The sequence below is a fragment of the Burkholderia ambifaria AMMD genome (genome assembly GCF_000203915.1).
Lineage (GTDB): Bacteria > Pseudomonadota > Gammaproteobacteria > Burkholderiales > Burkholderiaceae > Burkholderia > Burkholderia ambifaria.
In genome coordinates this window covers 1,137,475-1,252,817 of the sequence record NC_008390.1, presented here as the reverse complement: position 1 = coordinate 1,252,817, position 115,343 = coordinate 1,137,475, and the positions used below count along the sequence as shown (strand labels likewise).

At 67.9% G+C, this 115,343-nt stretch carries 96 protein-coding genes and 1 riboswitch (2 of these 97 only partly in view); of the genes, 44 read left to right on the top strand and 52 right to left on the bottom strand.

Translation table 11 applies throughout. The features are described from left to right. Together BAMB_RS05795 and BAMB_RS05790 are read left to right on the top strand one after the other, a co-directional pair. A protein-coding gene (locus tag BAMB_RS05795; protein WP_011656474.1) for an Hsp20/alpha crystallin family protein crosses the window boundary here: on the top strand, positions 1–73 show its 3' portion. 368 nt of this gene lie to the left of the window's left edge; only the last 73 of its 441 coding nucleotides appear in the window; the start codon falls outside the window, past its left edge; its stop codon occupies positions 71–73. 16 nt (positions 74–89) lie between these two features. Then, positions 90–509 carry an Hsp20/alpha crystallin family protein gene (locus BAMB_RS05790; RefSeq protein ID WP_011656473.1) on the top strand — a complete coding sequence of 140 codons (420 nt, stop codon included), beginning with the start codon at positions 90–92 and terminating at the stop codon, positions 507–509. Positions 510–623: 114 nt separating this feature from the next. Here BAMB_RS05790 and BAMB_RS05785 read toward each other — a convergent pair whose 3' ends face one another. Both BAMB_RS05785 and BAMB_RS05780 read right to left on the bottom strand, forming a co-directional pair. After that, positions 624–926, bottom strand: a complete 303-nt coding sequence (locus tag BAMB_RS05785) for a TFIIB-type zinc ribbon-containing protein (protein ID WP_011656472.1) — start codon at positions 924–926, stop codon at positions 624–626. Between the two features lie 60 nt (positions 927–986). After that, complete coding sequence (locus BAMB_RS05780) at positions 987–1,742, bottom strand: TerC family protein (RefSeq protein WP_041491132.1); 756 nt, start codon at positions 1,740–1,742, stop codon at positions 987–989. A 109-nt stretch (positions 1,743–1,851) separates the two neighbouring features. On the opposite strand from BAMB_RS05780, the gene BAMB_RS05775 reads away from it, so the two are divergent. Beyond that, on the top strand, positions 1,852–2,745 hold the full coding sequence (locus tag BAMB_RS05775) for a LysR family transcriptional regulator (RefSeq protein WP_011656470.1): 894 nt from the start codon (positions 1,852–1,854) through the stop codon (positions 2,743–2,745). Positions 2,746–2,893: 148 nt separating this feature from the next. Further along, complete coding sequence (locus BAMB_RS05770) at positions 2,894–4,072, top strand: DUF2242 domain-containing protein (RefSeq protein ID WP_011656469.1); 1,179 nt, start codon at positions 2,894–2,896, stop codon at positions 4,070–4,072. Between the two features lie 77 nt (positions 4,073–4,149). Here BAMB_RS05770 and BAMB_RS05765 read toward each other — a convergent pair whose 3' ends face one another. Continuing rightward, entirely contained in the window at positions 4,150–5,070 is a 921-nt protein-coding gene (locus tag BAMB_RS05765) for a pyridoxal-phosphate dependent enzyme (RefSeq protein WP_011656468.1), read from the bottom strand. A gap of 173 nt (positions 5,071–5,243) precedes the next feature. On the opposite strand from BAMB_RS05765, the gene BAMB_RS05760 reads away from it, so the two are divergent. Both BAMB_RS05760 and BAMB_RS05755 read left to right on the top strand, forming a co-directional pair. Then, on the top strand, positions 5,244–6,155 hold the full coding sequence (locus BAMB_RS05760) for a LysR family transcriptional regulator (RefSeq protein WP_011656467.1): 912 nt from the start codon (positions 5,244–5,246) through the stop codon (positions 6,153–6,155). Between the two features lie 596 nt (positions 6,156–6,751). Then, a complete protein-coding gene (locus BAMB_RS05755) occupies positions 6,752–7,957 on the top strand; it encodes an MFS transporter (RefSeq protein WP_085963123.1) in 1,206 nt (401 codons plus the stop codon). A gap of 119 nt (positions 7,958–8,076) precedes the next feature. Here BAMB_RS05755 and BAMB_RS05750 read toward each other — a convergent pair whose 3' ends face one another. From BAMB_RS05750 to BAMB_RS05740, 3 genes are read right to left on the bottom strand one after another with little or no spacing between them, the layout of a single operon-like run. Further along, complete coding sequence (locus BAMB_RS05750; RefSeq protein WP_011656465.1) at positions 8,077–9,099, bottom strand: histone deacetylase family protein; 1,023 nt, start codon at positions 9,097–9,099, stop codon at positions 8,077–8,079. A 25-nt stretch (positions 9,100–9,124) separates the two neighbouring features. Next, a complete protein-coding gene (locus BAMB_RS05745; RefSeq protein ID WP_011656464.1) occupies positions 9,125–10,396 on the bottom strand; it encodes a Zn-dependent hydrolase in 1,272 nt (423 codons plus the stop codon). A gap of 30 nt (positions 10,397–10,426) precedes the next feature. Next, positions 10,427–11,737, bottom strand: a complete 1,311-nt coding sequence (locus tag BAMB_RS05740) for an MFS transporter (RefSeq protein ID WP_011656463.1) — start codon at positions 11,735–11,737, stop codon at positions 10,427–10,429. 183 nt (positions 11,738–11,920) lie between these two features. Between BAMB_RS05740 and BAMB_RS05735 the strand changes: the two genes are divergently transcribed. Continuing rightward, entirely contained in the window at positions 11,921–12,877 is a 957-nt protein-coding gene (locus tag BAMB_RS05735) for a LysR family transcriptional regulator (RefSeq protein WP_011656462.1), read from the top strand. 245 nt (positions 12,878–13,122) lie between these two features. On the opposite strand, the gene BAMB_RS05730 is transcribed toward BAMB_RS05735, so the two are convergent. The 10 genes from BAMB_RS05730 to BAMB_RS05690 all read right to left on the bottom strand — a co-directional run bounded on the left by BAMB_RS05730 (position 13,123) and on the right by BAMB_RS05690 (position 24,498). Continuing rightward, complete coding sequence (locus BAMB_RS05730; RefSeq protein WP_011656461.1) at positions 13,123–14,553, bottom strand: purine-cytosine permease family protein; 1,431 nt, start codon at positions 14,551–14,553, stop codon at positions 13,123–13,125. A 257-nt stretch (positions 14,554–14,810) separates the two neighbouring features. Continuing rightward, on the bottom strand, positions 14,811–15,488 hold the full coding sequence (locus tag BAMB_RS05725; protein WP_011656460.1) for an SOS response-associated peptidase family protein: 678 nt from the start codon (positions 15,486–15,488) through the stop codon (positions 14,811–14,813). A 305-nt stretch (positions 15,489–15,793) separates the two neighbouring features. Continuing rightward, positions 15,794–16,423, bottom strand: coding sequence for an NAD(P)H-binding protein (locus BAMB_RS05720; protein ID WP_011656459.1), 630 nt, complete (start codon positions 16,421–16,423; stop codon positions 15,794–15,796). 264 nt (positions 16,424–16,687) lie between these two features. Next, a complete protein-coding gene (gene lpdA / locus BAMB_RS05715) occupies positions 16,688–18,079 on the bottom strand; it encodes a dihydrolipoyl dehydrogenase (protein WP_011656458.1) in 1,392 nt (463 codons plus the stop codon). A gap of 5 nt (positions 18,080–18,084) precedes the next feature. Next, positions 18,085–19,422, bottom strand: a complete 1,338-nt coding sequence (locus tag BAMB_RS05710) for a dihydrolipoamide acetyltransferase family protein (RefSeq protein ID WP_011656457.1) — start codon at positions 19,420–19,422, stop codon at positions 18,085–18,087. A 1-nt stretch (position 19,423) separates the two neighbouring features. Further along, positions 19,424–20,467 carry an alpha-ketoacid dehydrogenase subunit beta gene (locus BAMB_RS05705; RefSeq protein ID WP_011656456.1) on the bottom strand — a complete coding sequence of 348 codons (1,044 nt, stop codon included), beginning with the start codon at positions 20,465–20,467 and terminating at the stop codon, positions 19,424–19,426. A 2-nt stretch (positions 20,468–20,469) separates the two neighbouring features. Then, entirely contained in the window at positions 20,470–21,702 is a 1,233-nt protein-coding gene (locus BAMB_RS05700; protein ID WP_011656455.1) for a 3-methyl-2-oxobutanoate dehydrogenase (2-methylpropanoyl-transferring) subunit alpha, read from the bottom strand. A gap of 395 nt (positions 21,703–22,097) precedes the next feature. Next, complete coding sequence (locus tag BAMB_RS05695; protein WP_041491131.1) at positions 22,098–22,724, bottom strand: flavin reductase family protein; 627 nt, start codon at positions 22,722–22,724, stop codon at positions 22,098–22,100. A 279-nt stretch (positions 22,725–23,003) separates the two neighbouring features. Next, the gene (locus tag BAMB_RS33450; RefSeq protein WP_011656453.1) at positions 23,004–23,150 is read right to left on the bottom strand and encodes a DUF3096 domain-containing protein; all 147 of its coding nucleotides are present in this window, start codon (positions 23,148–23,150) and stop codon (positions 23,004–23,006) included. A 334-nt stretch (positions 23,151–23,484) separates the two neighbouring features. Beyond that, positions 23,485–24,498 (bottom strand): hypothetical protein, encoded by a 1,014-nt coding sequence (locus BAMB_RS05690; protein ID WP_011656452.1) that lies wholly within the window; start codon positions 24,496–24,498, stop codon positions 23,485–23,487. Between the two features lie 925 nt (positions 24,499–25,423). Here BAMB_RS05690 and BAMB_RS05685 point away from each other — a divergent pair. The 7 genes from BAMB_RS05685 to BAMB_RS05655 all read left to right on the top strand — a co-directional run bounded on the left by BAMB_RS05685 (position 25,424) and on the right by BAMB_RS05655 (position 32,821). Further along, on the top strand, positions 25,424–26,449 hold the full coding sequence (locus tag BAMB_RS05685) for a LacI family DNA-binding transcriptional regulator (RefSeq protein ID WP_011656451.1): 1,026 nt from the start codon (positions 25,424–25,426) through the stop codon (positions 26,447–26,449). 57 nt (positions 26,450–26,506) lie between these two features. After that, complete coding sequence (locus BAMB_RS05680; RefSeq protein ID WP_041491336.1) at positions 26,507–27,535, top strand: ABC transporter substrate-binding protein; 1,029 nt, start codon at positions 26,507–26,509, stop codon at positions 27,533–27,535. Positions 27,536–27,552: 17 nt separating this feature from the next. Beyond that, positions 27,553–28,377: an ABC transporter permease gene (locus tag BAMB_RS05675; protein ID WP_011656449.1), complete on the top strand. Its 825-nt coding sequence runs from the start codon at positions 27,553–27,555 to the stop codon at positions 28,375–28,377. Between the two features lie 10 nt (positions 28,378–28,387). Further along, a complete protein-coding gene (locus tag BAMB_RS05670) occupies positions 28,388–29,284 on the top strand; it encodes an ABC transporter permease (RefSeq protein ID WP_011656448.1) in 897 nt (298 codons plus the stop codon). A gap of 24 nt (positions 29,285–29,308) precedes the next feature. Next, complete coding sequence (locus BAMB_RS05665) at positions 29,309–30,340, top strand: ABC transporter ATP-binding protein (protein WP_011656447.1); 1,032 nt, start codon at positions 29,309–29,311, stop codon at positions 30,338–30,340. A 38-nt stretch (positions 30,341–30,378) separates the two neighbouring features. Further along, positions 30,379–31,203, top strand: coding sequence for a phosphodiesterase (locus tag BAMB_RS05660; RefSeq protein ID WP_011656446.1), 825 nt, complete (start codon positions 30,379–30,381; stop codon positions 31,201–31,203). A 418-nt stretch (positions 31,204–31,621) separates the two neighbouring features. Next, positions 31,622–32,821, top strand: coding sequence for an MFS transporter (locus BAMB_RS05655; RefSeq protein ID WP_011656445.1), 1,200 nt, complete (start codon positions 31,622–31,624; stop codon positions 32,819–32,821). 21 nt (positions 32,822–32,842) lie between these two features. Here BAMB_RS05655 and BAMB_RS05650 read toward each other — a convergent pair whose 3' ends face one another. Then, positions 32,843–34,021 (bottom strand): EamA family transporter, encoded by a 1,179-nt coding sequence (locus tag BAMB_RS05650; RefSeq protein WP_011656444.1) that lies wholly within the window; start codon positions 34,019–34,021, stop codon positions 32,843–32,845. A gap of 173 nt (positions 34,022–34,194) precedes the next feature. Between BAMB_RS05650 and BAMB_RS35175 the strand changes: the two genes are divergently transcribed. The 3 genes from BAMB_RS35175 (at position 34,195) to BAMB_RS05640 (ending at position 35,148) form a co-directional block, all read left to right on the top strand. Further along, complete coding sequence (locus tag BAMB_RS35175; RefSeq protein WP_158380522.1) at positions 34,195–34,407, top strand: hypothetical protein; 213 nt, start codon at positions 34,195–34,197, stop codon at positions 34,405–34,407. A gap of 109 nt (positions 34,408–34,516) precedes the next feature. Further along, positions 34,517–34,870: a type II toxin-antitoxin system RelE/ParE family toxin gene (locus BAMB_RS05645; RefSeq protein WP_011656443.1), complete on the top strand. Its 354-nt coding sequence runs from the start codon at positions 34,517–34,519 to the stop codon at positions 34,868–34,870. After that, positions 34,867–35,148, top strand: coding sequence for a helix-turn-helix domain-containing protein (locus tag BAMB_RS05640; protein WP_011656442.1), 282 nt, complete (start codon positions 34,867–34,869; stop codon positions 35,146–35,148). The genes BAMB_RS05645 and BAMB_RS05640 overlap by 4 nt, the downstream gene beginning before the upstream one ends. 21 nt (positions 35,149–35,169) lie before the next feature. Here the strand turns inward: BAMB_RS05640 and BAMB_RS05635 are convergent, their stop codons facing one another. From BAMB_RS05635 to BAMB_RS05625, 3 genes are all read right to left on the bottom strand, one after another. Further along, positions 35,170–35,958 carry a molybdopterin-dependent oxidoreductase gene (locus tag BAMB_RS05635; RefSeq protein ID WP_011656441.1) on the bottom strand — a complete coding sequence of 263 codons (789 nt, stop codon included), beginning with the start codon at positions 35,956–35,958 and terminating at the stop codon, positions 35,170–35,172. A 29-nt stretch (positions 35,959–35,987) separates the two neighbouring features. Continuing rightward, positions 35,988–36,620, bottom strand: a complete 633-nt coding sequence (locus tag BAMB_RS05630) for a cytochrome b/b6 domain-containing protein (protein ID WP_011656440.1) — start codon at positions 36,618–36,620, stop codon at positions 35,988–35,990. A gap of 94 nt (positions 36,621–36,714) precedes the next feature. Next, the gene (locus BAMB_RS05625; protein WP_011656439.1) at positions 36,715–36,966 is read right to left on the bottom strand and encodes a pentapeptide MXKDX repeat protein; all 252 of its coding nucleotides are present in this window, start codon (positions 36,964–36,966) and stop codon (positions 36,715–36,717) included. Between the two features lie 256 nt (positions 36,967–37,222). Continuing rightward, a riboswitch (TPP riboswitch) is annotated at positions 37,223–37,340 on the top strand. A gap of 123 nt (positions 37,341–37,463) precedes the next feature. Between BAMB_RS05625 and thiC the strand changes: the two genes are divergently transcribed. The 5 genes from thiC to BAMB_RS05600 all read left to right on the top strand — a co-directional run bounded on the left by thiC (position 37,464) and on the right by BAMB_RS05600 (position 43,233). Beyond that, the gene (gene thiC, locus BAMB_RS05620) at positions 37,464–39,395 is read left to right on the top strand and encodes a phosphomethylpyrimidine synthase ThiC (RefSeq protein WP_006754218.1); all 1,932 of its coding nucleotides are present in this window, start codon (positions 37,464–37,466) and stop codon (positions 39,393–39,395) included. 238 nt (positions 39,396–39,633) lie between these two features. Next, entirely contained in the window at positions 39,634–39,846 is a 213-nt protein-coding gene (locus BAMB_RS05615; protein WP_006759245.1) for a glycine zipper 2TM domain-containing protein, read from the top strand. A 200-nt stretch (positions 39,847–40,046) separates the two neighbouring features. After that, positions 40,047–40,295, top strand: coding sequence for a hypothetical protein (locus tag BAMB_RS05610; protein ID WP_011656438.1), 249 nt, complete (start codon positions 40,047–40,049; stop codon positions 40,293–40,295). Between the two features lie 142 nt (positions 40,296–40,437). Next, positions 40,438–41,364 carry a DMT family transporter gene (locus BAMB_RS05605; RefSeq protein ID WP_011656437.1) on the top strand — a complete coding sequence of 309 codons (927 nt, stop codon included), beginning with the start codon at positions 40,438–40,440 and terminating at the stop codon, positions 41,362–41,364. A 588-nt stretch (positions 41,365–41,952) separates the two neighbouring features. Continuing rightward, positions 41,953–43,233 (top strand): EAL domain-containing protein, encoded by a 1,281-nt coding sequence (locus BAMB_RS05600; protein ID WP_011656436.1) that lies wholly within the window; start codon positions 41,953–41,955, stop codon positions 43,231–43,233. Positions 43,234–43,289: 56 nt separating this feature from the next. On the opposite strand, the gene arfB is transcribed toward BAMB_RS05600, so the two are convergent. Genes arfB through recC form a run of 4 tightly spaced genes read right to left on the bottom strand, consistent with a single transcriptional unit; the run spans position 43,290 to position 53,051 of the window. Then, positions 43,290–43,694: an alternative ribosome rescue aminoacyl-tRNA hydrolase ArfB gene (gene arfB, locus BAMB_RS05595; protein ID WP_011656435.1), complete on the bottom strand. Its 405-nt coding sequence runs from the start codon at positions 43,692–43,694 to the stop codon at positions 43,290–43,292. Continuing rightward, on the bottom strand, positions 43,691–46,015 hold the full coding sequence (locus BAMB_RS05590; protein ID WP_011656434.1) for an AAA family ATPase: 2,325 nt from the start codon (positions 46,013–46,015) through the stop codon (positions 43,691–43,693). The genes arfB and BAMB_RS05590 overlap by 4 nt, the downstream gene beginning before the upstream one ends. Continuing rightward, positions 46,012–49,716: an exodeoxyribonuclease V subunit beta gene (gene recB / locus BAMB_RS05585; RefSeq protein WP_011656433.1), complete on the bottom strand. Its 3,705-nt coding sequence runs from the start codon at positions 49,714–49,716 to the stop codon at positions 46,012–46,014. Before recB ends, BAMB_RS05590 begins: the two co-directional genes overlap by 4 nt. Beyond that, positions 49,713–53,051 carry an exodeoxyribonuclease V subunit gamma gene (recC, locus tag BAMB_RS05580; protein WP_011656432.1) on the bottom strand — a complete coding sequence of 1,113 codons (3,339 nt, stop codon included), beginning with the start codon at positions 53,049–53,051 and terminating at the stop codon, positions 49,713–49,715. The genes recB and recC overlap by 4 nt, the downstream gene beginning before the upstream one ends. Before the next feature lie 180 nt (positions 53,052–53,231). Here recC and BAMB_RS05575 point away from each other — a divergent pair, with 180 nt between their 5' ends. Both BAMB_RS05575 and BAMB_RS05570 read left to right on the top strand, forming a co-directional pair. Next, positions 53,232–55,523 (top strand): FUSC family protein, encoded by a 2,292-nt coding sequence (locus BAMB_RS05575; RefSeq protein WP_011656431.1) that lies wholly within the window; start codon positions 53,232–53,234, stop codon positions 55,521–55,523. 299 nt (positions 55,524–55,822) lie between these two features. Then, a complete protein-coding gene (locus BAMB_RS05570; protein WP_011656430.1) occupies positions 55,823–57,190 on the top strand; it encodes an amino acid permease in 1,368 nt (455 codons plus the stop codon). A gap of 287 nt (positions 57,191–57,477) precedes the next feature. On the opposite strand, the gene BAMB_RS34840 is transcribed toward BAMB_RS05570, so the two are convergent. Then, positions 57,478–57,639, bottom strand: coding sequence for a hypothetical protein (locus BAMB_RS34840; RefSeq protein ID WP_006754390.1), 162 nt, complete (start codon positions 57,637–57,639; stop codon positions 57,478–57,480). Positions 57,640–57,881: 242 nt separating this feature from the next. On the opposite strand from BAMB_RS34840, the gene BAMB_RS05565 reads away from it, so the two are divergent. Genes BAMB_RS05565 through BAMB_RS05555 form a run of 3 tightly spaced genes read left to right on the top strand, consistent with a single transcriptional unit; the run spans position 57,882 to position 61,369 of the window. Next, positions 57,882–58,925 carry a Fe(3+) ABC transporter substrate-binding protein gene (locus tag BAMB_RS05565; RefSeq protein WP_011656429.1) on the top strand — a complete coding sequence of 348 codons (1,044 nt, stop codon included), beginning with the start codon at positions 57,882–57,884 and terminating at the stop codon, positions 58,923–58,925. Continuing rightward, complete coding sequence (locus BAMB_RS05560) at positions 58,915–60,591, top strand: ABC transporter permease (RefSeq protein ID WP_011656428.1); 1,677 nt, start codon at positions 58,915–58,917, stop codon at positions 60,589–60,591. Before BAMB_RS05565 ends, BAMB_RS05560 begins: the two co-directional genes overlap by 11 nt. A 4-nt stretch (positions 60,592–60,595) precedes the next feature. After that, on the top strand, positions 60,596–61,369 hold the full coding sequence (locus BAMB_RS05555) for an ABC transporter ATP-binding protein (protein ID WP_011656427.1): 774 nt from the start codon (positions 60,596–60,598) through the stop codon (positions 61,367–61,369). A gap of 46 nt (positions 61,370–61,415) precedes the next feature. Here BAMB_RS05555 and BAMB_RS05550 read toward each other — a convergent pair whose 3' ends face one another. The 4 genes from BAMB_RS05550 to BAMB_RS05535 form a co-directional block, all read right to left on the bottom strand. Then, a complete protein-coding gene (locus tag BAMB_RS05550) occupies positions 61,416–61,886 on the bottom strand; it encodes an Lrp/AsnC family transcriptional regulator (protein WP_006754321.1) in 471 nt (156 codons plus the stop codon). Positions 61,887–62,200: 314 nt separating this feature from the next. Beyond that, entirely contained in the window at positions 62,201–62,842 is a 642-nt protein-coding gene (locus BAMB_RS05545) for an NAD(P)-dependent oxidoreductase (RefSeq protein ID WP_011656426.1), read from the bottom strand. Positions 62,843–62,979: 137 nt separating this feature from the next. Further along, on the bottom strand, positions 62,980–63,435 hold the full coding sequence (locus BAMB_RS05540) for an Rrf2 family transcriptional regulator (RefSeq protein ID WP_011656425.1): 456 nt from the start codon (positions 63,433–63,435) through the stop codon (positions 62,980–62,982). A 92-nt stretch (positions 63,436–63,527) separates the two neighbouring features. After that, positions 63,528–63,956, bottom strand: a complete 429-nt coding sequence (locus BAMB_RS05535; protein ID WP_011656424.1) for a BCAL1086 family glycoprotein — start codon at positions 63,954–63,956, stop codon at positions 63,528–63,530. Positions 63,957–64,149: 193 nt separating this feature from the next. Here BAMB_RS05535 and BAMB_RS05530 point away from each other — a divergent pair, with 193 nt between their 5' ends. The 9 genes from BAMB_RS05530 (at position 64,150) to BAMB_RS05490 (ending at position 79,925) form a co-directional block, all read left to right on the top strand. Then, positions 64,150–64,485 carry a hypothetical protein gene (locus BAMB_RS05530; RefSeq protein ID WP_011656423.1) on the top strand — a complete coding sequence of 112 codons (336 nt, stop codon included), beginning with the start codon at positions 64,150–64,152 and terminating at the stop codon, positions 64,483–64,485. A gap of 255 nt (positions 64,486–64,740) precedes the next feature. Further along, on the top strand, positions 64,741–65,934 hold the full coding sequence (locus BAMB_RS05525; RefSeq protein WP_011656422.1) for an ammonium transporter: 1,194 nt from the start codon (positions 64,741–64,743) through the stop codon (positions 65,932–65,934). A 192-nt stretch (positions 65,935–66,126) separates the two neighbouring features. Further along, on the top strand, positions 66,127–68,085 hold the full coding sequence (locus BAMB_RS05520) for a PhoX family protein (protein WP_011656421.1): 1,959 nt from the start codon (positions 66,127–66,129) through the stop codon (positions 68,083–68,085). Between the two features lie 318 nt (positions 68,086–68,403). Further along, complete coding sequence (locus BAMB_RS05515; RefSeq protein ID WP_011656420.1) at positions 68,404–69,279, top strand: alpha/beta fold hydrolase; 876 nt, start codon at positions 68,404–68,406, stop codon at positions 69,277–69,279. A gap of 79 nt (positions 69,280–69,358) precedes the next feature. Then, positions 69,359–70,501: an FAD binding domain-containing protein gene (locus BAMB_RS05510; RefSeq protein WP_011656419.1), complete on the top strand. Its 1,143-nt coding sequence runs from the start codon at positions 69,359–69,361 to the stop codon at positions 70,499–70,501. 516 nt (positions 70,502–71,017) lie between these two features. Further along, positions 71,018–71,842, top strand: a complete 825-nt coding sequence (locus BAMB_RS05505; RefSeq protein WP_011656418.1) for an IclR family transcriptional regulator — start codon at positions 71,018–71,020, stop codon at positions 71,840–71,842. A 244-nt stretch (positions 71,843–72,086) separates the two neighbouring features. Beyond that, entirely contained in the window at positions 72,087–73,478 is a 1,392-nt protein-coding gene (locus BAMB_RS05500; RefSeq protein WP_011656417.1) for an MdtA/MuxA family multidrug efflux RND transporter periplasmic adaptor subunit, read from the top strand. Positions 73,479–73,493: 15 nt separating this feature from the next. Then, entirely contained in the window at positions 73,494–76,613 is a 3,120-nt protein-coding gene (locus BAMB_RS05495) for an MdtB/MuxB family multidrug efflux RND transporter permease subunit (RefSeq protein ID WP_011656416.1), read from the top strand. Positions 76,614–76,616: 3 nt separating this feature from the next. Further along, positions 76,617–79,925 carry an efflux RND transporter permease subunit gene (locus BAMB_RS05490; protein ID WP_011656415.1) on the top strand — a complete coding sequence of 1,103 codons (3,309 nt, stop codon included), beginning with the start codon at positions 76,617–76,619 and terminating at the stop codon, positions 79,923–79,925. A gap of 148 nt (positions 79,926–80,073) precedes the next feature. On the opposite strand, the gene BAMB_RS05485 is transcribed toward BAMB_RS05490, so the two are convergent. The 4 genes from BAMB_RS05485 to BAMB_RS05470 form a co-directional block, all read right to left on the bottom strand. Next, a complete protein-coding gene (locus tag BAMB_RS05485) occupies positions 80,074–81,036 on the bottom strand; it encodes an AraC family transcriptional regulator (protein WP_011656414.1) in 963 nt (320 codons plus the stop codon). 31 nt (positions 81,037–81,067) lie between these two features. Continuing rightward, the gene (locus tag BAMB_RS05480) at positions 81,068–82,156 is read right to left on the bottom strand and encodes a porin (RefSeq protein WP_011656413.1); all 1,089 of its coding nucleotides are present in this window, start codon (positions 82,154–82,156) and stop codon (positions 81,068–81,070) included. A 90-nt stretch (positions 82,157–82,246) separates the two neighbouring features. Next, positions 82,247–84,451 (bottom strand): xanthine dehydrogenase family protein molybdopterin-binding subunit, encoded by a 2,205-nt coding sequence (locus BAMB_RS05475; RefSeq protein ID WP_011656412.1) that lies wholly within the window; start codon positions 84,449–84,451, stop codon positions 82,247–82,249. Further along, the gene (locus tag BAMB_RS05470) at positions 84,435–84,875 is read right to left on the bottom strand and encodes a (2Fe-2S)-binding protein (RefSeq protein WP_011656411.1); all 441 of its coding nucleotides are present in this window, start codon (positions 84,873–84,875) and stop codon (positions 84,435–84,437) included. The genes BAMB_RS05475 and BAMB_RS05470 overlap by 17 nt, the downstream gene beginning before the upstream one ends. Positions 84,876–85,159: 284 nt before the next feature. Between BAMB_RS05470 and BAMB_RS05465 the strand changes: the two genes are divergently transcribed. Then, on the top strand, positions 85,160–85,543 hold the full coding sequence (locus tag BAMB_RS05465) for a VOC family protein (protein ID WP_011656410.1): 384 nt from the start codon (positions 85,160–85,162) through the stop codon (positions 85,541–85,543). 176 nt (positions 85,544–85,719) lie between these two features. On the opposite strand, the gene BAMB_RS05460 is transcribed toward BAMB_RS05465, so the two are convergent. Continuing rightward, on the bottom strand, positions 85,720–87,243 hold the full coding sequence (locus BAMB_RS05460; protein WP_011656409.1) for an NYN domain-containing protein: 1,524 nt from the start codon (positions 87,241–87,243) through the stop codon (positions 85,720–85,722). A gap of 260 nt (positions 87,244–87,503) precedes the next feature. Between BAMB_RS05460 and BAMB_RS05455 the strand changes: the two genes are divergently transcribed. Beyond that, a complete protein-coding gene (locus tag BAMB_RS05455) occupies positions 87,504–88,133 on the top strand; it encodes an SDR family oxidoreductase (RefSeq protein ID WP_011656408.1) in 630 nt (209 codons plus the stop codon). Between the two features lie 109 nt (positions 88,134–88,242). On the opposite strand, the gene BAMB_RS05450 is transcribed toward BAMB_RS05455, so the two are convergent. Next, positions 88,243–88,794 carry a peroxiredoxin gene (locus BAMB_RS05450; protein WP_011656407.1) on the bottom strand — a complete coding sequence of 184 codons (552 nt, stop codon included), beginning with the start codon at positions 88,792–88,794 and terminating at the stop codon, positions 88,243–88,245. 281 nt (positions 88,795–89,075) lie between these two features. Between BAMB_RS05450 and cdpA the strand changes: the two genes are divergently transcribed. Next, positions 89,076–90,815, top strand: coding sequence for a cyclic di-GMP phosphodiesterase CdpA (gene cdpA / locus BAMB_RS05445; RefSeq protein WP_193759174.1), 1,740 nt, complete (start codon positions 89,076–89,078; stop codon positions 90,813–90,815). Positions 90,816–90,842: 27 nt separating this feature from the next. Beyond that, positions 90,843–92,366, top strand: a complete 1,524-nt coding sequence (locus BAMB_RS05440; protein ID WP_011656405.1) for an HDOD domain-containing protein — start codon at positions 90,843–90,845, stop codon at positions 92,364–92,366. Between the two features lie 96 nt (positions 92,367–92,462). Here the strand turns inward: BAMB_RS05440 and BAMB_RS05435 are convergent, their stop codons facing one another. The 7 genes from BAMB_RS05435 to BAMB_RS05405 form a co-directional block, all read right to left on the bottom strand. Beyond that, positions 92,463–93,257, bottom strand: a complete 795-nt coding sequence (locus BAMB_RS05435) for an ABC transporter substrate-binding protein (RefSeq protein ID WP_011656404.1) — start codon at positions 93,255–93,257, stop codon at positions 92,463–92,465. Between the two features lie 342 nt (positions 93,258–93,599). Beyond that, the gene (gene astE / locus BAMB_RS05430; RefSeq protein ID WP_175783423.1) at positions 93,600–94,679 is read right to left on the bottom strand and encodes a succinylglutamate desuccinylase; all 1,080 of its coding nucleotides are present in this window, start codon (positions 94,677–94,679) and stop codon (positions 93,600–93,602) included. Positions 94,680–94,686: 7 nt separating this feature from the next. Then, positions 94,687–96,027 carry an N-succinylarginine dihydrolase gene (gene astB / locus BAMB_RS05425; RefSeq protein ID WP_011656402.1) on the bottom strand — a complete coding sequence of 447 codons (1,341 nt, stop codon included), beginning with the start codon at positions 96,025–96,027 and terminating at the stop codon, positions 94,687–94,689. Between the two features lie 14 nt (positions 96,028–96,041). Beyond that, on the bottom strand, positions 96,042–97,505 hold the full coding sequence (gene astD / locus BAMB_RS05420; RefSeq protein ID WP_011656401.1) for a succinylglutamate-semialdehyde dehydrogenase: 1,464 nt from the start codon (positions 97,503–97,505) through the stop codon (positions 96,042–96,044). A 7-nt stretch (positions 97,506–97,512) separates the two neighbouring features. Continuing rightward, positions 97,513–98,559, bottom strand: a complete 1,047-nt coding sequence (gene astA / locus BAMB_RS05415) for an arginine N-succinyltransferase (RefSeq protein WP_011656400.1) — start codon at positions 98,557–98,559, stop codon at positions 97,513–97,515. Continuing rightward, a complete protein-coding gene (aruF, locus tag BAMB_RS05410) occupies positions 98,556–99,617 on the bottom strand; it encodes an arginine/ornithine succinyltransferase subunit alpha (RefSeq protein ID WP_011656399.1) in 1,062 nt (353 codons plus the stop codon). Before aruF ends, astA begins: the two co-directional genes overlap by 4 nt. 30 nt (positions 99,618–99,647) lie before the next feature. Beyond that, entirely contained in the window at positions 99,648–100,880 is a 1,233-nt protein-coding gene (locus BAMB_RS05405; protein ID WP_011656398.1) for an aspartate aminotransferase family protein, read from the bottom strand. A gap of 690 nt (positions 100,881–101,570) precedes the next feature. Between BAMB_RS05405 and BAMB_RS33425 the strand changes: the two genes are divergently transcribed. Together BAMB_RS33425 and BAMB_RS05400 are read left to right on the top strand one after the other, a co-directional pair. Then, positions 101,571–102,152: a PAAR domain-containing protein gene (locus BAMB_RS33425; RefSeq protein ID WP_011656397.1), complete on the top strand. Its 582-nt coding sequence runs from the start codon at positions 101,571–101,573 to the stop codon at positions 102,150–102,152. Then, positions 102,145–102,777, top strand: a complete 633-nt coding sequence (locus tag BAMB_RS05400) for a type VI secretion system amidase effector protein Tae4 (protein WP_011656396.1) — start codon at positions 102,145–102,147, stop codon at positions 102,775–102,777. Before BAMB_RS33425 ends, BAMB_RS05400 begins: the two co-directional genes overlap by 8 nt. Positions 102,778–103,367: 590 nt before the next feature. Here the strand turns inward: BAMB_RS05400 and BAMB_RS05390 are convergent. The 9 genes from BAMB_RS05390 to hpnI all read right to left on the bottom strand — a co-directional run bounded on the left by BAMB_RS05390 (position 103,368) and on the right by hpnI (position 112,290). Continuing rightward, positions 103,368–104,408: a GlxA family transcriptional regulator gene (locus tag BAMB_RS05390; RefSeq protein WP_011656394.1), complete on the bottom strand. Its 1,041-nt coding sequence runs from the start codon at positions 104,406–104,408 to the stop codon at positions 103,368–103,370. 22 nt (positions 104,409–104,430) lie between these two features. Further along, positions 104,431–105,231, bottom strand: coding sequence for an ABC transporter ATP-binding protein (locus BAMB_RS05385; protein ID WP_011656393.1), 801 nt, complete (start codon positions 105,229–105,231; stop codon positions 104,431–104,433). Positions 105,232–105,252: 21 nt separating this feature from the next. After that, positions 105,253–105,966, bottom strand: a complete 714-nt coding sequence (locus tag BAMB_RS05380; protein ID WP_011656392.1) for an ABC transporter permease — start codon at positions 105,964–105,966, stop codon at positions 105,253–105,255. Next, positions 105,963–106,652 (bottom strand): ABC transporter permease, encoded by a 690-nt coding sequence (locus BAMB_RS05375; RefSeq protein ID WP_006755250.1) that lies wholly within the window; start codon positions 106,650–106,652, stop codon positions 105,963–105,965. The genes BAMB_RS05380 and BAMB_RS05375 overlap by 4 nt, the downstream gene beginning before the upstream one ends. Before the next feature lie 272 nt (positions 106,653–106,924). Next, entirely contained in the window at positions 106,925–107,482 is a 558-nt protein-coding gene (locus BAMB_RS05370) for a lipoprotein (protein ID WP_041491129.1), read from the bottom strand. Between the two features lie 85 nt (positions 107,483–107,567). Continuing rightward, complete coding sequence (locus tag BAMB_RS05365) at positions 107,568–108,611, bottom strand: lysylphosphatidylglycerol synthase domain-containing protein (protein ID WP_011656389.1); 1,044 nt, start codon at positions 108,609–108,611, stop codon at positions 107,568–107,570. Next, complete coding sequence (gene hpnK, locus BAMB_RS05360; RefSeq protein WP_011656388.1) at positions 108,608–109,492, bottom strand: hopanoid biosynthesis-associated protein HpnK; 885 nt, start codon at positions 109,490–109,492, stop codon at positions 108,608–108,610. Before hpnK ends, BAMB_RS05365 begins: the two co-directional genes overlap by 4 nt. Positions 109,493–109,495: 3 nt before the next feature. After that, complete coding sequence (hpnJ, locus tag BAMB_RS05355; protein WP_011656387.1) at positions 109,496–110,917, bottom strand: hopanoid biosynthesis associated radical SAM protein HpnJ; 1,422 nt, start codon at positions 110,915–110,917, stop codon at positions 109,496–109,498. A 197-nt stretch (positions 110,918–111,114) separates the two neighbouring features. Continuing rightward, on the bottom strand, positions 111,115–112,290 hold the full coding sequence (gene hpnI, locus BAMB_RS05350; protein ID WP_011656386.1) for a bacteriohopanetetrol glucosamine biosynthesis glycosyltransferase HpnI: 1,176 nt from the start codon (positions 112,288–112,290) through the stop codon (positions 111,115–111,117). Positions 112,291–112,934: 644 nt separating this feature from the next. Here hpnI and BAMB_RS05345 point away from each other — a divergent pair. Then, a complete protein-coding gene (locus BAMB_RS05345; protein ID WP_011656385.1) occupies positions 112,935–113,933 on the top strand; it encodes an LLM class flavin-dependent oxidoreductase in 999 nt (332 codons plus the stop codon). Between the two features lie 32 nt (positions 113,934–113,965). Here BAMB_RS05345 and BAMB_RS05340 read toward each other — a convergent pair whose 3' ends face one another. Then, positions 113,966–115,024 (bottom strand): alpha/beta fold hydrolase, encoded by a 1,059-nt coding sequence (locus tag BAMB_RS05340; RefSeq protein WP_011656384.1) that lies wholly within the window; start codon positions 115,022–115,024, stop codon positions 113,966–113,968. Between the two features lie 174 nt (positions 115,025–115,198). Here BAMB_RS05340 and pdxY point away from each other — a divergent pair, with 174 nt between their 5' ends. Beyond that, on the top strand, positions 115,199–115,343 hold the start of the coding sequence (gene pdxY / locus BAMB_RS05335; protein ID WP_006755531.1) for a pyridoxal kinase PdxY. 716 nt of this gene lie beyond the right edge of the window; 145 of the gene's 861 nt are visible here — the first part of the coding sequence; the start codon lies at positions 115,199–115,201; its stop codon lies beyond the right edge, outside the window.

Below are 115,343 nucleotides of genomic sequence, written 5' to 3'. Positions count from 1 at the left end.
TGAAAACGGCTGCCTGCTGATTCGCGTCGGCCGGCGCGAGGCAGCGAAGCCGCGTGCGATCACCGTTCAGTAACCTTCAGGAGAACGACATGAATATGAGCCAGATGAGCCAGAACCTGACCGAACGCCGCAACGGTGCCCTCCATGCGGCATCCGCCGAAGCCGCGCGCCGGCCCGCGCTCACGCCGGCCGTCGATATCGTCGAGGACGCGCGGCGCGTCACGCTGCGCGCCGACCTGCCCGGCGTGCCGCGCGAGAACCTCGACGTGAAGGTGCACGACAACACGCTGACGATCGAAGCCGACACGCGCATCGACACGCCGGCCGACCTGCGCGTGCGCCATGCCGAAGTCCGCGCGCCGCGCTTCGTGCGCACGTTCGTGCTGAGCCCCGATCTCGACACGTCGCAAATCGATGCGAGCCTGCGCGACGGCGTGCTCACGTTGACGATTCCGCGCCGTGAGGAAACACGCCCGCGCCGCATCGACGTGACGGCCGGCAACGCGTAAGCGCCGGCGCGTGTTCATCGCGTCACGCGCATGACAAAGCCCCGCCAGGCATCACACCTGGCGGGGCTTTTTGCAACGTGCGGCGTGCGGCGTGCTACGCGCGCGCCGTCGCGTTCAATCGAAATCGAACAGGTCGAACATCGACTTCTTGCGACGCTGGCCGTCGTGCCGGTAACGGTCGTCGTGCGGGCGACCGTCGCGCCCCCAGCCATCGTCACGCCCGCGCGGCGCGTGGGCATCGTGCCGCACCACCGGCTCGTCGCGGCGTGCCGGCACCTCGCCGGTTTCGCGTGCGATCAGCTTGTCGAGTTCGCCACGATCGAGCCACACGCCACGGCACGTCGGACAGTAGTCGATCTCGATCGACTGGCGCTCGGCCATCAGCAGGTCGGGCGTCTTGCAGACCGGACATTTCATCGCGTTTCTCCTTTCGTTGAGAATTCCGAATCGAGGGCGGGCCCTCGCCCGCCCGCTTGCTCAGTGACCTTCGCCGCGTGCCGCGCGCTTGGCCTTCGCGCGACGCGCCAGCATGTTCATACCCTCGACGAACGCCGAGAACGCCATCGCCGCGTAGATATAGCCCTTCGGCACGTGCGAACCGAAACCTTCCGCGATCAGCGTCATGCCGATCACGACGAGGAACGACAGCGCGAGCATCACGATGGTCGGGTTGCGGTCGATGAAGCGTGCGAGCGGCTGGGCGGCGAACAGCATCACGCTCACCGCGACGATCACCGCGACGAACATGATTGGCACGTGCTCGGTCATGCCGATCGCGGTCACGATGCTGTCGATCGAGAACACGATGTCGAGCATCACGATCTGGCCGATCGCGGCCCAGACGGTCAGGCCGGCCGCGCCGCCGGACGCACCCGAGCCGTCGGCGTCATGCGACACGTGATGATGGATCTCGGTAGTCGCCTTCCACACGAGGAACAGGCCGCCCGCCAGCAGGATCATGTCGCGCCACGAGAACGCGTGATCGAACAGCGTGAACACCGGTTCGGTGAGGCTGGCGATCCACGCAACGCTGCCGAGCAGCGCGAGGCGCATCACGAGCGCGAGCCCGATGCCCAGGCGCTGCGTGCGGGCGCGCTGCGCTTCCGGCAGCTTGTTGCTGAGGATCGAGATGAAGATCAGGTTGTCGATGCCGAGCACGACTTCCATCACGACGAGCGTCAGGAGCGCGGCCCAGACGGCGGGGTCGGCGGCAAGCGTCAGCAGATAGTCCATGAATAGGGCCGATTCGAATGTTGGAAAGTCCGATGATAGGCCTTCCATGACTTCGTAAAAATCAGCGAGAATCTGATCTTTGGTTCGGTTTTTTCGAAATCTCGCTCCGATGCTGAATTTTCGCCATCTGTACTATTTCTGGGTCGTCGTGAAGGAAGGCGGCTTCGCGCGCGCCGCCGAGCGGCTCGACATGGCCGTCCAGACGATCAGCGCGCAGGTGCGCGAGCTGGAGAAGTCGCTCGGCCACCAGCTGCTGCGCCCGGCCGGGCGCGGCGTCACGATGACCGATGCGGGCCAGGCCGCGTATGCGCGCGCGGAGGTCATCTTCGAGATGGGTCGGCTGATCCCCGACGAGGTGCGCGCGGCGGCCAGCCAGCCGACCGTGCGGCTCGCGGTCGGCCTCGCGGACGGGATCTCGAAGCTGGCCGCGCATGCGATCCTCGCGCCGGTGCTCGACACGCCCACGCTTCGGCTGCTGTGTCACGAGGGCGAGCACGACGCGCTGCTCGCGGAACTGGCCCTGCATCACCTCGATCTCGTGCTGGCCGGCCAGGGGGCGCCTTCGGGGTCGAATCTGCGGGTGACGAGCGAGCGGCTCGTCGCGTCGCCGGTCGACTGGTACGGGCCCGCGGCGCTCGTCACGCCCGCCGCGCGGCAGCGCTTCCCGCACTGCCTCGCCGAGCTGCCAGTATTGCTGCCGACCGCCCATTCGGCGCTGCGCGCACGCCTGGACCTGTGGCTGGAGCGGGAACGGATCGTGCCCCGGGTGGCCGGGGAATTCGAGGACAGCGCGCTGATGGCCGTGTTCGCGGCACGCGGCCTCGGCGTGTTTCCGCTCAGCGAACTGGGCGCGAACGACGCGTCGCTGTTGCGCGGACTGCGCCGGCTCGGCCGTGCGGGCGATGTCACCGAGGAAATCCACGCGATCCGCTCGCGGCGCGGCGAACACCATCCGCTCGTGTCGCAATTGCTCGCCGTCGCGCCGTCGGCGCCGGCCGGCTGAAGCAAGCGCGACATCAAACGAAACTATAATGACGCCCCGGCCATACGAGATTGCCAAGCGCCGTGCACCGGCACAGCCGTTGCGCGGCATCGCGTGGGCGGCGCCCGCCGCCCCGCACGGCATTTCGCCGAGCCTTTTGAAAGACGCCATGCACAACCGATTTCGCCTGTTTTCCGTTTCGTGCGCGCTCGCGGCCGCGGCCGTGCTGGCGGCGTGCTCGTCGCCGCCCAAGCCGATCTACCAGCAGGAGCAGTTCGACGCGGCGACCAGCCCGTATGCGCACACGTTCCGCTCGAAATCCGACGCGGCCTGCGAGGCCGCGCGTCGCGCGCTGCTGAGCCAGGGCTATGTCGTGTCGTCGTCGCGCAACGATGCGGTCGACGGCAGCAAGAATTTCCAGCCGAACAACGACATGCACGTCGTGATCGAGTTTCACGTCGTGTGCGCGGACGCGACCGCGGACGGCACGTCGAGCATCGCGTACGTGAACGCGGTGCAGGACCGCTACACGCTGAAGAAGTCGAATACGTCGGCCAGCGTCGGGCTGAGCGTGTTCGGGTCGCTGTCGCTGCCGATCGGTTCGAGCGACGACGCGCTCGTGAAAACGGCGAGCGAGACGATTCCCGCCGGCGTGTTCTACGAGCGCTTCTTCAATCTGGTCGAGCATTTCCTGAAGATCGATCCCGCCCGCCGCGACCGCGCCACCGTGAAAGCGGCCGAGAAGGAGCCCGTCGCGCCGCTGCCCGAACCCGCGCCGACGCCGCAGGGCGAGCCGATGAAGATGACGACGCCCGTGGTGCCGACGCCGCCGGCGGCGCCCGTGCCGCTGTCGGTGCCGAGCGTCGCGCCGACGCCGGGTACGCCCGTCGTGCCGGCCGTGCCTGCGCCGGCATCGGCCGTGGTTGCGCCGGGGGCAATGCGCGGTGTCGTGCCGGGAGCCGCGCCGGCTTCGGCTCCGGTGCCGGCTTCGGCACCTGCGTCTGCTGCTCCGACGCCGGCTTCTGCTTCGACGCTCGCTGCTTCGATGCCGGCTGCTTCGACGTCGGCCGCTTCGATGCCGGCTGCTTCGACGTCGGCTGATTCGATGCGGGGCGCTTCGACGCCGGCCGCTTCGACATCGGCCGCTTCGACGTCGGCTGCTTCGACGCCAGTGGCTGCCACGACGGCGGCCGCAACGCCGGTATCGGCCACGCCCGTATCCGCGGCATCCGCACCTGTGCCGTCGAGCGCCACTTCGACGGCCGCAGACAAAGCGCCTGTATCGGCAACTGCCGCTCCCCTCGCCTCGTCCGCGTCGATCGGCGCCAGCGCGCCCGCCGCGAACTAACTGCACAGGCGCCGTTACGGCTTCTTCTGCAACGTCGTCCCGCTGCGCCGCGTGACGTACGCCGGGGCGTCAGCGCGTTACCGCAACGTCGCGTTCAACGTCTGCAGTTGCTCGACCGTCGCCGTCACGCCGCCGCACACGATCACCGCGATGTCCGACGCCGACGCAAGCACTGGCACCGACTGCTCGAGCGCGGCCAGCGCCGCGCCGCACGCCGGCTCGACGACGATCCGGTGCTCGTCCAGGAACCGCAACGACGCCGCCACCGCCTGCGCATCCGTCACGACGACCGGATGAATCGGATGCCGCGTCGCCCATTCGACCGCCGCATCGCACGGCCGCTTCGCGCCGAGCGTCGTCGCGACGCTCGTGATCGCCGGCAACTCGACCGGGCGCCCCTGCGCGACCGAGCGCGCATAGCTGTCGGCGCCCTCCGTCTCGACCGCGACCACCGGCACGTCGTGCCAGCCGTTGCGCGCAAGCCCCTCGAGCACGCCGCACAGCAGCCCGCCGCCGCCGACCGACAGCACGACCGCGTCGGGCTTCGGGCCGGTCAGCGCCATCTCGTCGATCATCGTCGCGTGCCCTTGCCACAGCACCGGGTCGTCGAACGGATGCACGAACGCGTCCTGCGCGCCGACGGCCGCCAGCGCGAACGCGTTCGCCTCCACCCAGCTCGCGCCGTGCACGACCACCTCCGCGCCTTCGACACGAATCAGCTCGCGCGCGCGGGCCGACGCGGTTTCCGGCACGACGACGAGCACCGGCACGCCGAGTTCACGGCCGCAATACGCGACCCCGATGCCCGCATTGCCGCCCGACGACGACACGAACCGGCGCGCGCCGGCCGCATGCCGCGCTTCGCAAACCGCGCCGATGCCGCGCAACTTGAACGAACCGGACGGCTGCAGCGCGTCGAGCTTCAGCCGGATGTTCGTGCCGAGGCGGCGCGACGCGATTTGCGAACGGATATAGGGAGTCGGGATATGAAGCGGCATGGCGCGGGACACCGTGAGGACAGTCGGGACAAGGGAATCGCACGCAGCCTGTGAACAGGCCCGGCAATGGCGCCCATCGTACGGCACGCGGGCCATGCTTTCCAATACCATCGAAGGACCATTGCTATGCTTGACAGGCATATCCACTGAATTGAAACCGGAGCCCACCCCGCATGCGCCAGATCGAACTGCGTCACCTGCGTTACTTCGTGGCGGTCGCGCAAGCCGGCAGCGTGATGGCCGGCGCCCGCGCGGCCGGCATCGTCCAGCCTGCGCTGTCGCGGCAGATCCGCGAGCTCGAGGCCGCGATCGGTACGCCGCTGCTGATCCGCCGCACGACGGGCGTCACGCTCACGGCGGCCGGCGCGAGTTTCCTGCAGGATGCGACGGGCCTGCTCGCGACGTTGCAGGACAGCCGCGAACGCGCGTTGCGCAGCGCGGCCGGCCAGCTCGGCGAACTGCGGCTCGGCGCGCTGCCGAACTGCCTGCCGCTGCCGGTCGTCGCGAACGTGCTCAGGGCGTTTCGCGACGCGTGTCCGGACGTGAAGCTGTCGATCGCGCCGATGCTGTCGGCCGAGCAGGCGGCGGCGCTGATGCGCGGCCAGCTCGACGGCGGCATCATGGCGTGGCGCCGCGACGAGGCACCGCATCTGTCGGGCGTGCGGCTGCTGAGCGACCGATTCGTGCTGGCGATGCCCGCGCCGCCCGGCGGGCGCTTTCACGCGCCGCGCACGCTCGCCGACGTCGCGCATGAACCGTTCGTGTGGTTCGACGCGGTGCGCTCCGCCGCGCACCATCGCTTCGTGATGGCGCAGTGCGAGCGCGCGGGCTTCACGCCGCGTATCGCGCAGGTCGGCAGCGACATCCCGACGCTGATCGGGCTCGTCGCGGCCGGCATGGGTTGCGCGTTCGTGCCGGAAAGCGCGTCGCCGACGTGCCCGCGCACGGTACGGCTCGTCGCGCTCGACGAACTCGCGAGCCGCTTCGACATCGAGTTCGTGTTCGACGGCGCGGCGGCGCCCGCTTCCCCCGTCGTCGCACGGTTTCTCGATGCCGTGCGCGACGCGGCCGGCCACGCGGAGTGACCGAGCGCCGGCGAAATCAACCGGCGCACCTGCGACGGATTCCGTAGCATCGCGGACCGCAGATCGGGCCGCCTGGGGCGGGCGGCCGCGCCGCGCGACGACGGCCGGCTTCGCCGTCATCGCACCTAAACATGCGCCGGAACGCACGAAAATTCTTTCAGATTCGTGACAATCGGCGCGACCGCATCGCTATTTTTAAATTGACACCAAAAACGGCCGTTTAACGTCATTTCGAATCGTTATGCCCCGAAATATACTGCGCCCGCATCCAACCCTCGTGCCAAAGAGAGGATGCCTTTCCGCCCCGGTCACGGTCCCCCTGTGACCGGGGCTTTTTTTGGGCGCGAGCCGCGTGGGTACAGGATCGGCGGAAGGATCACGCACTTGCGTCACCCACGCGGGCGGCTGCCCACCCCGTCGCCCGAGCTGCCCGACGCCGCCGGCCGCGCCTGCACGCGGCCCCAACCCCGCATTGTTGACATGAAATCAAGATAATTTCGCCCGGATACGGCTTTTTCCGCAAAAGTCATGCAGGCACACTTCACCCTGTCCACAACGGCCGATGCCGTTGCCCCATGCTTACAGGAGCGCATCGCGTGAACCCCACGACTTCTTCTCCTTCCCGCCCGGGCGGCAGCGCCACGCTGCCGCTGCTGGCGCTCGCCGCCGGTGCGTTCGGCATCGGCACGACCGAGTTCTCGCCGATGGGCCTGCTGCCCGTGATCGCCGACGGCGTCCACGTGTCGATTCCGCAGGCCGGCATGCTGATCAGCGCGTATGCGATCGGCGTGATGGTCGGCGCGCCGCTGATGACGCTGCTGCTCGCGCGCTGGTCGCGCCGCTCGGCGCTGATCGCACTGATGTCGATCTTCACGATCGGCAACCTGCTGTCGGCCATCGCGCCCGACTACACGACGCTGCTGCTCGCACGACTCGTCACGAGCCTCAACCACGGCGCGTTCTTCGGGCTCGGCTCGGTGGTCGCGGCCGGCCTCGTGCCGCGTGAACGGCAGGCCAGCGCGGTCGCGACGATGTTCATGGGCCTCACGATCGCGAACGTCGGCGGCGTGCCGGCCGCGACCTGGCTCGGCCAGATGATCGGCTGGCGCATGTCGTTCGCGGCCACCGCCGCGCTCGGACTGATCGCGATCGCCGGCCTGTTCGCCGCGCTGCCGAAGGGCGAGGCCGGCAAGATGCCGAACCTGCGTGCCGAACTGTCGGTGCTCACGCGCCCCGTCGTGCTCGGCGCGCTCGCGACCACGGTGCTCGGCGCCGGCGCGATGTTCACGCTCTACACGTACGTCGCCCCGACGCTCGAACACGTGACCGGCGCGACGCCCGGTTTCGTGACCGCGATGCTCGTGCTGATCGGCGTCGGCTTCTCGATCGGCAACATCGCCGGCGGCCGCCTCGCCGACCGCTCGCTCGACGCCACGCTGATCGGCTTCCTGGTGCTGCTGATCGTGACGATGGCCGGGTTCCCGCTGCTCGCCCGCACGCATGTCGGCGCGGCGGCCACGCTGCTGGTGTGGGGTGTCGCGACGTTCGCGGTGGTCCCGCCGCTGCAGATGCGCGTGATGCGTGCCGCACACGAAGCGCCGGGCCTCGCATCGGCCGTCAACATCGGCGCGTTCAACCTCGGCAATGCGCTCGGCGCGGCAGCCGGCGGCGCGGCGATCTCGGCCGGCTTCGGCTACGCGGCCGTGCCGCTCGTCGGCGGGCTGATCGCCGCGGCCGGGCTCGCGCTGGTCGCGCTGCAAAGGATGCAACGCCGCCGCGGGGCGGTCGCCGCGAACTCGTAAGCGCACCGCGACCCGCAGGGTGCCGATACGCGGCGCCCAATTGAACAACGCCCGCGCCGGGATGCCGACGCGGGCGTTGTCGCTGATGGGCCGCGCATCGCGGCCGCCATGTCGACGTATCAGCGCGCGGCGGCGAACCCGCCGAAGAATGCACGCGCATTCGCATCGAGGCTCTCGAGGTGATAGCCGCCCTCCTGCACGATCACCGTCGGCAAGCCGAGCGCGCCGATCGCGCCGCCGAGCCGGCCGAACCCGTCGGTCGTGACGGCCACCTGCGATTGCGGGTCGTCCTTGTAGATGTCGAAGCCGAGCGCGAGCACGAGCGCCTCCGGCTGGAACCGCGCGAGCGCGCGCAGCGCGTCGTCGAGCCGCTCGAAGAAGGTCGACTCGGGCGCGCCGTGCGGCATCGGCAGGTTCAGGTTGTAGCCGTCGCCGGGCCCCGCGCCCGTCTCTTCCTCGTAGCCGGCGACGACCGGATAGAAATTGGTCGGGTCGCCGTGGATCGACACGTACAGCACGTCGTCGCGGCCGTAGAAGATTTCCTGCACGCCCTGCCCGTGATGCATGTCGGTGTCGAGGATCGCGACGCGCCAATGGCGGCCGAGCAGCGCCTGCGCGGCGATCGCCGCGTTGTTCAGGTAACAGAAGCCGCCGGCCGCATCGCGGCGCGCGTGATGGCCGGGCGGGCGGCACAGCGCGTACGCGTCGCGCGCGCCGTCGTTGACGTCCGCCGCGGCCGCGAGCGCGCTCTGTGCGGACCAGTACGCGGCGCACCACGTGTTCGCGCCGACCGGACAGCTGCCGTCTGCGAGATAGCGCGCGGCTTTCGCGAGCACGCCGCGCAGCGGATTCGGATCGCGCACGAACACGTTCGACATCACTTCGTCGCCCCAGTCGTCGGGCATCCGTTTCCAGTCGCGGTGCGCTTCCTCCAGAAAACGCAGGTAGTTCATGTCGTGCACGGCCGCGATCGGCGCGGTGCCGCGGTCGGCCGGCTCGCGCACGTCGAAGTCGAGCGAACGCACGGCCGCGACCAGCCGCGCCGCGCGCTCGGGCACTTCCTGTGGCTCGCGCATCCTGCCGCGCGACAGGTAGGTCCGCGGATGGTGCAGCAACTGTTCGGGGTGGAAATAGGTTTTCATCGTCGGTCCTCGTCGATTCGTCGCGTCATGCATCGTGCGCGGCTGCCGCTGCAGCCACGCGCGTCGCGACGCCCGCCCGCGCGAGCACCGCGTTGAGCAGCACGTTGGTGCCGCGCGTCACGTCGTCGGGCAGCGCGTCCTCGGCCTCGTTGTGCGACAGCCCGTCGACGCACGGGATGAACACCATCGCGGTCGGCACGCGGCGCGCGAGCACGATCGCATCGTGACCGGCGCCGCTGACGATCCGTTCGTTCGTATAACCAAATGCCTGCGCCGCCTGCGCGACCAGCTCGACGCAGCCGCGGTCGAACGGCGTCGCGGGGCTGCGCCAGCAGGTATCGATCGCGACCTGCACGCCGCGCGCCGCGGCCACGCGCGCGTATGCGTCACGCAGCGCGCGCTCCATCGCATCGACTTGCGCGTCGTCGTGATGGCGCAGGTCGACGGTGAACGTCACGTCGCCGGCGATCGTGTTGCGCGACGCGTTGCGGATGCCGACCTGCCCGATCGTCGCGAGCCCGCGCGGCGCGTAGCCGGCGACGATGCGTTCCAGTTCGAGCGCCATCTGCGCGCTCGCGAAATACGCGTCCTTGCGATACGGCATCGGCGTCGTGCCCGCGTGCGCGGCCACGCCCGTCACGCGCACGTCGAGCCAGCGGATCGCCTGCCCGCCCGTGACGATGCCGATCGTCGTGCCGTTCGCCTCGAGCACGGGCCCCTGTTCGATATGCGCTTCGAAATACGCGTCGACCGCGCCGCCCGCCGCACGCGTGCCGCGACAGCCGCATGCGTCCAGCGCGGCGCCGAGCGTGATGCCGTCGGCGTCCTGCTTCGCGAGCGCGTCGTCGAGCGGCAGCGCGCCCGTGAACACGGCCGAGCCGAGCATCGCCGGCGCGAAACGCGCGCCCTCCTCGTTGGTCCACGACACGATCTCGAGCGGCTTGCCGGTCACGATGCCCGCATCGTTGAGCGTGCGCACGACTTCGAGCCCGGCGAGCACGCCGTACACGCCATCGAAGCGCCCGCCTTCGGGCTGCGTGTCGAGATGGCTGCCGATCAGCACCGGCGCGGCCTGCGCATCGGTGCCGTCGCGCCGCGCGAACAGGTTGCCGACCGCGTCGACGCTCACCGTCATCCCCGCGTCGCGACACCACTGCGCGAACAGGTCGCGCCCGCGCCGGTCGTCGTCGGTCAGCGCGAGGCGCCGCACGCCGCCGCGCGGCGTCGCGCCGATGCGCGCCATGTCGGCCAGGCTCCGCCACAGGCGGGCACCGTCGATTTCCAACAGGTCTTTCATTTGCACTCCGATGAATTCGTTCGTCGAGGGTCAGTGCGAGCCGAGCGCTTCGGCCGCGGCCGGCCGGCCCGCGCGTCGCGCGTCGAGCGCGACGATGCAAAGCAGCGAGATGCCGGCGAGACACGTGTAGAACACCGCGAGCGGCCACCACTGGCCCGCGAAGCGATGCGCGAGCCAGGTGCCGACGAGCGGCGTCAGGCCGCCCGCGATCGCGCCGCACACCTGATAAGCGAGCGAGATCGCCGAATAGCGCACGTGCGCGGGAAACACGCCGCTCACGAAGCCGGCGATCACCGAGTAGAAGCCGGCCATGCACACGACCGCGAGCGCGATGCCGGCGACGAGCGACCCGGACGTGCCACCCTGCACGAGCATGAACATCGGGTACGGCGACAGCATCGCGAGCAGCGCGGCGATCTTCAGGAAACGCGCGCCGCCGATACGCTCGGCGATCCACGCGGCGAGCGGCTGGGCGATGAACTGGATGATCGCGACCGCGAACAGGCTGTCGAGGATCAGCGAACGCGACACGCCGACGTACTGCGTGGTGTACGCGATCATGAACGTGTTGGTGAAATAGACGCCCGCGATCCCGATCGTGTTCGCGCCGATGCAGAGCAGCACGAGCCCCGACGCGGAGCGCAGCACTTCGGCCACCGGCAGCTTCACGGTGCGGTTCGCTTCCTTCACGCGCGCGAATTCCGGCGACTCGTTCACGCCGAGCCGGATCAGGATGCCGACGACGAGCAGCACCGAGCTCGCGAGAAACGGCAGGCGCCAGCCCCATGCGAGGAAATCGGCCTTGTCCATCGACGTGACCGCGCGAAACGCGACCAGCGACAGGATCAGCCCGGCCGGGCTGCCGAGCTGCGCGAACGACGCGAAGAAGGTGCGGCGGCCCTGCGGCGCGTGCTCGCCCGCCATCAGCACCGCGCCGCCCCACTCGCCGCCGACGGCGATCCCCTGCACGACGCGCAGCACGATCAGCAGCACCGGCGCGAGCATGCCGACCTGCGAATAGTCGGGCAGCAGCCCGACGCACACGGTCGCGACGCCCATCATCATCAGCGTCGTCATCAGCGCCTTCTTGCGGCCGATGCGGTCGCCGAGGTGGCCGAACACGATGCCACCGAGCGGGCGCGCGAAGAAGCCGACCGCGAACGTCGCGAACGACGCCATCGTGCTGACGAAGCGGTCATGCGACGGGAAATAGAGTTCGCCGAACACGAGCGCGGCGGCGGTCGCGTAGATGTAGAAGTCGTACCACTCGATCATCGTGCCGACGAACGCGGCCGTCGCGGCACGTGCCGGCTGGCGGGCGGAAGGAAGGGACTGGGTCATGCGGGCTCCTGACGCGCGCCGCGGCACGCGCTATATCGTGGTGGCGGGCCGTCTGTCGCGGCCTCGCGCCGCACGGTGCGGCGCCCCTCCTTTATCGGCGACCGCAAATCATTAGTCAAATTTCAAGTTATTATTCGGCGTATAAGTTCAGCTAATGATTGATCCGATTCGAGCGGAGACCCGATGCGCGCCGACCTCACGCCCTTCCTCAACGACCGCCTCGACTGGAACCTGCTGCGCACCTACCTGGTGATCATGCAGGAGCGCAGCGTGAGCCGGGCGGCCGCGCGCCTGCACGTGACGCAGCCGGCCGTGAGCCAGGCGCTGCGGCGGCTGGAAGACACGCTGGAGCGCAAGCTGATCGAGCGGCGCGGCGCGCACTTCGCGCCCACTCCAGCGGGCGAAGCCGTGTACCGGATCGCGAGCGACATCTACGGCGGCGTGTCGCGGCTCGAAACGGAGCTCGACGACAGCACGGCCGACCTCACCGGTTCGATCCGGCTGCTGACGGTGAGCCGCATCGAGTCGCCCGTCTACGACGCATTCCTCGCCGACTTCCATCGCGCGTATCCGCGCATCGATCTGCAGATCGAAGTGATGCGCTCGTCCGACATCCTGTCGTCGCTGCTGCAGAAGACGGCTACGGCCGGGCTCGGCCTGTGCCGCACGCCGCACGACAAGCTGGAGATGCGCTGCTTCCTGCGCCAGCGCTACGCGATCTACTGCGGCCGCCATCACCGGCTGTTCGGGCAGACACAGTTGCGGATGGAGGATCTGCTCGCGGAAAACTTCGTGTCGTTCACGAGCGATCAGATCGGCGACAGCCTGTCGCCGCTCACCGTGTTCCGCGACCAGAAGGGCTTCACCGGGCGCATCGTCGCGTCGTCGCCGAGTCTCGAGGAAGTGCGACGGCTGATCTTCGCCGGTTACGGAATCGGCTGCCTGCCCGAGCACATCGTGCGCGACGACATCGCGCAGCAACGGCTGTGGCGGCTGCCGCCCGACGACGGCCTCGTCGACGTCGACGTGTTCCTGCTGTGGCATCGCGACCGCAAGATGAACGCGGCCGAGCACGCGTTCCTCGACGCGATGGAGCGCTGCATGCAGCAGCACTCGCTCGCGGAACGGTTGGGGATGTAGGCGTTGGATTGCTCGCACACGCGAAAAGACGGTCGTGATCGCCGTCGCGTTCGACGGCCACTGCCCTGCGGCGAATACGGCGTGCTTGAATGAAACGACGCCGCGCACGGTGGTCCGCCCTGCCGGCATCGTGGATCACGAAGGTGTGATGTGCAGCGGGCTGCCGATGATGCGGGATTCGGCGAGCCGCTCAGGCCGGCGGAAAGCTGGCCCGACAAGCGACGCGATGCGTCACGCGTCACGCGTCAGTGGTGAACCTCGCCGCGTTCGAGCGGCAGGATCAGCCGCTCGGGGATGCTGCGTCGCGACGCACGCGCGCCGACGTAGTACAGCACGGCCGGCACGATGAGGCCGAGGATCCACGAGATGTCGGTGCCGCCGAGCGCATCGACGAGCGCGCCCGTGTAGATGTGCGTCGACATGAACGGCACCTGCACCAGGATGCCGACCACGTAGATCGTGATCGCCATCACGTTCCAGCGGCCGTAGCGGCCATCCGGGTCGGACAGCGCCGGTACGTCATAGCGCGAGCGCGTGAAGCAGTAGTAGTCGACCAGGTTGATCGCGCTCCACGGCGTGAAGAACGCGAGCAGGAACAGGATGAACGCGGTGAATTCCTTCAGGAACGAATGACGGCCGGCCAGCGCGATCAGCGTCGACACGCAGATCATCCCGAAGATGTAGACGAGACGGCTCTTCGACGACACCGCGCCCTTGCCGCGGAAACCACTGACGATCGTCGCCATCGACATGAAGCTGCCGTACGCGTTGAGCGCGGTCACCGTTACCTTGCCGAACGCGATGCTCAAGTACAGCAGTGCGGCGACGGCCCCCGTCGAGCCGAGCCCGACGATGTACGACACCTCGTGGTGCGCGAACTGGCTGCCGGCCAGCGCGGCCGCGAACACGCCGAACACCATCGCGGCCTGCGCGCCGATCACCGAGCCCAGGCCGACCGCGAGGAACGTAGCGACCGACGACGTCGAGCGCGGCAGGTAGCGCGAATAGTCGGCGACGTACGGGCCGAACGCGATCTGCCACGATGCGGACAGCGACATTGACAGCAGGAAGCTCGCGAGCGAGAAGTGCCGGTTCGCGAGCAGCGCACCGACGTCGTGGTTCGCGAACAGCTGCGTGAACATGTAGACGAACGCGACGATGCCGACCACGCTCGCGATCCGGCCGACGAAGTGGATCGCGCGATAGCCGAACACCGTCAGCACGACGATCACGGCCGCGAACAGCAGGATGCCGGCCGCGTCGTCGACGTGCAGCAGTTGCGCGACCGCCTGCCCGGCCAGCACCGAGCCGCTGGCGGAAAAGCCGATGTACATCAGGCACACGAGCACGATCGGGATCATCGCGCCGTAGACGCCGAACTGCACGCGGCTCGAGATCATCTGCGGCAACCCGAGCTGCGGCCCCTGCGCGCCGTGCAGCGCCATCACCGCGCCGCCGACGAACTGGCCGAGCAGCAGCGCGACCAGCGACCAGAACACGTCGCCGCCGAGCACGACCGCGAGCGCCCCCGTGACGATGGCCGTGATCTGCATGTTCGCCGACAGCCACAGCGTGAACTGGCTCAGCAGCCCGCCGTGGCGTTCGGCGTCGGGAATGAAATCGATCGAGCGTACCTCGATCAGGCCGCCGGCTTTTCCACTGGGATTCGTTGACACGGGGAAATCTCCAAGATACTGAGGATCGCGAATGGTTCGGACGAGACGGGAAACTTGCCGGGGCGGCCGGTCGGCTCGCCGGGTGCGGCGCGCCGTGGATCGCCGATGTGCGCCGGCATTGCCAGCGGATATTCTTGTATATACAACTTGCGTGATATCGGTGATTTCCCGGGTGTTCGACGATTTATGAAACGTGTCGGAAAACGGCACGCGTCCGACCTGCGGAGTCGCCGGTCGCGCGTAGGAGAAATGAAAGCTCAGGTGCCGGCGGGCGACGCCGGCTCGGGCTCGGCCACCAGGTCGTCGGAGGGAAGGAGCGTCAGCAAGCGCCGCACGGCTTCGACGTCGCGCGCGTGCAGCCATGCGTCGTAGTCGTCGCGGCGCAGGATCACGACGCCCCGCTTCTCGTCGCCGGGCCGATGCATGCGCGCGAACACGGGGTGATCGTCGGCGTTGACCGTGAGCATCGTCATGCCGATTCGCTCGCGGCCGTCGGCGGTGACGAAGCTGCGCCAGATGCCGGCGACGCAGCACGGCTGCCAGCCGTCGACGCCGATCCGGTGCCACACGTTGCGGCCCGTCTCGTAACACGGCTCGAAAATCCAGCGCACAGGAATCAGGCAACGCTGGCCGTTGCGCCAGGCGGTGCCGTAGAGCCGCGACGAGCCGACCGTTTCCGCGCGCGCGTTCACCGTATCGAGCTTCTTGCGCTTGCGGCCGTTCTCGTCGACACGCACGGGCTGCATGAACTTCGGCCAGAAGCCGAACACCGCGCTGACGACCGCGAGGCCGTCGCCGTCGGCACGCGCGATGGGCGCCACGTAGTCGGGATACACGTCGGGTTCCCACGGATCGCGGCGAAACAGGTCGCCGATGCCGAGCTTCAGCTCGCTGATGCCCGGGTCTTCATCGGGGGCGCGGTAGTGAGTGCACACGGTTCGGCAGACGATGGACGCGATGTCTTCATCGTAGGTCAGCGTGCACGCCGTGTTTGTGCAATCGGTTGGTATGACGAAACAGTCTTGCGTGTGCAAGTGGATCGGAGCGTCGATCGGTCATTGCTTCCACTTTTGCCGGCAGCAAAGATGCGCGGGCTGCTCGCCAGCAAGCTGAGCCATGCGGTCGAATTCCAGCTCGCGACGCTGGGCAACAGCGGCGGCGGCGAAACATAGCCGGCACGCACGTCGGTTCGTTCATCCTTGCCGGCCACGTGCGTCGGCAGCACGTCGCCCGCCCCGGTTCACGCGAGCCGTTCCGATCCGATGACATGCACGCCCGGGCGTGCATCGATCGCGGCATCGAGCAGCGCGCGGGCGATGCGCGGCGCGGGATTCACGCGCCACTTCGGCGGCAACAGCGGCCCGGCGGCACCGAGCGCCAGCGCCATCATCCGCTCGCCGAACCGGAACTCGTCGCGGCTGCCGCCGATCAGGCCCGGCCGCACGCAGGTGAGCGACGTGAACCCGATGCCAGCGAGCGCACGCTCGACTTCGCCCTTCACGCGGTTGTAGAAGATGCGCGACGCCGGGTCCGCGCCGAGCGCGGAATTCAGCACGTAGGTCGACGTGCCGGACCGGTGCGCGAGACGCGCGACCGCGAGCGGATAGTCGTGATCGACGCGGCGGAATGCGGCCTGCGAGCCCGCGACCCGCATCGTGGTGCCGAGCGTGCAGATCACCGCGTCGGCCTGCCACCAGTCGGCCGCCTCGGGCAGGTGATCGAAGTCGACCGTCAATGCGCGCATCTTCGGATGCGGCGACAACGGCCGGCGCGCGAGCACGACGACCTGGTCCACCCGCGCGTCGGCCAGCGCGATGTCGAGGACGCGGCGCCCAACGAGTCCGGTCGCGCCGACGAGCAGCAATTTCATGTGCAGTTGTCCGTGTATGGCCGGTGCAGAGCTGGCCGTGAGCGGCAGTCGTGCGACGCTGCACATCACCATGCCGTCGCGCCGGAGCCGCCCGTTCGAAGCCGATGAATCGGACGGGATACCGACACGATGAACGGTTCGCGCAAGAGGGTCAACAGCGACCCGCGAACCGCGCATGCTCGAACGCGATCGCACCGGTCGTCCGGATCGGCGCCGCACCCGGGGTTAGTCCGGCGACGGATGGCGACGGACACCGCCGTGCGTTCACACGTGCAACGCGTGTCCCAGCGCGCGCAATGCCGCCTCCTGCACCGCTTCGCCGAGCGTCGGATGCGCGTGGATCGTGCCGCCGATGTCCTCGAGCCGCGCGCCCATCTCGAGCGACTGCGAGAACGCCGCGGCCAGTTCCGACACGCCGCGCCCGACCGCCTGCCAGCCGACGATCAGATGCGTGTCGCGCCGCGCGACGACGCGCACGAAACCGTCGGTCGCGTGCAGCGTCATCGCGCGCCCGTTCGCCGCGAACGGGAACGACGCGCTGATGCAGTCGACGCCGGCCGCCTTCGCGTCGTCGGGCGACCAGCCGGACGTGACGACCTCGGGATCGGTGAAGCACACGGCCGGGATCGACGCGGGCGTGAACTTGCGGCGCCGCCCCGCGATCAGCTCGGCCACCATCTCGCCCTGCGCCATCGCGCGATGCGCGAGCATCGGCTCGCCTGCGACGTCGCCGATCGCCCACACGTTGCGCATCGAGGTCCGGCATGCGTCGTCGATGCGCAGCGCACGGCCGTTGCGATCGAGCGGCAACGCTTCGAGCCCGAAGCCGTCGACGCGCGGCCGGCGGCCGACCGCGACCAGCACGCGATCGGCCGGCAGCGTCTTCTGCGCGCCGTCGGGTGCCTGCACGCGCACCGCGCCGTCGCTCGCGAGACCAAGCACCGTGTGACCCAGCCACAAGCCGACGCCGAGCTGCGCGAGCGAATCGGCGACCGGCTTCGCGAGTTCCGCGTCGTATGCGGGCAGCACGCGCTCCGCCGCTTCGACGATGCTGACGTCGACGCCGAGCTTGCGATAGACGGTCCCGAGTTCGAGCCCGATGTATCCGGCGCCGACGACGACCAGCCGCGTCGGCAACGACGTGGGCGACAGTGCGTCGGTCGACGATACGACGTGCCCGCCGAACGGCATCGACGGCAGCGCGACCGGTTCCGAACCGGTCGCGAGCAACAGGTGTTCGCATGCGATGCGCGTCGTGTGATCACCGGCGACGATATCGACCGTCTTGCCGTCGACGACGCGCGCGTCGCCCTGCAGCACGCGCACGCCGTGCTTCTTCAGCAGCGCGCCGACGCCGCGCGTGAGCCGCTCGACGATCCCGTCCTTCCATGCGACGCTTTTCGCGATGTCGATCTCCGGCGCGCGCACGCGAATCCCGAGCATGCCTTCGCCGGCCTGCGCGCACGCCTGCTCGAACGCGTCGGCGACATGGATCAGCGCCTTCGACGGAATGCAGCCGATGTTCAGGCACGTGCCGCCGAGCCGCTCGCGCTCGACGAGCACCGTCGGAATGCCGAGCTGCCCCGCGCGAATCGCGGCGACGTAACCGCCCGGCCCGCCGCCGATCACGAGCAGCGTGGTGTGTTCGTTCGGCATCGCACTCACTCCACGAACAGCAGCGCCGGGCGCTCGAGCAACCCGCGCACGGCCTGGATGAATTCGGCCGCGTCCGCGCCGTCGACGACGCGATGGTCGAACGACGACGACAGGTTCATCAGCTTGCGCGCGACGATCGCGCCGTCGCGGATCATCGGCCGCTCGACGATGCGGTTCACGCCGACGATGCCGACCTCCGGATGGTTGATGACCGGCGTCGACATGATGCCGCCGAGCGCGCCGAGGCTCGAGATCGTGATCGTCGAGCCGCTCAGCTCGTCGCGTTGCGCGCGGTTCGCGCGCACGGCGTCGGCGAGCCGCGCGATTTCCGCCGAGATCGACCACACGTCGCGCGCTTCCGCATGACGCAGCACCGGCACCGTGAGGCCGCTGTCCGTCTGCGTCGCGACGCCCATGTGCACCGCGCCGTAGCGCGTGACGACCCCGGCTTCGTCGTCGTAGCGCGCGTTGATCTGCGGGAAGTCGCGCAGCGCGATCACCATCGCGCGGATCAGCAGCGGCAGCGGCGTGAGCCGGCCGCGCGTGTCGCCGTGGCGTCGGTTCAGCTCGCTGCGCAGCGATTCGAGCTCGGTGACGTCGATCTCCTCGACGTAGCTGAAGTGCGGAATGCGGCGCTTCGCTTCCTGCATCTTGCGCGCGATCGCCCGCCGCAGGCCGATCACCGGCACCTCCGTTTCATCGTTGCGCTCGTCGTAGCCGCGCGCTTGCGCGCCACCCGCCGCCGTGCCGCCCGTGCGTGCGTACGCATCGAGGTCCGCATGCAGGATCCGGCCGGCCTCGCCGGTGCCGCGCACATAGCGCAGCTCGATACCCATGTCCCAGGCGCGCTGGCGCACCGCCGGCGACGCGAGCGGCCGTTCGCCCGGCGCGAGCGCCGCGCGCGGCGCCGCCGCGTGTTCCGTGCGACGCGGCTCGGCCGGTGCACGCTCAGCGGTGTGGCGCGCTGCCTTCGATGCGTCGTGCGCTTCGGCAGCTTCGGTGACTTTCGACGACTTTGCAGGCGTGTCGACCGCCGCCGGACGCGACGTCGCATCCGCTTCGGCATCGCGTGCCTTCGTGCCCGGCTTCAGGTTGCCGTTGCCTTCGACCTCGACACGAATCAGCTCGCTGCCGACCGCCATCATCTCGCCGATCCGGCCGCCGAGCGCCAGCACTTTGCCCGCCACCGGCGACGGAATCTCCACCGCCGCCTTGTCGGTCATCACGTCGGCGAGCGGCTGGTCTTCCTTGATCGTCTGGCCGACTTCCACGTGCCACGCCACCAGCTCGACCTCGGCGATCCCTTCGCCGATATCCGGCATCTTGATCACATGAATCCCCATCTCAGGCCTCCATCACGCGTCGCAATGCTTCGCCAACCCGGGCCGGGCCGGGGAAATACGCCCATTCCTGCGCGTGCGGATACGGCGTGTCCCAGCCCGTCGTCCGCTCGACCGGCGCTTCCAGATGGTAGAAGCAGTGCTCCTGGACGAGCGATACCAGCTCCGCGCCGTAGCCGCAGGTGCGCGTCGCTTCGTGCACCACTACGCAGCGGCCGGTCTTGCGCACCGACGCGACGATCGTGTCGAGGTCGACCGGCCACAGCGTGCGCAGGTCGATCACTTCCGCGTCGATGCCGGTCTCCTCGGCCGCGGCGAGCGACACGTGGACGGTCGTGCCGTACGTCAGCACCGTCAGGTCGTTGCCGGGCCGCACGACGGCCGCCGTATCGAGCGGCACCGTGTAATAGCCGTCCGGCACCACGCTGCCCGGATGCTTGAGCCACGACGTGACCGGACGCTCGTGATGGCCGTCGAACGGCCCGTTGTACAGCCGTTTCGGCTCGAGGAAGATCACCGGATCGTCGTTCTCGATCGACGCGATCAGCAGCCCTTTCGCGTCGTACGGATTCGACGGCATCACCGTGCGCAACCCGCAGACCTGCGTGAACATCGCCTCCGGGCTCTGGCTGTGCGTCTGGCCGCCGTAGATGCCGCCGCCGCACGGCATCCGGATCGTCATCGGCGCGGTGAACTGGCCCGCGGAGCGATAGCGCAGCCGTGCGCCTTCCGACACGATCTGATCGGACGCCGGGTAGAAGTAGTCCGCGAACTGGATCTCGCAGACCGGCCGCAATCCATACGCGCCCATCCCGACCGCCGCGCCGACGATCCCGCCTTCCGAGATCGGCGCATCGAACACGCGCGACTTGCCGTACTTGGCCTGCAGCCCTTCTGTGCAGCGGAACACGCCGCCGAAGTAGCCGACGTCCTGCCCGAACACGACCACGTCGCCGTCGCGCTCGAGCATCACGTCCATCGCGGAGCGCAGCGCCTGGATCATCGTCATCGGCTGCGCCGATGCCGTCGTCGTTTCCTGTTGCGCCATGATCACGCTCCCAGTTCCTGGCGCTGACGGCGCAGGTGCGCGGGCAGCTCCTTGTACACGTCGTCGAACATCGAGGCCGGCGACGGAATCCGGTCGTCGACCAGCGTGCCGAACTGCTCCGCTTCCTTCTGCGCGGCGATCACTTCGGCTTCCAGCTCGGCCGTGAGCGCGTCGTGCGCGCTGTCCGACCAGATGCCTTTCGCGATCAGATGCTGCTTGAAGCGCGCGATCGGATCGCCGAGCGGGAAATGGGCCCAGTCGTCGGCCGGCCGGTATTTCGTCGGATCGTCCGACGTCGAATGCGCGCCCGCGCGGTAGGTGACCCATTCGATCAGCGTCGGGCCGAGATTGCGGCGCGCGCGTTCGGCGGCCCAGGTCGACGCCGCGTAGATCGCGAGGAAGTCGTTGCCGTCGACCCGCAGCGAAGCGATGCCGCAGCCGACGCCGCGCCCGGCGAAGGTGGTGCCCTCGCCGCCCGCGATCGCCTGGAACGTCGAGATCGCCCACTGGTTGTTGACCACGTTGAGCACGACCGGCGCGCGATACACGTGCGCGAACGTCAGCGCGGTGTGGAAGTCGGCTTCCGCGGTCGCGCCGTCGCCGATCCATGCGGACGCGATCTTCGTGTCGCCCTTGATCGCCGACGCCATCGCCCAGCCGACCGCCTGGATGAACTGCGTCGCGAGATTGCCGGAGATCGAGAAGAAGCCGGCTTCGCGGTCCGAGTACATCACCGGGAGCTGGCGCCCCTTCAGCGGGTCGCCTTCGTTCGACATCAGCTGACAGATCATCCGTTCGAGCGGCACGTCGCGCGCGATCAGGATGCTTTGCTGGCGATAGGTCGGGAAGCACATGTCGCCGTGACGCAGCGCCATCGCGTGCGCGGCGCCGATCGCCTCTTCGCCGAGGCTCACCATGTAGAAGGAGATTTTCTTTTGACGCTGCGCGATCATCATGCGCGCGTCGAAGATGCGGGTTTTCAGCATCGCGCGCATCCCGGCGATCAGGCGCGCATCGTCGAGGTCCGGCGCCCATGGGCCGAGCGCTGCGCCGTGGTCGTCGAGCACGCGCACGAGGCTGCGGGCGAGATGGGCGGTGTCCGCGGGGGCAACGTCGATCGGCGGGCGGCGAACCGCGCCGGCCGGCGATAGATGCAGATAGGAAAAATCCGTCTTGCAGCCCGGACGCCCGGTGGGCTCCGGCACATGCAGACGCAATGGCTCTGACAGGCTCATCGTGTCGTCTCCACGCTCGATTGTGTCTCACGCTGATGGAACGCGCGGCCGGTTGCCGGCTCACGCGCGGGCTGGCGCACGGATAAGCACGCCAACCTTGAAAATCTATGCCTCGCGGCGCGCGACGTCGATGACCAAGCCGCTCGATTGCGGTGAGCAGATTTGCCATGGCGGGTGTCGGCGGGTGTCGGCGGGCGATCGGCGCCGCCGGCGTGATGAATGAAGGCCGCGTGTGCTGCGATGCGTCAATGGCTGCGGAGCGTGCGGATCCACGCCGCACCGATCGTTCCGCGTCGATCATATCGGACGATATGAAGCACGAAACCCCGCGAAATCCGGGATCTCGGCGGGGTCTCTTCGTCCGGTCGCTTGCCGGTTCGTGCCGGCGCGATGCGTTACGCGTCGGGGCGCGCGATGTCGAAGCGGCTGTCGGGCTTGACGTGCACGTAGGCCGACGGGCCGCCCGCGCGAAGAATGATGCCCGCGCCGAACGTGTCGAAGATGCCGTCCTTAAGCAGGTCGTGGCGAATATGCACGGCGATGACTTCGCCGAGTACCAGCGTGGCCGGCGTGTCGACGCCATGGTGATCGCGCAGCGGGATCACGTCGGTCACCTTGCATTCGAAGTTGACGCCGCTTTCCGCGACGCGCGGCACATTGACGAGGCGCGACGGGATCGCGGTCAGGCCGCCGAGTTCGAATTCGTCGACGCCGTACGGCACCGCCGCGCAGGTCTGGTTCATCCGGTCGGCGAGATCGCGCGTCGCGAGGTTCCAGACGAACTCGCCGGTCTCCTGCACGTTGCGCAGGCTGTCCTTCGCGGCCGTGCTCGAAAAGCCGATGATCGGCGGACGATAGTTGAATGCGTTGAAGAAGCTGTACGGCGCGAGGTTGATCGTGCCGTCGCTGCCGCGGGAAGAGATCCAGCCGATCGGGCGCGGGCCCACGATCGCGTTCAGCGGATCGTGCGGCAGGCCGTGGCCTTGCGAGGGTTCGTAATAGTGATGGGTCGAGTCGGTCATGGCGTGATGTCGAGGCAGGCAAGCAGCGTTGAAGTCCATCGACCGGCGCGCGTGTGCCGAGGGCAGCAACGGTGTGCGGTGCGATGTGCGCGCCAAGTATCACATGGGGTCGGTTTCGTTGCAGTGAGGGTGCGGTCGCGCGCTAGGTTGCAGCGCCGATGCATGCGGCACGCAACATGAAAAACCGCGAGCGCTTCATTCGTTTTCTCGCTCGCGGTTTTTTCAAATCGTCATTGAATCGGCGACCGTTGAACCGGGGACGGAGGCGTAAAGGGCTCGTCAGTGTATATGCCCTGCGAACAGTCCGAGCAATCCTATGATGATCAGGTAGATCGCAACGATGAAATTCAGCAGGCGCGGCACCACCAGAATCAGAATGCCAGCGATCAGCGAGACCAACGGGCTCAAGTTCGTGAATATGTGCATGGCGTTGCCCCTTAACAATAGATCGCGAAATCGCCAACTGGAGCACCTCGAAACCGTATTGCACGACCCTGTGCTTCGTAGCCGCTCCTTTTCAACGCTGCATGCGATTCCGTGACGGGTGGGAGATTTTTACCGACGCAGGCAACCGGAACCCTGACCGGTTGTCAGTGCAACGTTTGTTTGCAGCTCGCAGCGATTTTCGTGCCTGCCTCGGCGCGTGCGGCCGATTTCGTCTGTACGCTGGAATCGGGCGACATCACTCGAGATGCCACGCTTATGCCGCACCGCACATAATTTCAATTTGCGCCGCGAGAATGCGCGTAAGAATGAAGCCCTAGAAATTGCGTGCCAATCCGACCATGAACATGTCCTGGTCCTTGTCGTTGCCGGTTGCGACACGATTGAAGCGCAAGCTCGCCGCCCAATCGCTCGTGACCTGGTAACTCACCTGCGCGCTGAGCAACGCATTGACTCTCGTTTTGCTCGACACTTCGTCCCGATCGTGCGAGAGATACGGACCTGCCCCTGCCGACAGCGTCCATTTGGTCTGGATCGGCGCGACGTACCAGAGTTGCGCTGCCACACCTCTGCGGCCGGCGACGCCATTGTTGCCTTCGTAGACGAAGCTCGCCGAATAGGCCCACGCATTCCCGAGCGGCCGTTTGACTTCGACCAGATAGCCCTTTTCGATCGGCACTTGCGGACGGTTCGTCTGCGACGTCCCGGCCCAAATGCTGACCTGCGTCTTGCCGTCCGACAACGCCGGGCCGGGATCGCCGCCAAAATCCGAACCGATGCCGAACAGCACCGCGTCGGAATTGAATCCGCCAATCATCTGCACGTGGTTGTACTGCAGCTTGAGGAAGAAGCGGTCGGGAACGATGTAATACCGCACGGCTGCTGACGCGCGCACACCCCAGCGCTTTTCATTGCGCGCCTGGTTGTCGACATGGGTCGTGTCGATGCTGAAATACGGCCCCGCCGACAATTCGACCGCCACGCGATTGCCGAGCGGCCAACGAAACGAACCGAGCGCGGCGAAGCCGTCACGGTGGTGATCCACCGGATGCCCCTCGTTCAAATAGGCGAGGTAGATCGAGAAGTAGTCGTTCAACACGTCGCCGAAGCCGACTTCGTAGGCGCGCCAATGCATATCGCCGCCGTCGGTCGCGCGTCCGTCGCCATACACCGCATAAGCGTTGATCGTTCTTTCCGATGGCTTGAACGCGGTCGGCGAGCTCGCGGGACCGTCCTCGGCATGCGCGTGGCCAATGCCTGCCAGAATCGCCAGACCAGCGATCGAGCCAGTGACGACGAAACGTGAATAGATGCGACGACACTGTCCCATTTGGCCTCCCCACCTGAGCTGAACCCGGATGCTGGACGACGGTTGAACGAACGTCATGCGAATCGAATCTGGTACTGGACGTGGCCGCTGGCATTCCTCGAGCGACGCGAACCAGTGTGCGTTGAGGCGCTGGTGAAAGGCATTGGGGTATCGCCTAGCAAGGCGACTACGAACGCATCCGACGAAACGGCATGAAAACAAAAAACCCGCGAGAGGCGCTTGTTTCTCGCGGGTCTTTGGCGCTCGTGGAATCACACGAAAGCGATGTTGGTGCCGGGGACCGGACTTGAACCGGCAAGCCAATTAAGGCGGCGGATTTTCGTCACACTGCTTCTTTCGAAGCCGGCCTCGTCGAAACGATGCCGTTCGTGCGCTGGACTATGCCTTCACCGTCGCGCGCGGGCGTGATCGCCGCCCGTGCGCCTTAGGCGCCCCCCGTCTAGTCTCTACACCTTCCTCGCTGCGATCTCGCCGCGAGGCTTGGCTCGGCGTTGCCTCGATGCGCGCATCAGGGGTTTCGCCGAATTTGAAGGGTTCTGCACCGACCGTTTCCGGCCGGGCACTCAATCGTTTAAGTCCGCTATGTTTACCAATTTCATCACCCCGGCAAAAGGGCGGGACGCGATTCTACCATTGCTTCGCGCATGCGTTCCCTGATTCACGCGTGATGCATCGCGACGCGGCATGCTTGCCTGCGCCATTCGCGCCCGAATCGATACGCAGCCGACGCCCCCCCGCCACAGCGTCATCGATTTCGTCCCGCGCCGCAATATCCCCCGATACAATCACTGCGCCCATTCTCGGAGCGCAAAACGTCTGATGTTTGTATCGTATTTTTCACGAAACAGATGTCTGGTGAGTCATCGCGAAGTCACAAACATTTTCGATAATCCATCGGTCGAAAACGTTTACATCGCGTAACTTCATGACCCCGACCATCAAGGATGTCGCCGCGCTCGCCGGCTTTTCGATCGCCACCGTCTCGCGCGCGATCAACGCGCCGCACACCGTCAGCCCCGCCACGCTGACGACGATCCGCACCGCCATCGACACGCTGCAGTTCCGCCCGAGCCCGCTCGGCCGGCAGTTGCGCGGCGAGCGCACGCGCCTCGTCGGCGTCGTCGTGCCGACGCTGTCGAATCCGGTGTTCGCCGACTGCCTGCAAGGCATCGACGCACTCGCGACCGCGGCCGGCTTCAAGCTGATCGTGATGACGACCGAATACGACGAGGCACGCGAGCGCCACGCGATCGAGACGCTGCGCGAGCAGCGCGTCGAAGGACTGATCCTGACGGTCGCCGACGCGGACACGCATCCGCTGCTCGACATGCTCGACCGCGATGGCCCGCACTACGTGCTGATGCACAACGACACGCAACGCCGCCCGTCGGTGTCGGTCGACAACCGCCGCGCCGCTTACGACGGCGTCCGTCTGCTGACCGCGCGCGGCCATCGGCGCGTGCTGATGCTGGCCGGCTCGCTCGCCGCGTCGGATCGCGCACGCCAGCGTCATCTCGGCTACGCGGAGGCGCTCGAAGAATCCGGCGTCGCGACGCTGCCGCCCGTCGAAGTCGACTTCAACGCGGCCGAGCTGCCCGACGCGGTGCTCGCGCACCTCACGGCACAAGCCACGCGCCCCACCGCCCTGTTCTGCAGCAACGATCTGCTCGCGATGGTCGTGATGCGCGGCCTGCGCCGCGCGGGTTTCTCGATTCCCGACGACCTGTCGGTGCTCGGCTTCGACGGCATCGCGATCGGCGAGCTGCTCGCGCCGCCGCTCGCGAGCGTCGCGACGCCGAATCAGGACATCGGCCGTCATGCATGGCGACGCCTCGTCGAATGCATCGGCGGCGCGACGATCGAGCGCACCTCGCTGATCCTGCCGCACACGGTGCGCGACGGCGCGACGGTCGCGCCGCCGGCCGCCAATCTGCAATTGCACCAAGCCTGAATGCGTGTGCCGCGCGAGCGCGCGGCGACATACCCTTACCTCGCCCGGAGACCCACCGTGTCCTTTCGCCTGACCTCGCTGCTGCGCGTGCTCGCCGCGCCCGTTGCCTGCGCCGCGCTCGTCGCGTTCGCGCCCGCCGCCCACGCCGACGAATCCGCGATCTGCTACAACTGCCCGCCCGAATGGGCCGACTGGGCCGCGCAAATCGCGGCGATCAAGCAGAAAACCGGTATCCGCGTGCCGTTCGACAACAAGAACTCCGGTCAGGCGATCGCGCAGCTGATCGCCGAACAGAAGAGCCCGGTCGCCGACGTCGTCTATCTCGGCGTGTCGTCGGCGTTCCAAGCGAAGGACAAGGGCGTGATCGCGCCGTACAAGCCCGCGCACTGGAACGACATTCCCGCGAACCTGAAGGACCCGCAAGGCTACTGGTTCGCGATCCACTCGGGCACGCTCGGCTTCTTCGTGAACAAGGACGCGCTCGACGGCAAGCCGGTGCCGCGTTCGTGGGCCGATCTGCTGAAGCCCGAATACAAGGGCATGGTCGGCTACCTCGATCCGTCGAGTGCGTTCGTCGGTTATGCGGGCGCGGTCGCCGTGAACCAGGCGCTCGGTGGCAGCCTCGACAACTTCAAGCCGGCGCTCGACTGGTTCCGCAAGCTGAAGGCGAACGCGCCGATCGTGCCGAAGCAGACCGCGTATGCGCGCGTGCTGTCCGGCGAGATTCCGATCCTGCTCGACTACGACTTCGACGCGTATCGCGCGAAGTACAAGGATCACGCGAACGTCGAGTTCGTGATTCCGCAGGAAGGCACGATCGCGGTGCCGTACGTGATGAGCCTCGTGAAGGGCGCGCCGCACGACGCGAACGGCAAGAAGGTGCTCGACTTCGTGCTCTCCGACGAAGGCCAGAAACTGTGGGCCAACGCGTATCTGCGTCCGGTGCGCGCGCAGACGCTCGGCGCCGACGTCGCCGCGAAGTTCCTGCCGGCAAGCGAATACGCGCGCGCGAAACCGGTCGACTTCGGCAAGATGGCGGCCGGCCAGCAAGCGTTCGGCCTGCAATACCTGCAGATGATGCAGTAAGCGTCCGGAACCACGCGATGCTCGATCTGACTTTCCCGCTACGCTGGCGCGTCGCACTCGTCGCGCCGGCGCTCGCGGTGTTCGCCGCGTTCTGGCTGCTGCCGATGGCGGCGCTCGTGCGCGTGTCCGCCGACGGCGCGTTCTTCACGCAGTACGCGACACTGCTCGGCAACGCGCGCTACATGAAGAGCCTCGGCGAAACGGTTGCGTTGTCGGCCGGCGTCACGCTCGCGACGCTCGCGCTGTCGACGATCTCGGGCCTGCTGCTCGCGCGCCGCGAATTCGCGGGCAAGCGCGTGCTGCTCGCGCTGCTCACGTTTCCGCTCGCGTTCCCGGGCGTCGTGGTCGGCTTCATGGTGATCATGCTCGCCGGGCGGCAGGGGCTGATCGGCATGCTGTCCGCGAAGCTGACCGGCGACAAGTGGGTGTTCGCGTATTCGGTTGCCGGGCTGTTCGTCGGCTACCTGTACTTCTCGATTCCGCGCGTGATCGTCACCGTGATCGCGGCCGCGTCGAAGCTCGATGCGTCGCTCGAGGAAGCCGCGCGCTCGCTCGGCGCGTCGCCGTGGCGCATCTTCGTCGACATCGTGCTGCCGGCGCTCGCACCGGGCCTGATCGCGGCCGGCGCGATCTGCTTCGCGACCGCGATGGGCGCGTTCGGCACCGCGTTTACGCTCGCCACCGACCTGAACGTGCTGCCGATGACGATCTACACCGAGTTCACGCTGAACGCGAACATCGCGACGGCGGCCGGCCTGTCGATCGTGCTCGGCATCGTCACGTGGGCCGTGCTCGCGCTCGCGCGCCGGTTCACCGGCCATACCGCCGCCGCCGCGGCCTGAGGATTCCTTCATGCAATCGCTTTCCGGTTCGTCCGCGTCGCCGCCGGCGCCCGCTCCGTCGCATGCGAACGGCGTCGCACGACGCGCGCCGCGCGTCACGGGCGCGCGCGCGATCGCCGCGCTGCAATGGAGCGTCACGCTGCTGCTGTGCGCGTTCCTGATCGTGCCCGTCGTGATGTCGGTCCTCGCGGGCCTCACCGTCAACTATTTCCGCGGGCTGTCGAGCGGCCTCACGCTGCGCTGGCTCGAACAGGTGTGGCAGCAATACCAGGGCTCGGTCGCGCTGTCGCTCGGCGTCGCGTTCGCGACGCTCGCGATCGTGCTCGCCGTCGGCGTGCCGGCCGGCTATGCGCTCGCGCGCAGCAAGAGTCGCGTCGCCCGCGCGATCGAGGAAGCGCTGGTGCTGCCGGTCGCGCTGCCGGGCCTCGCGTCGGCGCTCGCGCTGCTGGTCGTGTACGGCGGCTTCACCGCGTTCCGGATGAGCCTGTGGTTCATCGTCGTCGGCCACGTCGTGTTCACGCTGCCGTTCATGGTGCGCGCGGTCGCGGCCGTCGCGGCGGGGGCCGACCTGCGCACGCTCGAGGAAAGCGCGGCGAGCCTCGGCGCGTCGTTCGTCACGCGCTTCGTGACGATCGTGCTGCCGAACCTGCGCCCCGGCATCGTCGCGGGCGCGCTCACGGTGCTCACGCTGTCGATCGGCGAATTCAACCTGACGTGGATGCTGCACACGCCCGACACGAAAACGCTGCCCGTCGGACTCGCCGATACCTATGCATCGCTGCGCCTCGAAGTCGGCAGCGCCTACACGATCATGTTCCTGCTGATGACGCTGCCGCTCCTCGTCGCGATGCAGTGGCTCGGCGTCGATCCGTCCGGCACGCGCGCGCTGAAGCGCCGCCCGCGCTGACCCTGTGCTGACTTTACCGATCCCATGAAACTCGATTCCACGCCCATCACCCTGACCCGCTGCGCGAAGACGTTCCGCGGCACACGCGTGCTCGAACCGCTCGATCTGTCGATCGGCGCGGGCGAGACGCTCGTGCTGCTCGGCCCGTCGGGCTGCGGCAAGACGACGACGCTGCGCCTGATCGCGGGCCTCGATACGCCGGACGCCGGCGGCACGATCGCATTCGGCGGCGACGACGTGACCGCGCTTCCGATCGAGCGCCGCCAGGTCGGCATGGTGTTCCAGAACTACGCGCTGTTTCCGAACCTGACGGTGCGCGGTAACGTCGGCTATGGACTGAAGATCCGCAAGACCGAGCCGCGCGCGCTGCGCGAACGTGTCGACGAATTGCTCGCGATGATGCGGCTCGACGCGCACGCGGACAAACCGGTCGATCAACTGTCGGGCGGCCAGCGCCAGCGTGTCGCGCTGGCGCGCGCGCTCGCGGTGCGCCCGCGCGTGCTGCTGCTCGACGAACCGCTGACCGCGCTCGACGCGAAGCTGCGCGACGTGCTGCGCCGCGAGATGAATGCGCTGTTGCGCGAGCTCGGCGTGACCACCGTGTACGTGACGCACGACCAGGCCGAGGCGATGGAGCTCGGCGACCGAATCGTCGTAATGGGCGCGGGCCGCATCGAACAGATCGGCACGCCGCGCGACATCTACTACCGGCCGGCGAACCGCACGGTCGCGCAGTTCATCGGCACGCTGAACCGGCTTGCGGGACAATGGCGTGACGGCGCGCTCGTGACGACGGGTGGCGCGATCGTCACGCCGCACGCCGCCGACGAGTGGTTCTTCCGCCCGGAAGACGCGCAGCTCGCCGATCCCGCGCATGCGCCGCTGCGCGGTGCGATCGGCGCGTGCGCGTTCCTCGGCGAGCGCACGCGGCTCACGATCGAGCAGGCGGCGCCCGACGCGCTCGTGATCGACGTGCCGGGCCGCATCGAGCTCGCCCGCGGCACGGCGGTGGGCATCGCGATCGCGGCGGAAGGCCTGATCGCGCTCGCCGCATAACCGCGCCCCACGATAATCCGACATTCCGAGGAACGACGATGCTGCTTGCTCAAATCAGCGATCTCCACATCAAGCGTCCGGGCCAGCTCGCGTACCGGCGCGTCGACACGGCCGCCGCGCTCGCGCGCTGCATCGCGAAACTGAACGCGCTGGTGCCGCGCCCCGACGCGGTGCTCGTCACGGGCGACCTGACCGATTTCGGTCACGACGACGAATACCGCCATCTGCGCGACTTGCTCGCGCCGCTCGAGATTCCGTATTACCTGATGGTCGGCAATCACGACGATCGCGCGGGGCTGCGCCGCGCATTCGCCGATCGCCCCGAATTGCAGGACGGCGAGTTCGTGCAATACGCACTCGACGTCGGCGCGGTGCGCGTGCTCGCGCTCGACTCGCAGGTGCCCGGCGCGAGCCACGGCGACCTGTGCGACGCGCGCCTCGCGTGGCTCGCCGCTCAGCTCGACGCCGCGCGCGACCGGCCGGTGATCGTCGCGCTGCATCATCCGCCGTTCGTGTCCGGAATCGGGCACATGGACGCGCTGCGCCTCGCGCCCGCCGCCGCCGCGAAGCTCGATGCGCTGCTGCGCGGCTATCCGAACGTCGAACGCGTGCTGTGCGGCCACGTGCACCGGACGATGTTCACGCGCTTCGGCGGCACGCTCGCGTCCGCCGTGCCGGCGCCCGCGCACCAGGTGGCGTTCGACCTGCGCGCGGACGGGCCGTCGGCGTTCCGGCTCGAGCCGCCCGCATTCGCGGTGCACGTCCATACGCCGCAGATGGGGATGATGTCCCATCACGTGTACGTGGACGAAGGCGACGGGCCTTATCCGTTCTATGAACCGAGCGGGGAACTGGTCGACTGACGACGCGCATCATCGAGCTCGAGCGAATGACGGGCGGCGGCCCGTCGGCGCTCGTTGCGGCCGAGCGGCGCCGGTAGCGGCCGGTCGAGCGCCGCTCACGCCGGTCGCTTGATCGCTTGGCCGCTTGATCGCTTGATCGCTTGATCGCTTGGCCGCTTGGCCGCTTGGCCGCTTGGCCGCTTGGCCGCTTGGTCGCGTGGCTGCTTGGTCGCTTGGCTGCTTGGCTGCTTGGCTGCTTGGCTGCTTGGCTGCTTGGCTGCTTGGCTACTTGGCCACTTGGCCGCGTGGCTGCGTGGCCGCCCTCCCGGCATGATTCCCGGTGCTCCGGTATGATCGGCACGCTCGATCGGCGCCCCGCCGCCCGCGCAGCCGACGCCGCGCCGCGCGCCACGCCGTCCCACTCCGTTCCGTTGCCGCCATGTCCGCCGCCTCCACCGACCGTCCGACCGACGCCGCCTCGCCCCACTACTCGCGCAGCCTGCTGTTGTTGCTCGCGACGATCGCGGGCGTGTCAGTCGCGAACATCTACTACAACCAGCCGCTGCTCGACAGCTTCCGCTCGGCCTTTCCCGACAGCGCGTCGTGGATCGGCGCGGTGCCGACCGCGACCCAGCTCGGCTATGCGGCCGGCATGTTCCTGCTCGCGCCGCTCGGCGACCGTTTCGATCGCCGCGGGCTGATCCTGCTGCAGATTGCGGGCCTGTCGATCGCGCTGATCGTGGCGGCGGCCGCGCCGTCGCTGGCGGTGCTCGCCGCGGCGAGCCTCGCGATCGGCGTGCTCGCGACGATCGCGCAGCAGGCCGTGCCGTTCACGGCCGAGATCGCGCCGGCCGCCGAGCGCGGGCATGCGGTCGGCACCGTGATGAGCGGCCTGCTGCTCGGCATCCTGCTGGCGCGCACGGCGGCCGGCTTCGTCGCCGAATATTTCGGCTGGCGGGCGGTATTCGGCGCGTCGGTCGCGGCGCTCGCCGCGCTGGCCGCGGTGATCGTGCTGCGACTGCCGCGCAGTTCGCCGACGTCGACGCTGTCGTACGGCAAGCTGCTCGGCTCGATGTGGCATCTGGTGGTCGAACTGCGCGGGCTGCGCGAGGCGTCGCTGACGGGCGCCGCGCTGTTCGCCGCGTTCAGCGCATTCTGGCCGGTGCTCACGTTGCTGCTCGCCGGCGCGCCGTTCCATCTCGGCCCCCAGGCCGCCGGGCTGTTCGGCATCGTCGGCGCGGCCGGTGCGCTGGCCGCGCCCTACGCGGGCCGTTTCGCCGACAAGCGCGGCCCGCGCGCGATCATCTCGCTCGCGATCGCGCTGCTCGCGGCGTCGTTCGTGATTTTTGCGCTATCGGGGACGAGCCTCGTCGGGCTCGTGATCGGCGTGATCGTGCTGGATGTCGGCGTGCAGGCCGCGCAGATCTCGAACCAGTCGCGCATCTACGCGCTGAAGCCCGACGCGCGCAGCCGCGTGAACACCGTGTACATGGTGTGCTACTTCATCGGCGGCGCGCTCGGCTCGTCGGTCGGCGTCGCCGCGTGGCATGCATTCGGCTGGATCGGCATGTGCGCGGCCGGCCTGCTGTTTACCGCGCTCGCCGGCTGGTTCCACCATCGCGGCGTGCAGCGCGGCTGACCTCCGCCGCGCACGGCGGCGTCACGCGCGGGCGCGCGACTCGGCCGGTTCGTCGGCGGGTGGCGGCGTGAATGCCTGAGCAGGGTCCATGACCGCGGCCGGGTCCACGACAGCGGCCGGGGTCGGCACCGTAAGCGGTTTCGCGGAAGGCGTGAGGATCGGCGGCGAATCCGGCGCCGCGGCCTGATCCGGTGCAGGTGCCGGTGCATGCGCCGCCGCCGAGCCGGTCGCCACGGTCGACGAAACGTCGACCGCCGCGCGCGCGGCGGGACGGCGCGCGGGATCGAACAGGAACGACAGCCCGACGCTGCCGAGAATCGCGACTGTCGCGATCACGGTCGCCATCGTCACGGGCTCGCCGAGCATCAGCGCACCGAGCGCGACCGCGACGATCGGGTTCACGTACATGCAGCTGCTCGCGATGATCGGGCTCGTGTGGCGAATCAGGTAGCCGTACGCGACGTACGCCGCCATCGTGCAGAACACCATCAGGTACAGGAACGCGAACACCGGCGCCGCCGCGACCTGCTCGATGCGCTCGCCGAGCAGCCACGCGGCCAGCGTGGACATCAACCCGCCGAGACCGATCTGCAGCGACGTCGACAGGAACAGGTCCGACGGCAGCTTGAGCCGCGTCGACAGATGCGCGCCGCCCGCCCAGAACAGCGCGCCGGCCAGCACGCAGATCGTGCCGAGCGCCGAGTTCGCGGCAGCCGCGCCGCCCGAATTCAGCACGACGATGCCGACCATCCCGAGCGCGACGGCCGACCACTCGCCCTTCGTCACCGGGCGCCCGGCGACCGCCGCGATCACGGTCGCGAACAGCGGCACCGTGGCGACCATCACCGCGGCCGAGCCGCTGCTGACCGTGCGCATCCCGAGCGCGATCGTGCCGGACGACAGCGCGACCAGCATCGTGCCGACGATCGCCGAGTTGCGGATTTCCAGCAGCGTCGGCCATTCGGGCTTGCGCCGCAGCGCGAAGATGAACAGGCCGATCCCGCCGAGCAGGTTGCGCAGCCCTGACAGCAGCAGCGGCGGGAACGACTGCAGCGCGAAATGCAGGCCGCTGTAGGTCGAACCCCAGACGAAATAGATGAATACCAGCGCCAGTGCGACACGGCCGCCGCGGCTTTGCGGCAGGCGGATCCGGAACGGCAGGCGGGCGAGGAAATCGAGGAGGCGGTCGAGCGGTGTCATCGGTCAGCCTGCCTGCACGACGTGCCGCGCGCTGCGCTGAAAGACGCCGGAGAAACCGGCAAACGGCCCTGACGGGACCGGGAAGGCGCAGACAAACGTGCGGAACGACATGGCGGTGCGAACGGCGACGAATAAGAACCGGCGAGCGGCGGCAGAGGGTCACGAAAACGTGCGTGAACGGCTTCGTCCACGCAATGCTCGGCATTATGGCATCACGGATTCGAAAGCATCGTCAGACCCGTCTGAAAGGATATCGACTGACGTTTCGGCGCGACATTTTGGGGCCGCCGCTCACGGTGGATCCGGGGCCGGATACGCGCTGCACGGGCGTCGCGAGCGCCGTGCTCGAACCCATCCCCCGCGTCACGTTCGATACCTCGGCCTGATGGCCAGTCATGCGCTGCAGGTGTCGCTTCGCGCTTATCGTGACGATCGGCCTGCCGTCCGGCCGCCGACATTCCGTTCATTCGATTCGCACACCACCCATACAAAATTTTGTATAATCCAACCATTCTTCCGCCGAAGCCGGTTGTCTTCGTCGGCGGCGCGCTTGACGCGCTGCGCGGCTTTCCGCTGCCCGCGCGCCGCGAAGCCGGCCACCAGATCGACCAGGTGCAGCGCGGTCTGGCGCCCGACGACTGGAAGCCGATGCGCACCGTCGGCCCCGGCGTGCGGGAAATTCGCCTGCGCGATGCGAGCGGCGCATTCCGGATCATCTACGTCGCGACATTCGCCGACGCGATCTACGTGCTGCACTGCTTTCGCAAGCAATCGGCGCGCACCTGCCAGGCCGATATCGAACTGGCCACCCGGCGCTATCGCGCGCTGACGATCGAGAGGAAACGATGAGCAACGAACGCTATACGAATGTCTGGGACGCAATCGAGGGCCAGCCGGCCGAGGCCGAGAACATGAAGCTGCGCTCCGAACTGATGATCGCGCTCAAGCAGCGCATCGCGCAGCTGGAACTCAGCCAGGCGCAGGCCGCGAAACAACTGGGCGTCACGCAGCCGCGCGTGTCCGACCTGCTGCGCGGCAAGATCAACCTGTTCGGGCTCGACGCGCTCGTGAACATGGCGTCGGCCGTCGGCCTGCGCGTCGATCTGCAGGTGCGCCAATCGGCGTAACGCATCGGCCAGCCCCGCCGCTCACGATCCGCCGAACCAGTTGTACCCCTGGTCGACCCAGTAGCCGCCCGGGAACGTATCGGTCACGAAGATTTCCATGATGTGCTTCGGATTCTTGTAGCCGAGCTTGGTCGGCATCCGCAGCTTCATCGGAAAGCCGAATTCCGGCGGCAGGCGCTGGCCGTCGTAGTCGAATGTGAGCAGCGTCTGCGGATGCAGCGCGGTCGGCATGTCGATGCTTTCGTAGTAATCGTCCGCGCATTTGAAGCCGACGTATTTCGCGTGTGTATCGGCGCCCGCGCGCGCCAGAAACGCGCCGAACGGCGTGCCGCCCCAGCGCCCGATCGCGCTCCACCCTTCCACGCAGATGTGCCGCGTGATCTGCTCCGCGTGCGGCAGCGCATACAGCTCGTCGAGCGTCCACACGCGCTTGCCCGTCACGCGGCCCGACAGCATGAGCCGGTACGTCGCCGCGTCGACGTGCGGCACCTCGTCGATGCCGTAGTACGCGTTGAACGGGAACGGCCGCGTAATGTCGGCTTCGGTATAGGTCGGCGCGAGCCGCTCGCCGCTGAAGATCCACGCCTGCACGCGATCGTTCAGCCGCGATACCCGCTCGAGAAACGTATTGACCGACGCGTCGTCCTGCAGCGAACAGCCGGTCAGCATCGTGAGGCCGCCGAGCGTCAGGATGCGGCGGTTGAAAAGCCGCCGCGACGGCATGTCGAGCGTGCGGCGTACGTCGAGTTCGAGCGACTTGCGGTCGAGCGTCCAGCGCGAACGGTCGCGCGTGCTTTCGGATTCCGACATGATGATCCCCTTTGCCCGCACGGTGCGGGTCAACGTCCGCGCAGCATCGCGAGCAGCGAGCGCGGCACGCGCAACGCCATCGCGACGTGCACGACGACGAATGCGACCAGCAGCGACATCGCCCAGAAATGCACGACGCGCGCCATGTCGTAGCCGCCGAACAGCTCGCGCAGCAGCGGAAACTGCACGGACTTCCAGATGGTGAGCCCCGACAGCACCAGCACGACGAGGTCGACGATCGCGGTCAGGTACGCGGTGCGCTGCACCGCGTTGTAGACGCCGAGGTCGTCATGCGCCAGCCGTCCGCGCAGTGCGGCACGCAGGTCGCGCCAAACGGACGCCGGCGTGACCGGCAGCAGCATGCGCGCGAAGCGCCCGGTCGTGATCGACATCGCGAGGTAGAACAATCCGTTGGCGACGAGCAGCCACATCGCCGCGAAATGCCATTGCAGCGCGCCGCCCAGCCAGCCGCCGAGCGTGATGCCGTGAGGAAACGTGAACGGCGGATAGATCGGCGACGCGTCGTAGATGCGCCAGCCGGACAACACCATCAGGATCGCCGCGAGCGCGTTGAGCCAGTGGCTCACGCGCACCCACACCGGATGGATCGGGCGCGCGGGCGGTGACGCCGCGTCGCGACCTGTGGCGGGAACGGTTTGCATGATGAAACCTCCGGAGATGCGGGAATGATGCAAACGCACGCATACGGCGCGGCGGGCGATGCAATGCACGCACCGCCTGCCGCGCCCGCCGGCGTCAGTTCGACGGCGCCATCTTGTCGCTCGGCGTCGCCTTGCCCATTGCGTCGTGGCCCATCGCGTCCTTCTTCATCGCATGCTTCTTCATCGTGCCCTTCTTCATCGCGCCGTCCTTCGCCATCGCGTCGTGGCCCATCGCGTCCTTCGACATCGACGTGCCGTCCTTCGACATCGCATCGTTCTGCGCATGCGCGCTCACGGCAACCATCGCGAAAGCGGCGACACAGGCAGCCAGCAGTCCATTTTTCATGACATCTCTCCGGTACATGGGTTTAAGGAGCCGAATAGACGCAGCATGAGCCTGGAAATGACAGCCGATCGAATATTTTTTTCGATCGGGGTTTCCGGCAGGAGTCGAATGGCCGCGATGCCGCACCGCTTCGCCGCGGCGGCCTGCTGGCGGCCCGGGCGACGGCCGCGCGCGCGGCCCGCGATGCCGCGGTCGCACCCTCGCCTAAGTTCCGCCCCCGGTTGAAACCGCCGCGAAGCCGGTGTATCGTGTGCCCTTGCTAACGCGGGGGTCCTGCAATGCGTTCGGTCAAACAAACCGGCATTGCGGGTGAGAAATACCCTTTGAACCTGATCTGGATAATGCCAGCGCAGGGAAGCGTACGATTTCGCCGCCTTCCTTCTGACGAAATCCGCCGCCTCACCAAACCTCGTCTCCTGCTTAGCTCGAGCCCCACATACGTCAAGGGCTCCGGGCAAGCGCCATAGCGCGTGTCCGGCGCTCACACAGGAGATTGCATGAACGCCAATCCGAAGTTTCTGTCCGCCGACGCCCACGTCGATGCCGCTGCCGTCGCGCCGCTGCCCAATTCGCGAAAGGTTTATGTAACCGGCTCGCAGCCCGACATCCGCGTGCCGATGCGTGAAATCACGCAGGCCGACACGCCGACCGGCTTCGGCGGCGAAAAGAATCCGCCGATCTACGTGTACGACACGTCGGGCCCGTACACGGATCCGGACGCGAAGATCGACATCCGCGCGGGCCTGCCCGCGCTGCGCCAGGGCTGGATCGAAGCGCGCGGCGACACCGAAGTGCTCGACGGCCTGTCGAGCCAGTACGGCCTCGAGCGCGCGGCCGACCCGGCCACCGCCGACCTGCGTTTCCCGGGCCTGCACCGCAACCCGCGCCGCGCGCAGCCGGGCAAGAACGTCACGCAGATGCACTACGCGCGTCAGGGCATCATCACGCCGGAAATGGAATACATCGCGATCCGCGAGAACCAGCGCCGCGCCGAGTACATCGAGAGCCTGAAGTCGAGCGGCCCGAACGGCGCGAAGCTCGCCGCGATGATGGGCCGCCAGCACCCGGGCCAGGCGTTCGGCGCCGCGGCCTTCGGCGCGAACGCGCTCGCCGAGATCACCCCCGAGTTCGTGCGCGACGAAATCGCGCGCGGCCGCGCGATCATCCCCGCGAACATCAACCACCCGGAATCCGAGCCGATGATCATCGGCCGCAACTTCCTCGTGAAGATCAACGCGAACATCGGCAACTCGGCCGTCACGTCGTCGATCGGCGAGGAAGTCGACAAGATGACGTGGGCGATCCGCTGGGGCGGCGACACCGTGATGGACCTGTCGACCGGCAAGCACATCCATGAAACGCGCGAGTGGATCATCCGCAACAGCCCGGTGCCGATCGGCACGGTGCCGATCTACCAGGCGCTCGAAAAGGTCAACGGCAAGGCCGAGGATCTCACCTGGGAAATCTTCCGCGACACGCTGATCGAGCAGGCCGAGCAAGGCGTCGACTACTTCACGATCCATGCGGGCGTGCGGCTGCAGTACGTGCCGCTCACCGCGAACCGGATGACGGGCATCGTGTCGCGCGGCGGCTCGATCATGGCGAAGTGGTGCCTCGCGCATCACAAGGAAAGCTTCCTGTACGAACACTTCGAAGAGATCTGCGAGATCATGAAGGCGTACGACGTGAGCTTCTCGCTCGGCGACGGCCTGCGTCCCGGCTCGATCTACGACGCGAACGACGAAGCGCAGCTCGGCGAACTGAAGACGCTCGGCGAGCTCACGCAGATCGCATGGAAGCACGACGTGCAGGTGATGATCGAAGGCCCCGGCCACGTGCCGATGCAGCTGATCAAGGAGAACATGGATCTCCAGCTCGACTGGTGCAAGGAAGCGCCGTTCTACACGCTCGGGCCGCTGACCACCGACATCGCACCGGGCTACGACCACATCACGTCGGGCATCGGCGCCGCGATGATCGGCTGGTTCGGCACCGCGATGCTGTGCTACGTGACGCCGAAGGAACACCTCGGACTGCCGAACAAGGACGACGTGAAGGAAGGGATCATCACGTACAAGCTTGCCGCGCACGCGGCCGACCTCGCCAAGGGTCACCCCGGCGCGCAGGTGCGCGACAACGCGCTGTCGAAGGCGCGTTTCGAGTTCCGCTGGGAAGACCAGTTCAACATCGGCCTCGATCCGGACAAGGCGCGCGAATTCCACGACGAGACGCTGCCGAAGGACTCGGCGAAGGTCGCCCACTTCTGCTCGATGTGCGGCCCGCACTTCTGCTCGATGAAGATCACGCAGGACGTGCGCGAGTTCGCCGCGCAGCAGGGCGTGTCGGAAACCGAGGCGCTGAAGAAGGGGATGGAAGTCAAGGCGGTCGAGTTCGTGAAGACCGGTGCGGAGATCTATCACCGTCAGTAAGCGCGCATGGCGATCCGCACGGATCGCCTCGTGACGCCCTGCAGGAAGCCCGCTTTCGAGCGGGCTTTTTTTGCGCCCGCATCACCCATGCCTGCGCAGGGGTGGGAAACAATTGATTACGAAACCGTACCAGGCTTAACAAGTCCTTACAGCAGCGTGGGGGTACGGCGCGTAGATTGGGGTCATGCGCGACCCGGGGGTCGCGCGACTTCCGCCCACTACCACAAGGACAACGATCATGAACTCGATTCGGCGTTTTGGGGTATACGCGCTCCTCGTCGCGACTGTGGCCAGCCTGTCGGCCTGCGATTCGATGTCACGGCGCCAGCGCGATACGGCAATCGGTGCGGGTGTCGGCGGCGTAGCCGGCGCGGCGATCGGCGGCAACGCACTGTCGACGCTCGGCGGCGCGGCAGCCGGCGGCCTCATCGGCAACCAGGTCGGCAAGTAAGCCGGCCCGACGCGTGCCGTGCGACGCGCGGCACGTTTCAGTTTTGACCCAACGGCGTTTCCGCACTGCGGAAGCGCCGTTTTCGCATCCGGCGCAGCCGACGCGCGGAAATGATCCGTTACCGTTTTGCGCACCGCGTCATGGTCGTGCGGTCTAAGCTTTAAGCATCCGCCGATTGCCGGCTACGCCGGAGAAACATCATGAACAGGACCCTCGTCGCCGCCGCGCTCGCGTGCGCGACACTCGCCGGTTGTTACTACCCTTACGGCTACTATCCGTCCGGCTATTACGCAGCGGCGCCGGTACAGACCGCGCCGGTGTATGTCGAGCCCGGCCCCGCGTACTACTATCCGGCCCCCGCGTATGCGCCGGCATGGGGCGGCTATTGGGGCCCCGCGCTGTCGCTGAACTTCGGTTTCGGCGGACGCGGCGGCCATCGCCATCACTGAGCCACCGAGCCGGCCATCCGGCCGGTTCGCGGCGGCAGCGAGTGGATTTCCCGTTTCTTGTCGTTTCATCCGATCGTGAAACGACAGCGTGATAACGGGGTGTAAGATTCAGCGCATCCCTTCCCCTCGCCCGCCACCCTCGATGTCGCCCAAGAACGCCTTTCTGCTGACCGTACTCGCCGCCCTGTGGGGCGCGTCGTTCCTGTTCATCCGGATCGGCGTCGCCGAATTCGGCGTCGCGCCGCTGATGGCGTTGCGCGTCGGCATCGGCGCGCTGTTCCTGACGGGCCTCGCGCTGACGCGTTTCAAGCCCGCCGACCTCGCCGCGCGGCTGCGCCGGCATGCGTGGCCATTGTTCGTCGTCGGCCTGCTGAACTCAGGCGCGCCGTTCTGCCTGTTCGCCTATGCCGAACTGACGCTGTCGGCCGGCGTGACCTCGGTGATCAACGCGACCACGCCGCTGTGGGGCGCGCTCGTCGCCTACGTATGGCTGAAGGACAAGCTGTCGCTGCCGCGCGCGCTCGGCCTCGTGATCGGTTTTGCCGGCGTGCTTACCCTTGTGTGGGATCAGATCGCGAACGCGCACGGCAGCACGGGCGCCAGCGCGACCGCGCTGGCCGCCGTCGCCGCGCTCGGCGCGACGCTGCTGTACGGCATCGCGGCCAACTATACGAAGCGCAAGCTCAGCGGCGTCGATCCGCTCGTCAACGCGACCGGCAGCATGATCGGCTCGACCGTGCTGTTGCTGCCGTTTGCAATCGCGACCTGGCCTGCGGCGGCGGTCAGTGCACATGCATGGGGCGCCGTGCTCGCGCTCGGCATCGCGTGCACGGGCATCGCGTATTTCATCTTCTTCTACCTGATCGCGCATGTCGGCCCGGCCCGCGCGATTACCGTGACGTTCGTGATCCCGGTGTTCGGGCTGCTGTGGGGCGCATTGTTCCTCAGTGAACACGTATCGGTCGTGATGCTCGAAGGCTGCGCGATCGTGCTCGTCGGCACCGCGCTTGCGACCGGCGTGATCAAGCGGATTCCCGGGGTCCGCCCGCGTGGGGAGGAAGCTGCGTGAGCGGCCGGAGCTGACTGTGCGGCCGGAGCGGACTGCGTGGACTGAGCTGCCTGAGTGGTGTGAACGGTGTGAGCGTGTGAGCGGACTGAGCAGCCTGAGCGGACTGAACGGCGGTGAGCGTGGCGGCCGGCGCCCCACCGGTTCTCTGTTTCGCGTGACGCGCCCGTTGTCAGTTCTCGGTCTTCTTAGAGCACCGCGCGCCCACCGATACGCGCCGAAGCACGGCGTCTTTCGCCCGACGCCGATGACCGCGCGCGGTGCGTAGCCTTCCGGCCCCACCGTATTCGGAATCCCGCCGCATTCTTCGCACGCAATGCATGCGGGCCACGCTGCGCCGTCCCGCGTGTGCGGCCGGCGCCCTCGCAGCGTGCATGTTTCCGGCCGGACAACCCCGCCCACGTGCTGTGTAGCGTTTGCGTCTGGAGTTACCCTGATACGCGCGCCGCGCCATTCCCGTTACACTCGGGACACTCATCCGCAGAAGGCGGTCACGATGCGCCACGTTCTTTCGCGTCCACCTGCGCGTGCGACGGCTTCGGCGTGGCGGCACGACACGGCCCCCCCGGAGCGCGCCAGCGCACCATTGACATGAAGGCCTCCCGCGAGCTCTCGCTCGAATCCCTGCTCGAACGCCTCACGCCGACGCCCAGCGGCTGGATCGCCACGTATCGCGACACGACGCTGCGCAGCGTGTTCCAACCCGTGCTGTCGATCACGCACAAGCGCGTGGTCGGCTACGAAGCGCTGCTGCGCGTCGTGGACGCGAACGGCACGCTGGTGTCGCCGGTCGCACTGTTCGACAAGACGCGCGCGGCCGCCGACGCGTTGCTGCTCGACCGGCTCGCGCGCTGCCTGCATACGGCCAACTTCGTCGCGCAAGGCATCGGCGACGGCTGGCTGTTCCTGAACGTGACGCCGCGCGTGCTCGATTCGGGCCTCGTGCAGCGCGAATTCGTCGAGGCGCTGTGCCGGCATTTCGCACTGCCGCCGAACCGCATCGTGCTGGAAGTCGTCGAGCAGCCGTCGCGCGACGAGGCCGCGCTCGCCCGCACGATCGACATGATCCAGCATCGCGACTTCCTGATCGCGATCGACGATTTCGGCACCGGATTCTCGAATTTCGACCGCGTGTGGCGCGCACGGCCGGATATCGTCAAGCTCGACCGCTCGCTCGTCGAACGCGCGACCGGCTCGGGCGAGGATCGCCGCATCATGCATCACCTGGTATCGATGCTCCACCAGGCCGGCGCGATGGTGCTCGCCGAGGGTGTCGAAAACGACGACGCACTGCAGGCGCTGATGGACGCCGATATCGATTTCGTCCAGGGCTTCCAGTTCGGCCAGCCCGATGGATCGATCGCACATGCGAGCGCCGCGGCGCCCGCGATGCTCGATGCCGCGTGGCAGCGTTTCATCGCGCAGCGGCATACGCCGGGGAGCGCCGAGCAGCCGGGCTTCGACGCGATCGAGCGGCTCGTGCTCGCCGGCGCGGCCGCGTTTTCCGCAAGCGGCGACCTGAACGACGCCGCCCAGCGCGTCTTCACGGTGCCGGCCGCGCGCCGCGTGTTCGTCACGGACGAGATCGGCGAACAGTTCCTGCCGTCGATCGGCGCCCCCCCCGAGGACGGCCAGGCGGGCGGCACCCGGCTCTCGCCGCTGTTTCCGGAAACGCACAGCAACTGGTCGCGACGCCCGTACTTCCAGCGCGCAATCGCTGCGCCGGGACGCGTCGCGTTGATGGGCCCGCACTTCTCGCTGACCGAAGGCCGCGACTGCTATACCGCGGCGGTCGCGATTCGCGCGCAAAGCCGCCTCGTCGTGTTCTGCGTCGACTTCGTGCTGGACAGCGCGGGCACCGTGATGCGGTAGCGGGCGCGGTGGCCCGGAACCGTGCGCAACGCCGGCCGGCCCAGCCTAGCCCTTCGTCAGTCCGTCACCTTCCCTCTTCCCGACTTTACCGCGCTGCGACGCGACTTGTGTTCGAGCCGCCGCTCCTTCGACGCGCGCGTCGGGCGTGTCGCGACTCGCGCACGCGGCGTGTACGCGACGCTGGCGATCAACGCATCGAGCCGCGCGAGCGCCGCGTCGCGATTCTTCTCCTGCGTGCGGTATTCCTGCGACTTGATCACGACGATGCCGTCGCGCGTGATGCGCTGGTCGGACAGCGCGAGGAGCCGCTCCTTGATGACGGGCGGCAGCGACGACGCGCGAATGTCGAAGCGCAGGTGAATCGCGCTCGACACCTTGTTGACGTTCTGTCCGCCGGCGCCCTGCGCGCGCACGGCGGTCCATTCGACTTCGGCCGGATCGAGCGTGTAGCGGATCATCATCGCGACGGCTCCTTGCGACGCCGCGCGAGCGCCTCCACGCGGGCCGCGAGGCCCGAATCGCGTTGCGTGCGCGTCGCGACCGCCTGCGCGAGCACGCGCCGCGGGCCGATCACCTGTACGCGCGTGCGTGCACGCGTGACGGCCGTATAGACGAGTTCGCGCGTGAGCACACGCCCGAACGACGCCGGCAGCACGAGCGCGGCCTCGTCGAATTCCGAGCCCTGCGACTTGTGGACTGTCAGCGCGAACGCCGTTTCGTGCGGCGGCAGCGCGGCGAGCGACACGGCGCGCGCGGTGCCGTCCGCGCGCCGGAACCACACGCGCAGCACACCGTGCGCGTCCGGCAACGCAATGCCGATGTCGCCGTTGAACAGCCCGAGCGCATAGTCGTTACGCGTGACCATGATCGGCCGCCCGGTGAACCAGTGTGCGCCGACCGCGAGCGGCACGCGCGCGGCATGCCGCACGTGCGTGGCCACCAGCGCATTGACGTGCTCGGCGCCGCGCGACCCCGTGCGCGTCGCGCAGAGGATCCGGAAGCGGTTGAGCGCATCGAACAGCGGCAATGGGTCAGGCACCGGCTCGGACAACGCAGTACGCAATGCGTCGAGGTACGCGCCGAACCGGCGCGCGAGCCGCTCGACCGTCGACGCCGCAAGCGTATCGCTCGCGTCGTCATGAAACGACGCGGCAGCGGCATCGTCGGTCGGCAACGCATCGAGCGCGGCCTGCACGTCGCCGCGGCGGATCGCCAGCGACAGGCGGCCGATCGGCGAATCGAGACCGAAACGGTAATTGCGTTCGAGCCACACGACGCAGTCTGCAAGCGGTGCGGGCGCGGGTGACGCTGCGGCGTGGTCGTCGGGTTGCGTTGCGACGGTCGATGCAAGCGACGAATCGGCTGCATTGGCCGCATTGACCACATCGGCCGGATCGAATGGCGCGAGCTCGATCGCATCGAGCCACGCGAGTTCGTCGGCTTCGATCCATGCTGGATCGGCGACCGCGCCACTATCGATGTCGGTCGGCGCGGCCGCCGCAGGTGACAACGAAGCGGCCGGCGGCGCGGCGACATCGGTAGCGGACATCGCTTCGTCCTGCGGATCGTCGTCGAACAGCGACGCCTGGCGCGTATCCACGTTCCGTCGCGCCGGCGGCTTGCGCGCGGCGCTCGTCGACACCGGCGCGGATGCCGGAGCTGGCGCTGAGGCCGGAGCTAGAGCGGGCGCCACAACCGCCGCCGCCTCGCCGTCGGGCACCGGCAACGCCGCGACGAAAGTCGCCTCGTCGATCCCGAGTGCACCCGCGATGCGCGTGCGTGCCGCGGCGGTAAACGTCGGCCGTGCGCTGAGTTCGGCGAACACGGCGCCGGCCTCGACCGCGGCGAGCTGATCCTTGTCGCCCAGCAGCACGAGCCGTGCGCCGGGCGCGAGCGCATCGAGCAGATGCGCGGCGAGCGCGACGTCGATCATCGACGCCTCGTCGACGACGATCAGGTCATACGGCAACGGATTGTCGCGGTGATGGCGGAAGCCCGCCGCTCCGCCGCCGCCCAGCAGGCGATGCAGCGTGTACGACGTGTCGGGCAGGCGCGCGGCGAGTTCCGGCGGCAGGTCGCCCGCCCGCGCGTGCAGCGCTTCCTGCATGCGCTGCGCGGCCTTGCCGGTCGGCGCCGCCAGCGCGATGCGCAGCCCCGGATGCGCGTCGAGCAGACAAGCCAGCACGCCGACGACGGTCGTTGTCTTGCCGGTGCCGGGGCCGCCGCTGACGATCGTCACGCGCCCGGTCAGCGCAACGATCGCGGCGACGCGCTGCCAGTCCACCTCGCCCGTCGCGGGCCCGAAGTAACGCGCAAGACTGTCGCGCAAGCGCTCGGGCGACAGCGCGTCGCCCGGTGCGGCGACGCCGGCCTGCGCGACGAGCGCATCGGCGAGCCGCCGTTCGTAGTCGAAATAGCGCGACAGATACAGATGGTCGAGCCGGTCGACGATCAGCGGCCGCTCGTCGCCGCGCGCGAGCGTACCGAACGCGACCACGCCGCTCGCGGCAAGCGCCGCGCGCACGTCGTCGACCGGCTCCTCGTAGCGCTGCGCGAGCGCGCCGAGCGACACGCACACGTGGCCGCCCGCGGTCGCCCGGCTCGTCGCGAACGCGGCACGCGCCGCCCAGCGGGCGGCCACGGCCGGCGCACCCGCGCGGCGCGACAGGTCGCCCATGCGGCGCGCGAATCCTTCCGCGAGGGCGATGCCGAAATCCGCGGGCTCGGGCAGGCGCGCGACGAGGCCGCCGGTGAATTCGAGCGTATCGTCGGACGCGTTCATGCGCGGCCCCCTTCCATCATCCGGTCGAGTGCATCGACGAGTTCGCGCGCGGGCCGCCGCGCATGCACGCCGGCCGGTTCGCCGCCGCTGCGCCAGTCGGGCCGCACGCCACGCACGAACAGGTACAGGTAGCCGGCCATATGCGTGTCGTAGTCGTAGTCGGGCAGACGCCCGCGCAGATAGCGATGCAGCGCGACCGTATAGAGCAGCGCCTGCAGGTGATATGCGTGATCGGCCATCGCGACGTCGAGCGCCCGCGGGCCATACGCATCCGGCGTATTGCCAAGATGGTTCGACTTCCAGTCGACGATCCAGAAGCGGCCGTCGTGTTCGACGATCATGTCGATGAAACCCTTGATGAAACCGGCGAGCATGCCCGAGTCGAGCGCCACGTCCGGATAGCCGTGCGCCACCAGCAGCCGGCGCAGCGCCCCCAGCTCGAGCGACGGCGCCGGGAACAGGAAACCCATTTCGTCGAGCCGCCTCGCGGGGTCGAGATCCGCAAGCCGCATGCCCGGCACGAGCTCCGTACGCACGACATCGTCGACGAGCCGCGCCATCATCGCCGGCAGACGCGTCGCGAGTTCGGGCTCGGCCTCGACCGGCCGGTCGTGCAGCGCGCCGAGCGCTGCCTGGTGCCACGAATCGGGTTCCGTGAAGCGGCTGAGTTCGAACAGGCGGTGCAGGCACTCGCCCGCTGCCGCGCCGCGCGGAAACCGGAGGATGTCGTCGTCCGGCGGCTCGGTAGCGATCGTGTCGACCGCGACGAACGCGCCGTCCGGCGTCACGGCGGCTAGCGCATCGTGATCGGGCCGAAGCTCGTCGTCCGGCACGACCGCGACGCCCGCCTCCTCGCGCGCCATCGACGCCGTCAGCGAACTGAAGCTCGCCATCCGCCACGCGTCGCGCAGCACGCGCGTCGCATGACGTGCCGCGAGCGTCTGCGTTGCATCGTGGCCGGCCGCGAGCCGTTCGCGCCGAGCCGGCACCGGCAACGGCGCAACGCTCACGGGGCCGCCGGCCAGCGCTTGCCACGCCGCGTCGAGCACCGCTTCGTCGGGCGGCTCGTCGAGCCACGCGTCGAACGACTGGCCGGCGCCGGCCACGAGCCAGTTCAGCACGCTGCGCCGTGCCTCGCGGGTCGAGCGCGACGACAGATAAGGCCCGGCGACGAGATAGCACCGATACACCGCGCGCGTGAGCGCCACGTAGACGAGCCGCGCGCGTTCCGCCGCCTGTTCGCGCAGCGCCTGGCGCGCGGCATGCTCGGCGGCTTCGTCGTCGCACCCGTAATGCAGCACGGCGTCGCCCGCGTCGTCGTGATACTCGCGCGCGTCCGGCAACCCCGACGCGGGCGGCTCGCGCAGCCCGCCGTCATTCAGGAACGGACAGAACACGACCGCGTATTCGAGGCCCTTCGACTTGTGCACGGTCACGATCTGCACGAGGTTGCGGTCGGATTCCAGGCGCAGCTGGGCTTCCTCGCCGCCACCGTCGAGCCGTTGCGCGGCGAGCCAGCGCAGCGTCGGCGCGATGCCGGGCTGCGCGGACGCGCGCGCCTGCGTCAGTTCGGCCAGATGGTTGATGTCGGTCACGCGGCGCTCGCCGTCCGCGCCGGCCATCAGCCGCTCGGCGATGCGCAGCTCGCGCGTGAACGTGCGCCACATCACCGCGAAGCCGCGTTCGCGCCACAGCAGCCGGTAGCGCGAGAAGCGCTCGACCCAGCTCATCGCGTCCGCGCTGTCCGCCGCTTCGCGCGACGCGTCGCCGTCGCCCTGCTCCATCCGCCACAGCGCACCGGCATCGAGGCCGAACCAGTCGGCGGCCAGCGCCGAACGCAAGCGCCGCAAATCGCCCGGCGCGTCGATCGCCGCCAGCACGCGCTCGAGCTGCTCCGCATCGCCGGTCGAAAACACCGACGCCTGCGCGAGCTCGACGCTGCCGATACCCCACGTGGCGAGCACGCGCTTCACGAGACTGCCCTGCCGGTGCGTCTGCACCAGCACCGCGATGTCGCCCGGCGACAGCGGCGTATCGCCGAGCCGCGCATGCCCTTCGCGCGCGCCGCGCATCAGCCTGGCAATCTCGGCCGCGCACGCCTGGGCGGCCTGCGCCTGCGCGTCGCGCTTGAGCAGCGTGCCATCGCCGCCCGGCAGCGCCCAGATCCGGAAATCGCCGGACGGGCCCGGATCGGTTGCGTCGACGAACGGTGCACGCACGCGCGTGCCGGCGCGCACCGCGTAATAGTCGAGCCCGTCGAGCACGAATGCGCGCGGGTTCGACATGAAGAAGCGGTTGCACGCGTCGACGATCGCCGGCGTCGAGCGCTGGTTGACCGCGAGCGTATAGCACGCGCTCGCGCTTGCCCGTGCGGCGAGATAGGTATGCAGATCCGCCGCGCGGAAGCTGTAGATCGCCTGCTTCGGGTCCCCGACGAGAAAGAGCGGCCCGCCCGGCGCGAAGATCCGGTTGAAGATCGCGAACTGCAGCGGGTCGGTATCCTGGAATTCGTCGATCAGCGCGGCCGGATAGCGCGCGCGCAGCGTCTCGGCAAGCCACGGGTGCGCGTGCAGTGCGTGATACAGGTTCGCGAGCAGATCGTCGAACGACACGACGCGACGCGTACGCTTGCGTTCGGCCAGCTCGCCCGGCGCGGTGTCGAGCCAGTCGGCGATCAGCGCGAGCCAGCGGGCGCGCTGCGTGGCCTCGGCCGCGGCCACCGCCGCTTCGAGCGCGTCGGCCACGTCGAAGAACGCGTGCTCGGGGGTCACGCCGCCCTTTTTCGTCGCCTTCGCGAGCGCGGTGCGCGTGAGCTTGAGCGCCGCCTTCGGCAGCGCGGCCGCGGCATCGCCCTGCGCGAAATGCGCGGTCCACGCGCCGAGCGCATCGGCGAGCGCATCGGGCTTGTGCGAGCGCTGATTGAGCGCGGGCTGCGCGGCGCGCAGCAACGCGTCGATCGCATCGCGCTCGTCGGCCCACATCCGCGCCGCCTCCGCAAAGCACTCGGCGGCAGCAGCCTCCGCCGATTCGTCCGGTTCGACGACGCCGTCCCAGCGCAGCGCGGCGAGCGGCTTCTTCAACCGGCGCGCAAGCTGGGCGTCGAGCGCGGCCGGGCCCGCGCCGGAATCGACGAGCCACGTCGCGAAGCCGGGCCAGCGCGCGGCTATCGGTTCGACGCGGGTGCGCCAGAAGTCCGCCGCGAGTTCGAAGCGCAGCGCTGCATCGTCGGCCTGCATGTCGAACGCGAACGGCATCGCGGCGGCGAACGGCGCTTCCTGCAGCGCACGCTGGCAGAACGCGTGGATCGTGTGGATCGCCGCCTGGTCGAATGCACGCAACGCGCGCCGGATCCGCTTCGCGGCGGTCTCGGGGTCGAGCGTGCCGGCGTCACCGAGCGTCGTCTCGAGCAGGCGCTCGACGAACGGATCGCCGCCGTCGTCACCGGTATCGAGTGCATGCGCGAGCTGCGCGAGCCGCCCGCGGATCCGCTCGTGCAGTTCGGCGGTCGCGGCCTTCGTGAAGGTCACGACGAGGATTTCGTCCGCGCCGAGATCTTTCTCGAGCAGCAGCCGCACGTACAGCGCGCAGATGTTCCACGTCTTGCCGGTACCGGCCGACGCCTCGATCTGGTTGACGCCGTCGAGCGGGCACGCGAACACGTCGAGTTCGAGCGCCGCCTGCGGCTGCGATGCGGCGCTCATGCGATCTCCTTCAGATGTTCCAGCATCGGCTCGAACACGATCCGCGCAAGTGTGCCGAACGGCTCGTCGAGCGACGGATGGGCGCCGCGCCACGCGATCGCGATGGCCGGATCGTCGGCTTCGCTCACCACGCGCTCATTGATCCAGACGCTCGCGGCCTTCGCCTCGCCGTCGGAAACGCGCGCCCATGCGCTGCGCGGGAAAAATCGCAGCGGCATGCGCCGCCCCGCGCGAAACAGCGCGGCGAGCGGCGCGAGCCGCTCGAGCGGTGCAGCGACCGGCGTGAGTTCGAACGCGCCGCCGCTGCCGAACCACAGCGTGCGGCGCGGGCCGTCGGGCTCCACCGCGCAATAGACGAGGTGCGCAAGCCACGCGGACAGGTAGTCGCGCGCGCTCGGCCGCGCATAGCGATAGATGATCTGGCCCGCCGGCGTCAGCCGGTTCAGCGTGCCGTGCAATTCGAGCGGCGCACTCAGCGCGTCGCCCGACAGCATCGCGTCATCGGCACCGAACAGTGCCTGGTCGGTGTCGGGCCATGCGGGCGCGATCGCGAGCGTGAACGGCCGTCGCTCCATGCCGTCGGCCAGCGCACGGCGCACGTTCGACGCAAGCTGCATCATCGAGCCGAGCGCCTGGTCGCGCCAGACGGCACCCGTCGCGCCGCCCGGCAGTTCGGGGCTGGCGTCCGCGATGCGCAGCGCATGATCGTGCACGCCGCCTTCATCCGATTCGATCAGGAGCGGCAGCACGCGCTCGGCGAGCGCGTCGCTGCCGGCGAAGTCGAGTGCGAACGGCTCCGTGTCGAGCAGTTCGGCCTGCGCGTCGGACAACACGATGCCGAGCCGCGCACGCAGCAGCGCGCGCGCCGGATGCCGCCAGAAACGTTCGAATTCGTTGAATGCAACGGGCTCGACCAGCTCGGCCGGCAGCGGCTGCGCGAAGAACGGCTGCTCGCGCGTCGCGTCGCGCGCGGCTTCGGCCGCCAGCAGCGACGCGAGCGTCGCGCGCTCGGCGTCGTACGACGCCAGTTCGCTGCCGGGCCGGAAATACTCGGCCGCGAACGGTTGCAGCGGATGCTCGACGATGAACGCGCGCCGCGCGGCATCGACCGCGCCCGGCGCGGTGTCCGCGCCGGCCGTGACGAGCGCGAGATGGTCGAGCAGTTCGTCGACGAGCGCCGCGGGCGGCAACGGCGCGTTGTCGCGAATGCTTCGCCCCGTATAGGCGATCAGCAGCCGGTCGCGCGCGGCGAGCAGCAGGTCGAGAAACAGGTTGCGCTCGTCGTCGCGGCGCTGGCGGTCGCCGAGCTTCGGCAGGACGGCCATCAGGTCGAACTCGTCCGCGCGCGCGAGGCTCGGCAGCACGCCGTCGTCCATGCCGAGCAGGCACACGACGCGGTACGGCAAGCCGCGCAAGCTCGTCAGCGACGAGAACGTGACACCGCCCCACGGCACCCCGCCGCGCGCCGGATCGTCGAGCGCGGCCGTCAGCCCCGCGCGCACGACGGCCGCGGGCAACGCCTCGTCGGGCGCGCCTTCCGTCATCGCGGCGAGCATCGCGTCGAGCGCGTCGCGCACACCTGCGAGCGCATCGGCATACGCGGCGCCGGAGTCGAAGAACCGCGCGAGGGTGTCGGCGAACAGTTCGCTCCATGCGCGCGGCGTATGCGCGCTGGCGAGCCGCCGTGAAAAGCCGTCGAGATCGTCGGTAAAGCGCGCGAGCCGGCCGAGCAGTTCGGCCTCGCTGCCGGTGGCCGCCTCGATCGGCAGCCACGCGCCGACGGGTGCCGCGCCTTCGGGCATCGCATAGCCGAGGAAGAGCCGCGCGAGCGCATCGGAGAACGTATGGCGCGGCGCCGGCACCGCCGCATCGTCGCTCGCCGTCGGCGACAGCCCGCGCCGCGCGCCGGCGGCCGCGAGCCAGGTCTGCACCGTCTCGAGCGCGGCGGCGTCGATGCCGTAACGGGCCGCGACCGCGTCGACGCGCAGCCATTCGACCAGCTCCGGCGCGCCGACCTGCCGCTCCGGCAACGCGAGCCATTCGAGCAGCACGCGCGCGACCGGGTTCGCCTGCGACGGCGGCAGGCCGGTGATCCGGTAAGGCACGCGCGCGCCGCCGGCGCCCGCCGTGCCGAACACCGCATCGATCAGCGGCCCCGCCGCCGCGAGATCGGCGACCGCCACCAGCACATCGGACGGCTGCAGCGTCGCGTCGGCGTCGAACCACGCGAGCAGGCGGTCATGCAGCACCTCGAGCTGACGCGCGAGACTGTGGCACACGTGCACCTCGATCCCGCGCTCGGCCGGCGCTTCGCCGAGTTCGGCTTCCGGCTGCAGGTCGAGGATCGCGTTCTGCACGCGCGCGAGCCAGGTCGGCGCGGGATTGCCGACGAAGTGCGACGCGTCGCCCAACGCGGCGCTTTCGGTCAGTTCGTGCAGCATGTGCAGTTGCGCCTGCGTCTGCCGGCCCCACTCCGCGAGCAACGGATGGCCGACTTGCTGGTAGTCGAGCCGGCCGGCCGCATCGAGCGCCTCGGCATGCGCGGCGGTGACGATGTCGAACCAGAATTCGCGGCACGGGTTGAGCGCATAGACGCGCACGTCGATCCAGCGCGACAGCTCGCGCAGTAGCGCGACGTGCAGCGGCGGCATCGTCGGCAGCGCGAAGACGCTGACCGATTCCGGCCAGTCGGCGCGCGCGACGGTTTCGGCATCGAGGTTGCGCGCCTCCACGAGGAACCGATGCGCGGGCGGCGTGCCGCTGTCGCTCAGCTCGGCGAGCAGCGCGCGCCACAGCGCGGCCTGCCAGTGCTCGTCGTCGCGTGCGGCATCGCTGATCCCGCGCGGCGCGGCGTCGCCCGCGAGCACCGACTCGCCGGCCTGCCACGCGGCCAGCCATTCGGGCCGATAGGTCAGGTAATGATCGAGCACGGCCGCGACGCGCTGCGCCAGCTCGTAGCGCATCGCGTCGTCGGACGCGGACAGATACGCGGCCAGCCGCGGCGACGCGAGCCACGGCGCATCGCCCGCGGCCTGCGCGAACAACCGGTAGCAGCGCCACACGAGGCGGTCGGGTGCGAACGGCGAACGCGCGGGCACCGTCAGCACGCGGCCGATCTGCGCCCACAGCCATTGCGCGAGATACGTGAACTCGACGTTCGCGCACACGCCGTGGCGCGCGGCGATGTCGAGCTCGAGCCGGCGGCGCAGCGCCGCGCTCGGCACGATGACCTGCTGCGGCGCCCACGGGCCGTTGCGGGCCGGGAACGCGGCGAGGTCGTCGAGCAGTGCGTCGGCGAGCGTTTCGTGACGGTTCGAATAAAAGAGATGGAGCATCAGGCGGGTGTCGAAGCGTCGCGCCGGCCGGGCCGGGCGTACAGGAGCACCAAGGATAGCAAAAGGACCGGCACCACGAAGCTCGGCCGAACGGCCAGGTTTTGCGGACCGCGAAATACGATAGACTCGTCGCCAGTCAATACGCCGCCCCGGCGTCTTCGTCTGTCATTCAGCCCATCGATGCGCTATTCGGTCGAAATCAGAAAGTTTCTCTACAGCCAGTACTTTTTCGGCGGCCTGCGGATCGCGGTCGGCGTGTCGCTGCCGGCCGTGCTGTGCCTGATCGTGTTTCACAACCGCGAGCTCGGCTTCACGATCTCGACGGGCGCGCTCGGCGCGTGCGTCGTCGACATGCCGGGCCCGCTGAAGTACAAGCACAACGAAATGCTCGCGTGCAGCGTGATCGGCTTCCTGGCCGCGCTCGCGACGGGCCTCGCCACGCCGAACATCTTCGGGCTGTGGCTGACGATCGTGCCGCTCACGTTCGTGCTGTCGCTGATCGTCGTCTACGGCAACCGCTGGCCGCAGATCAGCTTCGCGACGCTGTTCATGATGGTGATGACGCTCGAGGAGAAGTTCACGCCGCTGCAGGCGTTCGTCAACGCGGGCTGGATTCTCGCGGGCGGCCTCTGGTACACGTACTGGGCGACGCTCGTGTCGCAATGGCAGGCGCGCCGGATCGAACAGCAGGCGCTTGCCGAAAGCCTGTTCGCCTGCGCCGACTACCTGCTCGCGCGCGCGCAGTTCTACGATCTCGACGCCGATCTCGACGAGTGCTACCGCAACCTCGTCGCGAAGCAGATCACCGCGGTCGAAACGCAGGAAACCGCGCGCGACATCGTGCTGCGCAATCTGCCGAAGCTGCGTCGCGGCAAGCTCGATCCCGGCCGCGCGACGATGTACAACCTGTTCATCAACAGCGTCGACCTGCACGAGCTGTTCGTCGGTGCGCACACCGACTATCCGCTCGTGCGCAACACGTTCGGCGGCTCGGACCTGATCATTTTCTACCGCGACCTGATCCGCAAGGCAGCCGCCGATCTCGAGCAGATCGGCCTCGCGGTGCTCGAAAACCGCGCGCCGCATTCGCGAATCAGCGTGAAGGCCGAACTGCGCGCGATCGAGTACGAGATCGAGCTGATGCGCAAGAAGAATTTCCCGGCCAGCAATGCGGAAGCGTACGCGGCGGTGCTCGCGACGTTCCGGCGCATCTGGAGCGCGACGCGCCTGATCGACCGGATGCGCCGCAACCTGTCGGGCCATGCCGACCCGCAGCAGATGGAGCTGAAGATCGACAAGGCGCTCACGCGCTTCCTGCAGCGGCGCCGGATGTCGCCGCTGCTGATCTTCTCGAACCTGAACATGCGCTCGCCGAGCTTTCGCCACGCGCTGCGCGTGACGATCGCGGTGGCGGTCGGCTTCTGGCTCGGCCGGCTGCTGCCGCTCACGAACGCATACTGGATCGTGATGACGACCATCATCATCCTGAAGCCCGGCTACTCGCTCACCAAGCAGCGCAATGCGCAGCGTATCGTCGGCACGCTGATCGGCTGCGCGGCGAGCATCGCGCTGATCTACACGGTGAAGGAGCCGCACCTGCTGATCGCGATCATGTTCGGCTCGATGGTGATGAGCTACAGCCTGCTGCTGTTCAACTACGCGGCGAGCGTCGTGTTCACGTCGTCGTACGTGCTGCTGATGTTCCACCTGCTCGCGCCGGGCAGCATGCGGATCATCGGCGAGCGCGCGATCGACACCGTGGTCGGCTGCATGATCGCGATCGCCGCGAGCCGCCTGTTCCCGTACTGGGAATACCGGCTGATGGGCAAGCTCGTCACCGACATGCTGACGTCGACCCGCAAGTATTTCGAGGCCGTGTGGCGTGCCGGACGCGGGGCATCGCCGCCGCCCGTGCCGACCGCCGACGGCGCGGCGGTCGTGCCGGTGGTCGCCGCGGCGATCGAAGCGCCCACCACCGCCCTCGACGACGACTACCGCTACCGCCTCGCGCGCAAGGACGTGCACATCGCGTTCGCGAACCTCGGCCAGGCGTTCCAGCGGATGATGATCGAGCCGAAGGCGCACCAGCGCTTCGTGCCGGAGCTGAACGACCTGCTCGTGCAGACGCACGTGCTCGGCGCGCAGATCACCGCCGCCGCGCCGCTGATCCGCAGCGCGTGCGCGGCCGACGAGACCCTCGTCCACGACGACGCGCTACACCGCGGCCTGTCCGCCGTGCTGGAGAACCTCGAGAAGGCGGAAGCCGGCGAGCCGCCGCCGGCCGACCAGCTCGATGCGACCAAGCAGATCACGCGCGAGCTCGACGCGATGGTCGTATCCGCGGAAAAATCCGACGCGGTGGGCGCCGAGCTCACGCACGACCTGAAGGTGCTTGCGCACCAATGCAAGCAGATGCTCGCGTCGTCGTTGCTGATCCGCAAGGACGCGAGCGTGATCCGCCTGCCCGCATGACCGCATGACGCCGTTCCCGCCGCCGGCCGGCCGCGCATGCACGCAGGCCGACCGGCGGCGCTTCCCCGCTCCCGCAATACCGTTCCGAAGCATGACCCGCCCGCCCCACGCGGCCCGTGCGCGCACCGCGCGATTGGCCCACCCGCGATTCAACCGGTTGCGCCAGTCAGGGAATACCCGATTCCGGTCACATGGCCGGGCTTGTTATCATTCGTTCACATTCAAGTTGTATAGACAACTTGAGCTGACCGGGCGGGCCCTGCTCGCCCGGTCCGTCGCATAACGATATCGGAGACTCGATGAAGAACCTGCAGCGCCATCTGAGCGCACGGCACATCCGCTTTCTCGCGCTGGGCTCGGCGATCGGCACCGGGCTGTTCTACGGCTCGGCGTCCGCGATCCAGCTCGCGGGCCCGGCGGTGATCCTGGCCTACATCCTGGGCGGCGCGGCCGTCTACATGGTGATGCGCGCGCTCGGCGAGATGGCCGTGCGCGAACCCGTCGCCGGCTCGTTCGGCCACTACGCGACCGAAAACCTCGGCCCGTTCGCCGGCTTCGTCACCGGCTGGACCTACACGCTCGAAATGGTGATCGTCGCGATCGCCGACATCACCGCGTTCGGCATCTACATGAGCTTCTGGTTTCCGGATGTGCCGCAATGGATCTGGGTGCTCGGCGTCGTCGCGGTCATCTGCGGGCTGAACCTGTGCCACGTGAAGGTGTTCGGCGAGCTCGAATTCTGGCTGTCGATCATCAAGGTCGGCGCGATCGTCGCGATGATCGGCGGCGGCGTCGCGATCCTGCTGACCGGCATGCACTTCGGCCATTCGGCCGACGTGCCGACATTCGCGAACCTGTGGAACCATGGAGGCTTCTTCCCGAACGGGATCGGCGGGCTCATCGCGTCGCTGTCGGTGGTGATCTTCGCGTACGGCGGCATCGAGGTGATCGGGATGAGCGCCGGCGAGGCGAAGGATCCGGAGCGCGTGATTCCGCGCGCGATCAACGCGGTGCCCGCGCGCATCCTGCTGTTCTACGTGCTGACGATGGTCGTGTTGATGTCGATCAGCCCGTGGACCGGCGTCGGCAGTGACGGCAGCCCGTTCGTGCAGATCTTCTCGGCGCTCGGCGTGAAGTCGGCCGCGACGATCCTCAACCTCGTGGTGATCAGCGCGGCGATCTCGGCGATCAACAGCGACATCTTCGGCGCGGGCCGGATGATGTTCGGGATGGCGCGGCAGGGTCAGGCGCCGCGCGTGCTGATGACGACGTCGCGGCACGGCGTGCCGTGGGTCACGGTGCTCGTGATGGCCGGCGCGCTGCTGGTCGGCGTGGTGCTCAACTACCTGATGCCGAAGGACGTGTTCCTGGTGGTCGCCGCGATCGCGACGTTCGCGACCGTGTGGGTGTGGCTGATGATCCTGCTGTCGCAGGTCGCGATGCGCCGTCGCCTGTCGAGCGCGGAAGTCGCCGCGCTGAAGTTCAAGGTGCCGCTGTGGCCCGTCGGGCCCGCGCTGACGATCGCGTTCATGGGCTTCGTGATCGTGATGCTCGGCTGGTTCGATGACACGCGCGTCGCGCTCTACGTCGGCGCGGGATGGCTCGTGCTGCTCGCGGTCGTGTTCTACGCACGGATCCGCCCGAAGTTCGCGCCTGCGTCACGTTGACGCACGATTGACCTTTCCATGCGGCGCGCGGGGTCCGGCGCCCGCGTCTGTCCCGGCGCGACGCATTGCGTCGCCCGCCGCTCCTCCTGCTGTTCCCCACACGTCGCTTGCGCCCCAAGCCAACCGGGCCGCATCGATCAGGCCCGGCGTGCCCGCGTCAGTGCGACGCGGCGCTCGCAGCCTCGGCCGGATGGGCCTCGTCGCCCGCCGCTCCCCCTGCTGTTCCCCACACGTCGCTTGCGCGCCAAGCCAACCGGCCCGCAGCGAGCATGCCGGCCGTGCCGGCGTCAGTGCGACGCGGCGCTCGCGGCCTCGGCCGGATGGGCCTCGTCGTACGCGTGCTTCTGCGAGATCGCGTTGTACGCGATCGTCCCGATCACGAGCAGCACGGCCACGACGATCAGGATGCTCACGTTGCGGACAGGGTTCTTCTTGCGCTGATCGTTCATGGTCGGTCCGGCTCCGTCGAATTCGTTGAAGCGGGCATTCTACGCGCTTGCGCCCGCGCCGCGACGCGCCGTTACGCCCCCCTCATCCCGCCTTCCGCGCAGCTTTCCGCCACCTTTCATTTGATAATCATTCCCATTTCGATCTAGAATCCGAAATCTTTCGCTTTGTAATGTTTCGGGTCGCTCGGGCGGCAGGCACGCCCCGGAACGCCTCTTCGTCCGCCTGCCTCACCGGAGTCTCCATGTCGAATCCGCGCACCCGCCTGCTGCCGCTCGCCGGCGCCCTTGCCGTTGCCGCCGCCGCGTTCGCGCCGCTGGCCCACGCCGCCGAGGAAGTCAGCCTGTACACCACCCGCGAACCGAAGCTGATCCAGCCGCTGATCGACGCGTTCACGCAGCAGAGCGGCGTCAAGGTCAACACGGTATTCGTGAAGGACGGCCTGCTCGAGCGCGTGAAGGCGGAAGGCGCGCAGTCGCCGGCCGACGTGCTGATGACGGTCGACATCGGCAACCTGCTCGACCTCGTCGACGGCGGGCTCGCGCAGCCGGTGCGCTCGAAGGTGCTCGACGACGCGATTCCCGCGAATCTGCGCGGCGCGCAGGGCGACTGGTACGCGCTGTCGCTGCGCGATCGTGTGCTGTATGTGGAGAAGGACCTGAAGGTCGACGCGTTCCGCTACGAGGATCTCGCCGATCCGAAATGGAAGGGCAAGGTCTGCATCCGCTCGGGGCAGCATCCGTACAACACGGCGCTCGTCGCGGCGATGATCGCGCACGACGGCGAAGCCGCGACCGAAAAATGGCTGCGCGGCGTGAAGGCGAACCTCGCGCGCAAGGCGACGGGCGGCGACCGCGACGTCGCGCGCGACATTCTCGGCGGGATCTGCGACGTCGGTCTCGCCAACGCGTACTACGTCGGTCACATGAAGAACGCGGAGCCGGGCACCGATGCGCGCAAGTGGGGCGACGCGATCAAGGTCGTGCGGCCGACGTTCGCGAACGCGAAGAGCGGCGGCACGCACGTCAACATCAGCGGCGCGACGGTCGCGAAGCACGCGCCGCACAAGGCCAACGCGGTGAAGCTGCTCGAGTACCTCGTGTCGCCGCAAGCGCAGGCGCTCTATGCGCAGGCGAACTACGAATACCCGGTGCGCGCGAACGTGAAGCTCGATCCGGTGATCGCGAGCTTCGGCACGCTGAAGATCGACCCGCTGCCGCTGACCGACATCGCGAAGCATCGCAAGGCGGCCAGCCAGCTCGTCGACAAGGTCGGCTTTGACAACTGACGCATCGTTCGTCCGCGCGCGCCGCCGGTCGTTGCGTTCGCGCGCGGGCAGCGTCTGGCTCGGCGCGGCCGTCGCGATCGCCGCGGCGGTCGCGGCACCGCTCGCGGTGCTGGTTGCCGCCGCGTTCGGCGCCGATCTCGCGCACTGGAAGCATCTCGGCGCGTTCGTGCTGCCGCAGGCACTCGCCAATACGCTGCTGCTGCTCGCGGGCGTCGGCGCGATCGTCACGGTGGTCGGTACCGGCTGCGCATGGCTCGTCACCGCGTACGACTTTCCCGGCCGCCGGATACTGACCTGGGCGCTGCTGCTGCCGCTCGCGGTGCCCACCTATATCGTCGCGTTCGCGTATCTCGACCTGCTCCACCCGATCGGCCCCGTGCAGGGCGCGATCCGCTGGCTGCTCGGCTTCGACAGCCCGCGCCAGTTCCGCCTGCCCGACCTGCGCTCGCTGCCCGGTGCGATCTTCGTGCTCGGCTTCGTGCTGTATCCGTACGTGTACCTGAGCACCCGCGCGATGTTCGTCACGCAGTCCGCGAGCCTGCTCGAAGCCGCGCGCACGCTCGGCGCGGGACGTATCGCGACATTCTGGCGCGTCGTCGTGCCGCTCGCGCGGCCCGCGATCGCCGTCGGCGTGAGCCTCGCGCTGCTCGAAACGCTGAACGACATCGGCGCGTCGGAATTCCTCGGCGTGCAGACGCTGACCGTATCGGTCTACACGACGTGGATCACGCGCTCCGATCTCGCCGGCGCCGCGCAGATCGCGCTCGCGATGCTCGCGATCGTCGTCGGCATGATCGTGCTCGAACGCTATGGGCGACGCCGCCAGCGCTACGCGCACGGCCGGCGCATGCGTCCGCTCGCGCCGCGCAAGCTGACCGGCGCGGCCGCGTGGAGCGCCGCCGTGGCCGGCTGGCTGCCGGTGCTCATCGGCTTCGGCGCGCCGGCCGCGTATCTCGCGGTCGAGACCGGCAAGCGGCTGCATCTCGTCGGCGGCGTGTCGGCGCAATTGCTGACCGGGCTCGCGAACACGCTGACGATCGCCGCCGCCGCGACCGTCACCACCCTTGCCTGCGGGCTCGTCGTCGCATGGGCGGCACGCGCGCGGCGCGACAGCGCACCTGCGGGGCCGGCCCGCGTGTGTGCACGCATCGCGAGCCTCGGTTACGCGGTGCCGGGCACCGTGCTCGCGATCGGCCTGCTGATCCCGTTCGCCGCGGCCGACCGGCTGCTCGGCGCGGCGCTCGGCCGCGACGGGCTGCTGCTGATGGGTTCGGCGGCCGCGCTCGTGATCGCGTACACCGTGCGCTTTCTCGCGATCTCGACCGGCAGCATCGAAGCGGGCCTCGCGCGCATTCCGCCGTCGCTCGAACAGGCCGCGCGCTCGCTCGGCGAGACGGCCGGCGGCACGCTGCGCCGCGTGCACCTGCCGCTGCTGCGCCCCGCGCTCACGACGAGCGCCCTGCTCGTCTTCGTCGACGCGATGAAGGAGCTGCCGGCAACCCTGCTGCTGCGCCCGCTGAATTTCGACACGCTCGCGACCTGGCTGTATGCGGAAGCCGCGCGCGGCACCTATGAGGAAGGCGCGGTCGCCGCGCTCGCGATCGTGCTGGCCGGGCTCGTGCCCGTGATCCTGCTCGCGCGCACCCGTCACAAGATCGGAGCCTGATATCGTGAACCTGCTCGAACTCGACGACCTCTGCGTCGCCTACGACACGCCGCACGGCCGCCGCACGGTGGTCGACGGGCTGAGCCTCGCGCTGCCGCGCGGCGACATCGGCTGCCTGCTCGGCGCATCGGGCTGCGGCAAGACCACCGTGCTGCGCGCGATCGCGGGCTTCGAGCCCGTGCGCATGGGGCGCATCGTGCTGGACGGCACGCCCGTCGCGGCGCCGTCGCTCGACGTGCCGCCCGAGCGGCGGCGCATCGGGATGATGTTCCAGGACTATGCGCTGTTCCCGCACCTGAGCGCGGCCGACAACGTCGCGTTCGGCTTGCGGCGCATGCCGAAGGCCGAGCGGCGCACCCGCGTCGCGGACATGCTCGAACTCGTCGGTCTCGCCGATGCGGGCAGCGCGTATCCGCACGAACTGTCGGGCGGCCAGCAGCAGCGCGTCGCGCTCGCCCGCGCGCTTGCGCCGTCGCCGGAGCTGCTGCTGCTCGACGAGCCGTTCTCGAATCTCGACGTCGATACGCGCGAGCGGCTCGCGTTCGAGCTGCGCGACATCCTGAAACGCACGGGTCATACCGCGGTTCTCGTCACGCACAACCAGGCGGAAGCGTTCGCGATCGCCGACCGGATCGGCGTGATGAAGGATGGCCGGCTCGCGCAATGGGACACGCCGTACGCGTTGCACCATCATCCGGCCAGCGCGTTCGTCGCGGAGTTCGTGCGCAGCGACGCGCTGGCGGACGAACGCGCCCGGGCGCTGGCGCGCGGCCGCTGAGCGCGATGACGAGGGCGGCGCGCTCCGTCCGAGCCGCCGTACCGCGCTACGCCGGCTCGGACAGATCGCGCACCGGCAGCGCGGTCGAATACTTGATCTGCTCCATCGCGAACGACGAGCTCACGTCGAACAGCGGCACCGCGCGGATCAGCTGCTTGTACACGCGATCGTAATCGTCGATGCCGGCCACCACGACCCGCAGCAGATAGTCGGTCTCGCCGCTCATCCGGTACACCTCGACGACTTCCGGCATGTCGCGCACGGCCTGCGTGAAACGCTGCGCCCACTCCTCGGTGTGCTGGTTCGTTCGAATCGCGACGAACACGGTCGTGCCGACCCCGAGCTTGCGTGGATCGCACAGCGCGACCTGCGCGCGGATCGCGCCGGTTTCCTTGAGCCGCTGCACGCGCTTCCAGCAGGGCGTCTGCGACAGGTTCACGCGCTGCGCGAGTTCCGCGATCGGCAATGTGGCATCTGCCTGCAACAGCTCCAGCAGCTTGCGATCGATGGCATCCATTTCCCCAGTCCTTCGTAGATAGAAATTTTTTCTATACATCGTGCATGACGGGGAACGATATGGAAACCGCTGCGCGGCGTCGACCGGGATAAATACCAATCAGCTGGGGATACGCCGCGATGCGAGGAATCACGCGCGCGCCGGCCTGTCGATGAGCGGCACCCCAAAACGAAACAGGCGATCCCGCCCGTCGAGGTGGAATCGCCTGAAGTTCGTTGCGACCGCGTGGGCTGCCGGGCGCTTACGAATGCGCACGGACGCTCACGGAGAATGCGCCACGCGCGCGCCGCCTCGCCGTGATCTCGCGATATCGCTCAATACGCGACCGTCGCGATCTCGCGCACGAAGCTGTCTTGCTCGAGCGCATCGACGAACGCGACCGCGTAGTCTTCCGCCGAGATCTGGCTGTTGCCCTGCGCGTCCACGATCAGCTTGCCGACGCCGGTGCGGAACGTGCCCGTGCACTCGCCCGGCGCGATCATGGCGGCCGGCGCGAAGAACGTCCAGTCGAGATCACCGACCGTCTGCAGATAGTCGAGCGCATCGCGGTGCGCGAGCGCGACCGCCTTGTACGCATCCGGGAAGCCTTCGGTGTCGACCAGTTGCTTGCCCGGCGCAACTTCGAGCGAACCGGCGCCGCCCACCACCACGAGCCGCTTCAGGCCTGCCTGACGCGTGCCGGCCACTAGCGCCTTTGCCGCCGCGACGACCTTCGCGGCATCGTCCTGCTTCGGACCGTACGCGCTCGCGACGACGTCGTGACCCGGCAGCGCGGCCGCGATGCTCGCCGCATCGAACAGGTCGGCCCCCTTCGCGACGACGCCGTCGGCGGACGCGCCCGGGTGGCGCGACAGCGCGGTCACGCGATGGCCGCGGCGCGCGGCTTCGGCGGCGATGCGCGAACCGATCATCCCGGTGGCGCCAAACAGTGCGATGTTCAGGGTACGTTGCGTCATGTCGATTCTCCAGAAAGAAAAAGTAACTAAAGTGATTACATATAAGACCGAAAAAAAACGGAGCGGAACTCCGTCGTGCCGGCCGCCGCGCGTGCGCGTCGCCCAGCCTCCTGCCCTGCATCATCCATCGCCACCGCTTAGCCGCCGGCGCTTCCCGCGGGCCGACTGCGATGCTCCGATTCGAGCACGTCGGCCGTGACGTCCGCGAGGGTGCGCGTGGCAAGCGATGCTTCCATCGCGCGCTGCGCGTCGCCGATGTAGTCGATCAGCACGCCCTGGATGTGCCGCCCGACGAGACACGCGGGATTCGGCGCCTCGCGATGCAGTGCGAACAACTGCGCATCGTCGACCGCACGATACACGTCAAGCAGCGTGATCTTGCCCGGCTCGCGCGCCAGCAGCGCGCCGCCGCCCGCGCCGAGTTGCGACGTGGTCAGCCCGGCAGCCGCCAGCATCGACAGCAGACGGCGAATCAGCGCCGGATTCGTGTTCACGCTGCCCGCGATGATGTCGGACGACAGCGGCGCGCCTTCCTGCATCGACAGCAAGGCAAGCACGTGAACGGCAAACGCGAACCGGCTGCTGGTATTCATTGCTCACTCATCTGACGACGCCGGCCCGAACGGCAGCCGGCGACAATATGTAACCACTATAATTACATTTCGCGAATTGCGCAAGTGCCGGGTTACTCGCCGCTGGCAGGCTTCGCGCCGGACGCATTCTGCTGGCTCCACTGCTGCAGCTTCTTGCCGGCTTCCGCCATTTTCGCGCCCGCTTCGGACGCCGCATGCGCGACGACCGCGGAAGCGGCCGCGTCGAGCTGCGCCTGCGCGGCCGACGCGAGACCGCTCGCGGACAGCGGCGGCACGGCCGAGGCCGCGCTCGCGATGCCGGCCTTCGCGGCATTGAGCTGCCGGTTGACGGTGCTCGCCACCTGGTCGAGCGCCTTGGCCGCGCTGTTGGCAGCATCGGTGGCCGCGCTTGCGGCCGTATCGGCTTGCTGGGCCGGCGTGCCGGACTTCTCGCAGCCTGCGAGCAACAGCAGAGCACCGACGGCCGCGGCCGCCAGCACGAACCCGGGCGCGCGACGCGCCCGCGAAGTCTTCATCTTCATCAGCAATCTCCGGCCGTGCGCCGCACGGCCTGAATGGTTGGACCGATGCCGATGATACCGCTTGTGGAACAGGGCCACTGACCACTCCCGCTTAAAAATGCCTTTCAATTTCGGACTCGTCTGATTCAATCGCACACGCGCCGACACTAAAGTGGGCAGCCTTCCATCCGCTCCGTCCGCTTCCCGCTTCTCCATGGCTTTCCTCATTGACTGGTTCATCGCGCTGGCCGCCGTGCTCGCCGCCACCCTGTTCCTGTGTCTTCGCCCGCCGTCCGCGACGCGCCTGCGTGCCGTCGGGCGTGCGCGCCGGGTGGCGTGCGCGCGCCTGCTCGTTCAAGCGGTGATCGGCTTCTGGACGGCTGCGCTGATCGTCGCGCAAGGCATCCTCGGCCCCGACGGCGACGGCCAGTCGCACGCGGGCGTCGCCGCGCTCACGTTCGCGGCACTCGGGCTCGCGGCCGTCGCCGCCTACTGGTGCGCATGCGCGCTGCGGCTGCGGCGGCCACGGACGCTGTTCGCGCGTCGCTGACGCGCCAGACCGGTGCATCGCGGCACATCACGCCGCCCCCGCGCCGCGCGTTGCACGCACCAGTTGCGCACGTTTCGCACCACACACGTGCATCGGGTGCGCTCCTTTCGCCGGCATCCAACCCGCCCCGCGACCGTGCATGCTTCACCGGAATGCCGCACCGCGCGGCCTTTCGCACCATTTGCACGCAGTAATTCACCAAGTTGGCTCGATACTTGCATTCCTCGCGCATTTTTTGCGCAAGGAAGCCACGGCATGGATGGTCTGAAATCCGGCGTCGATACATTGTTCCTGTTGATCGGCGCCGTCATGGTGCTCGCGATGCACGCGGGCTTTGCATTCCTCGAGCTCGGCACGGTCCGCAAGAAGAACCAGGTCAACGCGCTCGTGAAGATCCTGGTCGACTTCTCGGTGTCGACGCTCGCGTACTTCTTCATCGGCTACACGATCGCGTACGGCGTCGAGTTCTTCGACGACATCGGCACGCTGTCGCAGCACAACGGCTACGTGCTCGTGCGCTTCTTCTTCCTGCTGACGTTCGCGGCGGCCATCCCCGCGATCGTGTCCGGCGGCATCGCGGAGCGCGCGAAATTCAATCCGCAGCTCGTCGCGACGCTGATCATCGTCGGCTTCATCTACCCGTTCTTCGAAGGGATCGCATGGAACGACCGCTTCGGCGTGCAGGACTGGCTCACGCATGCGTTCGGCGCGCCGTTCCACGATTTCGCGGGCTCGGTCGTCGTGCACGGATTCGGCGGCTGGGTCGCGCTGCCGGCCGTGCTGCTGCTCGGCGCACGCCACGGCCGCTATGCGAAGGACGGCCGGATCGCCGCGCATCCGCCGTCGAACATTCCGTTCCTCGCGCTCGGCGCGTGGGTGCTCGCGGTCGGCTGGTTCGGCTTCAACGTGATGAGCGCGCAGACGCTCGACAAGATCAGCGGCCTCGTCGCCGTGAACTCGCTGATGGCGATGGTCGGCGGCACGCTCGCCGCGTGGATGGCCGGCCGCAACGATCCGGGCTTCACGTACAACGGCCCGCTCGCGGGCCTCGTCGCGGTCTGCGCGGGCTCCGACGTGATGCACCCGATCGGTGCGCTCGTCACGGGTGCCGCGGCAGGCGCGATATTCGTCGCGATGTTCACCTGCGTGCAGAACAAGTGGCGCATCGACGACGTGCTCGGCGTATGGCCGCTGCACGGGCTGTGCGGCGCGCTCGGCGGCGTCGCGGCCGGGGTGTTCGGCCAGCCCGTGTTCGGTGGCCTCGGCGGCGTGTCGTTCGTGTCGCAGCTCATCGGCACGCTCGGCGGCATCGCGATCGCCACCGCGGGCGGCACGCTCGTGTATGGCGCGCTGAAGGCGACGGTCGGGCTGCGCCTCGATCGCGAAGCCGAATTCGACGGCGCCGACCTGTCGATCCACCGCATCTCGGCGACGCCCGAGCGCGATTGAACACCATCAAGCACGAAAGCGGCGTCCGCCAGCCCACCTGACGGACGCCCGGTGCATCATTACGTTTTCGATTCAAAAAACTTTCATCTAGCATCCCTACACTTCGGTCCAGTTTTCAACTTGCCTTCGCCTTGCTTGCTGCGTGCCTGCTTCGCGACGGCCATTCTTCCAACATCTGAAACTGGACTCCACATGCCCGCGTTGCCCAATGCTTCCCGTCGTCAGGCCCTGAAGATCCTCGCCGGCGCGCCCATGCTGCCCCTCTCCGGCCTCGCGCTGCCGGCTCTCCTGACCGGTTGCGGTGGCGACGACAATCCGACGGCGACGCCGGCCGCCGCCGCATACACGTCGGCGGCGTTCTCGGCGATGGCCGCGCCCTCGCTCGACAACGCGGCCGCGATGGCCACGACGACGGTCGGCTCGACGCTGTCGGTGTCGTTCTCGGACGGCTCGTCGCGCAACTTCAAGCTGGCGTACCGGCCGTTCTTCGTGACGGGCGACATGGTGCCGGACGGCAAGGGCGGCACGACGCTCGCGGGCGGCTACTACGACATCAACAACCAGCCGATCATCGACCGCTCGGTGGCCGGCAAGGAGCGCCAGTTCTATTCGGACTGCCCGGACGGCAGCTCGCTGCTGACGCTGAAGAACGCGAACGTCGCCGGCGTGAAGGGCAACACGGTGTTCGCGGTCGTGCAGTTCGAATACACGACGCGCGACCAGGCGAGCGCATCGCAGTACGGCCAGCTGCCGTCGCCGATCGCGGTGATCACGCTCGATCAGGATCCGTCCAGCGGCGCGCTGAAGGTCGTCAAGTACCACAACGTCGACACGTCGAGCGCGCACGGCCTGTGGATCACCTGCGGCGCGAGCCTGTCGCCGTGGGGCACGCACCTGTCGAGCGAGGAATACGAGCCGGACGCGACGAAGGCCGCAACCGATACGCAGTTCAAGGCATTCAGCAAGAACACGTTCGGCGACGAGACGAAGGCGAACCCCTATCACTACGGCCACCTGCCCGAGATCACGGTGAACCCGGACGGCACCGGCACGGTGAAGAAGCACTATTGCCTCGGCCGCATCTCGCACGAGCTGATCCAGGTGATGCCGGACCAGCGCACCGTGATGATGGGTGACGACGCCACCAACGGCGGCCTGTTCATGTTCGTCGCCGACAAGGCGGCCGACCTGTCGGCCGGCACGCTGTACGTCGCGAAGTGGACGCAGACGTCGTCCGCCGGCGCCGGCAGCGCGACGCTGACGTGGATCAGGATCGGCCACGCGACGAGCAGCGAGATCGAGACGCTCGCGAACACGCTGAAGGCGTCGGACATCATGGACCTGACGACGACCGACCCGAGCGACGCGAGCTACACGAAGATCCACTTCGGCGGCAAGTTCAACTGGATGCGCGTGAAGCCGGGGATGGAAAAGGCGGCCGCGTTCCTCGAGACGCACCGCTATGCGGCGCTGATCGGCGGCAGCATGGCGTTCACGAAGCTCGAAGGCACGACGGTGAACGCGAAGGACAAGATCGTCTACACGGCGATGTCGCGCATCGAGACGTCGATGGTCAAGGGCAACGCGGTGTCGCGCGACGTCGCGGTGGACAAGAAGATCGCCGCGGGCGCCGTCTATGCGCTGAACCTGAAGGCCGGCCAGCGCGACACGTCGGGCGGCGCGATCGACAGCGAATGGGTGCCGGTCGACATGGGCGCGCCGGCGGCGCTCGTCGGCGAGGACCTCGCCGCGGCCGACGCGCTCGGCAACCTCGCGAATCCGGACAAGATCGCGAACCCCGACAACCTGAAGTTCTCGGAAAAGCTGCGCACGCTCTTCATCGGCGAAGACTCGGGCATGCACGTCAACAACTTCCTGTGGGCGTACAACGTCGACACGAAGTCGCTCGCGCGCGTGCTGTCGTGCCCGGCCGGCGCCGAATCGACGGGCCTGCACGCGGTCGACGAGATCAACGGCTGGACCTACGTCATGAGCAACTTCCAGCACGTGGGCGACTGGGAGACGCCGCTGCACGACAAGGTCAAGTCGACGCTCGACCCGCTCGTGCGCGCGAACTACAAGGACCGCTTCGGCGCCTGCGTCGGCTACCTGACGGCCGAGCCGACCAGCATCAAGCTCGCGAAGGCCTGAGCGGCCGGGGGATTCCTGCCGGACGCCCGTGGCCGGGCGTCCCTCTCTTCATCACGTTTCATTCGTCGGCGCTCCACGCCGGTTCATGCGCGATGCCCAGTGCGGGCGTCGCGCTTTTTTTTGCGCGCACGCCGCACTGACGCCACTCGCCGCACTGCTCGCATCGGGCATTGGAGGTCGCCCTCCTCCCAGGAACACCTTCATCGTCATTCAGAACAATTCATGCGACTGGCCATGTTGCTTCGCCTATGCTCGGACAGCACTCGCGCGCACGTCGCTCCGATGGCGCGTCGTCCGAACCGAAACAGGAACCGACACATGTCCACCACCACGCCTTCGATCGTTCACCACACCGTCACTGCGAACGGAATTCGACAACATTTCATCGACGCGGGCAGCGGGCCTGTCGTGGTCCTGCTGCACGGTTTCCCGGAAACCAGCTTCGCATGGCGCTTCCAGATTCCCGTCCTGGCACAACGCTACCGCGTCATCGTGCCCGACCTGCGCGGCTACGGCGAAACCGACAAGCCGGCCGCCGGGTACGACAAACGCAACATGGCCCGCGATCTCGTCGCATTGCTCGACACGCTTGGCATCGGCCGAATCGCGCTGGTCGGGCACGATCGCGGCGCACGCGTCGCGACACGCTTCGCGAAGGACTTCCCCGAGCGCCTCGAGCGCCTTGTCGTGATGGACAACGTGCCGACCCGCATCGTCGCGCAGAACATGACAGCCCAGACGGCACGCGCGTACTGGTTCTTCCTGTTTCATCAGGTAGCGGACCTGCCCGAAGCACTGATCGCCGGCAAGGAAGCCGAGTGGCTCAGCTACTTCTTCTCCGACTGGTGCTACAACCCGCACGCCATTTCCGGCGAGGCGTTCGACACGTATGTCCGGGCCTATCGTCGTCCCGGCGCCGTCCGTGGCGCACTCGCCGACTACCGCGCGAACGCGGAAGACGTCCAACAGGATCTCGCCGACGCCGATGTGAAGATCGCATGCCCGACCATGGCGATCTGGGGTGAGGATTTCTACGCGGTCGGCAAGATGTTCGACATGAAATCCGTCTGGGAAAGCATGGCGACACATCTTCGGGCCGAGCCCATCGCGCAATGCGGCCACCTTCCGCAGGAAGAACAGCCGGAACGCGTCAACGCGCTGCTGCTCGATTTCCTGAAGAGCTGGGAAGGTTGAATCCGCGGCGCACCGGCATCGACGCAGCAGGGAATCGGACGCGCGGCACGCGCGATCCACTGGTTGACAGGAGCACTTCATGAACGACGTATCGACGCCGCGGGCACTCGTGATCGGGGGATCGGTAGGCGGACTCTTCACGGCAACTGCGCTGCGTGCGGCAGGATGGCACGTCAGCGTGTTCGAACAGTCGCCGAGCGAGCTCGATAGCCGCGGCGGAGGCATCGTCCTGCAGCCGCCGATCGTCCGCGCGTTCGCATTCGGCGGCGTACCGATGCCGGGCGATACCGGCGTGGATTCGAGCGAGCGGATCTATCTCGACGAGGGTGACCGGGTCGTGCAGCAAATGCGCATGCCGCAAACCCAGACTGCGTGGAATGTGATCTATACGGCGCTGAAGCGCGCGCTGCCAGCGGGCGTCGTCCATGCAGGCGAGACGTTCGAGCGACTCGATTCCGATGGCGCGCGCGTCACCGCGCATTTCGCGAGCGGCCGCGTAGAACACGCGGATCTGCTCGTCGGCGCGGATGGCGGGCGCTCCGGCGTGCGCGCGCAACTGCTGCCCGATTCGCAACCCACCTATGCGGGCTACGTTGCGTGGCGCGGGCTCGTCGACGAACATGACCTGCCCGATCAGGTACTTCGCGTGCTGCGCAACCGCTTTACGTTTCAGCAGGGTGACGCACATCTGTTCCTGACCTACCTGGTGCCAGGCCGCGACGGCACCGTCGAGCCCGGCAAACGGCGCGTGAACTGGGTGTGGTACCGGCGTCTGTCGTACGACAAGCTACCTGAACTGTTTCTTTCCCGGGACGGCACACAGCGAGACGGATCGCTGCCGCCCGGTGCAATGCGCGACGACTATCGGTCGGAACTCGTCGACGCGGCCCGCAACCTGCTCGCGCCGACGCTCGCCGCGCTCGTCGACGCAACGCACGCGCCGTTCGCACAGTCAATTCGGGATCTTGTCGTCGAGCGAATGGTGTTCGGCCGCGCGGTACTGCTGGGCGACGCGGCTTGCCTTGTCCGCCCACATACCGCGGCCGGCGTGGCAAAGGCGGCGGACAATGCGGTTGGACTCGCCGAAGCGATGCAGGCTTTCGCGCGCGGCACGGCGTTCGACGCCGCACTGTCGCGTTGGGAACGCGATCAGCAGAAGATCAACGCTTCGCTATCGGCGCTCGGTATTTCACTGGGCACGCGCATCATGGGATCGACGTGACCACCCAGATAGCGCCGAGGCAGTCGAACCACCGCGCATCACGTTGATGAGGAAATAGCGCTCCAGATCGGGCGCCGAACAACAACCTTCGGCAATGCGGCATACTTTGACGTTTTTGAAACCGCTCTTGCTAGCTGCTGCAAACTTTGTTGCGCGCCGAAAACGGGCAAAAAAAAGCGCCACGGAAACCGTGGCGCTAAAAAAGTTCTAGCCATTCCGAGGGCCGTGCTAGAACCTGAGAGACTGCGCGAAACACCGTTGCCGGTTAAACTCCTGAAACGATGTTTCGAAAACGTGAGACATTCTTTCCGTTTCCGCCCGACAAGTCAAGCGGTATTTGCACCGGCTCCTGCACTTTCCGGCAATGGTCATTTGAGAACTTTCCTAATAAACCAAGGGTGAACCCGTAAAATCCCATACGATGAACGATTCACCCACGGAACATGCATCTTTTGACAATCATCTTACGATACCAACAAAATTGAAATCGAGTTTCGGAAATAGAGAGAATTCCTCGTGTCGATATCTGTAACGCCTCCCGCACCCCGGGACCGTGAATCGGCGCCGGACGAGATCACCGCGCTTGCGCGCGGCCTCGCCGTGCTGCGCCGCATCGCGGCCGCCGACGCCCCCGTCAGCAACCGCGAGCTGACCGAATTGACGGGCATCCCGAAGCCGACCGTGTCGCGCATCACGGCGACGCTCGTCAGCGCCGGCTTCCTGTTCCAGCTGCCCGACAGCGAGCGCTTCGTGCTGACCGCGTCGGTGCTGGAGCTGAGCCACGGCTTCCTGCGCAACTTCGACATCCGCGCGCGCTCGCGGCCGTTCATGATCGAACTCGCCGAACGCACGTCGCTGTCGGTGCACCTCGCGGTGCGCGACCGGCTCGACATGGTCGCGATCGACGTGATCCGGCCGCGCTCGGCGGTGCTGGTCACGCGCCTCGAGATCGGCTCGCGGATGGACATCGCACGCACCGCGGTCGGCCGCGCGTATCTCGCGGCGCTGGAGGACGACGAGCGGCGCACGCTGCTCGACGCGCTGCGCGCGACGGCCGGCGACGATTGGCCGCACGTGTCGGCGCGCCTGAACCCCGGGCTCGAGGACGCGATGCGCGCAGGCCACGCGATCGCGATCGGCGAATGGCGCGAAGGGCTGAACGCGGTCGCGGCCGGCTTCGTCGGCCCGTCGGGCCAGCGCTACTCGGTGAACTGCGGCGGCGCATCGAGCCAGTGTTCGGCCGAATGGCTGCAGGAACACGTGGTGCCCGCGCTGCACGAATGCATCGCGAAAATCACCCGCGAGATCGGCGGCGCACCGGCCCGGCGCAGCGCCGCGTAATCGATCCGTCATCGTCCCGTCGCGTTATGTAACGACCGTAACCCGTTGAAAGATAGACCGCTGGACTGTAACGGGGACGGGACGTAGCATCATGCCCATCGTCGCGCCGCATTCGCGGTGCGCACCGCTCTTTCCCGCGCGGACCGCCAGGGCCGGACCGAGCCGGCCCTCGCGGCATCGCATGCCCACGCGCCGCTCCACCCCCGTTTTCCGGCACGCCGCGCCGTCTTCCTGACAGAACACGATGGACAACCAACAAAAGCCCACGCCCCCTTCGAAGGATCCCGCCTCCCCTGCCGCCCGTCGCCCGCGCCGCACGCTGGTGATCGGGACGCTCGCAGTCGTCATCGGCGGCCTGCTGTGGTGGCACCCGTGGAGCCGCACGCCGGCCGGCACGCAGGCCGCAGGCAGCGCGGCGTCCGGCGCGAGCGCCGGCGGCGGCCATCGCGGCCGCGGCGGCCCCGCCGCGATGGCGAACATTCCGCAGCCCGTGTCGGTCGCGACCGCGACGCAAGGCGAGATGCCGATCGTGCTGTCCGCGCTCGGCACCGTGACGCCGCTCGCGAACGTGACGGTCAAGACGCAGCTGTCGGGCTATCTGCAGTCGGTCGCCTTCCAGGAAGGCCAGCTCGTCAAGAAGGGCGACCTGCTCGCGCAGATCGACCCGCGTCCGTACCAGGTCGCGCTCGAAACCGCCGAAGGCACCTACGCCCGCGACGCGGCCCTGCTCGCGACGGCCCGCCTCGACCTGAAGCGCTACCAGACACTGCTGTCGCAGGACTCGATCGCGTCGCAGACGGTCGACACGCAGGCGTCGCTCGTCAAGCAATACGAAGGAACGGTGAAGACCGACCAGGCGGCGATCGATTCCGCGAAGCTGAACCTCACGTACGCACGCATCACGGCGCCGGTGTCGGGCCGCGTCGGCCTGCGCCAGGTCGATCCCGGCAACTACGTGACGGCGGGCGACACGAACGGGATCGTCGTGATCACGCAGATGCAGCCGATGAGCGTGATCTTCACGACGTCGGAAGACAACCTGTCGCAGATCCTCAAGCAGGTGAACGCGGGCAAGAAGCTGTCGGTCACCGCGTACAACCGCAACAACACGGTGCCGCTCGAGACGGGCTCGCTCGAAACGCTCGACAACCAGATCGACACGAGCACCGGCACGGTCAAGCTGCGCGCGACGTTCGATAACAAGGAAGGCCTGCTGTTCCCGAATCAGTTCGTGAACACGCGCCTGCTCGTCGACGTGCTGCGCAATGCGACGATCGTGCCGACGGCCGCCGTGCTCACGGGCTCGATCGGCCAGTTCGTGTACATCGTCAAACCCGACAACACGGTGACGGTGCGCAAGGTCACGATCGGCCCGGTCGACGGCGAACGCACCAGCATCGTCAGCGGCGTCGCGCTCGGCGAGCGCGTGGTCACCGACGGCTCCGACCGCTTGCGCGAAGGCGCGAAGATCACGATCCCGGCCGACAAGCCCAAAGGCGCGTCGGGCGCGCACCGCGCCGGCGCGGCGTCCGGTGCATCGGGTGCATCGGGTGCTTCGGGCGCATCGGGTGCGGCCGGCCACCGCGGCGGACACAAGCACGGCGCGTCGCAGGCCGCGGCCCCCGCGGCCCAGTAACGCGCGGGCCGCTCGATGAATCCATCCCGCCTCTTCATTCTCCGGCCGGTCGGCACCGCCCTCCTGATGGCGGCGATCATGCTGGCCGGCCTCGTCGCGCTGCGCTTCCTGCCGCTCGCCGCGCTGCCGGAAGTCGACTACCCGACGATCCAGGTCCAGACCTTCTATCCGGGCGCGAGCCCGGAGGTGATGACGTCGTCGGTCACCGCGCCGCTCGAGCGGCAATTCGGGCAGATGCCGTCGCTGAACCAGATGTCGTCGCAAAGCTCGGCCGGCGCGTCGGTGATCACGCTGCAGTTCTCGCTCGACCTGCCGCTCGACATCGCCGAGCAGGAAGTCCAGGCCGCGATCAACGCGGCCGGCAACCTGCTGCCGTCCGACCTCCCGGCCCCGCCGATCTACGCGAAGGTCAACCCGGCCGACGCGCCGGTGCTGACGCTCGCCATCACGTCGAAAACCTTGCCGCTCACGCAGGTGCAGGACCTGACCGATACGCGCCTCGCGATGAAGATCTCGCAGATCGCCGGCGTCGGCCTCGTCAGCCTGTCGGGCGGCAACCGGCCGGCCGTGCGGATCCAGGCGAACCCGACCGCGCTCGCGCAGTACGGGATGAACCTCGACGACCTGCGCACGACGATCTCGAACCTGAACGTGAACACGCCGAAGGGCAACTTCGACGGCCCGACGCGCGCGTACACGATCAACGCCAACGACCAGCTCACCAGCGCCGACCAGTACAACTCCGCGGTCGTCGCGTACAAGAGCGGCCGCCCGGTGATGCTGACCGACGTCGCGAAGGTGGTCGCCGGCTCGGAGAACACCAAGCTCGGCGCATGGGTGAACGCGGAGCCGGCGATCATCCTGAACGTGCAGCGCCAGCCGGGCGCGAACGTGATCGCGACCGTCGACGCGATCAAGGCGCAGCTGCCGAAGCTGCAGGAAACGCTGCCCGCGGCGCTCGACGTGCAGGTCGTCACCGACCGCACGACGATGATCCGCGCCGCCGTGCGCGACGTGCAGTTCGAGCTGCTGCTCGCGGTCGTGCTGGTCGTGCTGGTGATGTACCTGTTCCTCGCGAACGTCTACGCGACGATCATCCCGAGCCTGTCGGTGCCGCTGTCGCTGATCGGCACGCTCGCGGTGATGTACATGGCCGGCTTCTCGCTGAACAACCTGTCGCTGATGGCGCTCACCATCGCGACCGGCTTCGTCGTCGACGACGCGATCGTGATGATCGAGAACATCGCACGCTACGTCGAGGAAGGCCACACCGGCCTCGAGGCCGCGCTGAAGGGGTCGAGGCAGATCGGCTTCACGATCATCTCGCTGACGGTGTCGCTGATCGCGGTGCTGATCCCGCTGCTGTTCATGGGCGACGTGGTCGGCCGCCTGTTCCACGAATTCGCGATCACGCTCGCGGTGACGATCGTCATCTCGGCAATCGTGTCGCTCACGCTCGTGCCGATGATGTGCGCGAAGCTGCTGCGCCATTCGCCGCCGCCGGAAAGCCACCGCTTCGAGGCGCGCGTGCACCGCGTGATCGATGCGGTGATCGCGCGCTACGGGGTCGCGCTCGAATGGGTGCTGAACCGCCAGGGCTCGACGCTCGTCGTCGCGCTGCTCACGCTCGCGCTGACCGCCCTGCTCTACGTGTACATACCGAAGGGCTTCTTCCCCGCGCAGGATACCGGCGTGATCCAGGCGATCACCCAGGCGCCGCAGTCGATTTCCTACGGCGCGATGGCCGAACGTCAGCAGGCGCTCGCGGCCGAGATCCTGAAGGATCCGAACGTCGAAAGCCTCACGTCGTTCATCGGCGTCGACGGCAGCAACATCACGCTGAACAGCGGCCGGATGCTGATCAACCTGAAGGCGCGCGACCACCGCTCCGAGTCGTCCGCGCAGATCATCCGCGACCTGCAGCAGCGCGTCGCGAACGTGACCGGCATCACGCTGTTCATGCAGTCGGTGCAGGATCTGACGATCGACTCGACCGTGAGCCCGACGCAGTACCAGTTCATGCTGACGAGCCCGAACCCCGACGAGTTCGCGACCTGGGTGCCGAAGCTCGTCACGCGGCTGCAGAAGGAGCCGTCGCTCGCCGACGTCGCGACCGACCTGCAGAGCAACGGCCAGTCGGTGTACATCGAGATCGACCGCGCCAGCGCCGCGCGCTTCGGCATCACGCCGGCGACCGTCGACAACGCGCTGTACGACGCGTTCGGCCAGCGCATCGTGTCGACGATCTTCACGCAGTCGAACCAGTACCGCGTGATTCTCGAGTCGGAGCCGAAGGAGCAGCATTACGCCGAATCGCTGAACGACATCTACCTGCCGTCCGCCGGCGGCGGCCAGGTGCCGCTGTCGTCGATCGCGTCGTTCCATGAACGGCCGTCGCCGCTGCTGATCGCGCACCTGTCGCAGTTCCCGTCGACGACGATCTCGTTCAACCTCGCCCCGGGCGCGTCGCTCGGCGAGGCCGTGAAGGCGATCGGCGCGGCCGAGAAGGACATCGGCCTGCCCGGCTCGTTCCAGACGCGCTTCCAGGGCGCGGCGCTCGCGTTCCAGGCGTCGCTGTCGAACCAGCTGTTCCTGATCCTCGCGGCGGTCATCACGATGTACATCGTGCTCGGCGTGCTGTACGAGAGCTACATCCACCCGATCACGATTCTGTCGACGCTGCCGTCGGCCGGCGTCGGCGCGCTGCTCGCGCTGATGATCACCGGGCACGACCTCGACATCATCGGGATCATCGGGATCGTGCTGCTGATCGGCATCGTGAAGAAGAACGCGATCATGATGATCGACTTCGCGCTCGAGGCCGAACGGGTCGAGGGCAAGCCGCCGCGCGAGGCGATCTACCAGGCGTGCCTGCTGCGCTTCCGGCCGATCCTGATGACGACGCTCGCCGCGCTGCTCGGCGCGGTGCCACTGATCGTCGGCGCGGGCGCCGGCTCCGAGCTGCGCCAGCCGCTCGGGATCGCGATCGCCGGCGGCCTGATCGTGTCGCAGGTGCTGACGCTGTTCACGACGCCGGTGATCTATCTCGGCTTCGACAGCCTCGCGCGCCGCGCGCGCGGCTGGTTCGAGCGGTACGGCCCCGGCGCCGACGCCGGCAAGCGCACGGATGTGTAAGCAATGAACCTGTCGCGCCCCTTCATCACCCGCCCCGTCGCGACGACGCTGCTCGCGCTCGGCGTCGCGCTCGCCGGCCTGTTCGCGTTCATCAAGCTGCCGGTGTCGCCGCTGCCGCAGGTCGACTTCCCGACCATCTCGGTGCAGGCGTCGCTGCCCGGCGCGAGCCCCGAGACCGTCGCGACCAGCGTGACGAGCCCGCTCGAGCGGCACCTGGGCTCGATCGCCGACGTCAGCGAGATGACGTCGACCAGCACGGTCGGCAACGCGCGGATCATCCTGCAGTTCGGGCTGAACCGCGACATCGACGGCGCCGCGCGCGACGTGCAGGCCGCGATCAACGCGGCGCGCGCCGACCTGCCCGCCTCGCTGAAGAGCAACCCGACGTACCGCAAGGTCAACCCGGCCGACTCGCCGATCATGATCGTGTCGCTGACGTCGGAGACTTCGTCGCCCGCGAAGCTGTACGACGCCGCGTCGACGGTGCTGCAGCAGTCGCTGTCGCAGATCGACGGGATCGGCCAGGTGTCGGTGAGCGGTTCCGCGAATCCGGCCGTGCGCGTCGAGCTCGAACCGCATGCGCTGTTCCACTACGGAATCGGCCTCGAGGACGTGCGGGCCGCGCTCGCGTCCGCGAACGCGAACAGCCCGAAGGGCGCGATCGAATTCGGCCCGAAGCACTACCAGCTCTATACGAACGACCAGGCGTCGCATGCGTCGCAGTACAGCGACCTGGTCGTCGCGTACCGCAACGGCGCGGCCGTGCGGCTGTCCGACCTGTCCGAGGTCGTCGACTCGGTCGAGGACCTGCGCAACCTCGGCCTGTCGAACGGCAAGCGCGCGGTGCTCGTGATCCTCTACCGCTCGCCCGGCGCGAACATCATCGAGACGATCGATCGCGTGCGCACGGCGCTGCCGCAGCTCACCGCGTCGCTGCCGGCCGACATCACGGTGACGCCGGTGCTCGACCGTTCGACGACGATCCGCGCGTCGCTGAAGGACACCGAGCACACGCTGCTGATCGCGATCAGCCTGGTCGTGATGGTCGTGTTCCTGTTTCTGCGCAACTGGCGCGCGACGCTGATTCCGAGCGTCGCGGTGCCGATCTCGATCATCGGCACGTTCGGCGCGATGTACCTGCTCGGCTTCTCGATCGACAATCTGTCGCTGATGGCGCTGATCGTCGCGACCGGCTTCGTGGTCGACGATGCGATCGTCGTGCTCGAGAACATCACGCGTCACATCGAGAACGGCAAGCCGCGGCTGCAGGCCGCGTTCGACGGCGCGCGCGAGGTCGGCTTCACGGTGCTGTCGATGAGCATCTCGCTCGTCGCGGTGTTCCTGCCGATCCTGCTGATGGGCGGCATCGTCGGGCGCCTGTTCCGCGAATTCGCGCTGACGCTGTCGCTCGCGATCGCGGTATCGCTCGCGGTGTCGCTGACGGTCACGCCGATGATGTGCGCGCGGCTGCTGCGCGAGCCGCACGACGCGCACGAGGAAGGCCGCCTCGGCCGGTTCCTGGAGCGGTTCTTCACGCGGATGCAGCGCGGCTACGAGCGCTCGCTGTCGTGGGCGCTGCGCCGCCCGCTGCTGGTCCTGCTGATCCTGTTCGCGACGATCGGGCTGAATGTCTATCTGTACATCATCGTGCCGAAGGGCTTCTTTCCGCAGCAGGACACCGGGCTGATGATCGGCGGCATTCGGGCCGACCAGTCCACGTCGTTCCAGGCGATGAAGCAGAAGTTCACCGAGATGATGCGGATCGTGCAGAGCAACCCGAACGTGCAGAGCGCCGCGGGCTTTACCGGCGGCACGCAGACCAATTCGGGCTTCATGTTCGTCACGCTGAAGGATCGCACCGAGCGCAAGCTGTCGGCCGACCAGGTGATCCAGCAACTGCGCAGGCCGCTGGCGGATGTCGCCGGCGCGAGCACGTTCCTGCAGGCGGCGCAGGACATCCGCGTCGGCGGCCGGCAGAGCAACGCGCAATACCAGTTCACGCTGCTCGGCGATTCGAGCGCCGACCTGTACAAGTGGGGGCCGCTGCTGACCGAGGCGCTGCAGAAGCGCTCAGAGCTGACCGACGTCAACTCCGACCAGCAGCAAGGCGGCCTCGAGGCGATGGTGACGATCGACCGCGCGACCGCCGCGCGGCTCGGCATCAAGCCCGCGCAGATCGACAACACGCTGTACGACGCGTTCGGCCAGCGCCAGGTCTCGACGATCTACAACCCGCTGAACCAGTACCACGTCGTGATGGAAGTCGCGCCGAAATACTGGCAGAGCCCGCAAATGCTGAACGAAGTGTGGATCAGCACGTCGGGCGGCAGCGCGAACGGCTCGCAGTCGACCAACGCGGCGGCCGGCACCTTCGTCGCGACCTCGGCCGGCACGTCGAGCGCCGGCACGGCCGCCACCAGCGCCGCGGCGATCGCGTCCGATTCCGCGCGCAACCAAGCGTTGAACTCGATCGCGTCGAGCGGCAAGTCGAGTGCGTCGTCGGGCGCGGCGGTGTCGACGTCGAAGTCGACGATGATCCCGCTGTCCGCGATCGCGACCTTCGGCCCGAGCACGACGCCGTTGTCGGTCAACCACCAGGGCCTCTTCGTCGCGACGACGATCTCGTTCAACCTGCCGCCGGGCGTGTCGCTGTCGCAGGCGACCCAGGTGATCTACCAGACGATGGCGCAGATCGGCGTGCCGCCGACGATCGTCGGCAGCTTCCAGGGCACCGCGCAGGCGTTCCAGCAATCGCTGAACAACCAGCCGATCCTGATCCTCGCGGCGCTGCTGGCCGTCTACATCGTGCTCGGGATCCTGTACGAGAGCTACATCCACCCGATCACGATCCTGTCGACGCTGCCGTCGGCCGGCGTGGGCGCGCTGCTCGCGCTGCTGCTGTTCAAGACGGAATTCAGCATCATCGCGCTGATCGGCGTGATCCTGCTGATCGGCATTGTGAAGAAGAACGCGATCATGATGGTCGATTTCGCGATCGACCAGACGCGCAACGGCAACAAGTCGTCGTACGATGCGATCCACGAGGCGTGCCTGCTGCGCTTCCGGCCGATCATGATGACGACGATGGCGGCGCTCCTCGGCGCGCTGCCGCTCGCGTTCGGCCACGGCGACGGCGCCGAGCTGCGCGCGCCGCTCGGGATCGCGATCGCCGGCGGCCTGATCATGTCGCAGGTGCTGACGCTCTATACGACGCCGGTCGTCTATCTGTACATGGACCGGCTGCGCGTGTGGGGCGAGAAGCGCCGCAACCGCCGCGGCAATTCGGGCGGGCCGGCGGTGGCTGGGGAGTAGCGTGTAGCGGGACGCGGCCGTACGCGGAGTGACGGAGCCTGCGGCACCGCTCCGCTCCGTATCGGTAGCGTACGGCTGCCCGCGCGCGACCGCTGCAGGAATCGCAAGCCCGCGGGCAAGCGCGGGCACCCGATAGCGCGACGCGCCGTCATCCATGTCGTGCGAGGTCGTACAGATCCTGCGCGTTGCGCGCATAGCGGCGCGGCGCCATCCCCGACCAGCGATGGAATGCGCGCGCGAACGCCTTTTCCGACGTGTAGCCGACCCGCTCGGCGATCTCGATCAGCCGCAGCTTGCCGTGCGCGAGCTCGCCGCTCGCCAGGTACATCCGGTAGGCGGTCAGGTGACCGATCGGCGTCTCGCCGACCAGTTCGGCGAAACGCGCGCAAAAGCGCGAGCGCGACATGCCGGCCTCGGCCGCGAGACTCGCGAGCTGCCAGTCGCGGCGCGGGTCGCGGTGCATCAGCGCCATCGCGCGGCCGATCTGCGCATCGGTCAGGCCGCGCAGCCAGCCCGTGTGATTCGCCGACGACTGCAGGTGCGCACGCAACAGCTGCACGAACAGCACGTCGGCCAGACGCGTCGCGGCCACGGCCCAGCCGGGCTGGCACGCCATCGATTCCTCGATGAAGCTCTGCAGCGTGCTCGCGAGCCACGGCGCGACGGCCGCGTCGTTCGCGCGGACGTGAATCAGCGGCGGCAGCACGGAGAACAGCGGGCTGCGCACGATGTCGCGATAAATGACGATCCCGGTATAGAGGTCGCTCGTCGCGCCGCCGCCGCCCGCGACGAATTCGAGCGGCGTGTCGAAGCGCGGCCGGATGCCCTTGTCCGCCATCAGCGTATCGAACAGCACCGGCGGCTCGTCGAGCGACGATGCCATCACGTGTTCGTCGCCGTGCGGCAGCAGCACGAAGTCGCCCGGCTCGACGTGTACGGGCGCGGCTCCCGCAACCGCCAGGAAGAACGGGCTGCCGGCACAGGTGCGAAACGGTGCGCCCGCGACGGCCGGCTTGCGGATCGCCCACGGCGCACTCAGCGTGAAGCGCCCGGTGACGACCGCATCGGCCCGCAGGTCGGTCAGCACGTCGCTGAGAAGATCGGTCGTCATTGTCGGAGTCTCCGTGGTGCGCGCCGCCCGCTCAGAAGCGCTGCTGGATGCCCGCCATCACGCCGACCTGGTTCTGGCCGGCGCCGACGGTGCCGCCGGCCGCCACCGCCGACGTGCCGAGTGCGCTGTTCGTCATGTAGGCGACGGACGTATAGACCATCGTACGCTTCGACAGGCTGTAGTTCGCCCGCGCGACGAACAGGTTCGAGTCGAAGCGGCCGCGCAGCAGGTAGCGCAGCGCCTGTGCGTCGAATGATAGCGCCGGCGTTGCCTGGACCGTGCCGCCCGCGAAGAAGATGTCCGACTGGCTGTGCGCCGCGGCCGCCGTGTTGCGGCGGATCCAGCCCGCGCCGAGTTTCGCGATGCCGAATTTCACGTACGCGTCGACGATCGTGCGCGTGTCCGTATAGCCGGGGCTCGACAGCGGCGCCGACGCGCCCGCGCCGCCGTGCATCACGTCATACGAGGCGGCCGCGCCGAACTGCGGCGCGTCGTACGCCACCATCATCGTGTACTGGCGACAGGCGACCGGGTCGCCCGCCACGTTGCCCGCGCAATGGGTCGCCGACGGGCCGGCCGGGCCCGCGTCGTCGCGCCCGGTGCTGTAGGTGCCGCCGAGCGTCACGCCGCCGAAGCGGCCGAGATATCCGAGCGCGTTGTCGCTGCGCGCGTTCGGCAGGTAGCTGTCGAAGCTCGCCATCGAATGGATCGACGGACCGATCACGTCGGCGTTGAGCAGCACCCGCATCGACATGTTCATCTGCCGCCCCAGCGTGAGCGCGCCGTACGGCGACTCGATGCCGACGTTCGCCTGCCTGCCGAACAGGCGCCCGCCGTAGTTCAGCGTCCCCGAGTTCGGCGCGAAGCCGTTCTCGAGCACGAAGAACGCGCGATAGCCGCCGCCGAGATCCTCGACGCCGCGCAACCCGAAGCGCGACGGCACTTCACCGGTCAGCGACGGCATGCCGGCGACTGCGCCGCCCCCCGCCGCGTTGTTGTAGTACTGAATTCCCGTGTCGACGATGCCGTACAGCGTCACGCTGCTCTGCGCGTGCGCGCCCGGCGACGCGGCGGCGGCCGCGAACGAAACGGCCGTCGCGGCCGTGCGGAAGGTTTTCATGGAAGTCTCCAGACCAGTCGTGTAGTTATGCTTGATATCGACCTGCGACGCACCGGGCGCGGCAGGTCTTGTGGGGAACGCTGGGATCGCTCAGGTCGCGAGGGGCGTGGCGAACGGCATCGAGCGCGGCCGTTCGCCGGTCGCGCGCCAGATCGCATCGGCGATGGCCGGCGCGACGGGCGGCAGCGCGACTTCGCCGCAGCCTTGCGGATCACGATCGCTGTCGACGACCACGGCGTCGATCGTCGGCATCGCGGCCAGACCGAGCAGCGGATAGTCGGCGAAATTGCGCTGCACGACCGCGCCGTGCTCGAACGTGATCTCGCTCCTGAACGTATTGGTCAGCGCGAAACCGACACCGCCTTCGACCATCTCGCGAATCAGCAGCGGATTGATCGCGCGGCCGCAGTCGATCCCGCACACGATCCGCTCGAGCTTCACCTGGCCGCCCGTCACCCGCACGTCGGCGATCGCCGCGACGTAGGTGCGGAACGCGCCGCCGCGCCCCGTGTACAGCGAATACGCGACGCCGCGCGACACGCCGGCCGGCGCGCGGCCGAACCAGTTCGCGCGCGCGGCCGTCGCGTCGAGCACGCGCAGCGCGAGCGGGTCGTGCTTCAGCAATGCACGCCGGTATCGCACGGGGTCGGCACGTACGGTGTGCGCGAGCTCGTTCACGAAACTCTCGAGGAAAAACACCGTCGACGTGCTGCCGACGCTGCGCATGAAGCTGACCGGAATCGGCTGCATCACCGTGACCGAATCGACCAGCAGGTTCGGCACGTCGTAGCAAAGGTCGTACAGGCCGTCGAGCATCGTCTCGTCCCAGCCGCCCGCCTGCTCGTAACGGTCGCGCTTGATCGCCGCATACAGCGAGTGGCCGGCGACGCGCGCATGCAGCGCGACGGGCAGCCCGTCGTGGCCGAGCGCCGCGCGCAACCGCGCGGACGCGCACGGCCGATAGAAGCCGTGACGGATGTCGTCCTCGCGCGAGCGGATCACCTTCACGGGCCGCCCGACCGCCTTCGACGCGACGGCCGCATGCACGACGAAATCCGGCACGTACTTGCGGCCGAAGCTGCCGCCGAGAAACGTCGTGTTGACGATCACGCGCTCGGCCGGCACGTTGAACAGCGCCGACAGCGTCCAGCGCACCTTGTCCTGCCCCTGGATCGGCCCCCACACCTCGATCTCGCCCGGCCGCACGTGCACGGTCGCGTTGACGGGTTCCATCGTCGCGTGAACGATGTACGGCGTGTGGTAGTCGGCTTCGACGATCGTGCCGGCCTCGGCGAGCCGGCGCGCGGGCTCGCCGATCGTCGTCGCGACCACCGCGTGCTCGGCCTGCAGCGCGCCCTTGCGCTGCGCGAGGATCGTCGCGCTGTCGAACGCCGGTGTCGTGCCCGCGTCCCACACGATGTCCGCCGCGTCGCACGCCTTCTTCGCCTGCCAGTAGGTGGGCGCGACGACGATCACCGCATCCTTCGCGATCACGACGTCGACGACGCCCGGCATCGCGCGCAGCGCGTCGCGGTTCTTCACGGCCGTCGGCCGGCCGTTCAGCGTCGGCGCCATCGTCAGCGCGCCGACCAGCATGTCGGGCACCTGCACGTCGATACCGAAGATCGCGCTGCCGTCGACCTTTGCGGGCACGTCGAGCTTGTGCAGCGAACGCCCGATCAACGTGTGCGCGGACGGCGGCTTCAGGCGCGGCTGCGGATCGGGCGGCAGCTTCGCGGCGGCGTCGACGAGCGCGCCATACGACAGCGACCGGCCGCTCGGCGCATGGATCACGCGGCCGTCGCGCGTCACGCACTGCGTGTCGCGCACGCCGAGCCGCGCGGCACCGGCCCGCAGGAACGCCGAGCGCGCCTGCGCGCCCGCGATGCGCAGCCGCGTGTAGAACATCGTCGCCGACATCGACGCGCCGACGAACTGCTGTGGCGCCTCGTTCGCGGCGTCGATCCGGTACGCATCGCGCCCCGTGACGAACTCGACCGTCACGCTGCGCCAGTCGGCATCCATCTCGTCGGCGAGCACCTGCGGCAGCCCCGTGTAGACGCCCTGCCCGACTTCCGCCTGCGACAGGCCGATGATCGTCCTGCCATCGGCGTCGATGCGCACCCAGTCGTTGATCTCGCGAAAGCGCGCGCCGTCGCCGGCCGCATGCACGACGTCGCCGATCGCGAGCGGCAGCAGCAGGCTACCCGCCAGCGCGACGCCGCCTTTCAGGAACACGCGCCGGGACGCGTTCGGCGCATGCCGCGCCCGCCCCGCGTCAGCCGGCCGCGACATGGATCGCCTCACGAATGCGTTGATAGGTCGCGCAGCGGCACAGGTTCGTGACGGCCTGGTCGATCTGCGCGTCGGTCGGCTTGCGATGCCGCGCGAGCAGCGCGGCGGTGGCCATCACCATCCCGGACTGGCAGTAGCCGCACTGCGGCACGTCCTTCTCGATCCACGCGCGCTGCACCGGGTGCGAGCGATCGTGCGACAGCCCTTCGATCGTCGTGACCGAGCGGCCCGCGACGCTCGCGGCCGGCAGCACGCATGAGCGCGCGGCTTCGCCGTCGAGATGGACGGTGCAGGCGCCGCAGGCACCGATGCCGCAGCCGTATTTGGTGCCGGTGAGGCGGGCCGAGTCGCGAATGACCCACAGCAGCGGCGTATCGGGATCGCCGTCGAAATCGAACGGCTGGCCGTTCAGCGTGAAGCGCATCGTCTGTCTCCCTGTCGCGCATCGCCGGTGCGTCATCCGGCGGATGGCGGCGATGCTTGACAGAGATTCTTGGCGGCGCAAAAAGCCGCGCCAATGACCTTGGCTCCCGAAAAAGTAGCCGATCGTCCAGATCGTTTCAGCCGACGATTCACGCGCGGCCGCCGGGGCGCCGGGGCCGCCGACAACGAGGCTGCCGCGTTCGCCCGGGGTCGGGCTTGCACGCCGGCGGCGATCGACTATCGTGTGTCCATGCCCACCCTCGCGCCCGTTCCCGGGAGCCCGCCATGAACGTCCAGCTCAACCATACGATCGTCTGGTGCCGCGACAAGCACGCGTCGAGCCGCTTTCTCACCGAGCTTCTGGAGTTGCCGGCGGCGACGCCGTTCGGCCCGATGCTGGTCGTTCCGCTCGAGAACGGCGTGTCGCTCGATTTTTATGAAAAGGACGGAGAGATCGCGTCCCAGCACTACGCATTCCTGACCGACGAGGCCGGCTTCGATCGCGTGTACGCGCGCATTCGCGAGCGCGGACTGCCGCACTGGGCCGATCCGGCGAAGCGGCAGCCCGGTGAGATCTACCGCCATCACGGCGGGCGTGGCGTGTATTTCGACGATCCGGACGGTCACTTCCTCGAAGTGATGACGCAGCCGTACGTGCTGAACGGATAACGGGACGCGTCGGCCGGCGTGGTACCGGCCGACGGGGTAAGACAGGCGGCGCCCTCGGTCAGGACGCCGCCCCGGCGCGGTTGGCGCGGTTGGCGCGGTTGGCGCGGTTGGCGCGGTTGACGCGGTTGACGCGGTTGACGCGGTCGGCGCGGTCGGCGCGGTCGGCGCGGTCGGCGTTACTCGGCCGCGGTGGCCGTCTTGCGCGGACGACGCGCGCGGGGAGCCGTCTTGCGGGCCGGTTTCTTCGGCTTTGCGGCGACGGTTTCGCCAGCCGCCTCGCCGGTCGATTCGGCAGCCGGTGCCGCTTCGTGCGCCGGCTGCGCGGCAGCCGCCGGAGCGCCGTACTCGCCAGCCGTCGGCGCCGCGACGTGCCGTTCCTCACGATGCTCCATGTCGCGATGCGTCGCTTCGGCAGGCATGCCTTGCGCGTGCTTGTCGCCACCATGCTTCGCACCGCCGTGCGCGGCCTCGTCCGGCTTCGCCGCCGCCTGACGGCCGGCACCCTTTGCCTCGCCGCCCTTTGCTTCGCCGCCCTTCTTGGCGCCGGTCTTCTTCGCCGCGCTCTTGCGCGCGCGCTTGCGGCCGTCCTTCGCTTCACCGTGCGTGTCGGCCACTTCAGTCGCTTCGGTCACTACAGTCGCTTCGGCCGTCGCTGCCGGCACGAGCGCCACTTCATCCGTGACATCGACGACGGCCGCCTCTTGCGCGTCGGCGTGCACGCTTTCCTGCACGGCTGCTTCCGCCCGCTGCCCGCGACGCCGCGACTGGCGCTCGGCCGGTGCTGCCGCTTCCGCATGACGCCCGCCGTGACCGTGATGCGCGCCGTGACCATGGTGCGCGCCGCCCGTATCACGCGCCGCCGCCTGCTCCGCCACGGACGACTGGCGCGGCCGCGACACGAACGCGCCCGACTTGTCGTCGCGCCCCACTTCGAGCAGCCCGCGCGCCTGCGCTTCGTCCAGCAGGTTGCCGAACGCGCGGAAGCCGTAATACGACTCGTTGAAGTCCGGCTTGCGGCGCTTGATCGCGCTCTTGAGCACCGACGCCCAGATCTTGCCGACGTCGTCGCGCTCCGAGGCCAACGCATCGAACGTCTCGACCGCGAGCGCGATCGCCTCGCTGCGGCGCGCTTCCAGCTCCGGCTTGCGCGACGGTTCGTCCGGCCGCTTCGCGCCGCCGTTACCGGCGTGCTGCTGTTCGCGCTTCGCCTGCGCGCGCTGCTGCTCGCGCACCAGATCGTCGTAGAAAATGAATTCGTCGCAGTTCGCGACCAGCAGGTCCGACGTCGACTTCTTCACGCCGACCCCGATCACCTTCTTCGCGTTCTCGCGCAGCTTCGACACGAGCGGCGAAAAATCCGAGTCGCCGCTGATGATCACGAACGTGTCGACGTGCGACTTCGTGTAGCAGAGATCGAGCGCGTCCACGACGAGCCGGATGTCGGCCGAGTTCTTGCCCGACTGGCGCACGTGCGGAATCTCGATCAGCTCGAAGCTCGCCTCGTGCATCGACGCCTTGAAGCCCTTGTAGCGCTCCCAGTCGCAATATGCCTTCTTCACGACGATGCTGCCCTTCAGCAGCAGCCGCTCCAGCACGGGCTGGATGTCGAATTTCTCGTACTTCGCGTCGCGCACGCCGAGCGCGACGTTCTCGAAGTCGCAGAACACGGCCATGCTGACGTTGTCCAGGGGTAATGCCATGTGTACTCCAACCGGTTGGTCGCCGCGTTGCTTGCGTCGCGGCGAAAAATGCATCGCGCACATGATAGCCGGTCAGCGGGTCGATTCCGCAATCGCTGCGCACGACAGCACGCCGACGGTGCCTCGGCCGACCGCGCCGGCAAGCCTCGAGCGGTGCGTCCCTCATTACCTGCACGCCGCCGGCCCAAATCGACATACACTTGAGTATCGGTCGTCCGTCCCTATCTGGGAGGATGACGCATCGTGCAAGGAGCGGTTTCATGACGACGAAGGTACTGCTGATTGGCGCGACCGGCCGCACGGGCCAGGCCTGCGCGGATCTGCTGCTCAAGCAGTCGGAATTCGAGGTGACTGCGCTGGTGCGCCGGCACGGCTATGCGCTGCCGGGCGCGAAGGTCGTCGAGGCCGATCTGACGGGCGATTTCTCGCACGCATTCCAGGGCATCACGCACGTGATCTACGCGGCCGGTTCGGCCGAATCGGAAGGCGCCGCCGAAGAGGAGCAGATCGACCGCGACGCGGTCGCGCGCGCGGCCGAGCATGCGCTCGCCTACAACGTGCAGAAGCTGGTCGTGATCAGTTCGCTGACCGCGTACTGGCCGGAGCGCAGCGGCGACGCGCTGCGCCACTACTCGCAGATGAAGCGCGAAGGCGACGAGCGCGTGATCGCGTCGGGCATCGACTACGTGATCCTGCGCCCCGGCCCGCTGTCGGACAGCCCGGGCGTCGGCAAGATCGCGCTGACCGAGGAGCCGCTCAACGCAGCGCCGCCGGTGTCGCGCCAGGATGTCGCATGGGCCGCGATCGAGGCGATCAAGCTCGGCATTTCGCGCAAGGTCATCGGCTTCGTCGGCGGCGGCGTGCCGATCGAACAGGCATTGCGCGCTTAACCGGACATCCGGTACGTCCGGCACGCCCGCGCCGCCACCCGGCGGCGCGTTCCATCGTGCTTGCGGCCCGCACAGCGGGCCGCTTTACCACCCGCTCACCCCCTGCGGCTTACTGCTTCGGATGCGCGTCGGCCCACGCCTTGACCGCGGCGAGCGTGTTCTCCACGTGCTTGTCGGGTGACAGGCTCGTGTACTCGTACAGCACCTTCCCTTCCGGCGAAATCACGTAGGACACACGGTTCGCGCGATCGAGCGCCGGCAGCTTCGCGTCATATTCGCGGATGATCTTCGCGTCCGGATCGGCCGCGACGGGGAACTTGCTGCGGCACTCGCTCACCGAGAACTTGGTCAGCGTGTCGATGTTGTCGGCGGAGACTCCAATCACCGTTGCACCGTAAGCTTTGTAACGATCGACCGCATCCGCGAACGCATGCGCCTCGATGGTGCAACCCTTCGTGAACGCGGCCGGGTAGAAATACAGCACGACCGGCCCGTGCTTCAGCGCATCGGCGAGCGCGTACGTGTAAGTTTTGCCGCCCAGCGACGCCTGCGTCGTGAAGTCGGGGGCCGTTGCGCCCGGTTTCAGTTGCGCCTGCGCGACCAGCGCATGACCGGCCAGCAGCAGCGCCGCCGCGGCGCCCACCAATAGTTTTCGCTTCATCTGTGTCCTCATTTCTTATACAGTCAGCCTCGATGTGGGCCATGCGGCGTTCGCCCGTCGAACGCCGCATGCACGACCCGGTCCGGCGGCAGCGCGAGCCGCTGCCGGCCGGCCGGTTAAAGATTCCGCGCAACCTGCCGTTATTCCTTCCGGACAACCGGTTCCAGCCCTTCACGTCAGCGAGAAACATGGAAGCCAACAGGAAACAGACGCCACGCAAGGGCTCCTGGCGCAATGCCTTGCATACGCTGCGCCGCTTCGCCTGGTCGGGCGGCGCGCTGATGCCTGCGCGCGCCGGCGCGCCGCGCCGCGACGACACCGTGCGCAACTGGCTGGAACAGACGGTCGGCACGGTGGATTTCCTCGCCCATGTCGACCGCGAGCTGCGCTTTCTGTACGTATCCGACGCGAGCCTGCGTTTCATCGGTTATCACCGCGACTACCTGCACACGCTGACGCTGCGCGACCTGATCGCGGAACAGGATACCGCGACGCTCGAAGGCCTGCTCGCACGTGCCGCGCGTTCCGGCCAGGTCGAGAAAGCGACGATCTGCATCGTCAAGTCGCTCACCTACCCGCTCGACGTCGAGATCCGCGCGTTCAAGAGCCGTCACCACGGCGTCGACGGCTTCGCGATCGCGGCGTTCGACGTGACGGCCTGGCGTGCGCTCGAAGCCCGCCTGACGTACGAGATGCACCACGATCCGATGACGGGGCTCGACAACCTGTCCGCGCTCGTGCCCGCGCTGATGCGCGCGCAGCAGGCGGCCGACGAGAGCGGCACATGCGCGGCGCTGCTGCTGCTCGACCTCGACGACTACCAGCGCATCAACCGCGCGCTCGGCTACGACGCCGGCGACACGCTGCTGCGCGACACCGCGCAGCGGCTGCGGGCGCTCGTCGCACCGGGCGAGCAGCTCGCGCGCGTTGCGAGCGACAAGTTCGCGGTGGTGTTGACCGCGCCGAACCGCGCGCGCGCGAGCGACGCCGCGGACGCGCTCGCGCGCCGGCTGCAGGCCGCGGTGCGCGAACCTTACGTGTTTCAGGGGCAGACCGTGCACTTGTCCGCGAGCATCGGCATCGCGCTATACCCGGACGAACGCGCGGCGCCCCATCGCGCGCAGCACCACAGCCCGCTGCTGCGCCGCGCCGACCACGCGCTCGCGCAGGCGAAGGCGTCGGGCGGCAATGCGCTCGCGTTTCACGAGCCGGTCGACGACCCGGCCGACGCGGAGCGGCTCAAGCTCGAGGCCGACCTGTACGACGGCGTGCGCAACGGCGAGTTCTCGCTCCACTTCCAGCCGATCACGCGCAGCCAGTCGGGCGCGGTGGACGGCGTCGAGGCGCTGATCCGCTGGCGACATCCGGTGCACGGCCTCGTGCCGCCGGCCACCTTCATTCCGCTCGCCGAGTCGATCGGCCTGATCAACTATCTCGGCAACTGGGTGCTCAAGGCCGCGTGCATGCAACTCGTCGCGTGGGACCGCCAGGGGCTCGCGCTGCAGTATGTGGCGGTCAACGTGTCGCCGCAGCAGTTTCGCGACCCGCGCTTCACGCAGAGCGTGCGCGAGGCGATCGCGCTGACGGGCATCGACCCGCGCCGCATCGTGCTCGAAATTACCGAAAGCCTGCTGATGCACGATCCCGCGCAGGCGAAGATGCTGCTCGAGGAGCTGACCGAGCTCGGCATCCGCTTCGCGATCGACGATTTCGGCACCGGCTATTCGAGCCTCGCGTACCTGCAGCGCTTCCCGCTCGCGAAGCTGAAGATCGACCGCAGCTTCGTCGAGAACCTGCTGACGTCGCGCAACGATCGCGCGATCGTGTCGGCGGTGGTCGGCCTCGCGCAGACGCTCGATCTCGAGCTCGTCGCGGAAGGCGTCGAGACCGAGGCGCAGCGCGAACTGCTGACCGAAATGGGCTGCAACCACATCCAGGGCTGGCTCGTGTGCCAGGCGCTGCCGTCCGAGGAGCTCGCGCGGCGCTTCGAGGCGCAGCAATTGCGCCTGCACGCCGCCTGACGCGCGCAGCGAACCGGACAGATTCGTATGTCAATCACCGCACACCTGCCCCGCACGGCGCTGCTCGACAAGCTGTGGGCCCGGATGAACGAACGGGGCGACTTCCCGCTGCTGTCGGAATCGCTGCGCGCGACGATGGCCGCGATGAAGAACGACGACCTCGACTTCACCGCGCTCGTACGCGTCGTACTGTCGGATTTCGCGCTCACGCAGAAAGTCCTGCGGCTCGCCAATTCCGCGATGTACATGGCGTTCGGCGGCAACATCACGACCGTCACGCGAGCCCTGATGGTGCTCGGCATGGACACGGTCGGCCATCTCGTCGTCGGGCTGAAGCTCGTCGACCATTTCCACCACAGCACGCCGCGCCGCATCGACGCGAAGCTCGAGCTGAACCGCGCGCTGCTGTCCGGCTGCGTCGCCCGCAAGCTGACCGAGCACGCGGAACTGCGCGGTGGCGAGGAAGCCGTGGTCTGCACGCTGATGCGCCAGGTCGGCAAGCTGCTCGTGGTCTGCTATCTCGACAGCGAATGGGACCGGATTCGCCGCCGCGCCGCCGAGCTGAACGGCGATGACGCGGCCGCGTGCATCGACGTGCTCGGCGTCGGCTTCGACGAAATCGGTCTGGAAGCCGCCGCGAGCTGGCGCTTGCCCGACGTGATCCGCGCCGGGATGGCCGACGGCGACGGTCGCGCCGCGCACGCCGCCCACCGCGACGAACGCGACGAAGACGACGAAGACGAGCGCGCCGACCGCCGGCGCCCCGCGGCCTGTGCCGACGAAGGCACCGACCGCGTGCGCTGGCTGCGCGCGGTGAGCCGCTGCTCGACCGACGTCGCCGGGGCGCTCGCGATGCCCGCGGGCCCGCAGCGCGACGCGCACATCGCGGTGCTCGCGCAGCGCTACGGGCAGGAACTGGAGATCGATGCCGACGCGTTGGTGGAGATCGCCGACCGGCTCGCACGCGAGGAAGCGAGCGACACCGTGATGCGCGAGATCGTCGAGCTGCGCGCGAACGCCGATGCGATCGCGCGGGCGCAGCCCGAACCCGAGGCATGCCTCGAGGCCGGCCTCGCGGACCTGCGCGCGCTGCCGTCCGAGCACGTGCTGATGCCGGTGCTCGCGCTCGCGTCGGAAAGCCTGCTCGCGGGGCTCGCGTTCACGCGCACCGTGATGTTCGTGCGCCGCGACGACGGCATGTTCGCCGCGCGCCTCGGCTTCGGGCCGGACGTCGATGCGGCGCTCGACCGGCTGTGCTTCGACGAGCGCTTCGAGCCGGACGTGTTCCATCTCGCGATCACGAACTCGGTCGGCATCTTCATCGAGCAGGCGCAGGAGCCGAAGATGGTGAAGCGCCTGCCCGCGTGGTACCTCGATGCGCTCCCCGACACGCGCGCGTTCGTGCTGCTGCCGGTGCGCGTCGGCACGACGACCGTCGGCCTGCTGTACGGCGACTGGGCCGGCGCGCAGCCCGCGCGCAAGATCACGCAGCAGGAGATGAGCGTGCTCAACGAGCTCGCGCGCGAACTGGGGCGATTCTTCCCCGCGTGACGCACGCGGTACGCCGCCCCGTGCGCAAGAAGCGACGCCCCAAAAGCAAACCGGCCGCGAAAGCGGCCGGCTGTATCGTGCGACGGATCGAAACGCTTACTTGAGCGTGACCGGCACGCTGAAGTACTTCTTCGCGAGGTTGTCGATCGTGCCGTCGGCCTTCAGCCCCTTCAGCGCCTGATCGAGCGCGGTCTTCAGCGCCGCGTCGTTCTTGCGCAGGCCGAAGCCGACGCCCGAGCCGAGGATGTCGGCATCGGCCACCGTGCCGCCGGCGAAGCCGAAGCCCTGGCCTTGCGGCTTCGACAGGAAGCCCTTCGAGCCCGCTTCCGAATCCTGGAACGTCGCGTCGAGACGGCCCGACTTCAGGTCGGCGTAGGCCAGGTCCTGCGTCTGGTACGGCACGACCTCGACACCGGCCGGCGCCCACTTCTTCTTCGCGTACGCTTCCTGGATCGTGCCCTGCAGCACGCCGACCCGCTTGCCCTTCAGCGCTTGCGGCGTCGGCTGGAGGCCGCTGCCCTGCTTCGCGATCAGCTGGTTCGGGATCGTGTAGATCGGATCGGTGAACGCGATCGCGTGCTTGCGCTGGTCGGTGATCGTCATGTCCGAGTTGATCGCATCGAACTTGCGCGCCTGCAGCGCGGGGATCAGGCCGTCGAAGTCGTTCTCGACCCACACGCACTTCACCTTCAGCTTCGCGCACACCGCGTTGCCGATGTCGATGTCGAAGCCGGTCAGCTTGCCGTCGGGCGTCTTGTATTCGAACGGCGCGTACGAGGCCTCCACGCCGAACCGGATCTCCTTCAGATCCGCCGCCATCGCGCTGCCTGCCGCCACGGCCGTTGCCGCCACTACCGCGTGCGCGGCCACTTTACGCCAATCCAACTTCATCAGGTGTTCTCCTCGATACTCGAATGTTCCGGAACTACGGGCGCTTGCATCATTGCCGGGCCGGATGACCACGACAATCCCGATGCCGCGCCTTGATGCGGCGCAACAGCCGCAAGGCGGCGATTGTACCAATCCGCACGGCCCGATACGGCAAAGCGGCCGCCGGCACGCGATGCTGCGCTGCGTGCGCCGGCGTCGGCCGGGCCTTCGTCGAACTTGCAAGACGATGTCGCAAATACGCAAGGGCCGATGCGCGGCCGGCGGACGTCAACCCAAAATGCGAATGCGGCGCGACGACGCGCGGGCTGCCGATCACCGCAGCCGCGCGCAACCGCGCATCGCTCAAACGAGCGCGGCGAGCGTGTCGCGCGTCGTGTCGACGACGAGCAGGCCCGCGCGCAAGCCCGGCTTCACCGACGGATTCGGGAACACGATGCGCTCCTCGTCGTGCTTCACCGTATAGCGGTAGTCGCCGTCCTGCGCGAGCACGGTGCCGCGCGCGAACGCGGTGAAGTTCGCGACGTCGGCCGCGACGAACAGCTCGAGCGCATCGCTCTGCTTCGTGATCTGGTCGATCACGGTGAACACGCGTGGCAACGGCGCATGGCTCGCCCCCGGATGGCCGCCCCGCGCATCGACATCACGGGGCGCGCCCGACACGAGCTTGCGCACCGCGCGGTCGGCCGGCGCGAAGCGCGACAGATCGTTCTGGCCAAACGGCCGCACCTTGCCGAGTTCCAGCGTGCACGCGAGCGTGCAACAGTGCTCGGCCGTGAAATGCGAATACGTGTTGCCCTTCGCGGTATGCAGCAGCACGGCCGCGATGCGCGCTTCGCCAAGCCATTCGACCATCGCGCGGGTCGGCGGCGTGCCCGTGTGCGGCAGCAGCGCGAACTGCTCGAACACCGATGCGCGAATCGCCGTGTGCATGTCGATGTGCCAGCGTGCACCGCCCGCCGGCGCGGCCGCGAAGAACGCGGCGGCCGCCGCTTCGAGCTGCGCCGCGCGCGGCGCTTCGCGGCTCGTCGGCACCTGCGCGTGACGGCCGCTGAACAGGCGGTTCAGGTCGTCGTCGAGATAGCGCTCGCCCGCGCGCATCGCCGGCACGTTGCCGAGCACGACGAGCAGCCGGCACGCGAGCGGCAGCGTGCCCGCCGCGAGATCATGCACGAGCATCGACAGCAGCTCGATCGGCGCGGTCTCGTCGCCATGCACGCCGGCCGACACGAGCACGCTCGCGCGCGCAGCGTCAGCATCGGCATCGCCCGCCGCATCGCGTGCGGCCGGCTCGAACGCGAGCAGCCCGTCGCCGAGCCATTGCCAGCGCACCGCGCCGTCCGCGCACGCGCCGTCCTTCACGGCCGGCGGGTCGCCCGCGAGCGTGAACTCGAGGAAGTCGTCGAGCAGCGCGGCGGCCGGCATGCGGGACTCAGCGCTGGAAGTCATACAGCGACCCGACACGCAGGATCTGCGTGAGCTCGTCGAGCGCCGTGCGCGATTCGTCGAGCAGCGTCGGATCGGCGAGATCTTCCGGGGCGAGACGGTCGCGATAGTGCTTTTCGATCCACGCGTCGAGCGACGCGAACAGCGTGTCGTTCATCCACACGTTCGACGTGACGGCCGCCCGCTCGGCGTCGTTCAGCACGACGCGCAGGCGCAGGCACGCAGGCCCGCCGCCGTTCTTCATGCTTTCGCGCAGGTCGAACACGAGCACGTCGCGGATCGGGCCGTTGCCGGCCGCGAGTTCGTCGAGATAGGCCGCGACCTTCGCGTTCTCGCGACACTCCTGCGGCACGACGAGCACCTGCGAGCCGTCGGCGCGCGACAGCAGCTGGCTGTTGAACAGGTACGACGTGACCGCGTCGTTCACGCTCACGGCAGCATCCGGCACTTCGATCACGTTCAGCCGCGCGCCGCGCGCGTCGAGCGTGGCCGTCAGCGTGTCGTAGATCGCCTGCTTGTTGACGAACGCGCGCTCGTGCGTGAACAGCGTGTCGCGGTTGCCGACCGAGATCACGTCGTTGTGGAACACGCCCGCATCGATCACGTCCGGATCCTGCTGCGCATAGACCGTCGCCGTTTCGTCGAGGCCGTGGCGCTGCGCGACCGCGCGGCTCGCCTCGAAGGTCTGGCGCGCCGGGAAGCGCTTCGGCTCCGGGCCGCGGCGGTATTCCGCACGGCCGTACACGAAGAACTCGACGCCCGGCTTGCCGTATTCGGCGCAAAAGCGCGTATGGTTCGCGGCCCCTTCGTCGCCGAGCGCCGGCGTGCCCGTCAGCGCCTCGTGCACCGCGAAATGCGCGGGATCGGCGAACAGCGTCGACAGCGTGCGGCGCGTCGCGTCGTGCTCGATCGCGCGATGCAGCTTGCTGCACAGGTTGGCCGGCGTGAAGTGCACACGGCCGTCGCCGGTGTCAGCCGACGGGCTGACGGTCGCCGCGTTCGCGGTCCACATCGCCGATGCCGAGCTCGCCGCGGCGAGCAGTTCGGGCGCCTGCTTCGCGGCCTTCGCGATCACGTCCGCGTCCTTGCCGGAGAAGCCGAGCTCGCGCAGCAGGCGCAGCGACGGCCGCTCCTGCGGCGGCAGCACGCCTTGCGCGAAGCCGAGATCCGCGAGCTGCTTCATCTTGCGCAGCCCCTGCTTCGCGGCCGCCTTCGGGTTCGCGGCCGACTTCTCGTTGTTGAGCGACGCCACGTTGCCGAACGACAGCCCGGCGTAGTTGTGGGTCGGGCCGACGAGTCCGTCGAAATTGGCTTCTTGTGCGTTCATCGTCGTTCCCTCGATCAGAAGTGCAGGCCCGGCGACAGGCTCGCGGGCAAGGTCAGTTGCGTGCTTTCCACCGACGCCATCGGATACGCGCAATAGTCGGCCGCGTAGTACGCGCTCGGACGATGGTTGCCCGAGCGACCGGTGCCGCCGAACGGCGCGGCGGACGATGCGCCGTTGGTCGGGCGGTTCCAGTTGACGATCCCCGCCCGGATCGTGCGGCGGAAGTGCTCCCAGGCGTGCGCGTCGTCGGCCAGCAGGCCGGCGGACAGGCCGAACGCCGTGTCGTTCGCGCGTTCGATCGCTTCGTCGAACGTCGCGTAGCGGACGATCTGCGCGAGCGGGCCGAAGTGCTCTTCGTCGGGCAGGTTCGCCACGCCGGTCACGTCGATGATCGACGCGTTCACGAAACCCAGGCGCGGATCGCGCTGCGTCATCTCGATGATCGGCTTCGCGCCCTGCTCGATCAGGCGCGACTGCGCATCGACGAGCTTCGCGGCCGCGCGCGCCGAGATCACCGCGCCCATGAACGGCTGCGGATCGGCATCGAACACGTCGGCCGTGATCTTCGACGTGACGTCGGCCAAGCGGGCGAGGAAGCGCTCGCCGAACGCGCCCTGCGGCACGAAGATGCGGCGTGCGCACGTGCAGCGCTGGCCGGCCGACAGGAACGCCGACTGGATCGTGTGGTGCACGGCCGCGTCGAGGTCCTCGACTTCGCCGATCACGAGCGGGTTGTTGCCGCCCATCTCGAGCGCGAGCACGATTTCCGGACGGCCGCCGAACTGCCTGTGCAGCAGCGTGCCGGTATCCGAGCTGCCGGTGAAGAAGAGGCCATCGATCTGCCGGTGATTCGCGAGCGCGATGCCGGTGTCCTTCTCGCCCTGCACGAGGTTCAGCACGCCGGCCGGCAGGCCGGCTTCCTGCCACACCTCGACCGTCGCGCGCGCGACGCCCGGCGCGAGCTCCGACGGCTTGAACACGACCGTGTTGCCCGCGATCAGCGCCGGCACGATATGGCCGTTCGGCAAGTGGCCGGGGAAGTTGTACGGGCCGAACACCGCGACGACACCGTGCGGACGATGACGCAGCACCGCGACGCCGTCGGCCATGTCCTGGCGCTTCTCGCCGGTGCGTTCCTGGTACGCCTGGATCGAGATGCCGACCTTCGCGGCCATCGCCGCGACTTCGGTGCGCGCTTCCCACAGCGGCTTGCCCGTCTCGCGGCCGATCGCCGTCGCGATCGCTTCCTTGCGCTCGGTGAGCAACGCCGCGAAGCGCTTGACGATTTCGCAGCGCGCTTCGAAGTCGAGCGCCGACCAGCCGGCGAATGCGCGGCGCGCGCTCGCGACCGCGCGGTCGACGTCGGCTGCCGACGCACTGTCGCCCTGCCACGCGATCGCGTCGGTGCCCGGGTTGCGCGAAGCGAAGGCGGGGCCCGAGCCTGCGATCCAGGCGCCGTCGATGAAGAGTTCCGTCATGATTCGTTTATCCCTGTTTGACTTTGAGCGGCAGCACGCGCACCGGATCGCCGGCCTTCACGTCGAGCGCGGCGGCATCGTCGGCCGACAGCACGAACGCACCGTTCGCGACCACGCCGGGCGCGACGCCGACGCGGAAATCGTTCAGCGACGTGTTCGACACGAGCGACTTCGGCGCACGGTCGCCCCGCGCGTCGTCACCGGTGTCCGGCTCGCCGATCGCGACCGGCACAACGACGCTCTCGCGCACCGTGCGCAGGTCGTTGACGTGGCATTCGAGCACCGGGCCCGCGTCGAAGATGTCGACGTGGTTCTGGTAGCGCAGCCCTTCCGCCTCGAGCATCTTGCGCGCCGGCAGCGTGTCGCGGTGCGTGAGGCCGACCGCGTCCTGCGCGTCCTGCGGCAGCAGGTCGACGTACACCGGATAGCGCGGCATCAGCTCCGCGAGGAACGACTTGCGGCCGTGCGAGCTCAGGTAGTCCGCCGCATTGAAATCGATCTGGTAGAAGTGCGAACCGACCGCGCGCCAGAACGGCGACGTGCCGTCTTCGTCGAAGTGGCCGCGCAGTTCCGCGCAGATGCGTTCCGGGAACCGGTCGCGGAACTGCGCGATGAACATGAAGCGCGAGCGCGACAGCAAGCCGCCGACACCGCCCGTGCGATAGCGCGGGCTCAGGAACAGCGAGCACACTTCCGCGTAGCCCGTCAGGTCATGCGAGATGTTGAGCGCGGACATCCGCGTCCACACGCCGAGCTCCTGGCTCGCGTGCACGACCGTGCTCACGCGATAGTTGTAGAACGGCTGTTCGAGGCCGACCTGCGTCTCGATCCCGCACACGCCCGCGATGTCGCCCGTCTTCGAGTCTTCCATCACGAAGAAGTAGCCGGCTTCGCCCGGCGCGGCGTTGCCCTCGAGCGTGCGGCGCGAGCGTTCGATGCGCGCGGCGAGCGCGTCGCGGTCGGGCTTGAACGTGGTCAGGCCCGGCCCGGTTTCCTGCGCGAGCGACACGAGCGCGTCGACGTCGCCCGTTTGTACGACCCGAACGACGATCATGCTGCGCCTCCCTTCGTTTCTTCATCGTCGCGGCGGTGCAGCGGCACGCAGCGCACGACATCGCCATCCTTCACATCGAGCGCCGCGCGCACGTCGCCGGACAGCGGCGCCAGGTCGCCGTGCGCATCGTCGTCCGGCAGGTCGGCCAGCACGCAGCGGAACGATTCGCCGCTGCCCGTCGACACCATGTACGCAGCGTCGCCCTGCTGCCGCGCGGCTTCGCGCACGGTGCGCTCCGCGGCGTGCTTCACGCATGCGATGCGGTCGACCTGCGCGGTCAGCACCGGACCCGCGTCGAAGATGTCGACGAAGCGGTCGGGCTCGAAGCCTTCCTCGAGATGGATGTCATACGCGAGCAGCGCCGTTTCGTTCGGCTCGCCGAGCACGCGCTGCGCGGCTTCCGGCAGCAGCGGCACGTAGAGCGGATAGGCCGGCATCACTTCCGCGATGAACGTGCGGCTGCGGCCGCCCGACGCGATGTCGACGTCGGTGAAGTCGCGGCCGAAGAACTTGCGGCCTACCGCTTCCCAGAACGGCGAGGCGCCCGTGTTGTCGCTCACGCCGAGCAGCAGCGTGAACACTTCCGGCGTGAAGCGGCGGCGGTTCGCGGAGATGTACATCATCCGCGCACGCGAGATCAGGTGCGCGGCCGCGTCGCCGCGCAGCGACGGATCGACGTAGAAGCCGGCCAGCCGGCTCTTGCCGGTCAGCTCGTGCGACATCGTGAGCGCGTGGATCTTGCGGTTCACGTGCAGCTCGCGCGACGCGTGGATCAGGGCGTCGTTGCGGAACGCGTAGAACGGTTCCGAGTAGCCGGCCGCGGCCACGATGCTCGCCGTGCCGAGCAGCTTGCCCGTCGACGAGTCTTCCAGCACGAAGAGGTAGAACTCTTCGCCGGCGAAGTCGACGTCCGCGCGAAACGAATCCTCGGAGAGCGCCACGCGCGCTTCGAGCGCCGCGCGGTCATGCGGCAGCGAGTGCAGGACCGGCTGCGCGGTGCGCGCCATGTGCGCGAGCGCATCCAGATCCGTGAGTTTGCCGGGGCGAACAAATAGCATCGTCGTTCCTGTCTGCGATGGGTGCGCCGATCAGCGCGCGGTGGCTTCCTGGGGCGCGAGCACCTGTTCGACTGCCTTCTCGAAGCGCTTCATGCCTTCGTCGAGCAGGTCGAACGGAATCACGAGCGACGGCACGAAACGCAGCACGTTCGGGCCTGCGATCAGCATGATCAGGCCGTTCTCGGCGGCGGCCGTGACGAAGTCCTTCGCGCGGCCGTCGAAGGCGGCGGTCAGTTCCGCGCCGACCAGCAGGCCCTTGCCGCGGATGTCCTTGAAGATGCCGAAGCGTGCGTTGATGCGTTCGAGCGCGCCCTTCAGTCGCACGCTGCGTTCGCGCACGCCTTCGAGCAGTGCCGGGTCGCCGACCAGTTCGACGACCTTGTCCGCGATTGCCGACGCGAGCGGGTTGCCGCCGTACGTCGTGCCGTGCACGCCGACCTTGAAGTGCGCGGCCAGCTCGTTCGTCGTCAGCATCGCGCCGATCGGGAAGCCGTTGCCGAGCGCCTTCGCGGTCGTGAGGATGTCCGGCGTGACGCCCGTGTCCATGTAGGCGTAGAACTGGCCCGTGCGGCCGACGCCCGTTTGCACTTCGTCGAAGATCAGCACTGCGTCGTGCGCGTCGCAGGCTTCGCGCAGTGCTTTCAGGAAGGCCGGATCGGCCGGGATCACGCCGCCTTCGCCCTGCACCGGCTCGACGATCACCGCGCAGGTTTGCGGGCCGATCGCGGCCTTGGCGGCTCCGATGTCGTTGAACGGCAGGTGCTTGATGCCGGCCGGCACCGGGCCGAAGCCTTCCGAGTATTTCGGCTGGCCGCCGACGCTGACCGTGAAGAACGTGCGGCCGTGGAACGACTGGACGAACGATACGATTTCGTATTTGTCGGCGCCGTGGCGGTCGAATGCGACGCGGCGCGCGAGCTTCAGCGCGGCTTCGTTCGCTTCCGCGCCCGAGTTCGCGAAGAATGCGCGGTCGGCGAAGGTCAGCGATTCGAGGCGCTTCGCGAGGCGCAGCACCGGTTCGTTCGTGTAGCCGTTGCCGATGTGCCAGAGCTTGCGGCCTTGTTCGTCCAGGACTTTCAGCAGTTCCGGGTGGCCGTGACCCAGCGACGTCACCGCGATGCCGCACGCGAAATCCACGTATTCGCGGCCGGCCGTGTCCCACACGCGGGAGCCCTCTGCACGGTCCGGCACGAACGGCGCGGGGGAGAATACCGGCACCATCACTTCGTCGAATGTCTGGCGGGTCACGGTCGAGGTCGTCATGGTCGTTCCTTTCGGTTTCGTAAGAGGGTTCAACAGGATCAAGTTTAGGTAAGGGTGACGCAAGCGTCTTGCGGATTTGCGACGGGTTCTATCGGAAGCGGCTTCGTCGCTTTATTTTGCTCTTCTGCAGTTGGGGTTTCTTCGTTCGGTGTGTGTGTGGTTGGTGGTGCGCTTAGGTTTTCGTGAAGCACCCGCAATCGTGTCGGTCTATTAGCGTCGCCCCTGCGCGGGGCGGCGGTTACTTTTCTTTGTCTTGCCAAAGAAAAGTAACCAAAAGAAAGGCGCTCAGACAACGCATGACCTCCCGGTGCCATGGCCACCAGAGTGGCCCTCGCCTAAGTGTCCGCGCCAGTAAAGAACCCGGAGTGGTTCGAGCAATAGTTCTGACACCACTCACCACCCCATCAGAGCGGTATACCTCCCGCTAGCTCCGCCCTCGCTTCGCTCGGCCGACAGGGACGCACCCCTTGAGCAGCGTAGTCGGTCGATCAATCCCAGACCACATCACACAATGCCACGGCCCCTATGCACATGCAGCCAGCCATCCTCACTGATCACGAAGGGATCGAATGAGCACCAATCGGCAGGCAGCGTACCCAACGCGATCGCGCCATCTCAAGCATCTCGCAATATTGAGACGTCCCCTTGCGTCGAGCGACTACGATTGTGAATTTCCGAGGGGGCCAAACAATGAATAGAAGAATTGCAGTTGTCGGTGACAGCCTTTCTAGTGGTGGAACGATTCAACCATACAGCGGGCCGCCGTTCCTTGTACACGGCCATCAAGCAGCTCTGATTGGCGGCAGCGCGTACTGCACTACGTGCAAGAGCATCGGCATCATCGCAAAAGCAGGCGGTCCGTATCGGCTCAAGTTTCAGGGAGAGGTCGCACTAGACCAAGACATTGTGCTGTGCGGTTGCTCGATGCCGCCACGCATCATGGCATCACTTGCAGGTGAAGCATTGTGCAGTGATGGGCTAAAGGGACTCGGAGAAGTCGTTTCGAGCCGCACGACAACAGGCGGCGTCACATCAATCAAAAAAGGCGCGTTTGACGAGCAAGTCGAGACGACGGTAAGCAGCGACCTTGTTGCCGGACCGGCAGGCTATCCATACTACATCGAGACGGCAGACGGCCGTGCCCATTCCGGCGAGCTTGATGCGAGCAGCATCCTGCCTCGCATCCATACCGGCGATGCATCCGGGGAGTACATCATTTATTGGGGAGACGAAGCCATTGCAAAACAACATCGCGGGGTCAACAATGCCTAACCCGCCCACGAAGGTCGTAACGAACAAAACGGAAAAGTCGAAAAAATCAGTGCAACTCCAGGCGCTGTCCTTTCAAGAGCTTTGGAACGCATATCCGACCAAAGACCCCTATGACGACCCTACCGGCGAGTATGAAAACCAGTGTGCTATCCGCATGAGCGTCACGTTTCACAAGGTCGGAAGCAGCATGAAGTCGTTTTCCCAAAATGTGTTGAAGCCGATGCCGGGCAAGAAAACGCTGGGCCGTCTGATTCTCGATGGAAAGGCGACTGCAACCCGCGCTTACGAACTGGCTGAATGGCTGAAGCTTCACCCCTTTCTCGGCGTGGGGAGGCCCGAGGACATCAGCGGGCCGGATTGGCAAGACAAGATAAAAGGTCGAACCGGTATCATCTATTTTTTCGGTTACTGGCGCCAGGATGGCGACTCAGCCGATGCACTGAGCGGCGGTCACATCGACCTGTGGAACAAAGACACACTGACACCATCCTTTGCGTCGCTCTGGCGATTTCGCCTTGGTCAGCGAACGTTCCCAGACTTATTGTCACGGCTTCGCGGGGGGAACGGGAATGTGATTTCGGACCTAGCGAAATCTAAAGAAATCCTGTTCTGGGAGGTGAATTGAGACGTATAGCGTTCGCTATTCTAGGCCTCGTGTGGGGCTTGCTTGTTGCAGCGGCGTGCCTCTATGTATTCAGCCATATTCCTTGGCCGGACGCCCTGCAATCGCGGTCGACCGGCTGTAGCGACATGGAACACTGCGCGCCTCACGCAGTTTACATCGCAACCTTGCTCATTACGACCTTATGGCCGTCGGTCGTTTTTGCCACGCTCAACGCCTTTGCTTATAAGCGTTGGTCGCCGCGCAGATGGAGCATCAAGTTCGCAGCTGCCACATTGTTCGTCATGCTGATCTATTTATTGCTTCACGTCGCCCCCTACCTATGGCTCGTCGACAGATGGCTTGTCAGATAGCCACTTAGAAAGTCGAAAGACCACTCCAGGTTCCCAACTGGCGCCGACACTTAGGCGAGGGCCACTCTGCTGGCTATGGCACCGGGAAGTCATGCGTTGTCTGAGCGCCTTTCTTTTGGTTACTTTTCTTTGGCAAGACAAAGAAAAGTAACCGCCGCCCCGCGCAGGGGCGACGCTAATAGACCGACACGATTGCAGGTGCTTCACGAAAACCTACGCGCACCACCAAAAACCCAAACCTTAATCCTTCCCCCGCTCGACAAGAGCGCCCCCCCGAGGCTCACTCCCGCCCCCAGTCTGCTTCTCGAGCCATGCCCGCCGATCTTCCCGAGGCGTAACCCCAAACCGCTCCCGATAGGCATTAGAAAAATGCGCAGCAGAAGAAAACCCACAGGCGAGACTGACTTGAACGACCGACTTACTGGTCCGCTGCAACTGAGTGCGCGCCTTGAGCAGTCGAAGATTGAGGTAATACTTGGAGGGCATGGCCCCGAGATACTGTCGAAAGAGCCGCTCGAGTTGACGCCGCGACACGCCGACAAGCCCGGCAATCTCATCGGTAGTCAAAGGATCCTCGATATTGGCTTCCATCAAAAGCAAAGCATCATTCAACCGAGGATGTCGCTCACCGGGCGCGGTAACAAAAGGAATCCGTTGGCGCTCCTCACCACTCCTCAGCGTCCCGGCGCCGAGCGCATCGGCAATCCGCTCCGCGAGATCCGCCCCATGTTCGCGGCCGATCATGGCCAGCATGAAATCGACAGTAGCCTGCCCACCGGCACAGGTCGCCCGATCGCGATCGATCTCGAAGATCTGCTGCGTGACGATCGACCGCTCGAACTGCTCGGCGAACTGCTGATACGTCTCCCAGTTCACGCTCACCCGATACCCGGAAAGCTGCCCGGCCATCGCGAGCCACCACACGCCGTGGTGAATCCCCGTGACGACCGGCGTGCGCTGCCCAATGCGCGCAAGACTCGCGAGAAACAATCGATAGTCGGCAAACTGCTGAAACCGCTCCGACACGACGATCAGCCAGTCGCACGCGACAGCATCGTTGAACGCCGCATCGGCATGCCACTGCGCGCCGCCGGCGAGCGGCACGGGCCGCCCGTCCCACGAACACACCTGCCAGCGATACAGCAAGCGCCCGTCGATCTCGTTCGCGAGATTCAACGCATCGACAATCGGCCCCACACCCGACATCGACACGGGCGGCAATGCAACGATCGCCACCTGCGTCGTGCGGGTGGCGCCTGCGGGACGAGTCACCGGTACCACGTATGAAAACCCGCCCGTCGCGTTACTTGAGGCTGCCCGACAGGAACTGCTTCAGACGCTCGCTCTGCGGACGCACCAGCACCTCCTTCGGATCGCCCTCTTCCTCGGTCCGCCCCTGATGCAGGAACATCACGTGGTTCGACACGTTGCGCGCAAAACCCATCTCGTGCGTGACGACGATCATCGTGCGGCCTTCCTCGGCCAGCTTCTGCATCACCTTCAGCACTTCACCGACGAGCTCCGGATCGAGCGCCGACGTCGGCTCGTCGAACAGCATCACGTCCGGATGCATCGCAAGCGCACGCGCGATCGCGACACGCTGCTGCTGGCCGCCCGACAGATGCGACGGATACTGCTTCTCGACACGCGGCGCGAGACCGACCTTCTCCAGGTACGCACGTGCACGCTCCTCGGCTTCCCGCTTCGAAATGCCGAGCACGTGCACCGGCGCTTCCATCACGTTCTCGAGCACGTTCATGTGCGCCCACAGATTGAAGTGCTGGAACACCATCGCGAGCTTCGTGCGGATGCGCTGCAACTGCTTGTGATCGGCAACCTCGAGCGCGCCGGCGCGGTCGGGCTTCGTGCGCACGGTCTCGCCGTCGACGACGATCTGCCCCGCATTCGGCCGCTCGAGAAAATTGATGCAGCGCAGGAACGTGCTCTTGCCCGAACCGCTCGCGCCGATGATGCTGATGACGTCGCCGGCCTTCGCGTTCAGCGATACGCCCTTGAGCACCTCGTTATCGCCGTAGCGCTTGTGAATGTCGACCGCGGCAAGCTTGGTGGAAGCGGACGCGCTCGTTTGAGTGATCTCGGCCAACTGGCTCTCCTCGAAGTGAAATCAATGACGGCCGGCCGCGAGATACGCGAGCCAGTGGCGCTCCGCCCGGCGAAATGCCGCGACGAGTGCGAACGATACCGCAAGATAGATCAGCGCGGCGATCCCGAACGACTGGAATGCCATGTAGGTCGCGGAATTGGCGTCGCGCGCGACCTTCAGGATGTCGGGCACGGTCGCCGTGAACGCCACGGTGGTCGCGTGCAGCATCAGGATCACCTCGTTGCTGTACAGCGGCAGCGCGCGGCGCAGCGCCGACGGCAGGATCACCCGGCGGTACATCGTGAACGGCGTCATCCCGTACGCACGCGCCGCCTCGACCTCGCCGTGCGGAATCGCGCGAATCGCGCCCGCGAAGATCTCGGTCGTGTACGCGCAGGTATTCAGCGCGAACGCGAGAATCGCGCAGTTGAAGCCGCTCCTGAAGAACGCGTCGAGCAGCGAGTGCGAACGCACGAACTCGAGGCTGTACATGCCCGTGTACATCAGCAGCAACTGCACGTAGAGCGGCGTGCCGCGGAACACGTACGTGTAGAACCGCACCGGCATCGACAGCCACTTGTTCTTCGACACGCGCGCGACCGCAAGCGGCACCGCGCACACGAAGCCGAGCGAAATCGACGCGACGAGCAGCCACAGCGTCACCGCAAGGCCGGAGAGGCGCTGGCCGTCCCAGTAAAGGAACGCCCGGCCGAATTCCTGGAGGATCTCGATCATAGTTCTGCGTGGCGCACGCCCATGGAATAACGCTTCTCGAGCTGGATCAGCACGAGGTTGGAGACGGTCGTGATCGCGAGGTAGATCAGCGCCGCGATGAGGATGAAGAAGAACATGTTGAACGTGCTCTTGCCGGCGTCCTGCGCGGCCTTCACGACGTCCGCGAGGCCGATGATCGACACCAGCGCGGTCGCCTTCACGAGCACCTGCCAGTTGTTGCCGATGCCCGGCAGCGCGAAGCGCATCATCTGCGGAAACATGATCCGCACGAACACGCGCATCCCGCTCATTCCGTACGCCGCGCCGGCCTCGAGCTGCCCGCGCGGCACCGACAGGAACGCGCCGCGAAACGTCTCGGTGAAGTACGCGCCGTAGATGAAGCCGAGCGTCAGCACGCCGGCGACGAACGGATCGATGTCGATCTGCTCCCAGCCGACGAGGTCGGTGAACTGGTTCAGCCAGATCTGAATGCTGTAGAACAACAGCAGCATCAGGACGAGATCGGGCACCGAGCGGATCAGCGTCGTATAACCGGTCGCGATCGCTCGCAGCACCCGGTTGTGCGACAGCTTCGCCACCGCGCCGATCAGCCCAAGCGCCACCGCGGCAGCGAGCGACAGCACCGACAGCTCGATGGTCTGCACGGTGCCGGCCCAGAGGACGGGACCAAAGCCGTAAAGGAACACGCGCGTCTCCAGTGTTGAATGAACACCGGCACGCAAACTTCTGTCGCGCCGGGCTGACGCGGATAGTCGCAAGCGAAAATGATTGCCTCAAATCACCGTGCGCGCGACTGTTGCATTGCAACAATTCGCCCGATCATTTGCAGGCCCGGCCTACGCCCCTGTTTCAAAAGGGAAAAACCCGCTTCCTGACAGTCGGATGACACGCAGGGAAGCGGGCTTTTTGCAATTTTCCGGTCGCTTTTTCGATATAGCGCCAGCGCCGGGACGCAGGTTCACCGCCCCTTCAGGATGTCGGAGCGCGAAGTCGTATAGACGAGCCCGTCCGGGCCGAAATGGACGTTGAAGAACGCGTCGGTGTTCACGCCATCCTCGAGCCAGCGCCAGCTCCACACCGTCTCGGGCTTCAGCGGGTACTGCGCGATATCGCCCGGCTTGCCGAGCAGGCGCCGCACCTCGTCCTCGTCCATCCCGGGGCGCACCTTCGCGAAGTTCTCGGCGGTCAGCACCTGTGTGGCGCCCGCGTAGTGCCCGCTCGCGTCGAGATCGACGAACCAGGTCTGATTGCCCATCGGGCCGCGCGGATATTCGAGACGCTTGGAGCCATCGGTGAAGGTGCGCTCGGTGTCGGGCTTGCCCATCGTGCCGCGCACGTCGGCTTCGGTCGATACGCCGACCTTAAGCCCCTTGAGCAGCAGCGGCGCCGGCTTGATCGCGGTGAAAAAATCCCTGATGCGTTGCACGTCGAGATTGCCTTGCTTGTCGTCGCAGCCGGCAAGCGCCAGCGCGGCGGCCAGCATCGTGACGGGGAGCAGCCGGAAACGAAAAATCATCTGAGGAATTGCGCGTCGAGAAAACACGCGCCAAGGATACCCGCGCAACGCCAAAAGCGCGACACGGGCGCGGCCCGTCCCGTGTTCAATGCGTCGTTTCGGTGTGCGCGTCGGACTCGCGGCGCGCGGGCGGTGCATCATCCGACCCGGCCGGCAGCCCACGGATGCGGCGCCGCGTGCGCACGAGTTCGGCAAGCTGCCACGAACCGAGCGCCACGCAGCCGAACAGCACCTCGCGGCCGCGCTTGACCAGCGCGAGCGACAGCGCCGTCTCGCGATCGACGCCGAACATCTGCGCGAGCAGCACGACGGTCGCCTCCTGCACGCCGAGGCCGCCCGGCACCATGAATGCCGCATGCCGCACGGCCTGCGTCATCGCCTCGATCGCGATCGCGCCGCCGATCGAGACCGGATGCCCGAGCAGCGCGAGCGCCCAGTAGAGTTCGAGCGCACCGAGCACGTAGCCGGCCAGCTGCCAGAAGAACGCACTGAACAGCAGCGCCGTGCGCGACATCAGCGCGTCGATGTCGGCATCGAGCCGGCGGCCGTCGACGCCCTGCAGCAACCGGTGCGAATCGCCGAGCAGACGCCCCGCAAACCGCTCGATCGCGTGGAAGACGCCGCCGCGCCGCATCAGCACGACGCCGAGCACCGGAAGCGGCAGCGTCAGCAGCAGCGCCAGGCCGATCGTGCCGCCGCCCATGTCGTGCGTGGTCGCGAGCAGCAGCACGAGGCCGAGCGCCGCGAACGCATACTGGACGACGATCGTCACCAGCACCTCGACGATCACCGACGCGGTCACGCGGCTCGCGTCGGGCACCTGCCAGCGCGCGATCCGGATCCCGACCAGCTCGCCGCCGATCCCGACCACGGGCAGCAGCCGGTTCACGGCTTCGCGCACGGTCGCGATCCACCACAAAAACGGCAGCGACGCGCGCCGGTCGAGCAGCTGATGCCACGCATACGCGTCGAGCAGCAACGGCAGCGCGTGGAACGGCACGAGCCACAGCAGCGTGAAGCCGGCGCGCTCGAGCATCCGCGACACGTCGCCGATGCCTTCGTGCAGCCCCAGCGCGAGCAGGATCGCGATGCCGATCGGCCAGCCGAGCCATTTGATCCACCGGGTCATGACGAGTGTGCCCCCGCTTCGCGCGACGCACGCGTGCCGCTGCGCCCGGCAAGCTGGCCGAACACGTCCGCAAACCCGCCGGTCGCGACACCGGCCGCCTTCAGCGCGGCTGCGACGCGCGGCGACAGCAGCGCGTCGAGTTCGTCGACCGGGCGGTAATCGGCCATCGTCGGGGTGATCGGGCCGTCGCCGGCCTCGGCCGGATGACAGTAGATCTCGCCGACACCGGGCGGCAGCGCCGCGAGCGCGTCGAGCAGCACGCCCTCGTCCATCGCGCCCGTATGCGCGATCCCGACCACGTAGTCGTTGTGCGCGAGCCCCGCGCGATCGAGCCGGGCGCGCACGAGCGCGATCCACGGCTTGAGCAGCGCGGGCGCGCTCGTTTCATACGGCAGCCGCACCGCGCGCAGCCCGTAGTCGCGGCCGATCTCGATGATCAGCGACAGCACGGTCGGATGCAGGTGGAAATGCTTGTGCGCGTTCACGTGATCGAGCGGCAGGCCGCTCGCCGCGAACGCGTCGAACTGCGCGCGGATCTCGCGGCGCAGTTGCGCACGCACGTGCGGCAGGAAGAAGAATCGGCAGCCGTCCTTCGCCATCGCGTCGCCGAACCGCCCGTCGGGGCCGACGAGCGCGGGGATCTCATGCGCGGGCAGCATGGCCGGCCCGTCCGCGAGGACGAGATGCAGGCCGACCGCGAGCGACGGCAGCCGCCGCGCGCGTTCGATCGCATCGTGCGCCGCGGGCGCACCGACCATCAGGCTCGCGGCGTTCAGCACGCCGTCGCGATGCGCGCGCTCGACCGCCGCGTTGACGCGCGGATGCAGCCCGAAGTCGTCCGCGGTGAAGATCAGCGCCCGCGCCGCCCGCTGCGTCGTCACGAATCAGGCCTCGTGCGCGCGCAGGAAGCGGAAGAACTCGACGCCTTCGCGCAGACGGCGCTTCATCATGTCCCAGCTCGTCAGCATCTCGCGGACGATCTCCCAGATCTTCGACGGACGGAAGTAGAACTGACGATAGAACTGCTCGAGCTGGTGATAGATCTCGTCGCGCGACAGGTGCGCATAGCCGATCGCCGCGAGCTGCACGCCTTCCTTGCTGACCAGGTTGATGGTCTTGTTCTCTTCCATCCAGCCGTTCTCGACGGCCTGCTTGTACAGCGTCGTGCCCGGATACGGCGCGGCGAGCGACACCTGGATCGTGTGCGGATTGATTTCCTTCGCGTACTCGATCGTCTTCTTGATCGTTTCCTGCGTCTCGCCCGGCAGGCCGAGGATGAAGGTGCCGTGGATCTTGATGCCGAGCTTCTTGCAGTCCGCGCTGAAGCGGCGCGCGAAATCGGTGCGCACGCCCTTCTTGATGTTCACGAGGATCTGGTCGTCGCCGGATTCGAAGCCGACCAGCAGCAGGCGCAGGCCGTTCTCCTTCATGACCTTCAGCGTCTTGTACGGTACGTTCGCCTTCGCGTTGCACGACCACGTCATGCCGAGCTTGCCCAGGCCGATGGCGATGGCTTCGGCGCGCGGCAGGTCGTCGGTGAAGGTGTCGTCGTCGAACATCAGTTCCTTCACTTCCGGCATGTTGTCGCGGATCCACTTGGCTTCCGCGAGCACGTTCTCGACCGAGCGCGTGCGGTAGCGATGGCCGCTGACCGTCTGCGGCCACAGGCAGAACGTGCAGCGCGACTTGCAGCCGCGGCCCGTGTAGATCGATACGTACGGATAGTTGAGGTAGCCGATGAAGTAGTTGTCGATCTTCAGGTCGCGCTTGTAGACGGGCGCGACGAACGGCAGTTCGTCCATGTTCTCGAGAATCGGACGCGCTTCGTTGTGCTCGATCGAGCCGTCCTTCGCGCGCCAGCTCAAGCCTTTGATCTGCGAGAACGGCCGGCCCTCGGCGATTTCCTTGCAGGTGAAGTCGAATTCCTCGCGGCACACGAAGTCGATTGCGTCGCTCGCCGTGAGCGAGTTGTGCGGATCGACCATCACCTTCGCGCCGACCATGCCGACCAGCATCGACGGCTTCATCTTCTTCAGGTCCTGCGCGAACATCGCGTCGGTCGGGAACGACGGCGTGCTCGTGTGGATGATCACGAGGTCGTAGTCGTTGGCGATCTTCAGCGTTTCCTCGACCGACAGCCCGTCGGCCGGTGCGTCGACGACACGGCTGCCCGGCACGAGCGCGGCCGGCTGCGCGAGCCACGTCGGGTACCAGAAGGAACGGATTTCGCGCTTCGCCTGATAGCGCGAGCCGGCTCCGCCGTCGAAGCCGTCATACGAAGGGGCCTGCAAGAACAGCGTTTTCATGATTGCTCCGGTAGCCTGCATAGTTCGATTCGTTTCAACGATTCAGTCAATAACCCGCGGGCCGCCGTGCCGGCGCCCGCCGCTCTGTCATGTCGCGTCGCGCGGCGTGGCCGCGCGGCGCGTCTCGGCCGTCCGGCCGAATTCGATCGGGGAACGCGCGCATGGCCGCTCCCTCGGGGAACGTGCGTTAACGTGCGTTAACGGCCGTCCCCGCCTTCCACCGCCGCCGTCGCACGCTCGCCGCCAACGACCGTCATCCGCGCGCCGCGCCACACGACGTGCGTGCCGAACGCGGCCGCGAGCCATTCGAGCGTGAGCAGCGTGTCGCGCACCGCGACGAGCGGCAGATCGCGCCAGAACGCGCGCCAGCCGTCCGCGCCGCGCGCGTGCAGCACCAGCCGCCCGAACGTGCCCACGATGGCCGCGCCACCCGCCAGCGTGCCGGCGAAGGTGCCGTCGAGACGCAGCGCGAGCGCCGCGCCGATCGCGAGCCACGGCGCGGTAAACGTGATGAACAGGAACGTGAAGCCGGCCGGGTTCAGCGAACGGATCGTGCGCAGCCAGCGCGTCTCGCGGTGCCAGAGCGGCCCGAACGACGGCTCGATCACGTCGGTCGCGACCTCGACCTCGGACAGCGCGGTGCGTCGCCCGAGGCGGCGCGGCAGTTCGGCGAGCCAGAAATCGTCGGCCAGCTCGTCCTTCAGCGCGAGCAAGCCGCCGATCCGGTCGAGCGTGTCGCGCGTGAGCGCAAGTGTCGCGCCGAAGCCGAAGTGGCTCGAGCGGCCGAGGTGCGCGATCCGCACCGACGGCGCGAACCACGCATCGACGAACTGCGCGCCGATCCGCGTCCAGAACCCGCCGACGCTGCGCGCATGATACAGACACGTGACGACGCCGACCGACGCGTCGGCGAGCGGCGCCGTCACGCGTTCCAGATAGTCGGGCTTCACCGCGATGTCGCTGTCCGCGATCACGATGCGGCCATACTTCGCGCGTTCGGCCAGATTGATCAGGTTGCTGACCTTCAGATTCTTGCCGTGCACGCGCGCGTCGATCACGAGCGTGATGTCGCACTCCGGATAGTCGGCACGCAAGCGCTCGACCACGGCGACGGCCGGATCGGCCGCCGACGCGACGCCAAACAGCACTTCATGGCGCGGATGGCGCTGCTCGCAGAACGTCGCGAGATTCTCGTACAGGTGCGGCTCCGCGCCGCACAGCGGCTTGAGCACGCTGACGGGCGCGAAGCCGTCGCGCGCCGCCGTGCGCGGCGTGCGCGGGCGCGGCGCGAAGGCCGCGGCGAGCGCGTAGCCGGACGCGGCCAGCGTGAATGCGAGCAGGAGCCAGTCGAGCAGCGTGACGATCGGCGTCATGCGCGCGCCTCCCCGGCGACGCGGGCGCCGTGCCGATCGATTGAACCTGGTTGAACGCGATTGGGTATTCCGACAGCAACGAACGCGGGCACGACCCGACTCCTTGTTCCAGCAGCGTCTGTAATGGCGAGGCTCGGCCCATTCCCCGAATGCGACCGGCACCGGCTTCGCGTGGCACATTTCCGCGCGACCGGACGGGATGCGGGAAAATTCGAATGGCGAACATCGGCACAACATGAACAGGCGCCGGATTTTAGCAGCGCAAATCGGCCCGCGCGTGACGGCGCGCGAAACGGACTTGTGCGATTTCGGCAAAGCTGTGCGATCGGCAAACCATTCGGGTGCCACTACGTTCACGCTAGCGTAAGCACTTTGCAGGCGTATTGCAGTCTTGAAAATCAGACGTTTCGTGGAATTTTGTATGTCGATGCGAAGACATGTCCAATCCCCGTAAAGTTTGGTCATTATTTAGGGATTGAATTGATTTCTGCAACGATCGCGACCTCCCATCCTATGCAACCTTGCACCCCTGAAAGGCGCATGGGTATCCGTGCGTCGCCAGCGCGTTCCGGAACCCTTTGGCAAAATCGTCGACATCTGTTGCGCACGCGCATCACCGCGCCCCTCCCTTTAGAAGGCCACCGATGATTCCGTTTTCCGTACTCGATCTCGCCCCCATTCCCGCCGGCGCGGACGCCGCGCAGGCTTTCCGCAACACCGTCGATCTCGCGCAGCATGCGGAGCGCCTCGGTTACCGGCGCTACTGGCTCGCCGAACATCACAACATGCCCGGCATCGCGAGCGCGGCGACGGCAGTCGTGATCGGTCATGTCGCGGGCGCGACGAAGACCATCCGCGTCGGCTCGGGCGGGATCATGCTGCCGAACCATGCGCCGCTCGTGATCGCCGAACAGTTCGGCACGCTCGCGTCGCTGTATCCGGGGCGCATCGACCTCGGGCTCGGCCGTGCGCCCGGCACCGACCAGACCACGTCGCGCGCGCTGCGCCGCGACCTGATCGGCAGCGCCGACTCGTTTCCGGACGACGTCGCCGAGCTGCAGCGCTACTTCGCGGAACCGGTGCCCGGCCAGCGCGTGCGCGCGGTGCCCGGTGCGGGGCTGGACGTGCCCGTGTGGCTGCTGGGTTCGAGCCTGTTCAGCGCGCAGCTCGCGGCGATGCTCGGGCTGCCGTTCGCGTTCGCGTCGCACTTCGCGCCGGACTACCTGATGCGTGCGCTCGAACTCTATCGCGCGCAGTACCGGCCGTCGGCCGCGTGGCCGAAGCCGCATGCGATGGTCGGCATCAACGTGTTCGCGGCCGATACCGACGACGAGGCGCGGCGCCTCTTCACGTCGCTGCAGCAGCAGTTCATCAACCTGCGCCGCGGCACGCCGGGCAAGCTGCCGCCGCCCGTCGACGCGCTCGAGGCGAGTGAATTCGAACTCGCGAACGTCGCGCACGCGCTGTCGTTCGCGGCCGTCGGCTCGCGCGACACGGTGCGCGACAAGCTGCGCGACCGGATCGCACAGACGGGTGCGGACGAGGTGATCATCACCGCGCAGATCTACGATCACGCCGCGCGGGTGCGCTCGTTCGAGCTGGCCGCGCAGATCCGCGACGAACTGGCGAACGAAACCCGCTGACCGGACGGGCGCGGGTGCCCGCCGTCACGTCGCTACGGGTGCACCGCGTCCAGCCCGTCGAGCAGCGCCTTGTGGAACGCGTCCGGATCCTGGATCTGCGGCGCGTGGCCGAGCGCCGGGAATTCGACGAGCTGCGCGCCGGGGATCGCCGCCTGCGTACGCTTCGCGAGTTCCGGGTAATGGCCGAGCTTCGCGTGCACGTCGGGCGGCGCCACCTCCTTGCCGATCGCGGTCGTGTCCTTGTCGCCGATCAGCAGCAGCGTCGGCACGCGGATCGCGCCGAGTTCGTAGACCACCGGCTGGGTGAGGATCATGTCGTAGATCAGCGCCGAATTCCACGCGACCGCGTCGCGGCCCGGGCCGCGATACATGCCGGCGAGCATCTGCACCCAGCGCTCGTAGGCGGGCGACCACTTGCCCGCGTAGTAGGTCGCCTGTTCGTAGCGGCGGATGCCGTCGGCGTTCGTCTTCTGTTCGCGCGCATACCAGTAGTCGACCGGCAGCGGCGGCACGCCGAGCGCCTTCCAGTCCTCGAGGCCGATCGGGTTCACCAGCACCAGCTGGTCGGTCGCCTTCGGATACATCAGCGCATAGCGCACCGCGAGCATCCCGCCCGTCGAATGGCCGACGAGCGTCGCCGATTTCACGCCGATCGACTCGAGCAGCGCATGCGTGTTGCGCGCGAGCTGCTGGAAGCTGTACTGATAGCGTTCGGGCTTCGACGACTTGCAGAAGCCGATCTGGTCCGGCGCGACCACGCGATAGCCGGCGCGGCTCAGCACGCCGATCGTGTCCTCCCAGGTCGCCGCGCAGAAGTTCTTCCCATGCAGCAGCACGACCGTGCGGCCGTTCGGGTGCGTCGGCTGCACGTCCATGTACATCATCTCGAGGGTTTCGCGCTGCGACACGAACGCGTAGCGATGCACCGGCTCCGGATAGTCGAAACCTTCCAGGCGGGGGCCGTACGCGGGTCCGTCGTTGCCGGCCGGCGCCGGCGCGGCGGCCACGGCGGAGGTCGCGCATGCCGCGGCGACGCCGGCGCCGAGCACGGCGGCGCGCGCGAGGGACAACATCTTGCAAATCGAGAGCATGGCGATCACGGTAAGGGGAAATGCACGCGCGCAACCGGGCGGCTTCGCGCCCCGCGATTCTACGCGGTCGGGCTGACGACGGCGCGCAACACTCGATGGCCGTGCGACTTCCGCGCGCGCGACGAACTCGGGTATCGTGTGTCGTGACCCTGAAACGCCTGCAGGCGAACACTCATGAAAAACGTCCTCAGCATTCAGTCGCACGTGATCTACGGACACGCCGGCAACAGCGCGGCCGTGTTTCCGATGCAGCGCCTCGGCGTCAACGTCTGGCCGCTCAACACCGTCCAGCTGTCGAATCACATGCAGTACGGCCACT

Excerpts from the sequence above, each read along its gene's own strand:
- BAMB_RS05450 (WP_011656407.1), bottom strand. The coding sequence starts at position 88,794 with ATGAAGCGAAAACTATTGGTGGGCGCCGCGGCGGCGCTGCTGCTGGCC.
- cdpA (WP_193759174.1), top strand. The coding sequence starts at position 89,076 with ATGCCTGCGCGCGCCGGCGCGCCGCGCCGCGACGACACCGTGCGCAAC.
- BAMB_RS05705 (WP_011656456.1), bottom strand. The coding sequence starts at position 20,467 with ATGGCGCAACAGGAAACGACGACGGCATCGGCGCAGCCGATGACGATG.
- astE (WP_175783423.1), bottom strand. The coding sequence starts at position 94,679 with ATGCCGGCCGCCGCGCTGCTCGACGACTTCCTCGAGTTCACGCTCGCG.
- aruF (WP_011656399.1), bottom strand. The coding sequence starts at position 99,617 with ATGCTATTTGTTCGCCCCGGCAAACTCACGGATCTGGATGCGCTCGCG.
- BAMB_RS33425 (WP_011656397.1), top strand. The coding sequence starts at position 101,571 with ATGAATAGAAGAATTGCAGTTGTCGGTGACAGCCTTTCTAGTGGTGGA.
- BAMB_RS05480 (WP_011656413.1), bottom strand. The coding sequence starts at position 82,156 with ATGAAAACCTTCCGCACGGCCGCGACGGCCGTTTCGTTCGCGGCCGCC.
- BAMB_RS05470 (WP_011656411.1), bottom strand. The coding sequence starts at position 84,875 with ATGCGCTTCACGCTGAACGGCCAGCCGTTCGATTTCGACGGCGATCCC.
- BAMB_RS05500 (WP_011656417.1), top strand. The coding sequence starts at position 72,087 with ATGGACAACCAACAAAAGCCCACGCCCCCTTCGAAGGATCCCGCCTCC.
- astB (WP_011656402.1), bottom strand. The coding sequence starts at position 96,027 with ATGAACGCACAAGAAGCCAATTTCGACGGACTCGTCGGCCCGACCCAC.
- BAMB_RS05675 (WP_011656449.1), top strand. The coding sequence starts at position 27,553 with ATGCTCGATCTGACTTTCCCGCTACGCTGGCGCGTCGCACTCGTCGCG.
- BAMB_RS05370 (WP_041491129.1), bottom strand. The coding sequence starts at position 107,482 with ATGATTTTTCGTTTCCGGCTGCTCCCCGTCACGATGCTGGCCGCCGCG.
- BAMB_RS05690 (WP_011656452.1), bottom strand. The coding sequence starts at position 24,498 with ATGGGACAGTGTCGTCGCATCTATTCACGTTTCGTCGTCACTGGCTCG.
- BAMB_RS05785 (WP_011656472.1), bottom strand. The coding sequence starts at position 926 with ATGAAATGTCCGGTCTGCAAGACGCCCGACCTGCTGATGGCCGAGCGC.
- BAMB_RS05685 (WP_011656451.1), top strand. The coding sequence starts at position 25,424 with ATGACCCCGACCATCAAGGATGTCGCCGCGCTCGCCGGCTTTTCGATC.
- BAMB_RS05625 (WP_011656439.1), bottom strand. The coding sequence starts at position 36,966 with ATGAAAAATGGACTGCTGGCTGCCTGTGTCGCCGCTTTCGCGATGGTT.
- BAMB_RS05600 (WP_011656436.1), top strand. The coding sequence starts at position 41,953 with ATGAAGGCCTCCCGCGAGCTCTCGCTCGAATCCCTGCTCGAACGCCTC.
- BAMB_RS05535 (WP_011656424.1), bottom strand. The coding sequence starts at position 63,956 with ATGAAGATGAAGACTTCGCGGGCGCGTCGCGCGCCCGGGTTCGTGCTG.
- BAMB_RS05655 (WP_011656445.1), top strand. The coding sequence starts at position 31,622 with ATGTCCGCCGCCTCCACCGACCGTCCGACCGACGCCGCCTCGCCCCAC.
- BAMB_RS05765 (WP_011656468.1), bottom strand. The coding sequence starts at position 5,070 with ATGCCGCTTCATATCCCGACTCCCTATATCCGTTCGCAAATCGCGTCG.
- BAMB_RS05465 (WP_011656410.1), top strand. The coding sequence starts at position 85,160 with ATGAACGTCCAGCTCAACCATACGATCGTCTGGTGCCGCGACAAGCAC.
- BAMB_RS05775 (WP_011656470.1), top strand. The coding sequence starts at position 1,852 with ATGCTGAATTTTCGCCATCTGTACTATTTCTGGGTCGTCGTGAAGGAA.
- BAMB_RS05720 (WP_011656459.1), bottom strand. The coding sequence starts at position 16,423 with ATGAAATTGCTGCTCGTCGGCGCGACCGGACTCGTTGGGCGCCGCGTC.
- BAMB_RS05485 (WP_011656414.1), bottom strand. The coding sequence starts at position 81,036 with ATGACGACCGATCTTCTCAGCGACGTGCTGACCGACCTGCGGGCCGAT.
- BAMB_RS05700 (WP_011656455.1), bottom strand. The coding sequence starts at position 21,702 with ATGAGCCTGTCAGAGCCATTGCGTCTGCATGTGCCGGAGCCCACCGGG.
- BAMB_RS05605 (WP_011656437.1), top strand. The coding sequence starts at position 40,438 with ATGTCGCCCAAGAACGCCTTTCTGCTGACCGTACTCGCCGCCCTGTGG.
- BAMB_RS05405 (WP_011656398.1), bottom strand. The coding sequence starts at position 100,880 with ATGACGACCTCGACCGTGACCCGCCAGACATTCGACGAAGTGATGGTG.
- BAMB_RS05640 (WP_011656442.1), top strand. The coding sequence starts at position 34,867 with ATGAGCAACGAACGCTATACGAATGTCTGGGACGCAATCGAGGGCCAG.
- astA (WP_011656400.1), bottom strand. The coding sequence starts at position 98,559 with ATGATCGTCGTTCGGGTCGTACAAACGGGCGACGTCGACGCGCTCGTG.
- BAMB_RS05510 (WP_011656419.1), top strand. The coding sequence starts at position 69,359 with ATGAACGACGTATCGACGCCGCGGGCACTCGTGATCGGGGGATCGGTA.
- BAMB_RS05650 (WP_011656444.1), bottom strand. The coding sequence starts at position 34,021 with ATGACACCGCTCGACCGCCTCCTCGATTTCCTCGCCCGCCTGCCGTTC.
- BAMB_RS05340 (WP_011656384.1), bottom strand. The coding sequence starts at position 115,024 with ATGCTCTCGATTTGCAAGATGTTGTCCCTCGCGCGCGCCGCCGTGCTC.
- astD (WP_011656401.1), bottom strand. The coding sequence starts at position 97,505 with ATGACGGAACTCTTCATCGACGGCGCCTGGATCGCAGGCTCGGGCCCC.
- BAMB_RS05760 (WP_011656467.1), top strand. The coding sequence starts at position 5,244 with ATGCGCCAGATCGAACTGCGTCACCTGCGTTACTTCGTGGCGGTCGCG.
- BAMB_RS05610 (WP_011656438.1), top strand. The coding sequence starts at position 40,047 with ATGAACAGGACCCTCGTCGCCGCCGCGCTCGCGTGCGCGACACTCGCC.
- BAMB_RS05740 (WP_011656463.1), bottom strand. The coding sequence starts at position 11,737 with ATGACCCAGTCCCTTCCTTCCGCCCGCCAGCCGGCACGTGCCGCGACG.
- BAMB_RS05380 (WP_011656392.1), bottom strand. The coding sequence starts at position 105,966 with ATGATCGAGATCCTCCAGGAATTCGGCCGGGCGTTCCTTTACTGGGAC.
- BAMB_RS05590 (WP_011656434.1), bottom strand. The coding sequence starts at position 46,015 with ATGAACGCGTCCGACGATACGCTCGAATTCACCGGCGGCCTCGTCGCG.
- BAMB_RS05635 (WP_011656441.1), bottom strand. The coding sequence starts at position 35,958 with ATGTCGGAATCCGAAAGCACGCGCGACCGTTCGCGCTGGACGCTCGAC.
- BAMB_RS05525 (WP_011656422.1), top strand. The coding sequence starts at position 64,741 with ATGGATGGTCTGAAATCCGGCGTCGATACATTGTTCCTGTTGATCGGC.
- BAMB_RS05515 (WP_011656420.1), top strand. The coding sequence starts at position 68,404 with ATGTCCACCACCACGCCTTCGATCGTTCACCACACCGTCACTGCGAAC.
- BAMB_RS05665 (WP_011656447.1), top strand. The coding sequence starts at position 29,309 with ATGAAACTCGATTCCACGCCCATCACCCTGACCCGCTGCGCGAAGACG.
- BAMB_RS05695 (WP_041491131.1), bottom strand. The coding sequence starts at position 22,724 with ATGACCGACTCGACCCATCACTATTACGAACCCTCGCAAGGCCACGGC.
- BAMB_RS05630 (WP_011656440.1), bottom strand. The coding sequence starts at position 36,620 with ATGCAAACCGTTCCCGCCACAGGTCGCGACGCGGCGTCACCGCCCGCG.
- BAMB_RS05570 (WP_011656430.1), top strand. The coding sequence starts at position 55,823 with ATGAAGAACCTGCAGCGCCATCTGAGCGCACGGCACATCCGCTTTCTC.
- thiC (WP_006754218.1), top strand. The coding sequence starts at position 37,464 with ATGAACGCCAATCCGAAGTTTCTGTCCGCCGACGCCCACGTCGATGCC.
- BAMB_RS33450 (WP_011656453.1), bottom strand. The coding sequence starts at position 23,150 with ATGCACATATTCACGAACTTGAGCCCGTTGGTCTCGCTGATCGCTGGC.
- BAMB_RS34840 (WP_006754390.1), bottom strand. The coding sequence starts at position 57,639 with ATGAACGATCAGCGCAAGAAGAACCCTGTCCGCAACGTGAGCATCCTG.
- BAMB_RS05565 (WP_011656429.1), top strand. The coding sequence starts at position 57,882 with ATGTCGAATCCGCGCACCCGCCTGCTGCCGCTCGCCGGCGCCCTTGCC.
- BAMB_RS05400 (WP_011656396.1), top strand. The coding sequence starts at position 102,145 with ATGCCTAACCCGCCCACGAAGGTCGTAACGAACAAAACGGAAAAGTCG.
- BAMB_RS05460 (WP_011656409.1), bottom strand. The coding sequence starts at position 87,243 with ATGGCATTACCCCTGGACAACGTCAGCATGGCCGTGTTCTGCGACTTC.
- BAMB_RS05475 (WP_011656412.1), bottom strand. The coding sequence starts at position 84,451 with ATGTCGCGGCCGGCTGACGCGGGGCGGGCGCGGCATGCGCCGAACGCG.
- hpnJ (WP_011656387.1), bottom strand. The coding sequence starts at position 110,917 with ATGAAAACGCTGTTCTTGCAGGCCCCTTCGTATGACGGCTTCGACGGC.
- BAMB_RS05345 (WP_011656385.1), top strand. The coding sequence starts at position 112,935 with ATGATTCCGTTTTCCGTACTCGATCTCGCCCCCATTCCCGCCGGCGCG.
- hpnI (WP_011656386.1), bottom strand. The coding sequence starts at position 112,290 with ATGACGCCGATCGTCACGCTGCTCGACTGGCTCCTGCTCGCATTCACG.
- BAMB_RS05545 (WP_011656426.1), bottom strand. The coding sequence starts at position 62,842 with ATGACGCAACGTACCCTGAACATCGCACTGTTTGGCGCCACCGGGATG.
- BAMB_RS05660 (WP_011656446.1), top strand. The coding sequence starts at position 30,379 with ATGCTGCTTGCTCAAATCAGCGATCTCCACATCAAGCGTCCGGGCCAG.
- BAMB_RS05540 (WP_011656425.1), bottom strand. The coding sequence starts at position 63,435 with ATGAATACCAGCAGCCGGTTCGCGTTTGCCGTTCACGTGCTTGCCTTG.
- BAMB_RS05455 (WP_011656408.1), top strand. The coding sequence starts at position 87,504 with ATGACGACGAAGGTACTGCTGATTGGCGCGACCGGCCGCACGGGCCAG.
- BAMB_RS05575 (WP_011656431.1), top strand. The coding sequence starts at position 53,232 with ATGCGCTATTCGGTCGAAATCAGAAAGTTTCTCTACAGCCAGTACTTT.
- BAMB_RS05530 (WP_011656423.1), top strand. The coding sequence starts at position 64,150 with ATGGCTTTCCTCATTGACTGGTTCATCGCGCTGGCCGCCGTGCTCGCC.
- BAMB_RS05750 (WP_011656465.1), bottom strand. The coding sequence starts at position 9,099 with ATGAAAACCTATTTCCACCCCGAACAGTTGCTGCACCATCCGCGGACC.
- BAMB_RS05670 (WP_011656448.1), top strand. The coding sequence starts at position 28,388 with ATGCAATCGCTTTCCGGTTCGTCCGCGTCGCCGCCGGCGCCCGCTCCG.
- BAMB_RS05440 (WP_011656405.1), top strand. The coding sequence starts at position 90,843 with ATGTCAATCACCGCACACCTGCCCCGCACGGCGCTGCTCGACAAGCTG.
- BAMB_RS05550 (WP_006754321.1), bottom strand. The coding sequence starts at position 61,886 with ATGGATGCCATCGATCGCAAGCTGCTGGAGCTGTTGCAGGCAGATGCC.
- BAMB_RS05790 (WP_011656473.1), top strand. The coding sequence starts at position 90 with ATGAATATGAGCCAGATGAGCCAGAACCTGACCGAACGCCGCAACGGT.
- lpdA (WP_011656458.1), bottom strand. The coding sequence starts at position 18,079 with ATGCCGAACGAACACACCACGCTGCTCGTGATCGGCGGCGGGCCGGGC.
- BAMB_RS05745 (WP_011656464.1), bottom strand. The coding sequence starts at position 10,396 with ATGAAAGACCTGTTGGAAATCGACGGTGCCCGCCTGTGGCGGAGCCTG.
- BAMB_RS05780 (WP_041491132.1), bottom strand. The coding sequence starts at position 1,742 with ATGGACTATCTGCTGACGCTTGCCGCCGACCCCGCCGTCTGGGCCGCG.
- BAMB_RS05735 (WP_011656462.1), top strand. The coding sequence starts at position 11,921 with ATGCGCGCCGACCTCACGCCCTTCCTCAACGACCGCCTCGACTGGAAC.
- BAMB_RS05520 (WP_011656421.1), top strand. The coding sequence starts at position 66,127 with ATGCCCGCGTTGCCCAATGCTTCCCGTCGTCAGGCCCTGAAGATCCTC.
- BAMB_RS05770 (WP_011656469.1), top strand. The coding sequence starts at position 2,894 with ATGCACAACCGATTTCGCCTGTTTTCCGTTTCGTGCGCGCTCGCGGCC.
- arfB (WP_011656435.1), bottom strand. The coding sequence starts at position 43,694 with ATGATGATCCGCTACACGCTCGATCCGGCCGAAGTCGAATGGACCGCC.
- BAMB_RS05710 (WP_011656457.1), bottom strand. The coding sequence starts at position 19,422 with ATGGGGATTCATGTGATCAAGATGCCGGATATCGGCGAAGGGATCGCC.
- BAMB_RS05495 (WP_011656416.1), top strand. The coding sequence starts at position 73,494 with ATGAATCCATCCCGCCTCTTCATTCTCCGGCCGGTCGGCACCGCCCTC.
- BAMB_RS05615 (WP_006759245.1), top strand. The coding sequence starts at position 39,634 with ATGAACTCGATTCGGCGTTTTGGGGTATACGCGCTCCTCGTCGCGACT.
- BAMB_RS05490 (WP_011656415.1), top strand. The coding sequence starts at position 76,617 with ATGAACCTGTCGCGCCCCTTCATCACCCGCCCCGTCGCGACGACGCTG.
- recC (WP_011656432.1), bottom strand. The coding sequence starts at position 53,051 with ATGCTCCATCTCTTTTATTCGAACCGTCACGAAACGCTCGCCGACGCA.
- recB (WP_011656433.1), bottom strand. The coding sequence starts at position 49,716 with ATGAGCGCCGCATCGCAGCCGCAGGCGGCGCTCGAACTCGACGTGTTC.
- BAMB_RS05365 (WP_011656389.1), bottom strand. The coding sequence starts at position 108,611 with ATGACCCGGTGGATCAAATGGCTCGGCTGGCCGATCGGCATCGCGATC.
- BAMB_RS05435 (WP_011656404.1), bottom strand. The coding sequence starts at position 93,257 with ATGAAGTTGGATTGGCGTAAAGTGGCCGCGCACGCGGTAGTGGCGGCA.